Here is a 115,343-nt window from a genome sequence, read left to right on the forward strand (position 1 = left end):
GATAAGCTCTGCTAATAGCGCCAGATATGCGACACGCTTTCAATAGAATTAATGCGGGGAAGATTTGGAAAAAATATTAATAACCAGAACCCCTGCACAAATAAGGAACATGCCTGCGATCGCCGGAAAATCAAGCTTCTGCCCACTTACCAACCAGCCCAAAAGGCTGATTAATACGATTCCAGCACCTGACCAAATTGCGTACGCAATACCTGTTGGAATGGTCGACAGCGTCTGAGCGAGAAGATAAAAAGCAGTGCAGTAGCATACAATGGTTGCTACAGATGGCCATAGACGTGTAAATCCGTCAGAGAACTTCATCAGGGTTGTACCTATTACTTCAGCTACAATGGCCCCGGCAAGGAAAATGTATGAATTCAAAATCTGGCCCCATGTGACAATCTAAAACAATTATCGTATCACAAAGGGTCAGGTGAGTTTGAACACAGCCAAAACGCCTTCAGCTTAGTACAAAAAGACCGTCTGAAGCGCCGCGAGGTCTGCTATGCGCGGACGTTGGGGTTGATGTTAAAGTCACCACAGAGCTGACATCGGTCTGTGGACTGCCAGATTCGAATACCCAGTTTTCCATTTCCCGGGTAAGTTTTTGCTTAGTATCAGCATCAGCGACGCCATCAGGAAATCTGATATTTATAACTTTTCCTTTATCATCAATATCATATACTACTTTGAATTTGTTATTTTCATCCACCAACGTCCTTACCCCAGTTTTGCTTATTGTTTCACTTGCATGAGAACTAAAAGCTAAACCTGCCGACAAAACAGCAATAATGGCCACACCCAACAGCTTGTTATTCATAGTGTTATCCACTCGCAAATAAATAATGATAAATAGAAATAATTATCATTTCCACTGTTTGTTTTTACAGCTACGCTGGGTGTGGCAATATTGAGGGACCTGAACTGGCGCTCTCACGGCGCAGAACCAAACCTAATCTGACGGTCCACTCTGGACAATAATGACGTTGAACAGCGTTAATCAATTACAAGCCTGCCGGGCATATCCGTTCAATTCTCAGAGTAAGAAAGGCGGTATCCACTCCCCTCTCTGAAAATGCTGGCAAACCCCGCCAGGCCTAAATGCATACCTGCAATGAGCATTTTTTTGCTGACAGCTTTTTCCATAATTTTCTTCCTTGTTTCCTCGGCCTGAGCGGGATCGGTATCGAATAAAATAGAGACATTCGGGTGCGCTGACTGAATATGAGGGTAGTGGACGATGTCGCCCCATATTAATAAGCATTTATCATCTGCATCAATGCGAAATCCTGTATGCCCGGGCGTATGACCCGGTAACCATACTGGGAGAATACCTTCTGCAATGTTATCCCCGTCGAAAAAACGCAGGTTTCGCGCATAAGCGTGTAACGTTTGGCGGACCAGCCCAAAATTACGTTGCCCGCGCTCATTCGCCATGCTGAGTTTTTTATCATCCAGCCAATGTTGCGCTTCAAGAGGATGAAGCATAATTTGAGCGCGCTGAAAAACTGGCCGTTTTTCAGGATCCAGCAGACCGCCAATATGGTCCGGATGGCAGTGCGTCAATAACACAGTATCGACCTCGCCAGGACTGATCCCCACTGCTGCAAGGTTTACGTTGAGTTGCCCTCCTTTGTTGCTCAGCGGCCCTGCGCCAGCGTCGACCAAAATGACCCGACCCCGACCGCGGATAAGATAGCAGTTTATATGGATATCGGTAGGCTCATCGAGCCCGGCGTCATTTTGAATGACGTCCGCATCAGCTTTTTCAATGCCTGACAGTAAATCCAGGCTGGCTGACATTGTACCGTCACTCAGCGCCGTAATCTGAAAATCTCCAATCTGCCGAAACGGAAATAAATGGCTCATCAGTACCTCGGGATTAGTTACGGGCAAATATGTGTTGTCAGGCCAGATGCCTGTTGGATGGCGAAATGCAGTTCACGAATAAAGTTTTCCATCACCTCCTGCGTTCGAGCAGAGGGCACGGCATTTATGGATAAAATTGTTAAGGTTTTTAACTTGTTAGAGTGGTTTTTAGAAAGATAAAAGGTCAGATTAGGCATTCCATTCTGCCTCGCTTTCAGAATCGTTATACGTACATTCCACGGTATACCACATCAGTTCATCTCCACATGAGTCATAAACGCAAGCAAAACAGTTGCTCAATGATTTTTCATCATGCTACAAGCTAGTTATACGGCTTAAAATCGATAATAAGTCACGGGTTAGTGATGTTTAGTCACTAATTGCAGGCTACAGGCTCAGAGCAAGGAACAAATTTCATGCGCAGAAAAATACCCAGTAGTACGTCCCTTCAGGCTTTTGATGCCGCTGCAAGGCACGGTAATTTTGCCCGCGCTGCAGAGGAATTATCGTTAACGGAAGGGGCCATTAGCCGTCAGATTGCGCGACTTGAAGCTTTGCTGAACTGTAAATTGTTCGATCGTGTGGGAAGCAGGGTAAAGCTCAATCCTGTCGGCGCGCGCTATGCACATCACGTCCGTGAAACGCTCGACAGGCTTGAAAGAGATACGCAGTACATAATGGGCATGCCAGAGGGGAGTAAGAGTCTGGATATCGCCGTCCTGCCAACCTTTTCCAGCCGTTGGCTTATTCCTCGCCTGAACGGTTTTACCTCTTTATTCCCGGATATAACGTTAAATATTGCGGCCAGAACGGATCCTTTCATTTTGTCAGGAAGTGGATTTGACGCTGTCATTCATTTTGAACATTCCGCATGGGCAGGAATGCGCACGCAATTTCTGTTTCAGGAGAATCTGGTGCCTGTTTGTCATCCTGGGCTGCTAACCAGTCATGACGTCATGCAACAGTTGAACGAACTGCCGCGGATACACCGTCGACAAAACCCTGAAGCATGGCATCACTATGCTCGTGAAAGCGGGATATTTCTTGAGAATCCGGCTCAGGGAGTACGCTACGATCTTCATGAAATGGCCATCGCTGCCGTTATGGCGGGACAAGGGGTAGCATTGGTACCACGCATGTATGTCGAAAATGAATTGAGCTGTGGCCTGCTTGCTTCGCCCTGGCCAGCTTCAGACACGCTGAACAAAAGGTTTTGTTTAGTACAACCGACGGAAACGGGAATAAACGAGGCTGCGCTGGAAAGCTTTAAATGCTGGTTGCTTGCTGAAATGAATACGATCACATAATACTGAACGATACATTACGTCCAGGTCTTCAACTCAGTTGCATCCATGCTCACGTTAAACCATACTGGAAATATTGTTATCACTTGCGCTGCAACGGAAGCGTTAATTATATTCTAACGCTCCCAGTGAGACTACCACTTTGGCAAGGCAATTCTTAGTGTTTACCAGGTCCTGTGGGGTATTTTACTCGGCTAAATAACCACCATCGATTGGATAAACCCCTCCAGTGCAGAACGCTGAATTATCTGACAGCAAAAACAATATAAAGTCTGCTATTTCTTGCATTTTTGCCATCCTTTTCATGGGGTGACTGTTTGCAAAACTACGTACGATATTTTCAGGGAATTCACTCATTCGTGGGGTTTGGACATAGCCGGGAGCGACAGCATTAATCCGAATGCCTTGACTTGCAAACTCTAGCGCAGCGGTTTGGGTTAAACCGATTATACCATGTTTAGCCACGGTGTAAGGCGCTAATCCAGGAATGCCAACCAGACCATTGACTGCAGATAAATTAACTATAGAGCCACCAAATTTCATCATCTCCGGTATTTCATATTTTAGGCAGTAAAAAACACCGCTCAATGAGGTGGCAATAACCTTATCCCAGTTTTCAACTGTCTGCTCTGTTATGTTTTTACCATGTTCACCCGTTAAGCCTGCGTTATTTACGGCATAATCGAGTCTGCCGAAATATTTGATAACCTCATCTATCATTTGCCGTACTTGTTCAGGCAGTGACACATCACATCCGATCCCCAACGCTTGTTGTCCCAGTGAAGATAATCGTTTCGCTTTTTGTTTAGCCTGCTCTGACGAGCGGGATACAATAACAACCTTCGCGCCATGTTTGTGTAATTGCTCGGCGACTGCCTCACCTATACCTGCAGTACTTCCTGTTATGACAGCAACTTTATTCTGGAAATTCATAACTCCCCCTATGAAGTAGAATTGAGTCTTTCATCAGGGTTAGTATACAAATTAGCTATGACAGTTTTTGTCAGTACTCTTTCTCCTCGCAAATTCCTTCTTTTATTCTCCATTTTTTCAATAAAACTGTCCTGCTTTCACTATATAGGGAATCCAGTTGTATCATCTCTTCAATTTTGTCAGTTCTAAAATGACGAAAATCATTTCTCATCTCACACCATGCAACCAAAAGCCAGCACGACTCCATATATACCAATCCGATAGGCCATATAACCCGAGAAGAGTAAGTATCTTTCTTGTCACAATACTTTATTTTTATTCTGTGTCGCTTTTTAATAGCATTGCGGATACCTGCAAAAAAGATCTCATTGTTTTCTGAAGGACCAATCAGATAGGACTGACTCTCAATAAGGTTTTGTAATTCACCGGGAATGACAGCGTGTATTTTGGCAAGTGCAGTCCTTGCGATATTTTTGAAGTCATAATCCGTATTATGTGATACCCAATTTAAACCAAGTGTAATAGCATTAATTTCTTCATGGGAAAGATTTAAGGGTGGTAAATGGAAATCAGACTTAACGATATAACCAATTCCAGCACCCCCCTCAATGCACACGCCTTGATGCTGTAGCGTTTTTATATCTCTGTAAATGGAGCGCACACTTATTCCCAATCTTTCAGAGAGAGTGGATGCAGTGATTGGATATCTTTGCGCCCTTAATATCTGTAGTAATTCGAGAAGCCTTTCTGTTCTGGTCATGTTGATAAATCCATCTTAAGCCTGAGAGGCTATCTTAAATCATCTGTTGGATAAGCATCTTAATCCAAAGTTAGCGTACACACTTAAGTTGAACTGCCCACATTGATTAAGGATGCCCCATTGAACTTACAGCTCAAAGAAGACGGCCAGACTTGATGGCGTTCCGGCTACGCCAACTTTCAGATTACGAAGTCTCGAGTAAGGACAAACAACTCTTCTCAGGTCACAAAACTGAAAGCCAAGTTGTGGTTTATGACAGAAAACTGAGAATTTCTCCCACATAGGATCTTCCAGTATTGGGCAAATCAGAAGATGATGATGGCGAGCTTTATACTAAGCGAATATACCGACACTATACCAAGTGTGACATGAGTCGTTGAAAGGAATTGAGCTAAGTGTTTGAATAGTGGCGGAGAGAGGGGGATTTGAACCCCCGGTAGAGTTGCCCCTACTCCGGTTTTCGAGACCGGTCCATTCAGCCGCTCTGGCATCTCTCCGTTTTGATGGTTGCCATGATGCCAGGTAATTTGGCATTTTAACAGACCCAGTTCCGTCAATTTCGTTCAAGTGACGAGTTTGCGAGCAAAACGATGATTAAGTGGCCCTGGAAAGAGCAAGAAACAGCCCGAAATGACGACTGGCCCTGGGATAACGCCCTGGCTATTCCGCTTCTGGTGAATCTCACCGAGCAAGAACAAGCCAGACTAATCGCCCTGGCCGAGCGTTTTTTACAGCAAAAAAGATTGGTAGCACTTCAGGGGTTTGAGCTAGACCCGCTAAAAAGTGCGCGCATTGCTCTGCTCTTCTGTTTACCTGTTCTGGAATTGGGGATCGAGTGGCTCGATGGGTTTCATGAAGTTCTCATCTACCCTGCCCCATTTGTTGTCGACGACGAATGGGAAGACGAAATTGGTCTGGTACACAATCAACGTGTCGTTCAGTCCGGGCAGAGCTGGCAGCAAGGTCCGATAATTCTCAACTGGCTTGATATTCAGGATTCCTTTGATGCCTCAGGCTTTAATCTGATCATTCATGAAGTCGCGCATAAGCTGGATATGCGTAATGGCGATCGCGCCAGCGGAATTCCGGCGATTCCTCTGCGAGACATTGCCGGCTGGGAGCACGACCTGCATGCCGCAATGAACAATATTCAGGATGAAATCGATCTGGTAGGGGAAACCGCATGCAGTATAGATGCCTACGCTGCAACCGATCCGGCCGAATGCTTTGCCGTATTATCCGAGTATTTTTTCAGCGCACCTGAATTATTTGCTCCACGATTCCCGGCTTTATGGCAGCGTTTCATCCTGTTTTACCGCCAAAACCCAATGCAACGGTTACGTGATAACCCCGAAGATGACCATTATCGCTCATCAAATGTGCATTAACACTGAATTTGAAGATTAATTAACCAATTGAAATGACGCGCTAATTTTACTGTTGACACCTCAGGGTGAGGTCAGTAATATGCGCCTCGTTCACACGATTCCTCTGTAGTTCAGTCGGTAGAACGGCGGACTGTTAATCCGTATGTCACTGGTTCGAGTCCAGTCAGAGGAGCCAAATTTAAGAAGCCTGCTTAAGGAAACTTGGGCGGGCTTTTTGCTTTTCAGGCTTACATAAAAGCATCCTGCATAAGCGTTCTGCCTGTTGTACCGCCCCTATTTCATGTCGCATCACACCATTGATTAAAGTTATGTAAATGTAAATCGTTTAAACTTTGCAATTATTGTAACTGCTAGTGATTATCATTTATTGTACGCGAGCCAAAAGAACGAGCCCTGCTCGGTTCACTGTACGTTCCAATTACTCTGGGATATAAACGATGAATGCTCTGCCTCGCACCGGACTGCGCCGTATCACGCTTGCCTCTGCCCTGGTCTTCGCTGTTAGCCTGCCGGCTTTCGCCCAGGAAACATTAACGCTTTACACCACCCGTGAACCGGGCCTGATTCAGCCTTTACTTGATAGCTGGACAAAAACCAGCGGCATCAAAGTCAGTACGGTTTATATCAAGGATGGCATGCTTGAGCGTGTCAAAGCAGAAGGAAAAAATTCCCCTGCCGACCTGCTGATGACCGTTGATGCAGGCAATCTCCTCGATCTCGTGGAAGCGGGTGTGACCCAACCGGTAGAGTCAGAAGCGTTGAAAACCGCCATTCCTGCTAACCTGCGCGGTGCGGATAATCAGTGGTTTGCGCTTTCTATGCGTGCCCGTGTACTGTATGCCGAGAAGTCACTGCCAATCGATAACTGGCATTACGAACAACTCGCCAGCCCGGAGTATAAAGGTAAAGTCTGTATCCGCTCCGGGCAGCATCCGTATAACACGGCGCTGATCGCTGCGATGATTGCCCATCACGGTGAAGCTAAAACCGAAGACTGGCTGCGCGGCGTGAAGGCTAACCTGGCCCGTAAAGCCACCGGCGGCGACCGCGACGTTGCCCGCGATATCCTCGGTGGAATTTGTGATATCGGTCTGGCTAACTCCTATTACGTCGGCCATATGAAAAATGCCAAAGAAGGCAGCGATGCTCGCCAATGGGGCGATGCCATCAAAGTCGTAAAGCCAACCTTTGAGAATGGCGGCACGCACGTCAATATCAGCGGCGCTGCCGTTGCCCGCTATGCGCCAAATAAAGCCGATGCCGTTAAGCTGATGGAGTATCTGGTTTCCGCGCCTGCCCAGCAGCAGTATGCGAAAGCGAACTTTGAATATCCGGTACTGAAAGGCGTAACGCTTGATCCGGTTATCAGCGCCACCATCGGTGAAATTGATGTCGATAAGACACCGTTAACTGAAATCGTGAAGTATCGTAAACAAGCTAGCCTGCTGGTAGATAAAGTTGGATTCGATCAATAAACCTTTGCAGTTTCCAGCGTTACGCGGCCTGGTTTCCGGGCCGCAGTCATTATTAACGCCGTTGCATCTTGGCGCGCTGTGCGTGGCGCTTGGCGTCCTGACCCCCGTCATTGCGCTGATCTGGCAGGCTACCCAGGCCGATTTATCTCACTGGGATAATCTCCTGACGTGGGTGTTGCCTGCCGCGTTAAAAAATACCGTACTGTTGTTAGCGGGTGTCGCCGTGATGGTCGGCGTCATTGGCGTAGGTAGCGCATGGGCGGTGACGGCATGGGATTTTCCTGGACGCAAAATTCTCAGTTGGGCGCTACTGTTGCCGCTGGCGATGCCGACCTACATCGTCGCCTTTGCCTGGCTCGATCTGCTGCATCCGATTGGTCCCCTGCAAACCTTTATTCGTTTCTTACTGGGCTTTGACAGCCCACGACAGTTCCGCCTGCCAGATTTACGCTCTCTTTCCGGTGCAATAATTCTGCTCGGCTTAGTACTTTATCCTTACGTGTACCTGACCACCCGTGCCATGTTTATCAGCCAGCCGGCTCATTTACTGGAAGCCGCACGTACGCTGGGATGCAGCGCGACCGGAACTTTTTTTCGTGTTGCCCTCCCCATGGCACGTCCGGCCCTGGCCGTTGGCATCAGTCTGGCATTGCTGGAAACGCTTAACGACATCGGCGCGTCGGAACTCCTTGGGGTACAGACGTTAACTGTTACCGTGTACACCACGTGGATCTCGCGCTCCGATTTATCTTCAGCGGCGCAAATCGCCTGCATGATGCTGATGTTTATCTTCTTTATTCTGACGCTGGAATTTTATGGCCGCAGAAAACAGGGGTTCAGCAGCCGCAGTCTGCGGGAAATTCAACCCACGCGCGTGCAGGGTTGGCGCGGCTGGCTGCTTGGTGCCGTTATTTCGCTGCCGGTTGTGCTGGGTTTTCTGGCCCCGGTGCTGTTTTTAATGTGGGAAAGCGCCAAACGTATCGGCAATGACAACCTCCTTTCCCCCTCGTTACTGTCAGCATTACAAAATACGCTCTTGCTCGCGGCGGGAACCACGCTGGTGGTGGTTTGCGTCAGTATGTTGGTAGCCTGGAGCGCACGCCATAGCGCTGCAGACAACGCGATGCCGGGGTTTCGCCGTGGCGTGATGCGTCTGGCCTCTTTAGGCTACGCGGTTCCCGGCACAATCCTGGCGATTGGTTTTTTAACGCCGGCCATGGCGGTTGACCGTTGGCTGGCTGACTTGCTGGATGTGCGTGGCCTGCCGCTGATGTCAGCCGGGATCCTGCTGGTCATTTGTTGCGCCATGCGTTTCCAGGCGATTGCCATCGGCGCGCTGGATTCCGGTCTGGGACGCATTCCACCTTCGCTGGAGCAGGCTTCCCGGCTGTTGGGCGAGAATGGCGCGGGCACGTTTGCACGGGTTCATTTCCCTCTACTGCGCCCGGCGCTGGTAAGCAGCGCCCTGCTGGTTTTTGCCGACGCGATGAAAGAGCTACCCACAACATTACTTTTGCGTCCGGTTAACTTCGAAACGCTGGCAACATTGCTGTATGCGGAAGCCGCTCGTGGAACTTATGAAGAAGGTGCAATCGCCGCGCTAATGATTGTTTTAGCTGGCACGCTACCGGTTATTTTATTGGTGCGTCACCAAATGACTCGCCGGGGTTAAGAGAGTAACAATGTCAGAAATTGCATTACGCCTCCAGGATGTGCACGTTGCCTATGGCAACAGCCAGCAATCGGTACTGAATGGATTTTCAATGTCGGTACGCAAAGGGGAAATCGCCTGTCTGTTAGGGGCTTCAGGCTGCGGGAAAACCACGGTTCTACGCGCCGTTGCGGGGTTTGAACGACTGCGAAGCGGAGAGATCTATGTGTCTCAGCATCGTGTTGCCGCTCCCGGTGTTCATCTCCCGCCTGAAAAGCGTCATGTCGGCATGGTTTTTCAGGAATATGCGTTATTTCCGCATCTGACCGCGCAACAAAATGTCGCCTTTGGATTACGCCGTATGCCGCGTGAAGAACAGCAGGCCAGGGTGGCGGAGCTGTTAAAAATGGTGGAATTACATAGCCATGCCAACCGCTATCCCCATGAACTTTCCGGCGGTCAACAGCAGCGCATCGCGCTCGCGCGTGCGCTGGCACCGCATCCGGAAATTCTGTTGCTGGATGAACCCTTTTCCAGCCTTGATAAGCGCACGCGCGAGCGTCTTGGCAACGAGGTACGGGATATTTTGCGCGCTGCCGGGCAAACGGCACTGCTGGTTACCCACAGCGAACACGAAGCGCAGCTAATGGCAGACCATATCGGCGTGGTAAAAATGGGGCAGTATCAAATTAAAAAAGCGCCCCACCTTATCTGACGATAAACCTGGGCCGCTTTAATATTAAAAATGCTGCTGAACCTGGCTGATGTTCACCGGCATACCGGAGCGTCTTTCCAGGGCCTGATTCCCGCGGCTCACATCCACGCCACTCCCGCTGATAAATGTGCGCAAAGCGGGAGTGATCGGCAAGGGAACCTTTCTGTCAGACTCGTACTCAGAACGATTTCGTGACAGCGGCTCATGCACTTCTACCCAGCGGCTGCCGTCTGGTTCCTCGCTGTATTTCACCGGGCGGTCAATCAGTTGCACACGCGTCCCAACCGGCACCGTGTCAAATAAGTACTTAATATCGTCATTACGCAAACGGATGCAGCCCTGGCTCACCCGCAGACCAATACCAAAGTTAGCGTTAGTGCCGTGAATGGCATAAAGCCTGCCGATATAAATCGCATACAGGCCCATCGGGTTATCTGGTCCGGCAGGCACAAACGCCGGTAAGGTTTCCCCGCGAGCAGCATATTCCCGTCGGGTATTCGGCGTCGGCGTCCAGCTCGGCGCTTCCTGCTTACGCTCGACCGCCGTCACCCAATTACGCGGCGTTTCTCTCCCCGCCTGTCCTATGCCAATCGGCAAAACTTCAACCGTGTTTGTGCCCGGAGGATAGTAATAAAGACGCATTTCGGCGACGTTGATAACAATGCCTTCACGCACGGTATCCGGCAAGATCAGTTGCTGCGGCACCACCAGCGTTGAGCCAGACTTAGGCAGAAAAACGTCTACGCCGGGATTAGCCTCGAGCATATTGCTCAACCCCTGCCCGTACTGCGCGGCAAAGGCCTCCAGCGGCTGGGTGTTTCCGGGCGGGACCGTAATCGTCAGCGGGCTACCTACCAGACGACTACCTTCTGGCGGCAGCGGATAACTCACCGCGAGTGCTACCTGACTCGCAAGCAGCATGATGAGTGAACAAAGCAGTTTTACACGACGCATCTTTTTCCTTTCCGTTGCCGCAGCAGATATCCGGTAATTATAGCTTTTATTATCTGTTTTAGTGGGTTACGAATTCAATGCGCAAAAATAAACCTCGCCATGCGGCGAGGTTCAGGGGGCACGTAACTATGCTTCTTTACCATCCGGTAGCACAATGTTGCTGGCGGCTAACTGCCCCATGTTGTGGTACATCGCGCAGGCTGCCTCAATAATTGGCATCGCCAGCGCGGCCCCGCTGCCTTCACCTAAACGCATCCCCATATTCAGATACGGATCCAGCTCCAGATGCGCCAACGCGGTGCGTGCCCCCTTCTCAGCAGAGAAATGTGACGGGATCAGATAGGGTTTAATCTGCGGTGCGATCTGGCAGGCCGCCAGCGCAGCAGAGTATGAAAGAAAACCATCCAGCACGACCGGCAGCCCACAGGAGGCCGCGCCCAGCATCACACCCGCCATGCCAACCAGATCAAATCCGCCCACTTTTGCCAGTACATCGATACCGTCATTGCGATCCGGTTGATTGACGGCAATGGCTCGCCGCACAACCTCTACTTTATTACCTACTCTGGAAAGCGGCAGGTTAGCGCCGATGCCCACCACATCTTCGGCATCGCTGCCGGTCAGCACGCTGACGATAGCCGCCGCGGGCGTGGTATTTGCCATACCGAGTTCACCCACGCCAAACAGCGTTACGCCCTCTTTCGCCAGTTCATGGGTATAGCGGATAACTTCCAGCAGCAGTTCCTCTGCCTGCGAACGGCTCATTGCCGGGCCCTGGGCAATATTGCCGCAGCCGCGCGCGACGCGCATATTCACCACGCCGGGGATAAGCTCCGCGTCAATTCCCACGTCAATGACATGCACCTTTGCCCCAGCCTGAGCGGCCAGAACGCAAACGCCGGTCGTCCCACGCGTCATATTGGCGGCCTGAATAGCCGTGACCACTTTAGGCGAAACGGCAACCCCTTCATCCCAGACGCCATGATCGGCGCACATCACCAGCATCGCTTTGTCCTTCACATGCGGCACACCTTTCAGGCCAGGCATACCAGCCAGTTGCACGGCAAGAGATTCGAGCCGACCAAGACTTCCCGGCGGCTTTAGTAAGCCATCAATATGCTGCTGAGCACGCAGCATCGCGGCACTGTCAGGTGAAGGGATCGTGTGGAGTAAAGAGGTTAAAGTCTGCATAAGGGTTCCAGTATGTTGGCTGACTCAAAGCAGAGCCAGCAAGAATATCAACTCGCCAAGTTCAATGGCTGCGCCCAACGTATCGCCGGTTTGCCCACCCAACGTACGTTTTAATAACTGCCCAAGAATGAAAATCGCCACCATCGTGACAGCCATCGCTGCTATGCCGCGCATGCCCGGAAGCAGCACAGCGGCCAGGATTGCCGCCAACCCCAGTGTGACGCAGGTTTGACGCCCGGTAACTTTGCCGATAAAGACATTGCCCAGCCCTTCTTCGCGGGCGTAGCGATGTCGATACATCAGCAAAACAGCGCTACCCCGCCCGGCGACACATGCCGCAGCCAGCGCCGCCAGCATTGGCGTGCCACGTAAAGCCAGTTCGCTCACCACCAGCACTTTGGCCAGCAAAACGAAAATTAACGCCAGCCCGCCATGGGTTCCCAGGCGACTGTCGCGCATGATTTCCAGCATCCGTTCGCGTCGACGGGCAGAAAAAATACCGTCACAGGTATCCGCCAGACCGTCCAGATGAAAACCGCCGGTCAACAACGCCAGCGTCAATACGGCAAATAAGGCTGCCAGTGGAGTACCACACCAGGGCTGCAGCGCCATAAAGACCAGCCCCGTCAGCCCGCCCAGCACCACGCCTATCAGGGGAAACATCACGATACCGCGCGAATAGTGCTCGAAATCCAGTCCTTGCGACCAGCGAGCAGGAACGGGCAAGCGGCTGATAAAAGAAAGCATTGCCCAGAACAACTTACTCATTTAATTTTGACTCCAATTCCTGATACCACCAGCCACACCTCATCAGCTGCCGTCGCCAGTCTCTGGTTCACGCGTCCGGCAATATCGCGAAAATGCCGGGCCAGACGGTTCTCCGGAACAATCCCCATTCCGACTTCGTTAGTCACCAGGACCACCGTTGCCGGGCAACGGTGACAGGCAGCAATCAGCAAACGGATCTCATCCTCGATGGACTGCTCCATCGCCGCGTAATCCCAGCTATCCGGGTCGCTGTCACCGCCCAGAGCGAACAGCAGATTGGTCACCATGGTGGTGATGCACTCCAGCAAAATGGCTTCCTGAGGATCGTTTGTTGCCGTAATCAGTTCATCGAGATGTTGCCAGCGCTCGGCAGTACGCCAGTGCGCAGGGCGTCCATCGCGATGGTGCTGAATTCGCGCCGCCATCTCCTCATCAAAAATCTGCGAAGTCGCGATATACAGAACGTTTGGGGAATCAGCGATTAGCGCTTCCGCATGCCGACTCTTGCCGCTTCGTGCGCCGCCCGTAACCAGAATCATCATACGGGCTCCCGGTGTTGCTTCATGATGGTATAAATTTTCTCAATATCGATGTGTTGCCGCATCGCATCCGCCAGCAGATCAAACTGCTGCGATTTATATTGCGCGTAATGGAAGGTGGAATCCAGCGGTGCTAATCCTTTGCGTACGCGCAGGCCATTCACCAATGCACGGGTAAATTCATCGCTGTCGAACAGACCGTGAAGATAGGTGCCGAACGCCAGGCCATCCGGTGTTACCGCGCCGTCAGCCACATGTCTGCCTTCTTTGCGCAGCGTCATCACCGAATGGCATGCTGCGGATAATGCCGTTTCGCCCATATGGATTTCATAACCGCGAACGGATAAGTTTGCCGCGCCCGCCAGCCAGTCGGGCAGCGAAGAAGACATTTTCCCCTCAACCAGGGTCGTGGTTTTATGCTGGGCAAAATGGGTCACCGTATTAAGCAAGCCCAGACCCGGCAGCGTACCGAGCCCTGATTCCACCTCATCAATGATGGTATCGCCGAGCATTTGGTAACCACCGCAAATCCCCACCACCGGAACGTTATTACGATGCAATTGCACGACGCCATGCGCCATTCCGCTTTCACGCAGCCACACCAGATCGCCCAGCGTGTTTTTGCTGCCTGGCAGAATCACCAGATCGGCCCCCGCCAGTTCTTCAGGCTGGCGAACATAGCGCACGCGCACATCCGGCTGAGCAGCAAGCGCATTGAAATCAGTAAAATTAGAAATGTGCGGGAGTTGAACAACGGCAATGTCGATGTCGCGTTTGTCAGTACGCAGATACTTGCCCTTTTGCAGCGCCACGCCGTCTTCATCTTCCAGATCAACATCCAGCCATGGCATGACGCCCAGCACCGGAACGCCGGTCAGCGCTTCAATTTGCTCGATACCGGAGTACAGCAACGCCACATCACCGCGAAACTTATTGATGATCACCCCTTTTACCCTGGCCCGTTCATGGTCATGCAGTAGCGCCAGCGTGCCGTAAATAGAGGCAAACACGCCGCCGCGATCGATATCGGCCACCAGAACGACCGGGCATTGCGCCATCTCAGCCATGCCCATATTGACGATATCGCGATCGCGCAGGTTAATCTCAGCGGGGCTTCCCGCGCCTTCCAGCACCAGCACATCGAACTCCTGCGCCAGACTGTTATATACTGACAGGATCTGCTCCCGCAGGCGCGGCTTATACTCGTGGTAACTCACCGCATCCATATCGGTCGCCACTTTGCCCATCAGCACAACCTGCGCTTTACGATCGCTGGTCGGCTTAAGCAGCACCGGATTCATACGCACATCCGGCGTAATGCCGGCCGCCTCAGCCTGAAAAATTTGCGCGCGGCCCATCTCTTTACCCTCTGGCGTAATGCCCGAGTTCAGCGCCATATTCTGCGATTTGAACGGCGCGGTACGCAGTCCGTCCTGGTAAAAAATTCGACACAGCCCGGCGACCAACACGCTTTTACCCACATCAGATGCCGTTCCCTGCAACATTATTGCCTGCGTCATGACGCCTCCTTCAGTGCGTTCTCTCGCATACGACTAAAAAATTCAGCCTCTGTTTTACACAGCGGGAAACCCAGCTCAGTATGCAGCTTCACCAGCCAGGGCTGAGTCAATCCAGCTTGTTCAATAAGATCCGTCCGGGCGAAAACCTCACCCGGCGTGCCGTGCGTCAGCACTTCGCCCCGGCGTAAAACGTAAACTGCATCGCTGACCTCATAGATAAGATCGATATCATGGCTGGAGATAACCACGTGGTTTCCTTGCGCTACGATGCGTTTGATTATCTCAATCATCTGCGTGCGGCCTGATGGGTCAAGGCCTGCAGTAGGTTCATCCAGTAGCAGATATTGCGCCTGCAACACCAGCGCACCGGCAATCGCCACGCGTTTTTTTTGCCCGTGGCTTAAACACTGAATAGGCTGATGGCGAAAATGCTGGGCATCAACCAGCGTGAGCGCATCTTCCACCCGACGTGAGATTTCAGCTTCATCCACCCCGAGGTTGCGCAGACTGAACGCAATATCGCTGTCGATATCGGTATAAAAGATTTGCTGATCGGGATCCTGAAATACGGTTGCCACCTGCTGGCGCAGCGCCAGCAGGCCGCGCTTGCTGTAATCCAGCGGTTTGCCCTGCCACATCACCGCGCCTTGCTGCGGTCGCAATAACCCGCTCAGATTCATAAACAGCGTGGATTTCCCGCAGCCATTGGCCCCTACCAGCCCGGTGACGGCATGCGTAGAAAAGTCCAGCGTTAGCCCTTTGAGGATCGGGTCATCCTGATAGCGAAACCAAAGCGCTGAAGTGGCAAGCATACTTTTCCTTACAGGTGAAAATCACCTTGATACAGTTTGATATCCAGTGTGGTGGTCATTTGCTGGTAGCGGATCAACACACGGGTAAATAACAATCCCACCAGCATCGCCAGCGAGCGGTAGCCCAACGGCAAGCTACGATAACCAAAACGCAGCGTTTGCGCGCGATGAATAGCCAGCGCCTCGTCTAACAGGATAAAAATAAACCGCCAGGTCAGCAGGATCTGTTCAGTCAGCAGGCGAGGAACGTGTGCGCGTTTGAGTAAAATAATCAACTGCGGAAACGGCAGATTCAGCACTAACCAGAAGGTTGCCGCCAGCGCCGCAAGGCTGCGCCAGAAGGTTTCATTGGCAGTGACCAGGCCTGGCGCGCTCACGCCTAACCAATAGCTTCCTACGGGGATACTGGCCAGCAGGGTTTGCGGATCGCGGCTAAAACTAAACAGGATGGTCACAACACCAACCGTCAGAAAACCAAACGGCAATGCCATCCAGCGGCACCAGCGCCAGAAGGAAATGCGCAGCAGCCAGCAGCTCAGCGCGGCAATCAGTAACAGCTCGATACCCTGCCCCAACGGGGGCAGGGTAAACGCCAGAATCATCATCATCAGCCAAAGCAAAAATTTCCGCACCGGCGAGACATGAAACCAGCGGCTTTGATAGCTAAGCCTGTCAAGCCCGGTCATCACGGCGTTGTCTGCCCTTGGTGTAACCCAGAATGTAGAAAATTACGGCTGCGCCCAGCGACCCCTGGAGCGTAAACAGCAGGCTTTCAATTTCGCCACTTGCCGGTTCGTACAACGGCTGGAACCACGGCTCATAATGCGGGGCGATAGCCTGAATCTGGCTTTCCGCCTCACCATCTGAACCACCGTACTCTCCACCGTGGTTGATAAAGAACGGCAGGATCACCAGCGCCACCACCATGCATAACAAAATCAGCGTCTTTTTCATCGTTAATGTCCTTGTGCGGTTATCAACTGGCGTTTGGTTAGCTGGTCATAAATCATTACGGTGAGCAGACCTTCCGCAATCGCGATGGGGATCTGCGTCAGGCAGAAAATGCCCATGAATTTCACAATCGACCCCATTGCGCCTGCGGACGGATCCGGGAACGCAACGCCCAGTTGCACCGAGGTAACAAAATAGGTGACGAGATCCGCCAGCATGGCGCACAGGAAGACGCAGACATCCCGGCGTAGCCCCGCGCGGCAGGCCATTTTCCACACCATGTAACCTACTACCGGGCCAATCACCGCCATCGACATACCGTTGGCGCCGAGCGTCGTTAAACCACCGTGCGCCAGCAGCAAGGCCTGGAATAGCAGGACGATTGCACCGAGAATAGCGACCACACCCGGTCCGAACAGGATAACCGCCAGCCCGACACCAGTCGGATGCGAGCAGCTTCCGGTAACGGAAGGAATTTTCAGCGCCGACAGCACAAAAATAAACGCGCCGCAGAGGGCCAGTAACACTTTTTGGTGGCTGTCTTCCTGGACGATTTGACGCAAGCGCACTAATCCGTACCACAGGCAAGGTAAAAACAGCAGCCACCAGGCCAGCGCCCACATTGGCGGCAAGAAGCCTTCCATAATGTGCATGGCGAACGCTTGCTCAGGGACAATCATCAGTAATAGCGCCGCAGCCAACCCGCTGAAAGACAGCTGTTTTAGCTGTTGTTCAAGCTTCATTGTGCATACTCCCACTGTTTATTAACCAGAATGGTCGAGAAATAAGGCAGCGGCTGGTCGTCGCTGACTTCGTTGAGATGACGCCAGCACTGCTCACCCGGCAGCGTGGCTTCAGACATCATCAATGCGCAATTCAACAAGCCCTCTTGTTGCAGCAACGCTTTGATGCGCGCAAAACGACCGTACACTTTCATCAGCACCAGGCTGTCATGCTGCTTTAACGCCTGCTGGATTTCCGCTTCCGGCGCGGTACAGGAGACCACCGCCAGCGACTGTTGCTCCATGGCGAGCGGCGTTTTCGAACGCGCGGCAATCGCGGCAAAAGAGGTCACGCCCGGAACGATTTCCAACCAGTCAGGACAGCCAATACGCTGGAGTAAAAAGACCCAAGTACTAAACAGCATGGCATCACCAAGGGTAATAAAACCAACCTGTTTACCGGCCTCCACTTCCTGAACCAGCGCGGCGGCAACCTCATCCCAGACAGCCTCTTTTTCAGCGCTGTCGGCACTCATAGGAAAATGGCAGCAGCGGACTTCGGTCTGCTCGCCGATATACTCCCGCACGATCGACAGCGCCAGGCTATCGCCGCCTTTACGCCCGGCAGGCGCATAGAGAATATCGAGCTGACCCAGCGTCCGTGCGGCGCGCACGGTGATGAGATCGGAAGCGCCTGGCCCGGTGCTTAACGCGTACAGTTTTCCGCTCATGCCGCTTCCTCCAGCGCCACATTCAGCGCCTGCTGTAAATGCGCCACAAACATGGCGCGCACCGCTGGATTCTCACCCAACCCACTGAGCCACGGCGTAGCCCGTATCCCGGCCGCATTAAACAATGTCTTCCACGAATCGTCTTCGTCGGAGGCCATATCATTGATGGCATGGTCGCCAGCAACTAACATCAGCGGCATCAGATGCACCGCCGTCACCCCTTCCTGAGACAAACTATCAATTAACACATCCACTTCCGGGTAGCTTTCCACCGCCCCGACCCGCGCCGGGTAGCGCTGCGCCGTCATCATATGATCGAGACAGGCATAAGCGGCAAAGGCATGATGGCTGGCTCCGTGCCCCATAAAGACCACTTTTTCCTTTTCGCCAAGCGGCGGCATCTGCTGTTGCAGCGCCAGCATCAGCTGCGCGTAATCTTCATGGCTGCTCAGCAGCGGTACGCCGAGCGTCAGGCGAGAAAACAGCGGACGCATACTTTGTACTTCGCGGACAATTTTTTCGTATTCGTCACCGTTGATGATGTGCAGCGATTGAATAGCCACATCCTGATACCCCTGCTCTGCCAGCTTTTGCAGCGCCTGCAACGGCGTGTCGATATCAATGCCGTCACGCTGCTTGAGCTTGCGGATAATCATCCCGGAGGTAAACGCACGGAACAGGTCACGATCCGGGCAACTGGCTGCGAGATCGCGCTCGCAGGCCACAATATTTTTCTCACAGGTGTCGTGATAGCTGGTGCCAAAGCTGACCACCAGAAGCGCCTTTTTCATCTCTAACTCCTTAAGCAGCGGCCAGCCAGCGCGTTAAACGCGCCCCAAATGCGGCCTGACTTTCCAGTAACTCTTCTCCCGTCACCAACGGTGCAGGACGTGTAATCACGATGCAGGGGATACCGGCATCCAGACAGGGTTGAACTTTTTCCTGATAACCACCTTCCGCACCAGATGCTTTGGTGATCACCACATCAGCCTGACACTGACGGTAAAACGCGGCGTTGAACTCGGCGCTAAACGGCCCGCACAACGCAAAAATCTCACCGACGCCAAAGCCCAGATCCGCGCATTGCTGAATGACCTCAGGTACAGGCAGAACACGCGCCAGCAGCGTTTTTTCCGCTAATCTTTCACGCCAGATGGCTAAATCTTTACTGCCGGTGGTGAGCAACACGCGTTTACCGAAGCGTCGCGCCACCTCGCAGGCTTGCTGAATACTCTGTACGGTAAACAGATGCGGGTGGGTTAAACCACTCAACTGCTCAGGACGTTGGTAGCGGCTCAGCAGCACGCCCGCCGCTTCGCAAGCGCTCACGATATTGCGGCTCACCACCTCGGCATACGGATGCGAGGCATCAATCACCCAGCGCGTCCGATTTTCCTGCAGCCAGGCAATCATTTGCTCACGCTCCAGACGTCCGCAACGCACCTGGCCTTTGATGTCTCCCGCCAGCTGCTTCCCCGTTGGGGTCGCCACTGACAGGGTGTAGGCCACGTTTGCCGCATCCAGTTGCTGGCACAGCATGCGCGCATCGCTGGTACCGCCCATGACCAACACGTCACCGTAATTCACAGCACATAACCTCGTGGCGTGATCATCAGGCCGTCCTGCACGTAGGTTGTTTTGTTGCCAACGATCACCAGACTGGTCATATCAACCGGCTCAAAGTCCATTTCACCGAGAGTGGTCAGCCATTTTTCCTGCTTTTTACGTCCGGCTGACTTCACGATACCGACCGGCGTTTGTGCGCTCTTGCTGGCGGAAAGCAGCTCAAATGCGCGCGCCAGATGTCCTTCACGACCCCGACTGCGCGGGTTGTAGAAACAGATGACAAAGTCGGCTTCGCCAGCGGCAACGATGCGTTTTTCGATAACCGGCCATGGCGTCAGCAGATCGCTTAAGCTGATGTGGCAGAAGTCGTGCATCAACGGCGCGCCCAGTAAGGAGGCGGCGGCGATGCTGGCAGTCATGCCTGGGATCAGTCTGACCTCAACATCCAGCTTTTGCTTACTGACCAGCTCCAGCACCAGCCCGGCCATCCCGTAAATCCCCGCATCACCGCTGCTGATGAGTGCCACATTGTGACCCGCCTGCGCCAGTTCGATCGCCGCCTGACAGCGTTCAATCTCCTTGCACATCCCGGTTTTGATCACCTGTTTGTCGCCAGTAAAGGCCTTTACCAGATGGGTGTAGGTTTTATAGCCAACGATGATTTCCGCTGCCTGCAGTGCTTCAACGGCTTCCATGGTCATCATTGCCTGCGAGCCAGGGCCAATTCCAATTACGCTTAACATCAGTGTGAAACTCCCAAAGTGATAGTGACGCCCTGTTCGCGCAGGGTCTCGCCTAACAGTTGTCCGTGGCTCAGCAGCCAGGCTGCAGGACCAGAAACGCTTCCTGTACCCACCGTTTTACGAACAAACGATGAGGCCGGAAAACGGTGTTCATGCTCACGCAGCGCGTCAGCGGAAAAGGTTTCGAAAGGCACGCGGCAGCACGAAGCCAACTGGATGAGCCCCTGTTCATCTTTTTTCAGCGTGATACTGCCAATGGCTTTGAGCGCCAGCGGGTCGAGTTGCTGGGCTTCAAGTTGACGGGCAAGCAGCGCAGCCAGCAGTGGAAACGGTGTGTCGCGGCGACAACCAATTCCGGCCACGACCCGCTGCGGCACCAGCTTCCAGTGCGGAACAGGCAGTTCGGGTAAGTTGGTGCGTAAGGTGATACACACCAGCGCATCCAGTTCGGGAAGCTGATTGAGATCGGTTACCGTAATAAAACCACGGCGATCGCAATGGCTGATATCCTGGGTCAGTTCGTCATCCCACCACAGGCCAACCCGCTTGTTGCTGACCAGCATCTGATTCACGATCTTCACCGCCGAACGGAAATCGCTCATCCGGGCATTCAACTGGAATGCCAGCGTATCCAGGGCCGCCATATCGTTGACATCCGTCGCCGTGGTAATAACCGGGTCGGCGCCCAACATGCCTGCCAGATAACGCGCCAGCGCATTCGCGCCCCCTGCATGGCCGGAGAGCAGGCTGATGACATGCTGGGCACGTTCATCAATGACCACCACCGCCGGATCGCAAAATTTATCGTTGACCAGCGGGGCCAGTACGCGTACCGCAATGCCGGTCGCTCCGATAAAAATCAGCGCTGAATAATTCATAAACGCTTCGCGGGCAGTATTGGCAAAGCCGTTTTCAAAGGGAATAAACCCCTCCTCCAGCAGCTTTTCACTGGTAAAACAGGTGACCGGCAGCATAGCAGCCAGACGTTTCGCCAGCACAACGCCGCCTGGCGTCAGGCAAAAAAGCGCAATTGACTCAGGCTTTACGGTATTCATGGCTAAAGTCCGCCGCATAGAGTTTGGAGTAGTGATACTCCGAGCCCAGGAAATCACCGACCAGAATCAGGGCCGTTTTGCGGATGCCCGCATCGCGAACCTTGTCGCCAATATCCGCCAGAGTACCGCGCACGGTCTGGCTTTCCGGCCAGGTCGCCTTGTAGATCACCGCCACTGGCGTGGTCGCCGGATAACCGCCTTCAATCAAACGCTCGGCCACCCGATGAATACGCTGGACGGACAGATAAATCGCCATAGATGTCTGGTGACTGGCAAACGACTCCAGTTGTTCGCGCTCGGGGACCGGCGTGCGCCCTTCCAGACGGGTAATGATCAGGCTTTGGGAGACTTCAGGCACGGTGTACTCCACGCCGAGTTCCGCCGCCGCACCGAGGAATGCGCTGACGCCGGGCACCACCTGCCAGTCGATCCCGCGTTTGGTCAGTTCCTCGCCCTGCTCGCGGACGGAACCGTATAGTGAGACATCGCCAGTTTGCAGACGCACCACGGTCTTGCCAGCCTTCACGCCAGCTTCCATCAGATCGAGGATCTGCTCCAGATGCAGTTCAGCGCTGTCGTGGCATTCAGCACCGGCGGGGCAATATTCCAGCAGTTCGGTGTTAATCAGCGATCCAGCGTAGATAACCACCTGCGCCTGCTGTAGCAAACGGTAACCTTTGAGGGTAATCAGCTCGCGATCGCCAGGACCTGCGCCAACGAACCACACGCTACGGGGATCAAAAATCTCAGACATGGTTTCCTTCCTTCTGACAGGCGATAACAAATACGGGGTTATTCGGTTTGAAATAATGACCACTGCCAAGCGTGGTAAGCGAGGAAACCTGGAGCTGCAGGCAATCCACTCCCTGTACGCCAAGATGGTCCAGATGAGCCAGCGCGGTATTGAGGTTTTCTTGGAGGATAAACGTCATTACCAGCCGCCCGGCGGGATGCAGTTGACGCATCGACCAGTCAATGAGATCGGTCAGATGCCCACCGCTGCCGCCCATAAAAATGGCATCGGCTTTTTCGGCGATGGTCATTGGCGCAACGCCGGGAAAAATGTCGATATTTGCGCAGGCAAAATGCTGGCGATTTTCATCCAGCAACCTGAGCGCCGCCGGGTTACGTTCGATTGCCGTCACGCGCAATCCAGGATATTGCAGCGCCGCTTCTATCGACACGCTGCCTGTTCCCGCACCAATATCAATCAGGTGACTGGCGCGGTGTAATTCAAGTTTTGAGAGGGCAAGTGCGCGTACCGCTTCTTTGGTCATCGGCACCTTCTCTCCACGCAGAAACAGCTCATCTTTCATCAAGGATCACCACTGCATTCATGTCATAGTCGGCATTAATTTCACTCACAGGCAGGACATGGATCCGCTCGTTTTCCATCGCCAGGTTTTCGCCAATAACCATCCAGCGATGTCCCTTGCCTCGAGTGATTAGCTGCTGCGCGATTTCACGTGGGCCGCACAACGCATCTGTAACCATCCCAACCTTGTTATGTCGGGCCAGTTCATCGAAACAGACGCTGCGCCCGTGGCTACTGGTCAGCCACATATCGTTCATATCGATACCGGACTGCGCGCACAGATACTGCACCGCGCTAATACCGGGAATAATGCGTACCTGCCCGATGCCAAAATGCGCCACCATGCGCGTCCCAATGCCGTAGAACAGCGGATCGCCAGACGCCAGCACGACGACATGCTTATCCTTGTGCGCAGTTACCCAGTTCAGGAGCTCCGCGATATTGGCGCCAAGAGCAAACCGTTCACCGGTGAAATCCGGGAATTGCTGCAAATGCCGTTTTCCGCCGACCAGCACGTCAGCCGTTGCGACCGCTTCACACGCCGCAGGCGTCATCAAATGCAAACCCGCGGGTCCCATTCCCACAACGGTTAACATTGCATCTCCTCAGCAATTTCTGCGATCGGGCGATTACTGCCAAGCACCTGATTGTCAAACGAGAACATGATGGCGTCGCAGGTCGGGGGATTTTTGGTAAAGCGCAACGTTCGCAGAACGCGCATACAGATACGCTCCGCCAGATGGTTATAAATATGCTGAAAGCCGTACGCGTCGATGTGTTCCATCGCCGCTTCGGTAGTATCGCAGTCGCTGACCAGCCTCAGCAGTTCCAGCGGCGCGCCAAGCAACGCGAGATGGGCCACCAGCGTTTCCATGCGCGCATCGGCAATATGGCTGTGGGTATGGAAGATCCCCGCCGCGATTTTGATAAGTTTCCCGGGATGTCCCACCAGCACGATTTGCCGAAATCCCAGACGGACGGCTTCTTCAATCATGTAGCCGACAAAGTTGCTCATGGTGACCACAACCTGGGTGTCGATGCCCATCTGTTCACGCACAAAACGTTCACCGTGGTTTCCCGGCACCAGAACCACGCGATCCAGACCCGCCGCGCGTTTAATTTCCAGCTCCAGCGACAGCGAACGCTTCCAGCTCTCTTCCGACATTGGCGTGACGATACCCGTGGTGCCAATAATCGAAATACCGCCCAGAATGCCAAGCCGAGAGTTGTAAGTTTTTTGCGCCCGCTCTTCGCCTTCCGGCGCGAAGATTTCAATCTGCGCCCCACGATTTGGACCAATCGCTTCACGTACCGCCGACTCAATGGTCTGGCGAGGTGTGCGGTTAATCGCCGAACTCCCCACCGGTAGACCGATCCCTTTGCGGGTAACCGTACCGACCCCTTCACCGCCCTGTAAGGCGATCACGCCACTATCATCTAACGTCACGCGGGCAAAAATCAGCATGCCATGCGTGGCATCGACATCATCGCCACCGTCTTTACGGATCGCGGCTATCGCCTGCTGCCCTTCGATATGCGGCGATTCGACGTTCAGGCACAGCGTCACCCCGGAAGGCGTCACGATGGAAACCTGATGGATCAGGTGCTGGCGCAATACCATCAGCGCCGCCACTTTTGCAGCCGCCGTCGCGCACGATCCCGTGGTATATCCTTTACGCAGCGCTTTGCCGTTGTGCCACACCGGCGTATCGAAGGCCTCGCTCATCGCGCCCCCTGCATGTGATAAAGCATGGCATTGACGATAGCAGCGGCGACGTTACTCCCCCCTTTACGTCCTAACGCAGCAATGGCCGGCAGGTTGCTTTGGGTCAGGGCATCTTTCGACTCTTCAGCACCAACGAACCCGACCGGTACACCAACCACACCGCTAACCGCAACATCATGCTCAAGCAGGCGGAACAGCGCTGTCGGCGCGTTGCCAAAAACAAACAGCTTTTCCCCCTCTTCTTTCACCGCAATATCGACAGCCGCCATTGAGCGGGTGATCCCCTGCTCTTTTGCCGTACGTACGACTCGTGGATCGCTGATATAGCAGCGGCACTCGCCGCCAAATTTTGCCAGCAGCGTTTTATTGATCCCGGAAAGGGCCATGGTGGTATCGGTATAAATCACGCTCGAACGGCTAAGCGCCGAGCAGAACTGCTCCAGCACATCACTGGAAAACCACAGAATGTCCAGCCAGTCGAAATCCGCCGTGGTGTGAATGACCCGCTTGATAATGGCTTCATGCAACGGACTGGCAAACTGATAGTCCGGACGGGTTTCACGGATAATCTCGCCAATAATGTCGAAACTTTTGGCCTCAATAGCCTGGGGTTGCTGGATATATTGCATAGTGTTGTCCTCAGGCTACACCGACCAGCAGCCACCGCAGCGCGATAAACAGCGCCAGTGCCAGCGTCGATGCCACCCACATCAATCGAATCGTATGGGAAATGTCGTCTACCGAAATGTCGCGTTGCGCATCACCAATCCACGGTTTCTCAACGCGCTCGCCAAAGTAGTCATTAGGGCCACCCAGACGAATACCTAATGCCCCGGCAACGGAGGCCTCCGACCACGCGCAGTTTGGGCTACTGTGGTTGTAGCGATCGCGCCAGCCGATCTGCAAAGCACGCGAGCCGTCCTGACGGCATAAAAATGCAGCCGCGCCCAGCAACAGCCAGCTCAGTCTCGCAGGAATATAATTTGCGACATCATCCAGACGCGCGCTGACCATACCGATAGCGCGGTATTTTTCATGTTTGTAACCCACCATGGAGTCAAGGGTATTTACCGCTTTGTAGGCCATCGCCAAAGGCGCGCCGCCGAGAAGAAGGAAAAACAGCGGCGCGATGATGCCATCAACGGTGTTTTCGGCCACGGTTTCCACCACGGCACGATTGATCTGCTGAGGTTGTAATTGCGAGGTATCGCGACCCACGATCCATGATAACTTTTCCCGACTTGCGGCAAGGTTACCGGCACGCAACGGACGTTCGACATCCTGCGCGGCGTTCGCCAGACAGCGCCCGGCCAGCACAGTAAAGATCATCCAAACCTCCACCATCCATCCAAGCCAGGGATGAATAGAGTGCGCCAGCGCCAGTACGCCCCAGGACACAGCCCAGGTCAGGCCAACCACCACTACCCACATCGCCGCGCCACCAATGCGCAACGCACGATCGCTATGGCAGTGGCGCCGCACGACTCGCTGCATGGCAGAAATCAGATTGCCAATCCAGCGCACCGGGTGCGGCCAGTTCTGCGGATCGCCGATAATAAAATCAAGCAGCCAGGCAACACACCACGCAAGGATCGTCATAGCGCGCTCCTCGCGGCTGCCAACCAATGGTTAAGCATCTGCGGACGTTGGGCAAAATGAACGTGTAGATAGCTGGCGAAAGTGTTACCCACCTGCCAGCCGCCGGACCAGGTCTGCAACGTTTTGCCATCGCGCACTTTGCGACAGTGCATCACCGCGGGAGTTTCAGGAATAAAATCTGAGTAGTGAAATTCATGCCCGCGCAGCACTTCGCCTTCTGCAGCTAACAAGGTTTGCTGCGCGGCCTGCGCCTCGCAGTAGCCAAATCGGGTCAGACGTTTCCCCATTTTGCTGTGACCGGGAATGATATCCGCCATCAACCAGCTATCACCGTGGCTGTCCTCCAGCGAACTGCCGAGATACATCAGCCCACCGCACTCGGCGTAAATCGCCACGCCGCGGTGATGTGCGGCTCGCAATTGCTTAAGCATCGGGACATTGCGGGCCAGAGCCGCAGCATGTAACTCAGGGTATCCGCCACCCAGCCAGATCATCTGACAATCAGGTAAACAGGTGTCGTGCAACGGGCTAAAACGCACAATCTTCAACCCCGTGCGTTCAAGCAAAGTAATATTGTCCGGGTAATAAAAGTTGAACGCTTCGTCATCAGCGATAGCAAGCGTTAGCCCTTCTCCGGCATCAGTATCGGGAAGCGTAGGCCATTCACCCGCAGGGAGGGTGTTTAGCTGGCTTAATTTCAGTAGAGCATCGATATCCAGCGTCTGCTCCAGCGTCGCGGCAAAGGCCTGCCACGGCTGCTGATTGATAACAGATTCACGCGCGGTAACCAGCCCCAGATGACGCTCCGGAAGCGCAACGCCTTCCATACGGGGAACGTAGCCTAATACAGGAACGGAACAGTAACGCTCAATCGCCACCTTCAGCAGCTGATAATGCGTTTCGCTGTTGACCCGATTAACGATCACCCCGGCGATGTTCAGCGTGGGATCAAAATGCTGAAAACCCATTACCGTTGCGGCTATCGAGGTGGAAACAGCTTTACCATCAACCAGTAAGATGACCGGGCAACCTAACTGTTTGGCCATCGCGGCGGTACTGCAGTAGTTCGGGTCGGTACCATAACCGTCATACAACCCCATCACGCCTTCAATCACGGCGATATCGGCATGTTGCATCTGCTCGCGGAATAAAGCATTGAGAGTGGAAGCGGGAAGCATGAAGCTATCAAGATTGCGGGAAGCGGTACCGCATACCGCTGTATGCCAGCCGGTATCAAGGTAATCAGGCCCCACTTTGCAAGGCTGGACGCGTAAACCGCGTTTTTTCAACAAGCTCAACAAGCCCAGCGTCACCGTGGTTTTACCACAGCCGCTTCCGGTACCTGCAAGAACAAATGCGTGAAAATTGGCCGCCATACCCTGATCCTGTTCAGGGTGGTAGGGGTGTAGAGATACCCAGTCTCTCGACTGTATGCATCTGAACCACCCACTTCCCACCGAAGTTGTTGGTAGTCACTGACAGGCAGGTCTTCTGGCTTAGCGTCATCCTCACCCGTCCTTCCCAATCTTGCGATCAGTGGTCCATACGGGGTCGTCAGCATCACAGCAGCGGGGGCTGCGGGGGATTATCACCCCCTTCCCTACCACAAATGTGGCAAACCTGTCAGTTCAGGAGCCTTAATTAAGCTCCCTGTTATGAGGTAAATTCACGACCTCATGACAATAATTCAATTTAATATCTTTCCGGGTTCATTCAACCAATTATCTGGCATAAACCCACTTATTCACATGGTCACATTTTGAATGAAAGTGTCCGCAAAGAATAAAGAAAGTCAGGCATACAGACACTGTATCTCATCACAAAAATAAAAACTGGTGCAGTTTATCCCTCTAATACTATTATTTTGTTGCGCTATGACAATTTATTGACTGCTGTTGTTACTTTTCATTTTATAATTACTGACATAGCGCCCGATATCAAAAATCGGCAATAGCAAAATATTGCTATTTAAGCGGACTCACCGCGTGAAATGACATTTATTTGCTGGCGAAATGCCTGCGGCGTAACCTGATACGTCTGGCGGAATACTTTGCAGAAATAACTGGTTTGTGAAAAGCCTAAATTACGCGCAATGCTGGCTATGCTCCAGTCACTATGACAGAGCAACTCTTTGGCACTCGCCATTCGCTGTTGATTTACCCAGGCGTTAAACCCGATACCCTGATATTTTTTGAACAATTTACTGAAATAGTAAGGGCTAAGGTAAACATGAGACGCAACATCTTCCAGGCGTAACTCATCTGACAAATGCGCATCAATATAGCGCAGCGCTTTTTTCATTTTGCTGTCGTGAGGATTCGGCGTTCGGTTGGCGCGTACTGGCTCTGCCTGCTGCGGGTTGTCTTTGATAACCACAAAATTTAGTTGTTTTTTAAGGCAATTTTCCACGATGAGCTTTAGCAGATCCGCCGAGGCGATAACGCGCGAATAGTCCATCTCCGGCACATTACGAAATTCACTGAGCAGTTCGGGATCAGCTTGCCAGCGGTCATCGACGTTCAGGATATCCACCAGGCCGACATCGTTACTTAAACGCACCTGACCGCACAATACGAACCCAACCAGGTGACCCGCAATTACCAGCGGAATTGAAAAGTCGGTAAGCCCCGCGTGGCAGCGATAGATGCAGGGTTGATCGGATTTTGAAGCTTCCAGCCCGCCACAGCGATCGCTCATACGACAACGGGTACTGTGCTGAGGATGCTGGCGCATCAACTGACAAAAAGGGGTGAAATTAAAAAGCTCAGAAATTTCATCACCGTGAATATTGACAACCACAACAGCCAGACTGGTGGCCTGCGCAAAATCCTGTGCGATTTTATTAATGAGTTCTGAGTTCAGGGCACTCGCAGAAATCATGATAAAACCTCTCAGTTAATTTATTGTTATAAATAAAACATACTATTTACACATCCAGTTTCATCTCGCTTTCCTGGGCGCTGATGAAAGTCATCATCGAACATAACAAAAGTCTCCCATTGTGGGGAGACTTTTTCAGCGGTTCAGGAAACCGGATCACGAAAACAGTTTTTACGCTTTAAAAATAAACATCTTCCGTGAAGCTAGCTCTCATTTTCCTCCAGTTTACACGTATTACACGGTAAATTTTTGCCAATAAAATAACGATAAATTGCTGCGCCCGCGCACGCACCGATGATGGGGGCCACAATCGGTACGATGAAATAAGGGATATCACGCCCGCCAGTCATCGCCACATCTCCCCACCCGGCCATCCATGCAAATAATTTTGGACCGAAATCACGTGCCGGGTTCATCGCAAATCCGGTGAGCGGCCCGGTAGATGCACCGAGAACAGCCACCAGAATGCCAATCAATAAAGGCGCCAATGGCCCTCTGGGGACGCCATTACCGTCATCGGTAAGTGCCATGATCATGCCCATCAGAATGGAAGTGATCACTACTTCAACCAGCGCAGCCTGCCAGACGCTGAGCGCCGCCGCTGGATAAGTACTAAAAATACTGGCCAATTGCAGGCTTTCAAGGCTGCCGCGTACCATTTGATGGGCAGACTCATATTCGGTAAATAGATTTCCGTACAGCAGATAGGCTAGCAACGCGCCGCCAAAGGCACCCGCAACCTGCGCTACGGTGTATGGCACAACTTTGCGCCCCGGAAAACAGGCAAATAACCACAGGGCGATGGTGATTGCGGGATTGAGATGCGCGCCAGAAACCCCCGCTGTCAGGTAAACGGCAAGCGAGATCCCCAACCCCCATATGATGCAGATCTCCCATAATCCCAAACTGGCGCCCGCGACTTTAAGTGCGCTCAGGCATCCGATGCCAAAAAACAAAAACAGCCCGGTACCCAAAAACTCAGCAATGCATTGCGCTTTTAGTGAATCGTTCATTGTGACACCTTCTAAGCAGAGTTCGTGTCTTTACCAGCGGACTCCTTGCTGGTACGTAGAATACTTCAAGGCTTACTATAAAAAGCCGTATCGGCAAAATGTTGGCAATCTGAAGGCGGCATGCCCCTCAAAATCGTGCTGAGATAGCAAATTCTTGCTATCACTTTTATTAAAACAGGTGAGAACACAGGGAAATCCACTATTAGTGGTACATTTGTGAAACGATAAAATATTGCTATTGGCAGAATTATGTTTTCAGACAATCATCACATTTTCATTTTTCCGCATAGCAAATGCCATTTTTAATGTCACTAACAAAAGTGTAAATATGGAATTAACATAACTAAATATTCATATTATGAAAATAAAAAATAACCATTAAAAACAAAAAGATAAAATAAAACACAGCAATTTTATATCACCATAACCTCACTATTTTTTCATTCATACTTTCAACTCAGCCATTCTTTTTCCTCGCTTCTTTTTATAGTCATGAATATCGGGACAACCCAGGCGAGGTCTTTATGCAACAAGAAGCGTTAGGAATGGTAGAAACCAAAGGCTTAACTGCAGCCATAGAGGCCGCAGATGCAATGGTGAAATCAGCCAATGTAATGCTGGTCGGCTACGAAAAAATTGGTTCGGGGCTGGTAACCGTTATTGTCCGCGGCGATGTCGGCGCAGTCAAAGCAGCAACAGATGCCGGCGCTGCCGCAGCCCGTAATGTGGGAGAAGTGAAAGCCGTACACGTTATCCCGCGCCCTCACACCGATGTAGAAAAAATCTTACCGAAGGGAATTAGCTAATGAGCAGCAATGAGCTGGTTGAACAGATCATGGCGCAGGTGATTGCTCGCGTGGCAACCCCAGAACAGCAGGCTATCCCTGAAAATAATCACCCAACACGAGAAACGGCTATGGCAGAGAAAAGCTGCAGTTTAACGGAGTTTGTCGGTACCGCGATTGGCGACACCGTCGGTCTGGTAATCGCCAACGTAGACAGCGCCTTACTGGACGCGATGAAACTTGAAAAACGTTATCGCTCCATTGGCATCCTTGGCGCCCGTACTGGCGCGGGTCCGCACATTATGGCCGCCGATGAAGCGGTAAAAGCAACAAATACGGAAGTCGTCAGTATTGAATTACCACGAGATACCAAAGGCGGCGCGGGCCACGGCTCGCTGATTATCCTCGGCGGCAACGATGTTTCCGACGTGAAACGCGGAATTGAGGTTGCGCTGAAAGAGCTGGATCGCACCTTTGGCGATGTTTATGCCAACGAAGCCGGTCACATCGAGATGCAATACACCGCCCGCGCCAGCTACGCGCTGGAAAAAGCCTTTGGCGCGCCGATTGGCCGCGCCTGTGGCGTGATTGTCGGCGCACCAGCCTCCGTGGGTGTCCTGATGGCTGATACTGCGCTGAAATCCGCCAATGTGGAAGTTGTAGCCTACAGCTCCCCGGCCCATGGCACCAGCTTCAGCAACGAAGCCATTCTGGTCATCTCTGGTGATTCCGGCGCAGTTCGTCAGGCTGTTATCTCCGCCCGTGAAATCGGTAAAACCGTACTCGGGACCCTCGGCTCAGAGCCGAAAAACGATCGTCCGTCCTATATCTGATATCAGTGAGGCTGATTCATGAGATCGAAAAGATTTGAAGCACTAGCGAAACGCCCTGTGAATCAGGATGGTTTCGTTAAGGAGTGGATCGAAGAAGGCTTCATTGCGATGGAAAGCCCGAACGACCCTAAACCATCGATTAAAATCGTCAACGGTACTGTGACTGAACTGGACGGCAAATCCGCCAGTGAATTTGACTTAATTGACCATTTCATTGCCCGCTACGGCATTAACCTGGCGCGCGCTGAAGAAGTCATGGCCATGGACTCGGTTAAACTGGCCAATATGCTTTGCGACCCTAACGTGAAACGCAAAGACATCGTGCCGCTGACCACCGCCATGACACCAGCAAAAATTGTCGAAGTGGTGTCCCATATGAACGTCGTCGAGATGATGATGGCCATGCAGAAAATGCGCGCTCGTCGAACTCCGTCTCAACAGGCGCACGTCACTAACGTCAAAGATAACCCGGTACAGATTGCCGCTGACGCTGCAGAAGGCGCATGGCGCGGATTTGACGAACAGGAAACGACCGTTGCCGTCGCACGCTACGCGCCATTTAACGCCATTGCCTTGTTAGTCGGTTCACAGGTTGGACGCCCTGGCGTGTTAACTCAGTGCTCTCTGGAAGAAGCAACCGAACTTAAGCTCGGCATGCTGGGCCACACATGCTACGCGGAAACTATCTCCGTCTATGGTACAGAACCCGTCTTTACCGACGGCGACGACACACCATGGTCGAAAGGCTTCCTCGCCTCTTCCTACGCCTCTCGCGGCCTGAAAATGCGCTTTACTTCCGGCTCTGGATCTGAAGTTCAGATGGGTTATGCCGAAGGTAAATCGATGCTTTATCTGGAAGCCCGCTGCATTTACATCACCAAAGCCGCTGGCGTGCAGGGTTTGCAAAACGGCTCAGTAAGCTGCATCGGCGTGCCTTCCGCCGTGCCGTCCGGTATTCGTGCGGTTCTGGCCGAAAACCTGATCTGTTCTTCTCTGGATCTGGAATGCGCCTCCAGCAACGACCAGACCTTTACCCACTCGGATATGCGTCGTACCGCGCGTCTGCTGATGCAGTTCCTGCCAGGTACTGACTTCATCTCTTCCGGTTATTCCGCGGTGCCGAACTACGACAACATGTTCGCCGGTTCCAACGAAGATGCTGAAGACTTTGACGACTACAACGTTATCCAGCGCGACCTGAAAGTGGACGGCGGCCTGCGTCCGGTTCGAGAAGAAGATGTTATCGCCATTCGTAACAAAGCAGCCCGCGCGCTGCAGGCTGTGTTTGCCGGGATGGGATTACCGCCAATCACTGATGAAGAAGTGGAAGCTGCGACTTACGCTCACGGATCGAAAGATATGCCAGAGCGCAACATCGTTGAAGACATCAAATTTGCACAAGAGATCATCAGTAAAAATCGCAACGGTCTTGAAGTGGTAAAAGCGCTTGCTCAGGGCGGGTTTACCGATGTTGCGCAGGACATGCTCAACATCCAGAAAGCCAAGTTAACCGGGGATTATCTGCATACCTCCGCCATTATCGTTGGCGACGGACAGGTGCTATCCGCAGTAAATGACGTCAATGACTATGCCGGTCCGGCAACAGGTTATCGCCTGCAAGGCGAACGCTGGGAAGAGATCAAAAACATCCCTGGCGCACTTGATCCCAACGAACTTGGCTAAGGGGTGAAAAATGGAAATTAATGAAAAGCTGCTGCGCCAGATAATTGAAGACGTGCTGTCTGAAATGCAGACCAGCGACAAACCCGTCTCATTCCACGCATCGACAGCGGCAAGCGCGCCGCAGGCCGCAGCGATACAGGGCGACAGTTTTCTGACTGAGATTGGCGAAGCTAAACAAGGTCAGCAGCAAGACGAAGTGATTATTGCCGTAGGTCCAGCGTTCGGGCTCTCACAAACCGTCAATATCGTCGGGATCCCGCATAAGAATATCTTGCGCGAAGTGATTGCCGGGATTGAAGAGGAAGGCATTAAAGCACGCGTTATCCGCTGCTTTAAATCCTCTGATGTCGCGTTTGTCGCCGTGGAAGGCAACCGTCTGAGTGGTTCCGGGATCTCTATCGGCATCCAGTCAAAAGGCACCACGGTTATCCACCAACAGGGATTACCGCCGCTTTCTAATCTGGAACTGTTCCCTCAGGCGCCGCTTCTGACGCTGGAAACCTATCGTCAGATCGGTAAAAACGCCGCGCGTTATGCCAAGCGTGAATCTCCGCAACCGGTCCCTACTCTGAATGACCAGATGGCTCGACCTAAGTACCAGGCGAAATCGGCCATTCTGCACATTAAAGAGACCAAATATGTCGTGACGGGCAAAAACCCGCAGGAACTGCGCGTGGCGCTTTGATAAAGGATAACTCCATGAATACCGACGCAATTGAATCGATGGTTCGGGATGTGCTGAGCCGGATGAACAGCCTGCAAGGCCAGTCCGCAACTCCGGTTGCGGCAAGTTCATCAGCACATACCGCGAAAGTCACGGATTACCCTCTCGCGAATAAACATCCTGAGTGGGTAAAAACCGCGACCAATAAAACCCTGGATGATTTCACGCTCGAAAATGTTCTGAGCAACAAGGTGACGGCACAGGACATGCGCATCACGCCCGAAACGCTGCGCCTGCAGGCGGAAATCGCCAAAGATGCCGGGCGTGACAGGCTGGCGATGAACTTTGAGCGCGCCGCAGAGCTAACCGCTGTACCTGACGATCGCATCCTGGAGATCTACAACGCGCTACGCCCGTATCGCTCGACTAAAGATGAGCTGATGGCTATCGCTGACGATCTCGAAAATCGTTATCAGGCAAAGATCTGTGCGGCTTTCGTTCGTGAAGCGGCTGCGCTGTATGTTGAGCGTAAAAAACTCAAAGGCGACGACTAACTCAGGGACAGGATCATGCGATATATAGCTGGCATTGACATAGGTAACTCATCAACGGAAGTCGCTCTGGCTACCCTGGATGAGTCTGGCGCGCTGTGTATTACCAACAGCGCCCTGGCAGAAACCACCGGGATAAAAGGCACATTGCGTAATGTGTTTGGCATTCAGGAGGCACTTACGCTGGCAGCAAAAAACGCCGGCATCAATGTCAGCGATATTTCGCTCATCCGTATTAACGAAGCCACTCCGGTCATTGGCGACGTGGCGATGGAAACAATCACCGAAACCATCATCACTGAATCCACCATGATCGGCCATAACCCTAAAACGCCGGGCGGTGTCGGGCTGGGTGTTGGCATTACTATTACGCCGGAAGAGCTGCTCAGCCGTCCGGCGGATACACCTTATATTCTGGTGGTGTCATCAGCATTTGATTTCGCCGATGTCGCCACGATGATTAATGCCTCGGTACGCGCCGGATACCAGTTAACTGGCGTAATTTTGCAGCAAGACGATGGCGTGTTGGTCAGCAATCGTCTGACTCACCCCCTGCCCATCGTGGATGAAGTGCTTCATATCGACCGTATCCCATTGGGTATGTTAGCTGCTATTGAGGTCGCGGTTCCCGGAAAGGTCATTGAAACGCTTTCTAACCCCTACGGGATTGCAACTGTCTTTGGTCTCAATGCCGACGAGACTAAAAACATTGTCCCGATGGCGCGCGCGCTGATCGGCAACCGCTCTGCCGTGGTGGTGAAAACGCCGTCAGGCGATGTGAAAGCACGAGCCATTCCCGCCGGAAATCTGGAGCTACAGTCACAAGGGCGTACCGTACGCGTCGACGTTGCAGCAGGCGCTGACGCGATTATGAAAGCCGTTGGTGAGTGCCCGAAACTGGATAATGTTACCGGCGAAGCGGGGACCAATATTGGCGGCATGCTGGAACATGTACGCCAGACAATGGCTGAATTAACCAACAAACCCAGTCAGGAAATCTTTATTCAGGATCTACTGGCGGTTGATACCTCGGTTCCCGTCAGCGTGACCGGTGGACTTGCCGGTGAGTTTTCTCTGGAACAGGCTGTCGGTATTGCCTCAATGGTGAAATCAGATCGCCTGCAAATGGCAATGATTGCCCAGGAGATCACGCAAAAGCTCAACATTGATGTCCAGGTTGGCGGGGCTGAAGCCGAAGCGGCCATTCTCGGGGCCTTAACCACTCCGGGTACGACGCGACCACTGGCTATTCTGGATCTCGGTGCGGGATCGACCGACGCCTCCATCATCAACCCGAAAGGCGAAATTATTGCCACACACCTGGCGGGCGCGGGCGATATGGTCACGATGATTATTGCCCGTGAACTGGGGCTGGATAACCGTTATCTGGCCGAAGAGATCAAAAAGTACCCGCTAGCGAAAGTTGAGAGCTTGTTCCATCTTCGCCACGAAGATGGCAGCGTTCAGTTCTTCCCTGAGCCTCTTCCGCCAACGGTTTTTGCCCGCGTGTGCGTAGTAAAACCTGATGAGCTGGTGCCCCTGCCAGGCGAACTGGCGCTGGAGAAAGTACGGGCCATTCGCCGCAGCGCCAAGGAGCGCGTTTTTGTCACCAACGCGCTCAGAGCGTTACGTCAGGTGAGTCCGACCGGGAACATTCGGGATATTCCCTTTGTGGTGCTGGTTGGTGGCTCGTCCCTGGATTTCGAAGTACCGCAACTTGTAACCGATGCGCTGGCGCATTATCGCCTGGTTGCCGGGCGCGGCAACATTCGTGGCACCGAGGGTCCGCGCAATGCGGTCGCGACCGGGCTGATTCTCTCCTGGCACAAGGCGTTCGCTCATGGAAAGTAATCTCAACACGCCCGCTATCGTTATCTTCACCACCGGTGACTGTGCTGACACCTGGAACGATGTGCTGCTGGGTATTGAAGAAGAAGGGATCCCGTTTGTGATTCAGGAGAACCATTCAGCCGACGTTATCCACAACGCATGGCTCGCGGCATGCCAGTCGCCGCTGCTGGTTGGCATTGGCTGCAGTCGCGAAAAACTGGTCGTGCACTACAAAAATCTACCCGCGTCAGCGCCGCTTTTTACGCTGATGTATCAACAAGATAACCACGCTCGTCGCAGCATCGGTAATAACGCTGCGCGGCTGGTTAAAGGCATTCCATTCCGGGAATGCCACTCATAACCCACAGGAGACAAGCAGTATGAATAACGCACTGGGACTGGTTGAAACAAAAGGGCTTGTCGGCGCTATTGAAGCCGCTGATGCCATGGTGAAATCCGCAAACGTGCAGTTGGTCGGTTACGAAAAAATCGGCTCAGGCCTGATCACCGTTATGGTCCGTGGTGATGTCGGTGCGGTGAAAGCCGCAGTAGATGCAGGAAGCGCAGCTGCAAGCGCCGTTGGCGAGGTGAAATCCTGCCACGTTATCCCGCGTCCGCACAGCGACGTTGAAGCCATTTTACCTAAATCCGCATAAGTCGTTGCAACCAAGGAGCACAGCGTGAAGCAATCACTGGGATTACTCGAAGTTAGTGGTCTGGCATTAGCCATCAGTTGCGCGGACGTCATGGCGAAAGCCGCCTCCATCACGCTGGTGGGCCTCGAAAAAACCAACGGTTCAGGCTGGACGGTGATCAAGATAATCGGGGATGTGGCCTCCGTGCAGGCGGCCATTTCTACCGGTGTCAGTTTCGCGGACCAACGCGATGGGCTGGTGGCTCACAAAGTCATTTCCAGACCAGGGGACGGAATCCTGTCACATAGCGTTACACCGGAACCAGAGCCAACACCCGACCCCATCCAGGTCGAGCCGCAAGAAGAGATGTTGGTGGACAGCACAGCGTCCGAAGCGCCGCAAAATGCGGAGTTGATTAGCTGCAATCTGTGCCTTGACCCAGCCTGTACCCGCCAGAAAGGTGAGCCCCGCTCTCTTTGTCTGCACTCTGGCAAACGAGGTAAAGCGTGATGGATAAACAGCAACTCAAGTCAACGGTCGCCAAAGTTCTGGATGAAATGCGCGAGCGCCCTATTCCGCTGGGGATCTCTAATCGTCATATTCATCTTTGTACTGAAGATTACGTCCGTTTGTTTCCCAATCAGCCTATCAGCAAGAAAAAAGGGCTATTGCAGCCCGGACAATACGCTGCAGAGCAGACCGTCACGCTGGTTGGACCTAAAGGACAGTTAAAAAATGTGCGTTTACTCGGCCCGCTACGAAGCGCCAGTCAGGTTGAAATTTCACGTACCGATGCCCGTACGCTAGGTATTGCTGCCCCGCTGCGTATGTCGGGCAATATTCAGGGCACGCCGGGTATTCGCCTTGTCAGTCCATTTGCTGAACTGGACTTAACATCCGGCGTCATCGTTGCTCAACGACATATCCATATGTCGCCGCTCGATGCCCTGATTCTGCGGGTTTCCCATGGTGATAAAGTCTCGGTCGCCATTAATGGCGATGAACGCCGGCTGATTTTCGATAACGTCGCCGTACGCGTTTCGCCGGATATGCGCCTTGAGATGCATATTGATACCGACGAAGCCAATGCCGCAGGGGCGGATAATCCGCAGGCATTCGCCACACTGGTGACTTCACAATGAACAACGAACTGCTGCAACGCATTATCGAGGAGGTTGTTTCCCGATTAAAAAAACGCGCGGCAAGCACGATCTCCCTCAGCGTCGCGCAGTTACGGGAAGTAGACCCACGGATACTATGCTGCCAATACTCGTCACTGCACATTTTGCAGGCTGACCTGCTCCTGCTGGAGCAAATTGTCGAAAGCAGCCCTGCCAATATGTCGGTAGTCACGATCCACGAAGCGCTGGCATGCGGAGTCCGCGTGAAAATTTCTCTACATCACCAATTGTTACCCGCAGTACCCGTGAAAAAACTCGCGCGTCTGCCGCTGGAGTTTGGTGACGAACTGGGGCGAGCCATCGTTCTGCATCCTGAAAAACTTCTCAGTTACGCCGACGTCGCCCAATTGCACGATGCGGTTCTAGTGCTACGCCGTCGATGTGTCGTCACTGCGCTTGCTCAGGAAACTGTCAGTACGCGAAATGTCCAATTAATTAAGCAGGAGTGAGCTATGCATCTGGCACGGGTTACAGGCGTTGTTGTCTCCACGCAAAAGTCCCCCTCCCTGGTCGGGAAGAAGCTATTACTGGTACGTCGGGTGAGTGCTGACGGAGAGCTGCCAGCCTCCCCGACGACCGGGGACGAAGTCGCCGTTGATTCTGTCGGCGCAGGAACCGGCGAACTGGTTTTACTCAGCAGCGGCTCCAGTGCCCGGCACGTTTTCTCCGGCCCAAATGAGGCCATCGATCTGGCTATTGTCGGCATTGTCGACACGCTTTCTCGTTAGGAGGAACTATGGCGATTTATACCCGCACTGGCGATGCCGGCACAACGGCCCTCTTTACCGGGCAACGCGTAAGCAAAACGCATCCGCGCGTCGAGGCTTACGGGACGCTAGACGAACTCAATGCGGCGCTTAGCCTGTGTATTTGTGCGGCGAAAAGCCCACAGCACCGCCAGTTACTTGAAAACATTCAACTGCAGCTTTTTTGGTTCAGCGCCGAACTCGCCAGCGAGAGCGAACAACCAAACCCAGAGCAGCGCTACATCAGTTCAGAAGAAATTGCAGCGCTGGAAACCGCCATCGATACCGCGATGGGGAGAGTAACGCCGCTGCGCAGCTTTATTTTACCGGGCCGCAGCGAAGCGGCCAGCCGTCTGCATTTTGCCCGTACGCTGGCTCGCCGCGCAGAGAGGCGACTGGTGGAGCTTTCTGCCGATATCGCCGTCAGACATGTGCTGATGCGTTACATCAATCGTCTGTCCGACTGCTTATATGCGCTCGCACGGGCAGAAGATCATGACGCCCATCAAAACGACATTATTCAGAAAGTGGCTGAGCGTTATCTCGCCGCCATCCGTACATCAGCCACAAAGGAGCCGACTATGTCTCTGTCTTTTCAGGAGCTCCACCAACTGACTCGCGCTGCGGTGACGAGAGCAGAAGAACTTCAGGTTCCGGTCGTCATCAGCATTGTTGATGCGAACGGGACCCAAACGGTGACCTGGCGTATGCCTGACGCATTGCTCGTCAGTAGCGAACTGGCACCCAAAAAAGCCTGGACCGCCGTGGCGATGAAAACCGCCACGCATGAATTAACGTCAGCGGTGCAACCAGGCGCGGCGCTTTACGGTCTGGAAAGCCATATGCAGGGAAAAGTCGTCACTTTTGGTGGCGGATACGCATTATGGCGAGAGGGTCTACTCCTTGGGGGTCTTGGCATCAGCGGGGGAAGCGTTGACCAGGATATGGACATTGCAGAAACGGCCATTGCGGCGATTAACGTGAGAACACATCAATGAATACTTCAGAACTTGAAACCCTCATCCGTAACATTTTGAGTGAACAACTCGCCCCGGCAAAAACAGAAACCAAAGGAAACGGAATTTTTCCGTCCGTGGGTGAAGCTATCGAAGCCGCGCATCAGGCTTTTTTACGTTACCAGCAATCGCCATTGAAAACCCGCAGTGCCATCATTCACGCCCTGCGAGAAGAACTGACCCCTCATCTTGCTTCCCTGGCCGCTGAGAGCGCAGCTGAAACAGGAATGGGCAACAAAGAGGATAAATTCCTCAAGAATAAAGCTGCGCTGGACAATACTCCAGGGATCGAAGATCTCACCACCACGGCACTGACCGGCGATGGCGGCATGGTGTTATTCGAGTATTCACCATTTGGCGTGATTGGCTCCGTCGCCCCCAGTACCAACCCGACGGAAACCATTATTAACAACAGCATCAGCATGCTGGCTGCGGGGAACAGCGTTTATTTTAGCCCGCATCCGGGCGCGAAAGCGGTCTCACTGAAACTGATTGCCATGATTGAAGATATTGTTTACCGCTGCTGCGGGATCCGGAATCTTGTCGTCACGGTCACAGAACCCACCTTTGAGGCTACCCAGCAGATGATGGCACACCCTAAAATCGCAGTTCTGGCGATTACCGGTGGCCCAGGCATTGTTGCTATGGGTATGAAAAGCGGGAAAAAAGTCATTGGCGCAGGCGCAGGCAACCCTCCCTGTATTGTCGATGAAACAGCCGACCTGGTTAAGGCGGCGGAAGATATCATCAACGGCGCATCTTTTGATTACAACCTCCCCTGCATTGCTGAGAAGAGCCTGATTGTTGTTAGTGCCGTTGCCGAACGCCTGGTTCAACAAATGCAGTCTTTTGGCGCACTGCTTCTCACGAGCGAAGAGGTAGACAAACTGCGGGCAGTCTGTTTGCCCGAAGGCATGGCCAATAAAAAGCTGGTAGGAAAAAGCCCGGCCACCTTACTTGAAGCCGCAGGAATACCTGTTCCGGCAAAAGCGCCTCGATTACTGATAGGTATCGTCAAGGCTGACGACCCGTGGGTTACCAGCGAGCAGCTAATGCCAATGCTCCCCATCGTCACGGTGAGCGATTTTGACAGTGCGTTAACGTTGGCTCTGAAAGTTGAAGAGGGATTGCATCACACCGCCATTATGCATTCACAGAATGTGTCGCGTTTGAATCTTGCCGCACGCACGCTTCAGACCTCCATTTTTGTGAAAAATGGCCCCTCTTACGCCGGGATTGGCGTGGGTGGTGAAGGCTTTACCACTTTCACAATTGCGACGCCGACCGGTGAAGGAACAACATCGGCACGTACTTTCGCACGTTCTCGTCGTTGCGTGCTGACAAACGGTTTTTCTATTCGCTAATGGGGCCGTTATGAAAAGCTTTTCACTGCAAACTCGATTATTCAGCGGCCAGGGAAGCCTGGATGTGCTCAAGCGTTTCACGAATAAGCATATCTGGATTATCTGCGATGGTTTTCTGGCGCGTTCTCCTGTGATTGAAAAGCTGCGCAACACGCTTCCTGCGGATAATCGCATCAGCATTTTCAGCGATATTACCCCCGACCCAACCATTAGCACGGTGGTGCAAGGGATTGCGCAAATGCAGTCCCTGCGACCGGATGTTGTCATTGGTTTTGGCGGAGGCTCAGCGCTGGATGCCGCGAAAGCCATCGTTTGGTTCAGCCGACAGTTCGGTATTGAAATCGAAACCTGTGTTGCTATTCCCACCACCAGCGGCACAGGCTCGGAAGTGACCAGCGCCTGCGTGATTAGCGACCCGGATAAAGGCATTAAATATCCCTTGTTTGATAATGCGCTTTACCCGGATATGGCCATCCTCGATCCAACGCTGGTTGTCAGCGTACCTCCTGCCATCACCGCGAATACCGGCATGGACGTCCTGACACATGCGCTGGAGGCTTACGTGTCCACGAAGGCCAGCGACTTTACCGACGCGCTGGCGGAAAAAGCGGCACAAATCGTCTTCCAGTACCTTCCCGTCGCCGTCAGCAAAGGCGAGTGTCTGGCAACCAGGGGGAAAATGCACAACGCGTCAACGCTCGCAGGGATGGCATTTAGCCAGGCGGGGTTGGGTATAAACCATGCGATTGCCCATCAGTTGGGCGGCCAGTTTCATCTGCCCCACGGACTTGCCAATGCACTGCTGCTGACCCCTGTTATTCATTTTAATGCCCGCGACCCCAGGGCCGCGAAGCGCTATGCCCGTTTCGCTAAAGCCTGCCATTTATGCCCGGATAACGCGAACGATACGGCTGCGCTGAATGCGCTCATTCATCACATTGAGCTTCTCAAAAAACAGTGTGCGTTACCTTCTTTCGTTGACGCACTCAAAGACGGAAAGCAAAACTGGTCACAGCGTATACCGTCGATGGTTCAGGCCGCGCTGGCTGATGTCACGCTGCAAACCAATCCTCGTGTTGCCGACGCCAGTGCCATGCAGGAACTGCTTGAGGAATTATTATGAATACAGCCATGACGGCAGAGTCCACGCTTTATGATGCGCAGACGATACGCGAACGCGTTCGGGCTGCTGGCGTTGTTGGAGCCGGCGGTGCTGGCTTTCCTGCGCACGTAAAATTACAGGCGCAGGTCGATACATTTCTGGTGAATGCCGCCGAATGTGAACCGATGTTAAAAGTTGACCAGCAATTGATGAGCGTCCAGGCAGGTCGACTTATTCGCGGCGTTAAATATGCCATGACGGCTACCGGAGCCAGTGCCGGTATTATTGCGCTCAAAGAAAAATACCAGAAGGCTATCAATGCGTTAGCTCCTCTGCTACCTGCCGATATCCGGTTACACATTTTACCTGATGTCTACCCGGCCGGTGACGAGGTGCTGACCATCTGGATGGCAACAGGCCGGAGGGTCCCACCTGCCGCACTGCCGGTCAGCGTCGGCGTGGTGGTTAATAACGTCCAGACCGTGCTCAACATCGCCAGAGCGGTTGAACAGCAATATCCCGTTACCCGTCGTACGTTGACCGTCAACGGCGCAGTAGCCAAACCCATCACACTCACTGTCCCTATCGGGATGTCACTTCGCGAGGTGCTGGCGCTGGCGGGAGGCGCAACCGTTGACGATCCAGGATTTATTAATGGCGGCCCGATGATGGGCGGTCTGATTACCTCCCTGGATACCCCCGTCAGCAAGACCACCGGTGGGTTGCTGGTTTTACCAAAATCTCATGCGCTGATTCAGCGGCGAATGCAGGATGAACGCACCGTGCTTTCCGTCGCAAAAACCGTATGCGAGCAGTGCCGTTTGTGTACGGATTTGTGCCCAAGGCACTTAATCGGCCATGAATTATCACCGCATCTGCTGGTTCGCGCGGTTAATTATCTGCAGGCGGCCACACCACAGCTGCTGCTCACGGCCCTGACCTGTTCAGAATGCAATGTCTGTGAAAGCGTTGCCTGTCCGGTTGGAATATCGCCGATGCGAATCAACCGCATGCTTAAACGCGAACTACGGGCGCTCAACCATCGTTATGAAGGGCCGCTAAATCCTGAGGATGAAATGGCGAAGTACCGGTTGATCCCGGTTAAGCGCCTTATTACCAAACTGGGTCTTAGCGACTGGTATCACGATGCGCCACTGGCTGAGACTGATTTTTCCACCGATGAAACGACGCTGTTGCTACGCCAGCATATTGGCGCCAGCGCCATCCCATGTGTGCAGCAAGGCGATCGCGTTGTTCGCGGTCAATGCGTTGCCGATGTGCCGACAGGCGCATTAGGTGCGCCTGTCCACGCCAGTATTGACGGTATTGTCAGCGAAATCACTGAGCAATTCATCACGGTAATAAGAGGTTAATCATGTCTCAGGCTATAGGGATCTTAGAACTCACCAGCATTGCCAAAGGAATGGAAGCTGGCGATGCCATGTTAAAAAGCGCGAATGTGAATTTACTGGTCAGCAAAACCATCTGCCCGGGAAAATTCCTGCTCATGCTCGGTGGTGACGTAGGCGCAGTACAACAGGCGATAGCCACTGGTACATCTCTTGCTGGCGATATGCTCGTCGACAGTCTGGTACTGCCTAATATTCACGCCAGCGTACTCCCGGCAATCAGCGGGTTAAATAGCGTGGATAAGCGTCAGGCCGTCGGGATTGTTGAAACATGGAGCGTGGCGGCTTGTATCTGTGCTGCGGATCGCGCTGTTAAAGCTTCCAACGTCACATTGGTGCGCGTGCACATGGCATTTGGTATTGGCGGCAAGTGCTACATGGTTGTCGCTGGCGATGTATCCGATGTGAATAACGCAGTAACGGTTGCCAGTGAAAGCGCGGGTGAAAAAGGCCTGTTGGTTTATCGCTCCGTTATACCTCGCCCGCATGAAAGCATGTGGCGGCAGATGGTGGAGGGATAATGGAAAGACAGCCCACCACGGATCGTATGATCCAGGAATATGTTCCTGGCAAGCAGGTCACACTGGCGCATCTTATCGCCAATCCCGGAAAAGATTTGTTCAAGAAACTGGGATTACAGGATTCAGTATCCGCAATCGGGATTTTGACGATTACCCCCAGCGAAGCCTCAATTATCGCCTGCGATATCGCCACGAAATCCGGGGCGGTAGAGATTGGTTTTCTCGACCGATTTACCGGCGCAGTGGTACTGACGGGCGATGTCTCCGCCGTTGAGTACGCGCTAAAACAGGTAACCCGAACGCTGGGCGAAATGATGCGTTTTACCGCTTGCCCCATCACCCGGACGTAATCTCATGAAACGCATCATGCTAATCGGACCCAGCCAGTGCGGAAAAACGTCGCTCACACAATGCATGCGGGGAGAAGCGCTTCACTATCAGAAGACCCAGGCCATAGTCTGGTCGCCCACAGCAATAGATACACCGGGCGAATATCTTGAAAACCGCTGTCTGTATAGTGCGCTGCTGGCCAGCTCCTGTGACGCAGACATCATCGCGCTGGTCCTCAATGCTGACGCGCCGTGGTCGCCATTTTCTCCCGGTTTCACAGGCCCAATGAACCGACCCGTCATTGGCCTCGTCACTAAAGCCGATTTAGCCAATCCGCAGCGCATTTCCCTCGTTGAGAGCTGGTTAGTCGAGGCTGGCGCGCAAAAAGTGTTTGTCACCAGTGCGCTGGAGAATACAGGTGTCGATGAGATGTTCATTTTTCTGAATGCAAAGGAACTTTCATGTCTCACAAAATAATGGCCATTAATGCGGGGAGTTCCTCGCTCAAGTTTCAGCTTCTGGCGATGCCACAAGGTGAAATGATTTGTCAGGGGTTGATCGAGCGTATCGGTATGTCTGATGCGCAGGTCACCCTTAAAACGCCTGCGCAAAAATGGCAGGAAATATTGCCCGTAGCCGATCATCGTGAAGCAGTGACGCTGCTCCTGGAAAAACTGCTCAACCACAATATTATCAGCAGTCTGCAGGAGATCGACGGCGTGGGGCATCGCGTCGCACACGGCGGGGAATCTTTTAAAGATTCCGCACTGGTAACCGATGAAACGCTGGCGGAAATTGATCGCCTTGCGGAACTGGCCCCGCTACATAACCCGGTAAATGCGTTGGGAATTGCAGTATTTCGCCAGCTATTACCCGAAACGCCGGCCGTGGCGGTTTTTGACACCGCTTTTCATCAGACGCTTGACGAGCCTTCTTTCATTTATCCCCTGCCCTGGCGTTACTATTCAGAGCTGGGTATTCGTCGTTACGGATTTCATGGCACCAGCCACAAATATGTCAGCGCCCAGCTTGCTGAAAAGTTAGGGGTGCCTCTCAGCGCCCTGCGCGTCGTTTGTTGTCATCTTGGCAACGGCAGCAGCATCTGCGCCATCAAAGGTGGTCAATCAGTTAATACCTCTATGGGGTTTACGCCACAGTCTGGCGTGATGATGGGCACGCGAAGTGGCGATATTGATCCGTCTATTTTGCCGTGGATTGCCCTGCGCGAGGGCAAGACACCGCAGCAGCTCAACCAATTGCTTAACAATGAATCCGGCTTACTCGGCGTTTCTGGGATCTCACCTGACTATCGCGACGTTGAACATGCCGCAGATACGGGCAATCATCAGGCTGCGCTGGCGTTGACGCTTTTTGCCGAGCGAATTCGCGCCACCATTGGTAGCTATATTATGCAGATGGGCGGTCTGGATGCGCTGGTGTTTACCGGAGGCATAGGAGAAAACTCAGCGCGGGCGCGCGGCGCAATTTGTCACAATCTGAATTTCCTGGGACTGGCCGTCGATGAAGAAAAAAATCAGCGAAACGCCACCTTTATTCAGACAGAAAATTCGCTGGTCAAAGTGGCGGTGATCAATACCAACGAAGAGCTGATGATAGCGCAGGACGTTATGCGTTTAGCGATAGCGGAAACTGTGACGTTGGGCATTCCAGCTTAATCCTGCCGCACTGCAAATTGCGGCAAATCATGGTAATAGCGCGATCGCCATGACACTATGCGCCGAGGATTGCTGATCACAAAGGTGAATACGTGGCTATTGCGCAATGTCCCGCATCATGCGGAGAACTTATCCAGGGCTGGATTCTGGGCAGTGAGAAATTAGTCTCCTGCCCGGTCGAATGGTATAGCACCGTTGAGGTCACTTCAGGCTCACCGCTGGCAGAGGAACGTCCACTTTCACGGGCGATGGTTAATCGGCTATTGCAGCACTGGCAATACCCGCCGCAGATGAGTGAGGATATCCGAATTGATGTCCAGTCAACTATTCCTATCGCTAAAGGAATGGCCAGCAGCACTGCAGATATTGCCGCCACTGCTGTCGCCACGGCACATCACCTGGGCCATCACCTGGATGAATCTACGCTGGCGCAACTTTGCGTTTCGCTGGAGCCTACCGACAGCACCGTTTTTCGTAAGCTTACCCTTTTCGATCATAACGACGCCTCCACGCAAATTGCCTGCGAAGCCCAGCCTCAACTCGATCTGCTGGTTCTCGAAAGCCCGGAAACATTGCGCACTGCTGATTATCACCGTATTCCGCGTCATTCCGGGTTACAGGCAGGTGCTCCGGCCCTCAAACGAGCATGGGAAAAGGTACAGGAAGCTTGTATCAGCCAAAATCCTTACCGGATGGGCGAAGCTGCCACGCTAAGCGCAACCGCCAGCCAGTTGCTGTTACCGAAACCAGATTTTGATTCGCTATTAGCGCTGGTAGAGGAATGTGATTTATACGGCGTTAACGTTGCGCACAGCGGCAGCGTTGTCGGCCTGATGCTGGACAGAACGCGTCATGATGTGGATTACATAAAATGGATGCTGACACAGAAAAAACTGACGGTTCACTGGCCGGAACAGCATTTATTGCGAATGGTCGCAGGCGGAGTTGAACTGCAATAAGGGTCGCCGCACAGCAGCGACCCGGACAAGCATAAATCGTTACTCAGCTTTGGCTTCGCCGTTTTTCAGTTCACCCATGGCTTTCAGCTTCTTAGAAATATCGCGGCGCTCTTTTGAGATCTCAGCATTTTTGATGATGTAATCATCAACGCGATCTTCGTAATCGCTTTTCATGCTAGCGATAATGCCCTGAATCGCTTCCACGCTCATGCCTGGCTTGATGTAGTCGCTCAGGTTGTCCAACAGCAGGACACGTTTCTGGTTGTCACGGATCTTTTTCTCAACGTCCTGGATTTCACGTTGCAGTTTGTTTTTACGACGGAACAGACGAACAAATTCCAGCACGTCCTGGAAAGAAGGCTTGGTAGTTTCCATTTTTACACCCCTGATAATGTGAGATTCGGATTCGTTTAAACAACGGCTAAAGTGGGTCAACATTACTTTCATGCCCGCCATACTTCAAGTTGCATCTGCATCGACAATGCATGGTTGAAACCTGAATTATCGAGGGTAAAGCCATTGCAGTTACCAATGGTTTTAGCCTTTTTCAGTATCATACCTCTAATCGTTGCTGAATCGAAGCAGCAGTAGAACCAATCCCCTCATCTGCTCTTTATTTGCGCAGCGCGCGACAGATTAAATGAGAAAGTAACTCCAGCTGTCGCGCCATCTCCATATTCAACCAAACGTAGCCGTGAATAGGCGTTTCTGCGACATTATCGCCCTTATGCTCAGCGATAAGCTGACGCAGCTCCACCACGGTATCATTGAGCTTCTCCGTATTGGCAAGTACTGGCTGCGGATTACCTTCATACAATGCATGCGTTATCGTCAGTAGCGCCTGCTGCGTCCTGAGCTGGGTTTCACGCAAAGTATGCGCATTCAACATAACAAAGTGACTGGTACGGCTGGCCCAGAGCGCATTGATTTGCAACTCGAGCATGCAGACGAGGTTACGATTAACCGTCTGAATAGCCTCAAAAATGGATTTTTGAATATGCGTTTCTTTACTGGCAGGGACGATGAGCCCGCGCATTTTGACAACCTCGCTCAACAGCTGTTGTAAATGCTTCTCCAGTCGCGGTTGTTCAAGCAGATTGGGGGAGAGCGCCGCCTGGTACACCCGATTGTACCCCGTGACGCAATGCGCCAGTTGAATACGCCAGTGTATAAATGCCCGTTGTGGCCACACGCCGGTAAACAGCATTGCCAGCAACGATCCAAGAATAACGTCGCCGCCACGCCATAACGCCGTATTCATATCCCCAGCGGGAGCGCCCACTACAACGGCAAGCGTAATACCAATCAACAGCGCCTGATACGGTTTTTTGCCCAATGCCAGCCAACCGCAGAGAAACATCGCCACCGCGCACCATATCAGCATCAGCGGAAGCGAAAAAAGCTCCAGACGCAGGGCCACCAGCCCAAGCACCGATCCCAGGATCGTGCCGCCAATACGTTCAAAAGCTCTGGGAACAACGTTCCCCCAAAAAGAAATAGGCCCCATGATCACCACCAGCGTGATCAGAGGCCATGTACCTTCAGGAATGTTTAACAGGCGTACCAACAGAAAAGTGAGAATAAACGCAAGCGCAATGCGAATACCGTGCACTACACGATAATGACGATACAAACGAATTTCAAAAGGGCTCAGTGACTTATTGGCACGCACTCATGCACTCCGTCAGCGAATAGCAAAGAACAAAATTGTACTCGTTTTTTGCCTGAAAATATCATCCTGATTTGCATCAAAAACAGTTACTTCGACTGCACCGGTATGTACATTTCAATGTCCCAGTAGCCATCCTCGATGCCATTGTTCATGTACACTTCAAAGCAGGGTTTAGCAGCTATTTCGAAAGTCGTATCTTGCATCAAGCAGTCAAAAAACTGGTACCACGGCGTCGCAAAGTCATGATTTTCTACACGCGCAACGGCAACAGCATAGTCGCCACCCGCCACTTCGGTCAGGATCACCCCTTCGCTGTTTTCCGGGATCGCAAAATCTTCAGGCACAGATACCACGGTATCGCAACGCAGTTTCTCCGCCGGGACAACGTCAGGATTGTCGTAATAAACGGCTATCCATTCCAGCGGAACAATTTGCTTCCCGTCGACCCACTTCATTAACTGCTCAAAACCTTGCTTTACCGTTTGTTCCCACGGACCAACCATATGAAAACCGGCAATCCTGCGTTTATCGACCTGTTTAATCTCGTATTCCATATAACCTCCGCGATTACACTGTATGTATATACAGTGTAATTTTTAGGTATTACGGCAACAAGTAAATAGTGATTATTATGTGAGCAGATTCGCACTCTTGCCAGTCAGGTATTCCAGGAAATAACTACGCCTTGTGGTGGAAATAATCGCTCAGACGCGAGAAAACGCCACCTTCGCTGACGGACTCCAGCGTAACCAGAGGCCAGTGCGCCACCAGCTTATCCCGATCGTAGAGTTCAATTTCACCCACACGCTGATGTGCCGCGATTGGTGCAACCAGTTCTTTCTTATCAAGGACATATTTTGCTTTAATGTTAGCGACTTCCGCTTTAGGCAGGGCCATCCAGAAATCCTGCTCGGTGCCCAGGCTGATTTTTTCTTTGTCGCCATACCAGATCCGTTCAGTACCGACCTGCTTACCGCTACGCAAAACCTGCACCGTATCGAAGTTTTGTTGTCCCCATTGCAGCAGCTTACGCGCCTGGTCTTCGCGCCCTTTCGCACTCTCCGCCCCCATCACAACCGCAATCAGTCGACGTTGTCCATCAACGGCGGAAGCGATCAGATTGAACCCGGCACCGGACGTATGCCCTGTCTTCAGACCATCCACGTTCATGGTTTTATCCCACAACAGGCCATTACGGTTTTGCTGCGTGATTCCGTTCCAGGTAAGGCTTTTCTCACTGTACATATGGTAGAAATCCGGTTCACCATGGATGATAGCTCGCGACAATACGGCCAGATCGTAAGCAGAGCTATGCTGGCCTGGCGCATCCAGACCATGGACCGTTTCAAAATGGGTGTCCTGCAGGTTCAGCTTTTGCGCATAGTTGTTCATCATCGCCACAAACTGCGGTTGTCCCCCGGCGATGTAATCAGCCAGCGCCACGCAGGCATCATTCCCGGAATCAACAATTAGCCCGCGGCTGAGGTCGCGCACCGAAACGCGATCGCCTTGTTTCAAGAACATCAAGGATGAACCGACGAATACCGGATTGTCTTTCGCCCAGGCATCGCGCCCAACGGTGACAATATCGGTTGGACTAATGCGCTTACTGTCGATTGCGCGGTCAACAACATAGCCGGTCATCAGCTTGGTCAGACTGGCGGGGTTACGTTGCTGGTGTTCATTACCGGCTGTCAGAATTTGGCCCGTGGTGTAATCCATTAATACCCACGCCCCGGCATTTATCGCAGGCGGCTGTGGGGCGAAGCTGGCGGCATCGGTCGCCCAGGCGGACGTAAAACTCATCGTGAATAGTGAAGCGGCAATAAACAAACGGCGTTTCAACAGCATGTCCTCAGAAAAGGGATAAATAGCCGTTCTTTTTACGGAAGTTCTGTCGAACAAACTTGAATAAATTGCAAGAAAATGTGACATAAGGCACATTTTCTTGCTGTCATACAAGGCTGTCAGCGACAAACCGCGCGCGAAATTATCCTTTGCGTGGCGCAGTCTCTGCGTGATGGCTGCGATGGCGATGGTAACCGTCGATCATACTGCGGAAAATTTGCCCTGGCGTGTCGCCCAGCGTGCACAGGTAAATATGTGCGCAGATGAACAGTAAGCCGACAATCGCTAGCGCCATATGCAGCACCAGCATTATCGGCCCCGCTCCTGACACCTGCGGGTAGAGGCATAACAACCCGGTGATGATCAACAGCGGAACCAGCGCGTACATAATGGCCAGGTAGGCCAGTTGTTGCAGTGGGTTAAATTTATCCTTTGCCGTTGCGGCAAACGGATGCGGCTCGCCTTTCATGATGCCATACAGATAAAAGCGCGTTTGCAGCAGGCAGCGTGATATTAACCCGTTTAACTTCACGCGATAATGGCAGCCGTTGCCGCTGGTTGCGTTTATTAACACAAAGCCAATCCAGAAGGCCAGCAATGCGAAGCCGCACCAGGTATGTACCTGCACCATCAACGCTACCGGCCCGACAGAGAAGTGGCCAAACAGGCCGCTCAGCAAAAGCAGAATAAAGAGCAGCGCATTTCCCCAGTGCCAACGGCGAACAGCCAGCGAATAGAGGTACTCCCGGTGCTCCTCTCCGGTTACCGTTTTTGGCGCCAGCATCCGACGTAACAGCGCGTGCGTGACCAGGCCCGCAATCATCAGCACAACAATAACGCCCGCATAAATGAGCCACAGCTGCCAGTAGTCCGGCGCATAGTTAAGTTCCGCTCCCCAGATAGAATTCATACTTTACCCTCCTGATGGATCTCTTTACGCCGATAAACACTCACCGGGCCACTACGCGTATCCTGCTGGCGATAAACCTCTTTTTGATTGATCCAGTGCTGGATTTCCGGGTCATCGCGACGACCAAACTTCAACGCATCCGTCGGACAAACGGAAACGCAGGCGGGCGACTGTTCAACATCCAGACGGGTATCCGCGCAGAAATTACATTTGTCTGCGATTCCCGTTTGCGGATTGAGGTAGCGCACATGGAACGGACAAGCAGCGACGCAGTAGTCACAGCCAATACAGCGGGACTTATCCACCTGCACAATGCCGTTTTCATCGCGGAATGATGCACCGGTTGGACAAACGCTGACGCACGGCGCATCTTCACAATGCTGGCAAGAAACACGAACAAACTGGAAATGGGAAAGCGCCTCGGGTTCATGTTCCGGTGAACGGATCTGTACCTGTAAGCGGCTAAAACCTTCAGGCACGTCATTCAGTACCTTGCAGGCAACCGTACACGCCTGACAACCAATGCAGCGTTTTTCGTCATGCAGCATGACATAAGGGTTTGTTGATTGATTCATGATGTACTCCTTTCTCATGCCCGACGAAGCGTAACGCCAGCGGTGTGAACCACCGTACCTGACACCGGACTGGTGACATGCGGAAGCAAATTACCGCAATGAATACCGTGCGTCGTCGCGGCTGTTTTGGCTCCTGCCTTGGCGCCAAATCCCATATAAACGAATAGCGTATCGGGTCGAATACCAGCGGTGACCAGCGCTTTGCCTTTTTCCTTACCGGTTGCATTTTCCAGCCAGATGTCATCGCCGCTTTTGATGCCTTTTTCACGGGCCGTTTGCGGGTGGATCCACACCGCGTTGTCCCACATCAGCTCACTCAGCAGTGGCACATATTGCGTTGCGCCATTGGTATGAACCGCCACTTTGCCCTGAATAAAATAGAGTTCATTGTCGCCTTTGAGCGCAAAATTGCGGGCGCGAGGAACACCGTAGCCTGGCAGGAGTGTTTCCAGCTCGGCAGAGTAGAGTTCGATTTTTCCTGACGGGGATTTAAAACGCAGCTGCTCACCATAAGTGCCGTCGCTATCAACCGCTACCGCGCCCGGATAGCGTGCCACAAACTGACGCACCGCTTCGGGTTCGCGCAGCAATAGCGGAACGCCCCACTCGCGATACCCTTTCTGACGCAGCTCAGCAGATAACGCATGATCGCCATTAAGCTGGTACAGCTGGCGCGTTTGCATATCCTGCCATGGGTAGAATTGCCCAAGGCCTAACTGAACAGCCAGTTCTTTCCAGATTTGCCAGCTCGGACGCGCGTCACCGATAGGCTCAACCACCTGCTGACGCAAGGCATAGGCTGGATTCAGGCCCGACATATCAGAAACTTCTTCATCGCGCTCAAGGTAAGTACATTCAGGCAAAAGATAATCGGCATACGCCGCGCTTTCGCTTAAATAGACATCGCAACTGACCACCAGGTCGAGCTGTTCAACCGTCTTGACCAGGTCTGGTCGACAGGTCACGGTCTGGAAAGGGTTGTGTCGGGACATGATCCATCCCTTCACCGGATACGGCGTTTGCTTTAAGACGGCATCAATAATGCTTTGCACTACGCCGCCGCCGGCCGCGATGTACTTGAACTGCGGGGCCACCAGATCGATACGCTGCGCCGTTGGCTTGGGTAATTTGGCATCGGGTTTTGCCAGCACGGGAGCGACTTTCTCTCCGGCCAGCTTATTGTACGTTGCCGCCGCTTTTTTCTGATACAACCCACCCTCACGCTCAATATTTCCAAGTAACACATTGAGGGTGAAAATCATGCGCCGCATATCAATTTCTTCTTGCGAAAACGTCGCACGATGACCCGGACTGACAATGGCGTGAGGGGCGCTGGCTGCCATTTCGCGGGTGACCCGGATAATCACATCGGCAGGCACATCAGCGAGCTTTTGCGCCCATTCCGGCGTGGTCTCCTGGACCGCCTCAGCCAGTTGGTCAAACCCTGTGGTGTAGCGTGTAACAAAGTCTGCGTCATACAGCTTTTCTTTGATCATGACGTGACACATGGCCATCAGCACCGGTAGGTCGCCGCCAGGCTTAAGCGCATGCCATTCATCCGCTTTGCTGGAGAAGACGGATAAACGGGGATCAAAGCAGACCATTTTCGCGCCCTTTTCCTGCGCGGTCATCAGTTCATGGGTGTCGGCGACTTCAATACCTTCATAGAGGTTATGGCCAAAAGAGACCATATAACGGGTATTGACGATATCCATGGCTAAATCGCCACCCATCATAACTTTAGCGGCAATCGCTTTTCCGGCGGGGCATGTCGAGGCGTGAGTAAACGTGTTCGGCGATCCAAAAGCCGTCGCGAGGTGAAATAAATGGCCGGAAAGCGAACCGGACTTGGAAGAGAATACGACCCCCTCAGAACCATGCTGCGCTTTTATTGCCGTCATTTTTTCGGCAATTTCTTTATATGCCTGCTGCCAGCTAATTACCTGCCACTCACCGCTCCCGCGAGGTCCTGTGCGTTTCATCGGTTTAACAATACGATGCGGGTCGTTGACCAGGCTAACACCACTGCCTCCGCGCGCGCAGACACGCGTCCCCTGCTGAGGCGCATTAGGGTTTCCTTGAATAAAAACCGTCTTATTATTAATTACCTGAGCCTGAATTGGGCAGCGAAAAGAACACATTTCGCACAAACTTGGCGTCAGGGATGTTTTCCCTTTTATGTGCTCGGGAGAATTCCGCGCCAGTGCGCCTGGTGGAAAACTGCCTATTGCACAGGCTGAGCAACCTATACCCACCCCTCGTAAAAAATTACGCCGACTTATGCTCATATAACCTCCTGTTATTAGATATATCCAATTATTATATGGAGTTTATATTATTAATTTTTAACCTCACTCACATTTTATTACAATGCATACAAGCGCATTAATAGAAATATAAGGTCGTTGTTTTTAAAAGACTTTTAAAGAATCCAGAAAACAGAAGATGAAATAACAATAATGGTTATCAATTAACTTATTTCCCAAGGTGTGATTTTAAGAAAGTTTATTCCAGTAATTTCCTTTAACGGTAAGAAAATAATTAATCATTCGTTCGAAGCCGTGTTCAGCGCAATTTTCTTGCGTAGGCCATTCCGCATCGATAATCCTCTTGCTGATTACCTCGCTATTTTTTGGTATTCTTGGATAAGCGCTAAATTGATCCCGGACATAACTGAACAATGAATGACGGCAAGCAGCAACCTGGTTTTCTCTTCCACGATTACGAGACTTTTGGTACCCATCCGGCGCTGGACAGACCCGCGCAATTTGCGGCTATCCGCACAGATAATGATTTCAACATTATCGGTGAACCTGAAGTCTTTTATTGCAAACCCGCAGATGATTATCTGCCACAGCCCGAGGCGGTGCTGATTACCGGCATCACCCCGCAAGAAGCACGTGAAAAGGGAGAAAATGAAGCTGCTTTTGCTGCGCGTATTCACGCCCTGTTTACCGTACCGAAAACCTGTATTCTGGGCTATAACAACGTGCGCTTCGATGATGAAGTGACGCGAAATATCCTGTATCGCAATTTCTATGATCCCTATGCCTGGAGCTGGCAGAACGATAATTCGCGCTGGGATCTGCTGGATGTAATGCGTGCCTGCTATGCCCTGCGTCCTGAAGGTATTAACTGGCCGGAAAACGACGATGGCTTGCCCAGCTTCCGCCTGGAACATTTGACCAAAGCGAATGGGATTGAGCATGCCAATGCCCACGATGCAATGGCCGATGTGTATGCCACGATTGCGATGGCGCAATTAGTCAAGTCACGCCAGCCTCGTCTGTTTGAGTATCTCTATAGCCATCGTAATAAGCACAAACTGGCGGCGCTAATTGATGTGCCGCAGATGAAGCCGCTGGTCCATGTCTCGGGCATGTTCGGCGCATGGCGCGGTAACACCAGTTGGGTGGCGCCACTGGCCTGGCATCCGGAAAATCGCAACGCGGTTATCATGGTCGATCTGGCCGGTGATATTTCACCGCTGCTCGAACTGGACAGCGACGCGCTGCGTGAGCGGCTCTATACCGCTAAGGCAGATCTGGGAGATAACCCCGCAGTGCCGGTTAAACTGGTGCACATCAACAAATGTCCGGTACTGGCACAGGCGAACACCCTGCGCCCGGAAGATGCCGATCGTCTCGGTATTAACCGCCAGCATTGTCTGGATAATCTCAAAATTCTGCGCGAAAACCCACAGGTACGCGACAAGGTCGTGGCTATCTTTGCCGAGGCGGAACCCTTTGCGCCATCGGATAACGTAGATGCCCAGCTGTACAACGGCTTTTTCAGCGATGCCGACCGCGCTGCGATGAAAATCGTTCTGGAAACCGAACCGCGCAATTTACCGGCGCTGGATATCACCTTTGTCGATAAACGCATTGAAAAGCTGCTGTTTAACTACCGCGCGCGTAACTTCCCTGGAACGCTGGATGAAGCCGAACAACAGCGCTGGCTGGACCATCGTCGTCAGGTATTCACGCCGGAGTTTTTGCAAAATTACGCCAATGAATTACAGATGCTGAGTCAGCATTATGCGGATAACAAAGAGAAGCTGACGCTGCTGAAAGCACTCTGGCAATATGCGCAAGAGATTGTCTAAATCCCACGTATAAAAAAACGGAGAACATGTCTCCGTTTTTTTTCAGCTAAATGCAGTTATTACGCGATATCTTCGTCGTACTGCGGTACCGGGTTGCGGAAGCTTTTGGTCACGCACGCCAGGTAGATCAGACCGATACCCGCCCAGATCAGGCCCAGAACCATTGAGCTTTCTTCCAGGTTCACCCACAGCGCGCCAACGGTCAGCGCACCGCACATTGGCAGGAACAGGTACTGGAAGTGATCTTTCAGCGTCTTGTTACGCTTCTCACGGATCCAGAACTGGGAGATTACCGACAGGTTAACGAAGGTAAACGCCACCAGCGCACCAAAGTTAATCAGCGCCGTCGCCATCACCAGGTCGAAGTTGATTGCCAGCAAAGCAATCGCCCCAACCAGAATGATGTTCATGGACGGAGTACGCCATTTCGGGTGTACATAACCGAAGAAACTTTTCGGGAATACGCCGTCACGACCCATCACGTACATCAGACGCGCAACGCCTGCATGCGCCGCCATACCGGACGCCAGTACGGTAATGGTAGAGAAAATCAGCGCGCCGACCTGGAAGAACTTACCGGCAACATACAGCATGATTTCCGGCTGCGAAGCATCCGGATCCTTAAAGCGCGAGATATCCGGGAAGTACAACTGCAACAGATAAGTGGAGACGATAAAGATCAGGCCACCAATCAGCGCGGTCAGGAAAATCGCACGCGGGATCACGCGTTCAGCGTCTTTGGTTTCTTCTGACAGGTTGCTGATACCGTCAAAACCGGTGAACGAGAAGCACAGGATGGTAGCCCCGGTGATCATCGGGATCACGTGCGCATCACCCGACCAGAACGGACGGCTGCTCGCCAGCGTACCGGCGCCTTCCCCTTCGAACACGCCATAAACGACCATGCCGAGGATCACTGCAATCAGCACCACCTGCAACAACACGATCACGGTGTTGAAATTAGCGACGGACTTGAGGCTACGCAGGTTGAAGGCGGTCATAAAGGCCACCAGCGCCACCACGAACATCCACGATGGAATCGAAGGCACCAGCGCTTCAAAATAAATTTTCGCCAACAGAATGTTGATCATCGGCGCGAACAGGTAGTCCAGCAGCGATGACCAGCCAACCATAAAACCAACGGTCGGGCTAATGGATTTCTGAGCGTAAGTGTAGGCAGAGCCCGCGGACGGATAGCGGCGTACCAGTTTACCGTAGCTTAGTGCGGTAAAGAGGATGGCGATCAGTGCGAAGGCGTAAGCTGTCGGGACGTGACCATCGGTCATTCCTGAGACGATACCGAATGTATCGAACAGCGTCATCGGCTGCATATAGGCAAGGCCCATCATGACAACCGGAACCAGCGTAAGCGTTTTACGTAATTCCACGCGAGAGGTGTTTGGAGTAGCGTTATGCGACATGGTTATCCTCCATTACGGCGAAAACCGTCGCGTAAGCAAAAAATTGCCCCATTTTTTGTTAATCCTCAGCGACAACAACTGTCGATTTTTAAGTAAGTATCTATCCGGTACGAAGCCCGGCCTCTTTTATGAATGATTGGTTTGATGCAAAAAAATAACCGACGCGTATTAAAACGTCGGTTAATGTCATTTTTTGCAAGCGGCGTATTTTGCACTAATTTGGGGAGAAATAACAAGAGATTGAAGCAACTGTAAAAAAATATTTTTTCTCAACTGATTGATTTATCAGCATCCGTTTTAACGTACACCCCGGCAATAGCACTATTTGCTAAAATCTCGTCCCGCCACCAGGCGCTGGCAAGCCCGGCGGTCTGTTCATTCCACCCTATCCACACGGGTTCAAACAGAATTTGTCCAACCACTTTCTTCTCAATCAGCGCGCCGCTGTCCAAAAATCGCTGCGCCAGATAACGGGGAATATATCCGCATCCCAGACCACTGATTTGCAGCTCCAGCTTGGTTTTGAAGTCAAAAACGGTAATCGCTTCCTGATCGTCCAACACCTGAACGCCGGAGATGTTCGCTTGATGCACATTCTCTCCCACCGCGATGGCGCGAAATCGTCGAATAGTACGCCGATGTAACGGTTCCTGTTCCTGCGCCAGCGGATGATGCGGCGCAACCACAAACACCTGTTCCAGCGCGCCCAGCCGCGCAAAACCAAATTCGCTCCCCGCCGGCGGTTCGTGCATAGCGCCGACAATAATATCCGCCCGCCCCTGAGTAAGTGCATCCCAGGAACCACCCAGCACGCCGTTAATAAACTTCAGGCGCGTCACACTGTGATGTTGATAGAAGGATTCGATAAGGGGGGCCAGCAGTGAAAAGGGAAACGTATCATCGACGCCGATGACCAGTTCATTCTCCCAGCCTTCATGAAGTTTAATGGCTTGCTTTTCGAGTTCGCGGACGGAGTGCAATACCTCTCGCCCCTTTTCCAGCAGCATTTGACCGGTGCGGGTAAACTTAGCCCGGTGCCCACTGCGATCTAATAACTGAATATTAAGATCGCTTTCCAGTTTATGGACGGTGTAGCTAAGCGCAGACGGCGTCTTATACAATTTTGCCGACGCCGCCGCGAAACTGCCCTCTTTTTCTAACGCATCGAGGATGATAAGAACGTCCAGCAGTGGTTTCATACTCGCCCCCTGGCGGTATACAGCGACACTCTGCTGGCCTGTCACTCCATCGGCATCACCAGCGGATCGGGATACTGGTACTCAAATCCAAGCTCATTACAAATACGGCTGCCATCAATGACTTTACCTTTACCGTTATCCGCACCGCCGCGAAATTCCGGCGGTTCCATCCCCAACTGGCGGGCCATCTGCGGATAGAACACGTTACGCGCCGGATGCATAGGCGCACATATATTATAGATGTGTCCCCCTTTGGGCGCTTGCAGCAGCAACGTGATGGCAGAAACGACATCATCCAGATGCACCAGATTGACGCCATGGTGTCCATCTGGCGCCGTCTTGCCAGCGAAAAAGCGGCCAGGATGTCTTCCCGGGCCAACCAGTCCGGCCAGTCGCAGAATATCTACCGAGGTACCAGGCAGGTTATGCAACCAGTCTTCAAGATCTTTCAGAACACGCCCGCTGGCGGTGACCGGGTTACGCGGCGTTCCCTCTTTCACGATGCCCTGGATATCGCCATAGACCGACGTCGAGCTGGTAAAAATAATCCGCGGGATCCGGTACGCCAGCGCACTGTCAACCAGTTCCTGCATGGCCTGCAGGTAAAATGTCTCCCCCGGCCCGCTACGGCGCGCAGGTAGCGTTATAACCAGTGCATCAGCGTCCATGAGCGCGTCGAGATCGTCAGCCTCACAGACCAGTTCAGGCTCCAGGCGCAGCGAGTAACTCTCGATACCGCTCATACGGGCCGCTTCTACCCCATCCAGTGTGGTTTTGCTGCCGGTAACCTGCCAGCCTCTCGCCGCCAGCGACATGGCTAACGGCATGCCTAACCAACCTAACCCGACAATTGCGACCTTTTTCATGCCTTCTCTCCTGACTTTTGGCCTATAACGCAAGGCTACGCCAGCCCACGGTGGCTGACAATTCATAGTATCAATATGAAATGAATTAATGATCAAAAAAAGCCCTTGCTTTCCGTAGCTAAAGTGGTTTAGGTTAAAAGACATCAAATGAATAAACATTCATCGAGAAAATTTATGACACGCGCTCAATTTAAACACCATCATCACCATCATCCTGACTAGTCTTTCAGGCGATGTGTGCTGGGAGACATTTAAATCTTCCAGCGGTGCATGAGCGTATGAGAAAGCCCCCGGAAGATTTCTTCCGGGGGCTTTTTTTTGTGCGTGACCCAAACTGATTCAGACAGGATAACGAGGAACAAACAATGTTAGACAACACCCGTTTACGCATAGCTATGCAGAAATCAGGCCGTTTAAGCGACGATTCACGCGAATTACTGGCCCGTTGCGGCATTAAAATTAATCTTCACACTCAGCGCTTAATTGCGATGGCAGAAAATATGCCGATTGATATCCTGCGCGTGCGTGATGACGATATCCCAGGTCTGGTGATGGACGGCGTCGTTGATCTGGGCATTATTGGGGAAAACGTTCTGGAAGAAGAGCTGCTCAACCGTCGGGCACAGGGTGAAGATCCTCGCTATTTTACCCTGCGTCGTCTGGACTTCGGCGGCTGCCGTCTTTCGCTGGCGACGCCGGTTGATGAAGCCTGGGATGGCCCGGCAGAACTGAACGGGAAGCGTATCGCCACCTCTTACCCGCACCTGCTCAAGCGTTACCTCGATCAAAAAGGAGTGTCATTTAAATCCTGTCTGTTAAACGGTTCTGTCGAAGTCGCGCCCCGCGCGGGCCTGGCCGATGCAATCTGCGATCTGGTGTCAACCGGCGCGACGCTTGAAGCTAATGGTCTGCGTGAAGTGGAAGTGATATACCGCTCTAAAGCGTGTCTGATTCAGCGCGATGGCGAAATGGCCGCAGCCAAACAGCAACTGATCGACAAACTACTGACCCGCATCCAGGGGGTTATTCAGGCTCGTGAATCCAAATACATCATGATGCACGCACCGAGCGAGCGTCTGGACGAAGTTATCGCCCTGCTGCCTGGCGCTGAGCGCCCAACCATTCTGCCACTGGCGGGTGATCAGCAGCGCGTGGCCATGCACATGGTCAGCAGCGAAACCCTGTTCTGGGAAACAATGGAAAAACTGAAAGCGCTCGGCGCCAGCTCCATTCTGGTGCTGCCGATTGAGAAGATGATGGAGTAACGACCATGAGCTTCAACACCCTGATTGACTGGAATAGCTGTAGCCCTGAGCAGCAGCGCGAATTACTGATGCGCCCGGCGATTTCCGCCTCTGAAAGCATTAGCCGCACGGTGGCCGAGATCCTTGAAAATGTCAAAAACAACGGCGACCAGGCATTGCGCGAATACAGCGCGAAGTTTGATAAAACCGAGGTCGGCGCGCTGCGCGTCACTGAGGAAGAAATTCAGCAGGCCGGGAATCGTCTGAGCGACGAGCTGAAACAAGCCATGCAGGCGGCAGTACGTAATATTGATACTTTCCACAGCGCGCAGATCCTGCCGCCGGTGGATATCGAAACCCAGCCGGGCGTGCGCTGCCAGCAGGTTACCCGCCCCATCGCTTCCGTGGGCCTGTATATTCCAGGGGGATCGGCACCGCTGTTCTCTACTGTATTAATGCTGGCGACCCCGGCGCGTATCGCGGGCTGTAAAAAAGTGGTGCTGTGCTCGCCGCCGCCGATTGCCGATGAAATCCTCTACGCCGCGCAACTCTGTGGCGTGAAAGAAGTGTTTAACGTGGGCGGCGCACAGGCCATTGCCGCGCTGGCACTGGGCACGGAGTCTATTCCAAAAGTCGATAAAATCTTTGGGCCGGGCAACGCCTATGTGACCGAAGCCAAGCGCCAGGTCAGCCAGCGTCTTGACGGCGCGGCAATCGATATGCCCGCCGGACCGTCCGAAGTATTGGTTATCGCCGACAGCGGCGCAACGCCGGATTTTGTCGCCTCCGACCTGCTCTCTCAGGCCGAGCACGGCCCGGACTCGCAGGTGATCCTGCTAACGCCGGACGCTAAGCTTGCCGAAGGCGTGGCCGAAGCCGTTGAACGCCAGCTCGCCGAGCTGTCCCGCGCCGACACCGCGCGTCAGGCGCTCTCCGCCAGCCGTTTAATCGTGGCGAAAGATCTGGCACAGTGCGTTGAAATCTCCAACGCCTACGGTCCGGAGCACCTGATCATTCAAACCCGCAATGCACGTGAGCTGGTGGAAGGCATAACAAGCGCTGGTTCGGTGTTCCTTGGTGACTGGTCGCCGGAATCCGCAGGCGACTATGCTTCCGGCACTAATCACGTGCTGCCAACTTACGGCTATACCACTACCTGTTCCAGTCTGGGTCTGGCTGATTTCCAGAAACGGATGACCGTACAGGAATTAACACCACAAGGTTTCTCTGCGCTGGCCGCCACCATTGAAACCCTGGCCGCGGCTGAGCTGCTGACCGCCCACAAAAATGCCGTCATCCTGCGCGTTAACGCCCTGAAGGAGCAAGCATGAGCACTGACAACTTTCTCAGCGTCACTGATTTAGCCCGTAAGAATGTCCGCGAGTTAACGCCTTATCAGTCTGCCCGCCGTCTTGGCGGTAACGGCGACGTCTGGCTCAATGCGAATGAATATCCCACCGCCGTTGAGTTTCAGCTAAGTCAGCAAACGCTGAACCGCTATCCGGAGTGCCAGCCGAAAGCCGTGATTGAGAATTACGCGCAGTATGCAGGCGTCAAGCCGGAGCAGGTGCTGGTCAGTCGTGGCGCAGATGAAGGGATCGAGCTGCTGGTGCGCGCTTTTTGCGAGCCGGGTAAAGATGCGATTCTGTACTGTCCGCCGACTTACGGCATGTACAGCGTCAGCGCTGAAACGATTGGCGTTGAATGCCGTACCGTCCCGACACTTGACGACTGGCAACTGGATTTACAAGGTATCGCGGACAAGCTTGATGGTGTGAAGGTGGTCTACGTATGCAGCCCTAATAACCCAACGGGCCAGTTGATTAAGCCACAGGATCTGCGTTCACTGCTCGATATGACGCAGGGTAAAGCTATCGTGGTTGCCGATGAAGCGTATATCGAGTTTTGCCCGCAGGCCACGCTGGCGGGCTGGCTGTCTGAATATCCGCACCTGGTAATTTTACGCACACTATCCAAAGCGTTTGCTCTCGCCGGTTTACGCTGCGGATTTACGCTGGCAAATGAAGAAATTATCAATCTGCTGTTAAAGGTGATCGCCCCATACCCCCTCTCTACACCGGTGGCGGATATCGCCGCCCAGGCGCTGACGCCGCAAGGGGTTGCCGCCATGCGCCAACGCGTCCAGCAGATCCTGCAAGAGCGTCAGTTCCTGGTGGAGAACCTGAAAACAATTCGCTGTGTAGAACAGGTCTTCGCTTCTGAAACCAACTACGTTCTGGCGCGCTTCACCGCATCCAGCAGCGTATTTAAATCTTTGTGGGATCAGGGCATTATCTTACGAGACCAGAACAAACAACCCTCGTTAAGCGGCTGCCTGCGTATTACTGTCGGAACCCGTGAAGAGAGCCAGCGCGTCATTGACGCCTTACGTGCGGAGCAAGTATGAGCCAGAAGTATCTTTTTATAGACCGTGATGGAACCCTGATTTCCGAACCGCCAAGTGACTTTCAAGTCGATCGCTTTGACAAACTGGCTTTTGAGCCGGAAGTCGTTCCTGTTTTGCTGAAACTGCAAAAAGCGGGTTTTAAGCTGGTGATGATCACCAACCAGGATGGACTGGGAACCCAGAGCTTTCCACAGGCTGATTTTGACGGTCCGCATAACCTGATGATGCAAATATTCACCTCTCAGGGCGTGAGGTTTGATGACGTGCTGATTTGCCCGCACTTGCCGGCCGATGAGTGCGATTGCCGTAAGCCAAAAGTGAAGCTGGTTGAGCAGTATCTGGTTGAACAGGCTATGGACACCGAGAACAGCTACGTCATTGGCGATCGTGCCACAGATATTCAACTGGCTGAAAACATGGGGATTAGCGGATTACGCTATCACCGGGACACCCTGAACTGGGCGATGATCGGCGAGCAGTTGACCAAACGTGACCGCTACGCCCACGTTGAGCGCAATACCAAAGAAACGCAGATTGACGTCAAAATCTGGCTGGACCGCGAAGGCCAAAGCAAAATCAATACTGGCGTTGGCTTCTTTGACCACATGTTGGATCAAATCGCCACCCACGGCGGTTTCCGTATGGAGATAGCCGTCAAAGGCGATCTGTATATTGACGATCACCACACCGTAGAAGATACCGGTCTGGCGCTGGGTGAGGCCTTAAAGCTGGCATTAGGTGATAAACGTGGTATCAACCGTTTTGGTTTTGTCCTGCCGATGGACGAATGTCTGGCACGTTGCGCGCTGGATATCTCCGGACGTCCTCACCTGGAATACCGCGCTGAGTTTACCTACCAGCGCGTTGGCGATCTGAGCACGGAGATGATTGAACACTTCTTCCGCTCACTCTCCTACACCATGGGCGTTACCCTGCACCTGAAAACCAAAGGAAAAAATGACCACCACCGTGTGGAAAGCCTGTTTAAAGCCTTTGGCCGCACGCTGCGTCAGGCGATTCGCGTAGAAGGCGATACGCTACCCTCCTCAAAAGGAGTGCTGTAATGAACGTGGTGATCCTGGATACCGGCTGCGCCAACCTGAATTCTGTGAAATCCGCCGTTGCGCGCCATGGATACGACCCGGTTGTCAGCCGCGATGCGGATGTGGTGCTCCGGGCCGATAAGCTATTTCTACCCGGCGTTGGTACTGCGCAGGCGGCTATGGACCAGTTGCACGAGCGTGAACTTATTGAGCTGATTAAGGCCTGTACACAACCGGTGCTAGGGATCTGCTTAGGTATGCAACTGCTTGGTCGCCGCAGCGAAGAGAGTAACGGTGTCTCCCTGCTGGGCATTATTGAACAGGACGTCCCCAAAATGACCGATTTTGGCCTGCCGCTGCCGCATATGGGATGGAACCGTGTGTATCCACAAGCAGGCAATCGTCTGTTCCAGGGTATTGACGATGGGGCGTATTTCTACTTTGTCCACAGCTACGCGATGCCAGTGAACCCATGGACTATCGCCCAGTGTCATTACGGTGAACCGTTTACCGCGGCAGTCCAAAAGGACAATTTCTTTGGCGTGCAGTTCCACCCGGAACGTTCGGGTGCGGCTGGGGCGCAGTTGCTGAAAAACTTTCTGGAGATGTAATGATTATTCCGGCATTAGATTTAATCGACGGCACGGTGGTGCGTCTTCATCAGGGTGATTACGCACAGCAACGTGATTACGGCAACGATCCACTGCCCCGCCTGCAGGATTACGCGGCACAAGGCGCACAGGTACTGCACCTGGTCGATCTGACCGGGGCAAAAGATCCGCAGAAACGACAAATACCGCTGATTAAAACGCTGGTCGCGGGCGTCAATGTTCCGGTGCAGGTTGGCGGCGGTGTGCGTACTGAAGCGGACGTTGCGGCACTGCTTGACGCCGGCGTGGCACGCGTGGTGGTCGGTTCGACGGCGGTAAAATCCCCCGAGGAAGTGAAGAGCTGGTTTACCCGTTTTGGCGCCGACGCGCTGGTGCTGGCGCTGGACGTACGCATTGACGAACGCGGTAATAAACAGGTTGCGGTCAGCGGCTGGCAGGAAGATTCCGGGGTTTCGCTGGAAGAGCTGGTGGAAACCTATTTACCCGTTGGTCTGAAGCATGTGCTGTGCACTGATATCTCCCGCGACGGTACGCTGGCGGGTTCAAACGTCGCACTTTATGAAGAAGTGTGCGCCAAATATCCGCAGGTGGCGTTTCAGTCATCTGGCGGTATAGGTGGAATTGAGGACGTAGCCGCCCTGCGCGGGACTGGGGTTGGCGGCGTGATCGTCGGACGAGCCCTGCTGGAAGGTAAGTTCACCGTTGAGGAGGCCATCCAATGCTGGCAAAACGCATAATTCCTTGTCTGGACGTTCGCGATGGACAGGTGGTAAAAGGCGTCCAGTTTCGCAATCACGAGATTATTGGCGACATCGTTCCGCTGGCAAAACGCTATGCCGATGAAGGCGCAGATGAACTGGTCTTCTACGATATCACCGCCTCCAGCGATGGCCGTGTAGTCGATAAAAGCTGGGTATCGCGCGTGGCGGAAGTGATCGACATTCCGTTCTGCGTTGCCGGTGGGATTAAGTCCATTGATGATGCAGCGCGTATTCTCTCCTTCGGGGCGGATAAAATCTCCATCAACTCCCCGGCGCTGGCTGACCCGGAGCTTATCACGCGTCTGGCGGACCGCTTTGGCGTACAGTGCATTGTGGTGGGTATCGATACCTGGTATGACGCCGCAACCGGTAAATATCACGTTAACCAGTATACCGGTGATGAGAGTCGTACCCGCATCACGCAGTGGGAAACGCTGGATTGGGTGCAGGAAGTGCAGAAACGTGGCGCAGGCGAAATCGTGCTGAACATGATGAATCAGGACGGTGTGCGTAACGGCTATGACCTGGAGCAGTTGAGAAAAGTGCGCGACGTTTGCCACGTACCGCTGATTGCCTCCGGTGGCGCAGGCACCATGGAACACTTTCTCGAAGCCTTCCGTGATGCTGACGTTGACGGCGCGCTTGCCGCTTCCGTTTTCCACAAACAAATTATCAATATTGGCGAGTTAAAAACGTACCTGGCAACACAGGGCGTGGAGATCAGGATATGTTAACGAAGCAACAATGTCGCGAACTGGACTGGGAAAAAACCGACGGATTGATGCCGGTCGTGGTGCAGCATGCGGTATCCGGCGAAGTATTGATGCTGGGTTATATGAACCCGGAGGCGCTGGATAAAACGCTTGAAAGCGGTAAGGTAACCTTTTTCTCGCGGACCAAACAACGCCTGTGGACCAAAGGTGAAACCTCTGGCAACTTTCTTAATGTGGTTAACATCGCGCCTGACTGCGACAACGACACCCTGCTGGTGCTGGTTAACCCGATTGGGCCAACCTGCCACAAAGGCACCTCAAGCTGCTTTGCTGACACCAGTCATCAGTGGCTGTTCCTGTATCAGTTAGAACAACTACTGGCTGAGCGTAAAACCGCCGATCCGGCAAGCTCTTACACGGCGAAGCTGTATGCCAGTGGCACCAAACGCATTGCGCAGAAAGTGGGGGAAGAAGGCGTGGAAACCGCACTGGCCGCCACCGTGCACGATCGTTTTGAACTCACGAATGAAGCCTCTGACCTGATGTACCACCTGCTGGTTCTGCTACAGGATCAGGAGCTTGATCTGACCACCGTGATTGAGAACTTACGTAAGCGTCATCAGTAATCTGCAGACGTAAAAATACCGGGCGCTGTGAACTGCCCGGTTTTTTTGTGCTCAGAATAAAACTGCCTTCGACCTGCTACGCTCTGGCTTTGTAACCACGCAGCGCATTTCGCCCCAGCACGATACCTGCACCAATCATTCCCCCCAGCAGAACGGCCAGTACCAGGGTAATGGCTTTTTTCGGACTGTCACGACGAATCGGTAACGTTGGTTTCATCACGTAGCGATAGGAGTGCAACTCTGCCCCTTCAAGCTTAAGATTTCTGATATCCAGCAGTTTTTGTTTTGTCTGGAAGTAGTTATCAGACAATATCAAAGGACGCGTAGCCTCGTGTTCAACCATAGATTTCAGGGCATCGCTACCCAGCAACAGCATGCTGTCCTGCGTAACATCCTGGGTTTGTTGAATTTGCGGCTTAATCACACCAGCCTGTTCAGCATAACGCAGCGCTTCCTGGATTTGCTTAATTCGCAGATCTTTTTGTTCCTGAGCGACCACTTCCTGAGTCTTCAGAGAATCTTCTAGAGTACTGGTTTGCAGCTTGATGTTATCAGCCAGGTCAAGCTCCAGCTCTTTAGCAACATTTTCATCTGTTTGTTGAATGTACTCAGCCAGCTGACGCTGAGCATCTTCTGGAGAACTCGCCACATAGGAGAGCTCTAGCGGCAGTTGTTGGCCTTTAACAGACTGCTCAATCGACAGTTTCTGGGGTATTTCCTGATTAGCAAGCGTTTCTGCCAGGGCAGAGAAAGAGGTACTGAAACGACCAACCACATTTGTCTGAAGTTCAGTCACCTTAGGCGCGTTGGCGCCATACAACACGTTGAGCGCGTTGTTATAGGTGGCTATTTGACCAACATCCGGTTGAGTAATAATTGCGGTAGAGGTCCATTTCTCTTTAGCAACCGCCAGATAGCCCACCGCCAGAACAATGGTAACAACGATCGCGATAACGATTGTTGTTTTCCCACGCCATAACTGCAGCAGCAAATCAATCAGATCAATCTGTTCCGGATCGTTACCGCGCCCGGACATGTTGTTATCACTTACAGACATAGATACCCTAATTAAGGAAGGACTTAAACTCGAATTAGTTTAGCTAAAAATTGAAGCACTTCCATAGGATTAATGATAAAAAATCAAATTGATTGAGAGATTTTGATTGGTATTTTAGTCCCTTGAGAAAAAGGAAGGAATTTAAAAAAAGTGTCAATACTGAAAGGCCACTCTTTGCAGGAAAAGCGTCAAACAGCGGGTTAAATGTCATCAAGCGTAAATGCCAGACATTCTCGTTAATTAAATTCACGGCATGAATATTTATTAACTTACCACTAAAAATGGCATGCGTAAAAAGGATAACCATTAGCTTTTTTGCCATCTGACGGTATTATTTCACTTTTCGTCGCACCAAATAGTGCCTGGCTACTTTTTAGCCGAAAAGAGGAACGAACATGAAATACCTGGTTACGGGGGCCGCTGGTTTCATCGGCTTCCATGTTAGCAAACGCCTCCTTGAGGCTGGCCATCAAGTCGTCGGTATCGATAATCTGAACGATTACTACGACGTGAGTCTAAAGCAGGCCCGTCTGGAGCTGCTGGTACACCCCGGCTTCCAGTTTCATAAGAGTGATTTAGCCGACCGGGAAAGCATGTCAGCACTCTTCGCATCCGGGCATTTTGATCGTGTGATCCATCTCGCTGCACAGGCTGGCGTACGCTATTCACTCGAAAATCCTCATGCTTACGCAGACTCCAATCTCACAGGTTTTCTGAACATACTGGAAGGTTGTCGGCATAATAAAATTCAGCATTTACTTTATGCCTCTTCCAGCTCGGTATACGGCATGAATCGCAAAATGCCTTTCTCAACGGATGATTCCGTCGATCACCCCGTATCCCTGTATGCTGCAACCAAAAAAGCCAACGAACTGATGGCCCATACGTATTCTCATCTGTACGGATTGCCCACAACCGGCCTGCGTTTCTTTACCGTATACGGTCCGTGGGGTCGCCCGGATATGGCGCTGTTCAAATTCACCAAAGCGATGCTGGAAGGGAAAAGTATTGACGTCTATAACTACGGCAAAATGAAGCGTGACTTTACCTATATTGGTGATATCGCAGAAGCAATTATTCGCTTGCAGGATGTCATTCCTGCGCCCAACGAGGAGTGGACTGTTGAAAGCGGTTCCCCGGCAACCAGCTCCGCGCCGTATTGCGTCTACAATATCGGCAATAGTTCACCGGTTGAACTGATGGATTATATCAAGGCTCTGGAAGAAGCTCTTGGCATCGACGCGACAAAAAATATGCTCCCGCTACAACCCGGTGATGTGCTGGAAACCAGCGCGGACACCAAAGCACTGTATGACGTTATTGGTTTTAAACCTACAACAACGGTTAAAGATGGGGTTAAGAACTTTGTTGACTGGTACCGTGATTTCTACAACGTTTAATTAGTAACCTGCTTAAAATAAAAAGGCCTTTAATAAGGCCTTTTTTGTCGAGATGATGATTAATCACTACCGAACAAATCGCGGGTATATACTTTTTCTGCAACATCTGCTAATTCAGACGTCATTCGATTAGAAATAATAACATCCGCTTCATTTTTAAACGCGTTTAGATCGCGAACTACCCGAGAGTGGAAAAATTCATCCTCTTCCATGACCGGTTCATAAATAATAACGGGTACGCCCTTGGCTTTAATACGCTTCATGATCCCCTGAATAGAGGATGCACGGAAGTTATCAGAACCACTTTTCATGATCAATCTGTACACGCCAACCACTTTAGGCTTACGCGCCAGAATGGAATCTGCAATAAAGTCTTTGCGCGTACGGTTAGCATCGACGATCGCGCCGATAATGTTATTCGGCACAGACGCGTAGTTCGCCAACAACTGCTTAGTATCTTTCGGTAAGCAGTAGCCACCGTAGCCAAAGGACGGATTGTTGTAATGATTACCAATACGCGGATCCAGACATACGCCTTCAATAATTTGCCGGGTGTTCAGACCAAGGCTTTCGGCATAGCTATCAAGCTCATTAAAATAGGCCACGCGTAACGCCAGATAGGTATTAGCGAACAGCTTGATGGCTTCGGCTTCAGTAGAATCAGTAAACAGCGTCGGAATATCTTTCTTCACCGCACCTTCCTGCAACAGCGCGGCAAACCGTTCTGCACGTTCGGAGCTTTCACCTATAACGATACGCGACGGATGCAAATTGTCGTAGAGCGCACGACCTTCACGCAGGAACTCAGGCGAGAAGAAAATTTTATCAATGCCAAACTGTTCTTTAATTGAATTGGTAAAACCAACCGGAATGGTGGATTTGATGACCATCACCGCATTTGGGTTAATTGCAACCACATCGCGGATAACAGACTCGACGCTGGAGGTGTTGAAGTAGTTAGTTTTCGGATCGTAATCAGTCGGTGTCGCGATGATCACGTAATCCGCATCACGATAGGCATCATACTTATCAGTCGTTGCACGAAAATTCAGCTGCTTTGTCGCCAGGTACTCTTCGATCTCTTTGTCAACAATCGGCGATTTTTTCTGATTCAGCATCTCGACCTTCGCCGGGACGATATCCAGAGCAACCACTTCATGGTGCTGGGCGATCAGAATACCGTTGGATAAGCCGACATAACCTGTTCCTGAGATAGTTATCTTCATTCGCTCTGTAACTTCTTCCAGTTAAACATTGAGGTTGAGCACACCACCAGCCTTGTGGCGGATCGGCTCAGCATTGAATGAGTATATCGTGATTTGCTATAGCACCGCCTATCAGACCTGACCGAATCCCATTTTTTGACAATAAAAAAGCCCGGAGAAACGCTCCGGGCCTGGCTTTAGCAGTTGGCTATTTCAGATTAATCCAGCCATTCGGTGTGGAACACACCTTCTTTATCGATGCGTTTATAAGTGTGCGCACCGAAGTAATCACGCTGGGCCTGGATCAGGTTCGCCGGCAGTACCGCAGCACGGTAGCTGTCGTAGTAGGCAACTGCAGCAGAGAAAGTCGGTACCGGAATACCATTTTGCACAGCGTAAGCCACGACATCACGCAGCGCCTGCTGGTACTCATCAGCAATGTTTTTGAAGTATGGAGCCAGCAGCAGGTTAGCGATACCCGCATTCTCCGCGTAAGCGTCGGTGATTTTCTGCAGGAACTGCGCACGAATGATGCAGCCCGCGCGGAAAATCTTCGCGATCTCGCCGTAATTCAGATCCCAGTTGTACTCGTCAGACGCAGCACGTAGCTGAGAGAAGCCCTGCGCGTAGGAGACGATTTTGCCCAGATACAGCGCGCGACGCACTTTCTCAACAAACTCAGCTTTATCGCCAGCCAGTTTGGCCTGCGGGCCGGACAGCACCTTAGATGCCGCCACGCGCTGATCTTTCAGAGAAGAGATGTAACGCGCGAATACGGACTCGGTGATCAGCGACAGGGGTTCGCCCAGATCCAGAGAGCTCTGGCTGGTCCATTTACCGGTGCCTTTGTTCGCTGCTTCGTCCAGGATCACGTCAACCAGGTATTTACCCTCTTCATCTTTTTTGGTGAAGATGTCTTTGGTAATGTCGATCAGGTAGCTGCTCAGCTCACCTTCATTCCACTCGGTGAAGGTGGTTGCCAGCTCTTCATTAGACAGGTTCAGGCCACCTTTCAGCAGAGAATAGGCTTCCGCAATCAGTTGCATATCGCCGTATTCGATACCGTTGTGAACCATCTTCACGTAATGACCCGCGCCGTCAGCGCCGATATAGGTCACGCACGGTTCACCATCTTCCGCCACTGCAGCGATTTTGGTCAGGATCGGGGCAACCAGTTCGTAGGCTTCCTTCTGACCACCAGGCATGATGGACGGGCCTTTTAGCGCCCCCTCTTCACCGCCGGATACGCCGGTACCGATGAAGTTAAAGCCTTCTGCGGACAGTTCTCGATTACGACGAATAGTGTCCTGGAAGAAGGTGTTACCACCATCAATGATGATGTCGCCCTTATCCAGATACGGCTTCAGGGAGTCGATGGCAGCATCTGTGCCTGCGCCCGCTTTCACCATTAACAGGATACGACGTGGGGTTTCAAGAGACTCGACGAACTCTTTCACTGTGTAATAAGGAACCAGTTTCTTACCCGGGTTCTCGGCAACAACTTCTTCAGTTTTTTCGCGGGAGCGGTTGAAGATGGAGACGGTATAACCGCGGCTTTCGATGTTGAGCGCCAGGTTGCGCCCCATCACTGCCATACCGACGACGCCGATCTGTTGCTTGGACATTACATACTCCTGTCAGGTGTGGTTGCCCACCGGGCTGCCCCCGGGGGGCTTAAGTGACTAACATGTTAACTCAGAGACAAAGTAAGAAGGTAGCAATTGGTGTACTGATGCTTCCTTTTGGGTAGTAATCATCCATGTCTATACGCACTCAATACGCGCCGTCTCGATGCAAAACGACCTTCACAGTCTTAAACAAAATGGCAATGTCATTCCAGAGAGTCCAGTTTTTGACATACCATGAGTCAAAATAAACGCGTGTTTCATAGTCGACATCATTTCGGCCGCTAACTTGCCACAGCCCAGTCATACCAGGTTTTGCCATCAAATAATAATCAACGTCATCACAATAACGTTCCAGTTCATCTGAAATGATAGGCCGTGGACCAACCAGGCTCATCTCACCTTTTAATACGTTGAATAACTGGGGTAACTCATCAAGGCTGGTTTTCCGAATAAAACGCCCAACAGCAGTGATGCGTGGATCATTCTTTAATTTAAAATCTTTATCCCACTCAGCTCTTGCTGCCGGATCGTTATCCAAAAGTTCTTTTAACACTTCCTGAGAGTTCATCACCATTGAGCGAAACTTGTAGCATGGGAATAATTTTCCGTTTCGCCCAACACGCTGATGCCCATAAATAGCAGGCCCGCCATCACGAGTAACTTTGTACCATAAATAAATCATGAGCGGGGATGCAATTAGCAGAATCAATAAGGAGCAAACAATGTCGAAAGTACGTTTAAGAAAACGAGAAGTCCGCTTTGCGAGATTATTTTGTATTCTCAGCAACATAACTTCATGACTAAAAATGAAGGACATATCGGTATTATACAAAGGTAACCCACGGAAAGAAGGAACCACAGTAACTGAGCGACAATGGTGCTTTGATAACTCACGGAGCCAGTATTGTGTTTTATCGAGTTCTGTATATTCATAAGCCAGAATGTAATGAACATCACCGGTGCGATTCAGATTCCAAATTTCTTCCACATCTTTTATTACAGGTAGTGAGCTAATCTCGCAATCAACAGAATCAGTATCAAAAAATGCGATAACTTCAAAACCCATCATCTCTTCACTTTGTAGGGCACTGTATGCACCAAGTGCATTTTGGCCGCTGCCGAAAATGATAGTTGTTTTTTTCCAGATACCTAACTTATTAAGTAAATGTTTTGTAAACACACGAAATAAGGGTACCAATATCAGCGCAAATGACCAGCAAAATACCCAAACATAGCGAGAAAACTGCCATTTCGTAAATGCGATTAACGCCAAATCAAATACGGCAAAGATCACAATAGTACGAAAAATCTCTTTCAATTCATACCAGAATGGTTTGCGGTAGGTGTAATGACGCAGACGTACCCAAAACCACCCTACACATACTATAGAAAGTATGAAATGGGATATGACGCGTGTATCCAGCTGTTCCTGTGGGACAAATCGTTGTACCTCATCAAAAATCAGGTATACGCATCCCAAAGAAAACCACAAAGCCACATTAAAAAAAACCAGATCTGATATCGCTAATAAGATCTTACATAGCTGTGGATTATACTTATTATCAATATTATCCATTAACCCTCACCCTCAAAATGGGTACCAGATAACCAAGCCAGGCGTTTCTGGAAAGAAACGCCTTATGACTACTGTATTTAAACATTCTGACTAACTTGCTTTTTAATATTAGCGAGTACTGTTTCAACTAATTTATATGCCTCGTCTGGCGAGTCAGCTTCAGCGTAGCAACGTAGCTCTGGAGCGTTACCTGAAGGGCGCAAGTGGACAATATTATTATTGTTAAGTGTAATTCTCAACCCATCAGTCATATCAGTATATAGTATATGGTGATCATTTAATCCGATATACTCTAAGAATGCTTTTGGGTCCGACAGTCCAACATTTATCATCGACATGCTTGTGTTGGCACTAACATTCTGTAATCTATTAGAATGGGTGTAGCGAACAGGAAGTTTTTCAACTACTGCACTAATACCTTTATCCTTACTTCTAAAAAGAAGCATAATAGCGGGTAATACCGCATCACGCGTTGGTAACGCTTTAAGTAACTGCTGATTAACACAGATATCACTGCCTAATAAAAAACCACCATTTGCCTCAAATCCTACAATGCGATTATAGTTTTCAGATAATGTAGAAAATGCAGCTATAACATAAGGCGAACCAATTTTAGTACGCTCCACATGTTTGAAGAAATTACCTGATGAAATTGTACTATTGCAGCTTACAGGAACAGCGACAGCATCAGCGGCTAACTCAAGTGAACACAAGAGGCCTAGCAAATCCCCTCTTAGCCAGTTCCCATTTTCATCCGAGATAAGAGGACGATCACCATCCCCATCGGTAGAAAATATAGCATCTAACTGAAATTCCGCGGCCCATTTGATTGCCTTATTTCTGTCATCTTCACTCACAGCTTCCGTATCAATAGGAACAAATTCATCACTTCTGGCTAAAGTGATGACAGTAGCGCCCAAAGCGTTAAACAGTGGCTTATAGAGATCACGTCCAGCGCTTGAGTGCTCATAAATACCAATACGCTTGTTTTTCAGAAAAGGTGTTGGGAACAATGAAGTATATCGTGAAATATAATTTTCAGCTGCAACTGGAGAGACTGTCAATTCCTCAGATTCTGTCTGGCTAAATGAAGCGTCGGCATGAATAATAGAAATCTCATCATCTTTAGTTATTTCACCATCAGGCCTATAAAATTTGAGGCCATTACGATCAAAAGGAATATGGCTCCCTGTGACCATAATTGCAGGTATACCATCAGAAATAGATTGATAAGCCAAGGCTGGTGTCGGAATTACACCATAGAAAACGATATTGATGCCTTTTTCCTGTAGTGCAGCGGCACAAGCTTGGGCCATTGAGTAGCTACTCGGACGATTATCTATGGCTAGCGCGATAGTATCGAATGAGAACTGTTGTTGCATCACAGTCAAAAATGAAACTGAGAAAGCAGCACAAACCTCAGGCGAAAAATTAGTGACAAGACCGCGAGCACCGCTTGTTCCAAAAACAATTCCAGAATTATTAATAATATCTCGACTATTATAAAAACTGTTCATCAATTTCTCACTCCGAATATCCAGAACGCTGTTCCAGGCGTATGATATCATCCTCACTAAGATAAGTACCTGACTGGATTTCAATTAATTCCAATGGGATAACTCCTGGATTTTCTAGCGCATGGATGGTATTAACTGGTATAAATGTTGATTCATTTTCCGAAACTATAAAGGTTAGTTCACCCTTAGTAACGAGAGCGGTTCCTGATACGACGATCCAGTGCTCTACTCGATGCTCGTGCATTTGCGCAACAAATTTCTCACCAGGCTTAACACTTATACGTTTGACCAAGTAATTATCACCACTATCAATTACAGTATATTTTCCCCAGGGACGGAAGGTTTCCAGATGTTTTTTATGTTCGTTTCTGTTGTTCTTTTTTAGATAATCAACGACTTTTTTAACATCTTGTACTGAAGCTTTATCAGAGACTAATAACGCATCCGCAGTCTGAATGATAACTAAGTTATTTACTCCTATTGTGCTAATAAATGCACTTTCGGAGTAAATATAGTTATCTTCACTGCTATGGGCAAATACATCGCCATGCAAGACATTTCGTTGCTGATCTTTATGTGAAATATCCCAAAGTGAAGACCAAGAGCCTACATCCGACCACCCAGCATCCATAGGTACAACTACTGCGTGTTGCGTATGCTCCATTACCGCATAATCAATGGAATTACTCGGACATAAAGTAAATGACTCTTTATCAATACGGATAAAATCAAGATCCGGATTAATACGACCAACTGCTCTCTTGCAAGCATGGTATATATCAGGAGATAATTGTTTTAGTTCATTTAAGAAGCTACTTGCACGAAATAAGAACATACCACTGTTCCAATAATATTTCCCAGATTCAATATAATGACACGCAGTATTATAATCTGGTTTCTCTACAAATTCTGCGACAGCATAAGCTTGTGCATCAATGGCCTCACCTCTGCGAATATAGCCATAACCCGTTTCTGCGTGCGTAGGGACGATACCAAAAGTAACTAACTTACCGAGAGTTGCATGAGATTCAGCATGGTTAATAGCTTCAATAAATGCCTTTTCATCACGGATAACATGATCCGCAGCCAAGATTAATAATAATGGATCTTCATCATCAGTATTTTGGAGTGCACAAAAAGCAGCGAGTGCGATCGCTGGGGCAGTATTACGCCCTACAGGCTCAAGAATAATATTATTCGCAAGTTTATCAATAGCGCGAAGCTGTTCAGCAACAAGGAATCGGTGACTATCATTACAAATAACAACCGGTTCGCTAACCAAAAGTGGAGACAGTCGCTTAATGGTGTTTTGCAGCATTGAGAACTCACCCTCAACGGTCAAAAACTGTTTGGGATGATGTTCGCGTGAGAGCGGCCACAAGCGACTACCCGTGCCACCAGCCATTATTACTGGTACTAATTTTGACATTTAATTAACCACTATTAACGTTTGATAATTTGCTCTGCTTTGAAAAGATTCCACTTTTCATCTACAAAGTTCGTAAATTCTTTATTAAATCTCGAACGAGAAAATCTTTCAGCATTATCTCTGCATGCTTGAGATGTAAAAAGTGAAGAAGCCTTTTCAAACTCGCAAATTGCTGCATGTAATGAAACAACTGTCTGTTGCTTAAAGAAAATACCTGTTGGCCCTTCTGTACCTATTGGACGAACAGTTTCTAACGCACCACCTTTGCCAAATGCGATGACAGGGGTACCGCAAGCTTGAGCCTCAACAGGAATTATTCCAAAGTCCTCTTCTGCTGCAAAAACAAATGCTTTAGCATTCTGCATATGTTCCTTTAAAACAGAAAAAGGCTGGTAACCAAGCAACTTTATATTATCTTTTACCTTACTCTTTATTTTCTTCATCTCTGGCCCATCACCAATAACGACTAGTTTTTTATCTGGCATTTCGCTAAAGGCTTCAACAATAAGATCAATACGCTTATAAGGAACCATACGGGATGCTGTAAAATAATATTCTTCTTTTTTATCTTTTACTTCGAAATTCTCTACGTCAACAGGTGGGTATATTACAGAAGCTTCGCGACCATAAACCTTTTTTATTCTACGCGCAATGTATTGAGAGTTAGCGATAAAGTGATCAACCCCATGCGCGGTACGATAGTCCCAAATTCGTATTTTATGTAAAAACCACTTAGCTAACCAGCCTTTAATTCCTTTATTCAGACCAGACTCTCGAAGATACTGGTGTTGTAAATCCCATGCATATCGGATTGGCGAGTGAACATAACTTATATGCAACTGATCTGGCCCAGAAATAACGCCCTTTGCAACAGAGTGAGCGCTGCTAATGATGATGTTTGCATCAGATAAATCAAGCTGTTCAATAGCCAAAGGCATTAATGGTAAATATTTTTGGTATAATTTTTTTGCTTTTGGCAAATTTTGAATAAATGTAGTTGTTGCATGCTTTCCAAGAAAATTACTCCTTTGTTCATCTGTTAAAAAATCAACAACAGAATATAGTTCAGCCTCAGGGAAAGCATGTAATATTGCAGATGAAACCTGTTCAGAACCTGCATAGCTTAATAGCCATTCATGAACAAGAGATATTTTCGCCTCATTTAGTTTCATTGCATGCCTCTGTAAGTACCATTTCGATCTCATTAACAACGTTTTTCCAACTAAACTTCTTAGCTCGTAAAAGCCCTTCATGGACTAAATGTTCACGCAGTTTCGTATCATTAACTAATTTTGTAATCCCGTCGCTAATAGCACACACCGACACAGGATCTACAAGTATCGCAGCCTCTCCAGCCACCTCAGGTAAGGATGACGTAGTTGAAGTTAATACTGGAACACCACATGCCATCGCCTCCACTACAGGCAATCCAAATCCTTCATATAGGGAAGGAAAAACTAAGCCTAATGAACCTTTATATAACGATGGTAAGTTACTTTCGGAAACAAAACCTAAAAAATTAACACGATCACTTATCCCGTACTGCACTATTAATTTTTCTAAATCACTACTCGGATTACCTGAAAAAACGAGTTTGATTGAAGGGTCTATCTCCGCTTTGGAAAATGCAGATAAAATACGGCTTTCATTTTTATGAGTTTTCCGATTTCCTACACATAACAGATATTCATATCCTAAATCCATAGGCTGAACATCAATATTAAATTCGTCAGATACACCATTATAAACGGTAACAATTTTGTCGGGTTCAACTCCCGACCACTTTGCTATTCTTTCTTTAGAAAAATTTGAAACCGTAAATATTTTATAAGCCTGATGACAGCCCCGTTTGATTATGAATTTATAAAATAGCTTTTTAAAAAAAGACGAGTTATCATTCAAATCAAGATGATTTAAATCATGTATTGTAACTATAAATTTTTTTGAACAAAAAAGTGGTGGTATATAGCCAGGAAGTAAAATCAAATCAACTTTTCCCTGAAAAAGGATATTTACAGCAAGTCCAAGTGGGGCAAAAGGAGAAGCACATTTTTTATATATTTTTGCACATGATATTCCAGTCAATAACTTCGAGATCTCGTCTGTGAAACGACCAATCCCCCCCATGTTAGACCAACTAATATCCATCAGTATTTTTTTATTATTCATTAAATTGTACACCGCCTATTAGACAAGTTCAAAAAAGGCATTAAAGCTAAAATTGTCCAATAATATATTGAAAAAGTTGATGACGAAGGTGCAGAACTCAATGCTGCACTAATGAAGAAAGTTATCCCAAGCAGAAAATATACTCTAAAATGCGCATAACTACGATGAGTATCATATCTTCTGTCTAAAGAAAATGAAGCATAAAACTGACTTGCCATATAAAAAATATTAATAATTAAGCCAACAATTCCAGTTTCTAGTGCCATCCAGAAGAAATAGTTATCCGTATTTAATCTGTTATCTTTAACGGAAAGCATGTTTCCTGAACCTTGTGTACCTAAACCTATACCAGATGGGTGCTCTGAAAGATAACTTAAGGAATTCATTGCCATATCTATTCGTCCCTGCGTAGACCCACGTGATGTCTGCGATGAGTCTGTAAATCTGCCAACTAACGTATCTATATACTTATCAAAAATATTTGTAGATACCATTAAGATAGGAATGATTATTAAAAATAATGTAATACCACTTAGTAGCATTTTTCGGTTTGAAATCATGTAAAAAGCATAGATGATAACTGCAATAAGGATTGCCCCTCGGGTCAAAGTCATACAGATTGCAGTAAAAATAACCAAACTAGCAATCAACATCCATGCCCTTTTATATCCTTGCGAAAAGCACTCCATGCATAGTAGAACACCTAATGCCAACATATACCCGAAATTAAGAGCATCACTGAAACCACCAGTTGCTCTAATCATCCCATCATAGCTGTTAATTAAGTTTAACTGGTCTCCCGCATAGTGTTCATCATAACCAAGCAGTTTAATAAGTTCACCTTTCATTAATACATCAATGATAGCTATCACTGCTACAGTAAGCATTAACAAAATAATATAATGAACCACTTTCTCAACGTTTAAAGATTCAGAATAGCAAACTTTTAAAATTGCTAATGCAATGAAAACGGCAGGGAACAAAATATAACTTCGCCCTCCCATAATGGCTTGAACTTTGTCAGATGAAAATATAGTTAATGCTATTACCCATAAAACTAGTGCCCCCCATGCAAAAATAGTAAAAATAAGGGAAAAGTGAATTTTCTTCCTCTCAGTGAAAAAACGCATCAGCACCAACACTACAAAAAGTGCATTCAGTACATCCCTAAGAATTGCTCCGGGAGGAAATGGTAATACACCAACCATCCACGAGCTAATGTATGGAGAGAATAAGTTGACACTTAATATCGCAGCATAGAATATATTCATATAACTACTATTTTTAATTTAGAGAGTTTAAATACCAAGACGCGGAGTGCCGCCATTTTTGCTACGAATATATTTAATCAACGCATCATAACCTTTTCGTTTTAATACATATCCCAAAATAGCATGAATATAAAACAACTTTTCATTAGCAAAACCGATTTTTCGGAAATCATTAATCATTTTTAAATATGTAGTTAATGGTAAATCAAGTTGATCTCGAATGTAAGGATAAAAATAGTTTGCTAAATCCCTTTTAATACCAGCATAGACACCATTAATTTTTGTTGTATTTTCTATATGTTTTGCTATGAGGAGAAGTCCTTCAACCATATGTATCCGCCCCTCAGGTTTATAACCACCTGGGGTGAAAATACCTTTTTCAGTTCCTGCATTACCAAAATCAGGAGCTTCTGTATCTCTTGACAAAGTAATTACATCACTAAAATAGTATCCTTGACCTTCAGCCATAAGCATTCCAGCCAGATACATTTGATAATATAATCGGCCATCAAAAATATCACAGGATAATCTATTTGCTTTCTCGGCATTCACTATAAAACCAGAAATAACACCAACTCTACGGAAGAAAAATTTAATAGCATCTATGCCTGGTTGGAATAATGTATCCTCAGTTAAATGGCGAACGGTATCGCATAATTCATTTGGATTTTCTTTAAACCAACCATACGCCCGCGTTGCCAATACAATATCAGGATTTGCCTTCAAGACAGTAACGATCTTAGATAAAGCTCCATCAGCTAACAGATCATCATTGCCCATGATCATGCAATATTTGCCAGTAGCAGAACTAATGCAATTTTTTAAATTTCTATCATACCCTAAATTGTCTTTGTTCAGATTAATATTAAGGTTAGCTTTATTGTTTTTTATCTTATATTTTTCAATAATAGACTTTATTTCATCTCTTTGTGGAGATTTGTCTTCACAAATAATAACTTCGAAGTCTGTATTATTAGTAGCATAGTCTTGATTGTATATGCTATCCAATAAGGGCTCTAAAAATTCTGCACGGTTATAGGAAGGTATGCAAATACTGATAAAAACATTCATTTTAAAAAACCTTTAATACTTTGGCAGGAACTCCACCAATTAAACATGGCTTATCAACTTTCAAATCTTTGACTACTGCATTAGCTGCAATTACACAACCACCACAAATTTCACTGCCAGCTAAAATTACTGCATTATCTCCAATCCAACAACAGCTCCCAATTTTAATAGGAGCAATATCACCTAACATTTTATTAGCTGGTGGTGCTAGTCCCGAACAGCCAGTTTTATAGCTACCATGGCTATGATCTCCTATGTAGACTTTGCTTCCTATTAATATGTCATTTTCTAAAATTAAAGACGATACACAAGAAATATGAACGTTGTCACTTGCACATAAACGCTCACCTATATGTAAGCAAGGTTCAAATTTTTCACCAGCGTAATCATATACAGCTTCAATCCAGCAGTTATCACCAATACGCATACTACCCCATTTGGGCCACCCATTATTTTTTTTGATGTAAGGTCTAACTTTAAATTTAAAATTTCTTCCAACCATTTCGAAATCGTATCCAGTAAGCATAGTAAAAAACTTTGCTTTAAGTTTCCGCCTAACTTTGCTCAACAACGATATAATATGAAATAATTGTAATCTTACACTATAGCCAAACATTAAATAGTCCTATAGCTAGTCGCATAGTTTAATTAATAGAAATTGAAGAGTCACTCATTGACTTTACATCAATTTATCTATCTGTAGCTGGTTGAGATTTATAAGACTCAAACCACACAGCCTCTCATTTTGAAAACTATACAATTGTATATTTATCACAGATATTGGATTCACCATAATAAATTATTAGGAGTATTTTTCATTTTTGCATTAAAACCATTTTTATAATCAATTTTATTTTTCTAAGTAATGGCACCATGTTAGGATACTTGTAGAAAAATCTTAGCCCATATTTATAAGGAGCCAGATCAATAAATGCACTATCGCAATCTTTTAAATAATTTTTTGTATCGAAGTTCTTAGTTTTATCTTCATCACCTATAAAGTTAAGTAGAAAGAAGCATGCCGATGTTCGAATTTTCTTACTTACACTGTTTTTTCTAGGATAAAATATATCAAAGATCGTCGCAAGATTATAGGAAAATACCTTGTATAGATGATACCCTCCAGAATTATCCGCTTCAGCCACAATTATATTATTGTGTATAACAGCAAAATCAGCTCCATGTTTAAGTAATGATAATTGCCATGTTAAATGCATGAGATATTTTCCAGAGATTCGAGGACTGAAAATGCTAACATCCCTAATAAGTTTATCAGTTCTCTTGCATATCATCCCAGAAATAAAAGTAAACATAATTTTTACATCTGAAATAAAATCCACATCATTTGAGTAAAATGATACCCTTGTGTCAATATCATGTCTCAATGCCGTCTTTGCTGCTGAACCTACATGAATCATATCTAACGACGGATGAGACTTTATTATCGACAAAACTTTAGAAACCCCCCCCTTAACAATTAGATCATCGTCTCCAATCATCCAAAGATATTTTCCATTTGATAACTCGAAACATTTTTTGAAATTACCATCCATTCCTAAGTTTTTTTGATTAAGATGATAAGTACAGTTTTTTATTTTGTCCGAGTAACTCTTGGCTATTGTTGCTGTTTCATCTACTGATGCATTATCACAAATGATAACTTCAAGTTCGTCACAGCAATAGTTATCCTGTTGAATTATGCTATCAAGCAAACGAGCTAAGCATGAAGAACGGTTATATGTTGGAATTGCAATAGTCAGAAGAGGTCTATTACTCATAAGTACTCTTAAATTTTCTAAATATCATATAAGTTTGTGGAATAAAATATCCCCATGTCAACACTGCAAACATTAACATGTAGAACCCAGAATATCCTGAATACGCTATAAACCACATTGTAGTTATAGTCAGTAGTGCCATAATGCATGACGCCAATGTCATTTTTTCAGTTTTATGGGCCCTTATATAGGTCGCACCGCAGGCTACAAGGTGGTTGCCAATAATTGCTACAGATAGAAAGAAGAAATCCTGTAATTCAAGGAATCTCTCTACAATGTTTGAACCAGATAATTTCAATAGCCATAGAGAAATGTACACACCAGCTAAACCAGCAAGAACAAAAAGGGTGGATTGCATTACTGCATTTTTAAAAGATTTACTCAGTTCTGCCTGCTGCTTGCTGGAAACCATTACTCCCCATCTTGGATATTTAGTAGATATCCAAGCCAAGCCTGTAGCCATCACCATATTGCATAATGTTAAAGACATCCCCAGTTGCCCTGCATAGGCGGCCCCAAAATACTTAAATGCAATTGGAGTCATTGCAAAATAGATAAAATACCCAGATATCCAACTCAGGGCAATTCGCCATTGCATAGGAAATATCTCATGCCTCCATGAAATCCCCTCCAAAATACATTCACTTTTACGCTTAAAAGATTGAATGAAAATATTTTTAAAATGCTTATATGAAAAGATAGAGAATATAATAGTACCAGCGAGAGCTATTGCAGAAGTAGCATACAGTCCAAAACCACAAACTAGAAAGCTTACAGCCAATATACCAGCTAACAGAGATTGGTACATTCTCATTTTATTTACATCGGCAACTAAACCAGTACCCTCAGCGACAGAAATAACTGAAACAAGAAAAATATTCAAAGCTGTTGCTATTGTTAATAATAGCCATGCCCCCTGCCAATGCACTCCCAAGTCATTTTCTTGCGTAAAAAATATATAACCAACGGGCCCTACTACTAATAGTATTAACAATGCTATTGCTGCATACCATTTTATTGCCAACTGAAATAGTGAGAGATAGCGTTTTTTATTTAAACTTTCGCCAATAATATTTTTTTCAGAAAAATCATATTTTAGACCTGACATTTCATGACTAGCGAATTGTATTATTACCGTTGACAATCCCAATTCAAAAATTATTTGCAATGCCACTACTGAATTAAATGTATAATAGTAGCCCTGTGTATCTTTAGATAAATAGTGCGATATCAGCAGTATCAGCAACAGTCCTGTTAAAACAGATATTACTTTACCAAAAATGACATAGCGAATTGCTTTATCTACACCCAATATTCTGATAATACGATTCATTGACCTTTCGTTCTCAACATTTTTTTCATACCATCATAAAGGGAAAAATCGGCACTCCATCCCAATCGATTCAAAAAAGAAGTATCTGCGTGAGACTCCATAATTTCATCATTACGCATCGTAATTGCTCCATAATTTATCTTGCTAATGCTATTTAGTTCTTTTTTTATTATCTCAAACACTTCTTTTAATTCAACCGATCGTCCAGTACCTACTTCAACATCATAATGCCCGGGATTAAATCCTTCTTTTAGAATTTTCAAATATGCCGAAACAACGTCATCTATATAAATGAAATCTCTTTTTTGCTTCGCGATTGTACAATCAATATCTTCGTTATTCTTCATTTTATTAATAATATAAGGAATCAGCTTACCTGCTTTGTCCTCTTCACCATATACATGTTCCAAGCGTAGGTTTATAAAACAAACGTCCGGATTTTCCTCTACATATATTTTAGAAAGTTCAATAAAGTGTCTTTTAGATGCCATATATGACCGCATATATCCATACTGCCTCTCATACTTTCCAAAAAAAGAGTCAGTGGAAATGAAAAATTTAGATTTTAGCGTTGGCAGTAGTTCAAGCAACCTTGTAGGCAACAGTACATTACATTTATATTGTTCCAATATAGATGTTCCATCCCGACCATAATCTGTTGCAATGTGTATTATTGCATAAATATTTTCAGGAAATTCACTTTTTTTTTCTATATCAGATATATTTACCCATTTAATCAAGGCATTAACAATCGTTGGCTCCGTAGTAGGACGCTTTAATGCAATAATGCTATAACCTTCCTTTATTAGACTCAGTAGCAGATGGGTACCTACAAAGCTAGTAGCACCTGTCATTAAGATTTTCTTATTCACATTAAGCGCCCTATATTAATAATTAGAAATTCAAACCAAAGAATTCTTCAAACTTATTAACCACATAATCTAAGTGTTCATTAGTCAGTCCTGGATAAATACCAATCCAGAAGGTTTGATTCATTATGCGGTCTGTATTTGTTAATTCACCCACTACTCGATACTTCACATTCGCGAAATACGGTTGACGAGTCAGATTACCTGCGAATAACAGACGGGTACCGATTTTGGCTTCATCAAGAAACTTCACTAAATCGATACGTTCAACACCGCTAGTTTCTTTAAGTGTTATAGGGAAACCGAACCAGGAGGGGTCAGATTTCGCTGTGGCTTCCGGCAACTCAAGAAACTCAGCACAGGATTGTAAACCTTGCTTAAGATATACAAAGTTCTCTTTGCGCTTTTGCACAAACTCTTCAACGCGCTCTAGCTGTGCCAGGCCACATGCAGCCTGCATATCCGTAATCTTCAGGTTATAACCCAAATGAGAATAGGTGTATTTGTGATCGTATCCGAACGGCAGAGAACCAAGTTGCTGACCAAAACGTTTCCCGCAGGTATTATCACAACCTGGCGCGCAGTAACAATCACGCCCCCAGTCGCGGAAAGACTCAATCAATTTCTTTAACTCACCCGATTTAGTGAAGACAGCCCCCCCCTCTCCCATCGTGATATGGTGGGCCGGATAGAAACTCACAGTCCCAATATCACCGAATGTACCTACCATCTGGCCATCATACGTCGAGCCAAGTGCATCACAGCAATCTTCGATTAACCAAAGATTATACTTATCTGCAATACGGCGAACTTCAGTTAAATCAAACGTGTTACCCAATGTGTGCGCGATCATAATCGCTTTTGATTTTTCACTAACAGCGGCTTCAATAAGAGAAGCATCAACATTATAAGTTGGGATATCTACATCAACAAAAACTGGAATCAATCCGTTCTGGATTGCTGGGTTAACAGTTGTGGGAAATCCTGCTGCGACAGTAATAACTTCATCACCTGGCTTCAGTGCACGGTTGCCTAATTTTGGTGAGGTCAATGCAGTTAACGCTAACAAGTTTGCTGACGAGCCTGAAGTGGTTGTTAATACGTGAGGCACGCCAATAAACTCACCGAGTTTCTTTTCGAAAGCATCATTAAAACGCCCCGTGGTAAGCCATCCATCTAAAGATGCTTCAACCATCAGCTGCAATTCTTTGGCGCCGATGACCTTTCCTGAAGGTGGTACAACACTCACACCTGCATTAAAAGGTTTTGGGCTTAACGCCTCATCGGCATACTCGGCAACGAGTTTGGAAATTTGTTCACGCAGGTTTTTTGCTGTCATTGCTATAATTCCTGTACTTATCTATTTTAGCTAAAAGTAGTAGTGGTCATGTAATCATGAATTTCACGTTTCGAATATTCCAGCATATCCGAGCCGTTTATCCATGCTTTGTGCCATTTAACAATACGACCAAGTGTTTCAACTAGCGCCCATCGAGGGTGCCAACCTAATTGCATATGCGCTTTTGAGCAGTCCAGTTTGAGATAGTGTGCCTCATGTGGATGATCCTCGCCATCCAACAACCAACTCGCCCCCTCTCCCCACAACGTAACCATCTTATCGACAATAAACTCAACCGTTTTAGCATCCTCTTCACGAGGGCCAAAATTCCAACCTTCTGAGTATTTCACACCGTCAGTGTAGAGTTTTTGTGCAACCACGATATATCCTGAAAGTGGTTCAAGTACGTGTTGCCATGGCCGGATGGAGTGAGGGTTACGAATAACAACCTGCTGGTCATTCTCAAAAGAACGCAAAATATCGGGAATCAGACGATCTTCCGCCCAATCACCACCACCAATAACGTTTCCTGCTCTAACTGAAGCAAGGCCAACACCATGGTGAGCATAATTTTGAGGATTAAAAAACGAACGACGAAATGCAGAAGCAACTAATTCAGCACATCCTTTGCTATTAGAGTATGGATCATAGCCGCCCATAGCTTCGTTTTCGCGGTAACCCCAAACCCATTCACGATTTTCATAGCATTTATCGCTGGTGATATTAACTACAGCCTTTATGCCACCAACTTGTTTTACCGCTTCAAGTAAATGCACTGTACCCATGACATTCGTTGAATAAGTTTCAATAGGCTCTTTGTAAGACAGTCTGACAAGAGGTTGTGCTGCCATATGGAAAATAATTTCTGGCTTAAAAGATGCTATTGAGCCACGTAATTTTTCAAAATCACGAATATCACCTATTTCCGACTCCATCAGCGAACTGATATTGGCAATGTCAAATAAACTTGGGGTTGTGGGGGCATCAAGGGAATACCCTTTTAGCGTTGCGCCCATTTCACTTAGCCAAAGAGAAAGCCACCCCCCCTTAAACCCCGTATGACCGGTAATAAATACACGCTTGCCCTGCCAGAAGCTCTTATCAATCATGATATCACTCCCACGTTTTCCAAGGGGCAGTCCCTTTTTCCCATAGACCTTCAAGATACGTTTTATCACGCAGCGTGTCCATCGGCTGCCAGAATCCTGCATGCTCATAGGCCATGAGTTCACCCTGTTTCGCCAATGTCATCAACGGCTCTTGTTCCCAGGTAGTCGCATCATTTTCAATGAGATCAATTACCGAAGGATTCAGCACAAAGAAGCCACCGTTAATCATTGCACCATCGCCTTTCGGTTTTTCCTGAAATGATTGAACCTGGCCACCACGGATATCCAGCGCACCAAAACGTCCCGGAGGAAAAGTCGCCGTCAGGGTCGCTTTTTTACCATGTGCTTTATGAAAATCAATTGTCGCTCGGATATTAATATCAGCAACACCATCGCCATAGGTAAACAGGAAGGCTTCATCATCTTTTACATATTCGGCTACGCGCTTCAAACGTCCGCCAGTCATAGAAGAATCACCTGTATCAACCAAAGTTACGTTCCATGGTTCTACACGCTTGTGATGAACTTCCATTCGATTCTCTGCCATATGGAATGTTACATCAGACATATGCAGGAAATAGTTTGCAAAATATTCTTTGATTACATACCCTTTATACCCACAGCAGATAATAAAATCTTTAATGCCGTGGGCAGAGTACATTTTCATAATATGCCAAAGTATCGGTTTACCACCAATTTCAACCATTGGCTTTGGTTTTACTATTGTTTCTTCACTTAATCTGGTACCAAGCCCACCAGCCAAAATCACCGCTTTCATACCTAATCCTCTATTTTATTTAGATGCGGTAAAAGCATCACAATAGAAATTATCAACTGACATTTTTTTAGAAATAAAATCTTTTTTGCATGCTTCGATCATGATCGGTGAGCCACAAGCATAAATGTCAAATGGCTCCAGCGAATCAAAATCTTCTATTACTGCATGGTGAACAAAACCTTTTCGCCCACCCCATGTTGGATCATCACCAGACACCACCGGAACAAAATGAATTTGTTCAAATTTTTCATCTAGTTCTTGCGGTAGTGCAGAATAAAAATCTTTGGCTAAAGTCATACCCCAATAGATATAGATCTCGCGAGATGATGTTTTTTTCACCAAGTGCTCAACCATGGCTTTAACCGGGGCAAATCCAGTCCCCCCCGCGATAAAAATAATAGGACGGTCACTTTCTCTGATAAAAAAAGTTCCACATGGGCCTTCGATACGCATCAGAGTGTTAACTTGTAGTTCACTGAAAATCAATGAGCTCATTTGACCATTGGCAACATTTCTGATGTGCAACTCAATCCCATCAGCTTCATTGCTATTCGCAATAGAATAGCTACGCGTTACGCCCTCATGCTGCAGGTTAATAAATTGGCCCGGAAGAAAGTCCATTTTTGCAGTCGGTGGTAAACGAAGAGTTAACTTCATGACGTCCGCAGAGACAAGCTCAATACTATTTACTTTGCAAGGCACAATCTTTTTTACCTGTCCTTGCAATTCAGGATAGTACAAGGCCTGTAATTGCAGGTTACTCTTGGGCTTACAATTGCACGTCAGGATTTTATCACCTTGACCATATACTCTACCCTGAGGATCTGTTGCCTCTCCGGCGAGAAGTGTCGATTCACAAACTCCGCAATCCCCATTTTTACAACTGTGTTCCAGATGTATACCCGCAGCCAGTGCCGAATCAAGGATTGATGAGTCCTCTGCTCCAGAGAATTCGATATCTGATGGAAAAATTTTGATTAGATGTGACACAGTAATTATTTACTCAAATAAGGAAGCTTGTTTTAACAGCGGAGCAACCGCATCTTTTACTGAAAGTTCAGGCTGCTGTGTTATCGGCCATTCGATACCAATTGCGTCATCACTCCACAATATACTGCCTTCAGCAGATGGCGCATAATAATTAGTTGCTTTATAAAGAAACTCGGCAGTTTCGCTAAGAGTGACGAAACCATGTGCAAAACCTTCAGGAATCCACAATTGCTTTTTATTTTCTGCTGACAGATGTACGCCGACCCACTTTCCGAATGTTGGTGAACTGGTGCGGATATCGACTGCGACATCAAATACTTCACCCAGAGTACAGCGCACTAATTTACCTTGTGCATGCTCTCCTTTTTGAAAATGCAGACCTCTCAGTACTCCTTTGCGAGATTTCGAGTGATTATCTTGCACAAAAGATATTTTACGGCCAACTGCTTCCTCAAAAATTCTGTGGTTAAAACTTTCGAAAAAGAATCCCCGTTCATCGCCAAATACTTTCGGCTCAAAAATTAAAACGTCTGGAATTGCTGTTTTAATAACATTCATTTATTAGAAACCTTTAATCATTCTTTTAAGGTATTTGCCATAATCATTCTTTGACAAGGGTTCTGCAAGTTTTGCAACCTGTGCAGCATCAATGAATCCTTTACGATAAGCGATTTCTTCCGGACAGGAGACCTTCAGACCCTGGCGTTCTTCGATAGTGGCAATAAAGTTACTGGCTTCGATTAGGCTTTGATGGGTACCTGTATCAAGCCACGCATAGCCACGTCCCATCATTGCAACAGATAACCTTCCCTGTTCCATATAAATTTGGTTAATGTCGGTAATTTCCAGTTCGCCACGTGCTGAAGGTTTTAAGTTCTTTGCCATTTCAACAACAGCGTTGTCATAGAAATATAACCCTGTCACCGCATAATTACTTTTCGGCTCGAGTGGTTTTTCTTCAAGGCTAACTGCTGTACCACTTTTATCGAACTCAACTACACCGTAACGTTCAGGATCGTTAACATGATAGGCAAATACGGTTGCGCCGCTTTCTTGATTAACAGCTGTATCCATTAATTTAGGCAGGTCATGACCGTAAAAAATGTTGTCGCCAAGCACCAGAGCACAATCATCATTACCGATAAACTCTTCACCAATAATAAATGCCTGGGCCAGGCCATCCGGCGTCGGTTGTACTTTATACTGTATATTTAGTCCCCACTGGCTGCCGTCACCCAGTAACTGTTCAAATCGCGGGGTATCCTGTGGGGTACTAATAATCAAAATGTCACGAATACCTGCCAGCATCAGCGTGGAAAGCGGGTAATAGATCATTGGCTTATCATAGATCGGCAGCAGTTGCTTGCTAACAGCCATAGTGACTGGGTAAAGACGAGTTCCTGAACCACCAGCTAAAATAATCCCTTTACGCGTTTTCATTTCATCATCTCTTTGTGTACAAAATGTCCGTTAACGGGCGTTAAAAAGGTTCAAATCGCCGTTGTCGTGAACAATTCAGTCAGCATACGTTTTACACCCACGTCCCACTGAGGTAATACCAGATCAAAGTTATTCTGGAATTTTTCAGTGTTCAGGCGAGAATTTTCTGGACGGCGTGCGGATGTAGGATAAGCACTGGTCGGCACCGCATTTAACTGGGTTAATGCCAGTTTAATTCCTGCCTTACGGGCTTCCTCAAATACCAGCGCTGCATAGTCATGCCAGGTCGTAGTACCACCTGCAACCAAGTGGTAGAGTCCAGCCACCTCGGGTTTGTTCATCGCAACGCGGATAGCATGTGCCGTACAGTCAGCAAGAAGTTCCGCCCCGGTTGGCGCACCGAACTGGTCGTTAATCACCGAAAGCTCTGCGCGCTCTTTTGCCAGTTTCAGCATCGTTTTCGCAAAATTATTGCCTTTACCGGCATACACCCAGCTGGTTCTGAAAATCAGATGGTTGGCACAGTGCGTTTGTAGTACTTTTTCACCCGCCAGTTTCGTTTCACCGTAGACATTAAGCGGCGCTGTAGCATCTGTTTCTCGCCATGGTGTTTCGCCGGTACCAGGAAAAACGTAGTCCGTGGAGTAATGCACTACCCATGCCCCGATTTCTGCGGCAGCTTTGGCAATTGCCTCCACGCTGGTCGCATTTAGCAATCGCGCAAATTCTATTTCAGACTCGGCCTTATCTACTGCCGTATGGGCAGCTGCGTTGACGATAACGTCAGGCCAGATACGACGGACGGTGTCTGCCACGCCCAGCGGATCGCTGAAGTCACCGCAATAGTCAGTTGAATGTACATCTAACGCAATCAGGTTCCCCAGCGGGGCTAGTGCGCGTTGTAGTTCCCAACCCACCTGCCCTGTTTTACCAAACAGCAGAATATTCATTAGTTGCGTTCTCCGTAATTCTGCTCGATCCACGTCTTGTAGGCGCCGCTTTTCACATTTTCAACCCACTGCGTATTCGACAGATACCACTCAACAGTCTTACGGATCCCGCTCTCGAAGGTTTCCAGCGGCTTCCAGCCCAGTTCATCGCTGATTTTCGCTGCATCAATCGCATAGCGGCGATCGTGCCCAGGCCTATCCGCCACATACGTTATTTGATCGCGGTAAGAACCTTCTTTAGGCACAATCTCATCCAGTAGATCGCAAATAGTATGTACCACGTCCAGGTTTTTCTTCTCGTTATGACCCCCGATATTATAGGTTTCACCTACAATGCCCCTGGTCACAACGGTGTATAACGCTCGGGCATGATCTTCAACATACAACCAGTCGCGAATCTGATCGCCTCTGCCATAAATTGGCAATGCTTTACCCTCAAGTGCATTCAGGATCACCAGCGGAATCAGCTTTTCAGGGAAGTGATACGGGCCGTAGTTGTTGGAACAGTTGGTGACGATTGTCGGAAAACCATAGGTGCGTAACCATGCGCGAACCAGATGATCGCTGGAGGCTTTAGAAGCCGAGTACGGGCTGCTCGGTGCATAGGCCGTATTTTCCGTAAACAACGGCAAAGTGCTACCGGCTTGTACCTCGTCGGGATGTGGCAGGTCGCCGTATACTTCATCCGTGGAGATATGATGGAAACGAAATGCCTGTTTTTTATCTGCATCCAGCCCGTTCCAGTAGCCACGAGCGGCTTCGAGTAATGCATAAGTGCCGACGATATTCGTTTCAATAAAGTCTGCAGGACCAGTAATAGAGCGATCAACATGACTTTCAGCAGCCAGATGCATTACTGCATCTGGTTTATGCGCGGCGAAAATATGTTCCATAGCCGCCTTATCACAAATATCCGCGAGTTCAAAATAATATCGACTATTTTCACTGACTTCAGCAAGGGACTCAAGGTTACCGGCGTAGGTAAGTTTATCGACATTAACAACAGTATCCTGAGTATTTTTAATAATATGACGAACTACTGCAGATCCAATGAAACCCGCCCCACCAGTAACTAGTATTTTCACGTTTTAATTCCGAATATCGTTTATATGAATACTATTAACATGCTGGCACATAATGCGCATCTGGGCATTATGCACGCTACCGCCCCTGGCCTTGCAGCAACCAGAGCACTACTTGAATGATAAAGATGTAACCTGCCCGCCAGCTATCGCAAAGCAGGCAAAATTCAAACGCTAATTGTCTTACCAAATGCTTACAGAAACAAGAAAAAATCCAACAAAAAACAGATTAAAATTAGTAGGTTAACTCGTTGTAATTCTTTATTTTTAATATGAAAAACGACAGTAACACTCCACTGCATAAATCATAGGCGTTGGGGTGTTAGCTGCCGCTATTTTTTCTGGCTTACCGTCACAAAGTCCTGTGAAACTCTACTCGTTAAGTAGCTTTTCGATGCTCTTGCGGAACTTAGCCCCTTCCTTCAGATTACGCAAACCATACTTAACGAACGCCTGCATATAACCCATTTTTTTACCGCAGTCGTAACTGTCGCCCGTCATTAACATGGCATCGACAGACTGTTTTTTCGCCAGTTCTGCAATCGCATCTGTTAACTGAATACGTCCCCACGCGCCAGGTTGTGTATGCTCTAATTCAGCCCAAATATCAGCCGAAAGCACATAGCGCCCTACCGCCATCAGATCGGAATCCAGCGTTTGCGGCTGATCTGGTTTCTCAATGAATTCAACGATACGGCTGACTTTACCTTCGTTGTCCAAAGGCTCTTTGGTCTGAATAACGGAATACTCGGACAGATCGCCATCCATACGCTTAGCCAGCACCTGACTGCGCCCGGTTTCATTAAAACGAGCAACCATGGCAGCCAGATTGTAGCGCAGAGGGTCCGCACTTGCTGTATCCAGAACGACGTCCGGTAATACAACGACGAACGGGTTGTCCCCGATAATTGGGCGAGCACAAAGAATTGAATGACCAAGACCGAGTAATTGCGCCTGGCGAACGTTCATGATAGTCACGCCGGGAGGACAGATAGACTGAACCTCAGCCAGCAACTGGCGCTTGACGCGCTGCTCAAGCAACGATTCGAGTTCATAAGATGTATCGAAGTGGTTTTCTACTGCATTCTTTGACGCATGCGTTACCAGAACGATTTCTTTAATGCCAGCAGCTACAATCTCGTCGACAATGTATTGAATCATCGGCTTGTCTACGATCGGCAGCATCTCTTTAGGGATTGCCTTCGTGGCAGGCAACATGTGCATCCCGAGGCCCGCTACCGGAATAACTGCTTTCAAATTAGTCATTAAGTCATTCACCTATTCAATTGTTGCTGAATTATAGCTTTTTAGCTTGTTTTAGCCAGTATGAATTACATTTCACCGATACAGCGCATGTTACGCCGCTTATCTGCGGAATGCAGTAATCTTAAGCTCAAGTAGGTTCAATTCGAGCCAGGAATGGTCGCAAAGTTACCTCCCCTGTCCCGGTAGTCGGAAATTCACCGCTTCAACATTAACCACCTGATGGTTTATACGGTCAATGTCAACTGAACTTTGCCCGTTTTCGTTTACCGCATGGATATTCGCCAGTGATAGCAAGGTTTCCTGTTTAGCCATAAATTTTCCGCGTACATCCTGGCGCAGATCAAAATGCATCCTTAGCGCAGGTCCCGTCGTGGATTGCTGCATAACCTTGATGTTACGTAAGAAAAGGTGTTGCGGTTGGTTGTGCAACTCCAGCGTGGCGCGCTTCATCGCCACATTAGTGATGGCCACAAATGACGTGGCATTGCCCGAGGATATCTGAATGCCGCGTAATTTGTATTCCAGTTTTGAGTTATCCAGATGAATATTATTTAATTTAAAGTTTTGCGGAATGGATAAATATCGTCCTTTGATGACGCCATAGCCAATGAGCATACCTGCGCTATTCTCCATATTGATATTATCAATAACGAAATTATCACACCCATAAATCGCGACCGTTGCATTATCAATGCCCGCTTTCTTACTGAAATCCGGAGTGATATTTCGCGCGGTAATATTACGAATGACAAAATGTTTGCCGTTCTCCACATGGACTAACTGTCGGCAGTCGGAACCGGTGATGTTCGCCACCACAAAGTTTTTTACCGCCAGTTCCTCGGGATAGCTATTGTCATAAGTACTCCCCGCCAGCCCGATACCGATACCCCAGTTCACATTGCCGTTAGTACAGTTGATACGTTCGATAACATGGTCAGAAATGAGGATATTGCTGTCGTTAATCGCCACATTCCATTCGATAGCGTCCCCTTGTAAATCGCTAAAACGGCTGTTCGTGATCTTTACGCCGTCCATGCGGTTATGAAAGCCCTGACGCAGGATCCCATAGTTAGCGCGCGTGACGGTAATATCATCGATCGTCAGATTGCGCATCAGCCTTGAGGTTTTGCCGCCAATATAGATTTGCGTTACCGGAGCAAAACCACTCATGGCAATCCCTTTTATCACGCAGTCCGACCCCCGCACATCGAGAGTAACGTTCCTCAGGCTACCGCCCTGCTCGCCCATGACCTTGCATCCATCCTGCAGAACAAAGCGCCCACGCCCGTTGCCGCTTATGCGGCCTTGCACCGATAGCGTTTTGCCTGGCGGAATAACAATCGCGGTATTGATATTTTTACATTCCAGCCCTTCGGGTACGACTACCGTTTGCCCTTCCGTGAATGCCTGCCTGAAAGATGCGACCCAATCCTTTGGGTTGTAATCCTGAATATTGACGCTGCCAGATGATTCAAGCGCCCGACCAACGGGAGAGTGCAGCACGACAAGCGCAGAGCTTGCCGTCAGAAAACTACGACGTGAGAGTTTTTTCTCTGACATACAACCTCGATTTACATCGTTTGCAGCAGGCTGGCTAACTGTTTATTGATCGCTAACTGATTAAATTCAGCTTCAATTTTTTCTCGCGCGCATTGCACAATCGGCTGCACCTGTTCGCTGTCGAGCAGGCTGAATGCAGCTAACCGTTCAGCCAACGCCTGGGCATCGTTTTCCGGTGCCAGCCAGCCAGATTTACCCGACTCCACCAGCTCAGGGATCCCGCTGTGAACCGTCGAAATGACCGGGATCCCCACCGCCATCGCCTCCATCAGCGCTACCGGGATCCCCTCCATATCGCCATCCCTGCCGGTAATCGAAGGCAGCAGAAATACATCTGCTTGCTCAAGCATCTCCTTCACCTGATGACTGGGTTTAAAGCCAGGCATCTCAATCACATCATCGAGTTGGTATTGTTCGATCAGCGTCCGCAGACGACGTTCCCAGGGACCAATGCCAAGAATGCGATAGCGAAATAAGACGCCCTGCTCTTTCAACTGCCGACAGGCTTCGATGGCGACGTGCAGCCCTTTTTTCTCGGTTAAGCGCGCGACAGAAATAATCTCCAACGGCGCGGCTGGCGATTTCAGTTGGCGCGGGGTAAAACGCGTCATATCGATTCCCATACGCGAGACGGCAATTTTCTGCGGCGGACATCCCATGTTTTTTAAACGTCCGGCCCAGAGATTGCTGATGGGCAGCATCAAGTCACCGCGCTGAAACAGCTGCTGATATTCGGGGGTATAGCGGGCCAATACATCCCGGTGCGAAACATCAACGCCATGAAATACCGTGGCGATTTTCCCGCGGATCATTCCCAGCTCACGCAGTTTGGCAGCCGTCACGCCTGCCGGGCCAAAGTGCGCAATAAAGACATCCGCCTGAAATGCCTGCGGATTCCCACCGCAAATAGCCGCCAAAATCAAATTGCGCGCCTCGTCGCCATAGCGAGAGATATTCAGCGCTTTCCAGGTGGCTGCGCGGGTGATGCCCTGCAATGCAGCCGCCGCCCTGAATTTCAGCTTTGCCAGTTTGCCGTCCGGTTCATTCAGCAACCAGCGCGTTTTGTCGCCCAATTGGTAGGTATTAAATGAGGCATGCGTATTTTCAAGATCGCCCTTATGCATCGCGACAATCTCCACCTCATAGCCCATATCGATGAACGCAGTGATCTGATTTAATACGAAGGTCTCTGAGGAGAGTGGAAATTTAAGCAGGAAAAAACCAATCTTCATTTTTCCCCCTCAATGCGCGTTAATACCGACTGCACCATACGCACCCCACGTTCGCGTTCACGCATAACCGCGTCCCCTACCCGTATGTTCAGGTCAGGAAGCTGTCCGAGAATATCGGCGACTTTGCCCTCAAGGCTGCCATCCAGCAAATGGCGAATATCGACGGCCATCTCCGGTAGCCCCAGTTGCTGCATGATCCCTGCCGATTTATGCTCATAGTTAATGGCGATGGCGGGCGTCATAAAATTCATCGAGATGATGGCTGAGTGCAGGCGAGTGCCCACCGTCAGGTCGCATGCCCCGAGAATTTTTCCCATCTCAAGGTCGTTGAGTTCATCCATTACCACATGATAACGGGCCGGGTCGTTAACATGCTGACGCAGGTTCAACGCCACCATACGATCATCTTTGTTGTAACTATCGATACCGGTACAGGTTGACAACGCTATCACCTGGTACCCTTCATCGAGAATGCGGTTCACTACCCCGGCAAAGGCTTGTTCATAAGCCTGTTGCGTCGTCCCCAGACGCTTATCAAAGGGCGCCAGCTCACGCAAAGTAATGGCCACAGTCTTCTGCTTTGCTACCATTTGCAACCAGTGCTGTACGGCATAGCCTGGCTCAAAATCCTCATGATGATTGTCGACCAGCCAGGCGGTATCCACGCCTGCCTCAACCTTTTCCGTGGTTATTGCGCTGCGTTTCATCAGTTCCAGACTGACGGATTCGCGCAAAATCAGCGCGTTACAGTGGCCAAAAACGTAGTTCGCCAGTTGATTAAACTGCTCATCCTGGAATGGCCCCACGCTGTGCCCAATCATGTACAGCGGTTTTTTCGCCATAAATGAACACAGGGCATGTTCGAACTGCGGCACGCCATACAAATCAACAAAAAACGATCCGCCGACCTGGATAATGGCGTCATAGCGCGACAACAGACGGACAAAATCGGTAAATCCCTGGGCGATAGCGATGTTGCGCAGATTACCGGTGTCGGTGACGCGCGAGAGCAGCACCTGGTGCTGATAGCGACGGCGCAAGACCTTCTTCACCCGTCCCATGACACCCGCGGCGTTGTTGTGTTGCTTCATCTGCGAATATAACGGATCGCCCATCACCGGACGATTGAGTAACCATGATGAGCTTACCGGGTAGCGGCTCATAACATCGACTTCAGTCTCGGGACGCTGCGCGTTAATGGCATCCAGCAAACCGCGCAGAATAGCGCTATCCCCTCGGTTCCCGCAGGTATGGTTGCCCAAAATTAATAGTTTCATTATGACCTCTTAAAGCGTTGTTCTTATCCTGCACGGAGCAAGGTTTTCATTTTTTCACTGCGACAGAGCTGGCGTTTTATTTCCACCACCAGCGGATGGCGCGACAGCACAATCATCACCGCGAACGCCAGCGCCCCTGCCGCTATTTGGATCCCCAGCAATGTGCTTAGCGGCAGTTGGTTGCGCAGCATAAAACCCAGCGCATAGCTCACAACCACGGTTGGCAAGGAGAGATACAACGGTAGCCACAGACTGAGCATGTACTGACGGTAGCTGGAACCCAGAACAGGTTTGATCATCACGAAATAACTGAGAATGGTGTTAATCACCTGAACCAGCAAAAAGCCCAGCGTCACGCCTGTCACCCCCGCCAGATGTCCACCGATGAAAATGGCCGGAATAAACAGAAAGGTTTTGAACACATTGAATTTGAAGCTGATATCAACCCGCGCCTTCGCCATCAGCAGTGAACCGATCGGATTCCCGACAGAGCGCAGTAGCCCGACAATGCACAACAATTGCAGGACGGGGACAATACCGTTCCACTTCTCGCCAAATACCAGCGGCACCAGATTGTTCGATACCACCATTAATCCCAGCAGCGCCGGAAAATTGATGATCCCGACCACCGACAGTAGTTTGTAAAAATTCACCCGCAGTTTTTCGCTGTCGTCCTGAATTTTGGCAAACGCCGGAAACAGAACGCGGGTAATGATCGGGTTCAGTTTGATTGGCGGTACAACCGCCACGTTCCAGGCAAGATTGAATCCCCCCGCGACGCTTGCCCCCAACGTTCTGGCCAGCACCAGCGTAGAAAGATTGGTATTGATATAATTAATAATGCTATCCGCCGTCAGCCATGCGCCGAAACGTAGGTTTGACGAAACGGAAGCCAGCGAGAAATGCAGCCCCGGATGGTAAATCTGGCGACCAAAATAGCCGAACAGCAGCGTACGTAGTGTACTGTTCACCAGATACCCAAGAATAGCCGTCAGCGCGAGCGGCCAGAAATGGGCGCTCACCACGGTAAAGGTAAAACCGGCCAGCACCGAACTGGTCTCAATCATGCCGATTTTGTTAAAGGCCAGTTCTTTTTGCATCAGCGCGCGAAACTGCTGGCCGTGCGGTATCACCACAAACGCCAGTGATAACGTTTTGATGAGCGGAGCCAGTTCGGGGTTATTGAGTACGCTGGCAATTGTCTCGCCAAGCAGAAACATCGTCACGCATACCACAATACCGAGTCCGACATTGAGCCAGTACAAGGTGGTCAGTTCAAGGTAGCCAATCTCTTTGCGCTGAATAATGGAGTTGGCAATGCCAAAGTCAGACAACGTATCGGCCAGCGCAATGATCACCAGCGCCACGGTTAACAACCCGAACTGGTGATTATCAATAATCCGCGCCAGGACGGTCATCTGGATAAGTCCGAGGCCAATAATGATCACCGTGGCAATTGCCGACCACTTCGCGCCATTCAGCGTTTTTTCTCGTAAACTCATGTTAATACGCCGCTTTGTTCACAAAGCCTTTAAATATCGTCAGAAAAACAATTTTGATATCGAACCATAAGCTCCACTCGCGAATATATTCGAGGTCAAATTCCACACGTTTTTCCATTTTTTCCAGCGTATCGGTTTCCCCCCGCCAGCCGTTGATTTGCGCCCAACCGGTAATGCCCGGCTTCACCTTATGACGTAACATGTAACCCTCAATCAGTTGGCGGTACTGTTCGTTATGCGCCACCGCGTGCGGACGTGGCCCGACGATAGACATCCCTCCCGTCAGCACGTTAATAAACTGCGGTAACTCATCCAGCGACGTCCGGCGCAGAAAATTCCCCACCGGCGTCACGCGTGGGTCGTTTTGCGTCGCCTGCGTCACCACCGCGTCGTTTTCCATCACTTTCATTGAACGAAACTTCCAGACTTTGATCGGCTTCCCATCCATGCCGTAACGGGTCTGGCGGAAAATTACCGGTCCTTTTGAGGTCAGTTTCACCAGTAACGCAATGCCACACAGCACCGGAGAAATCAGCAGCAGGATCAGCGAGGCCAGCACGATATCTTCCGCACGCTTCAACAGACGGTTAATGCCCGAGAGCGGCGTGTCATACAGCGGCACCACCGGAACACCGTTCATCTCTTCAATCCGTGAATGCAGGATGTTGAAGGTAAAGACATCGGGGATGAGGATCACTGAGCAGGTCGTGTCGGCCAGATCGCGCACCAGTTTTTTCACACTGGCACCATCGTTCATCGACATGGCGATATAGACGTTATGAATGCGTGAAGCTTTAGCGTCATCCACCAGTTGTTGCAGATTCCCGGCCCAGTCGCGGGAGTTTTTCCCTGGAACAGGATCGTGATAGACACCGGCTACTTCAAACCCCAGCCACGGTTCATGGCGAAAGCTGTCCAGTAGCATTTGCCCGGCGGGCAGGTTGCCTGCCACCGCTACCCGGCGGGTGTTGTAACCGCGATTACGCAGCCATCCCGCACCGTAGCGAATAAACGAACGGCTCAACACCAGCCCCACGCTTGACAGTAGATACCACGCCAGCCAGACCGCAAGACGGTTATCGAAATCGTTATTAAAGGCAATTAAACCTGCGCTAAAAATCAGGCTCAGTGTCCAGTTTTGCAGCAACAGCACCAGCTCAGTGGATATTTTGACGCCGCGCCATGAGCGATAAAAATCCGTTATCCCGCCGAGCATCTGAAAAACCACCAGCGTAATCAACGCCACCAGCAGGTGCATGTACAGGAAAGGCAAACCGCTTAATTCGCAGATTACCCATAGCCCGCCAAACATGATGGTGATATCCGAAAAACGTTGCACCATCGAAATTAACGACGCATTGGTTTTGGCGCGTTCGCGCTTCTTTAGATGTGTCATCGTGGTTCCTGTTAGTCGCCTTTGGCCCATAACCGGGCAAAGGAAGCACCGGCATTACTGATTCAGCAACGCCAGAAGAGTGCGCGTTCGCGCTTCCATCAACGGAATATCTCCGCGCGATTCCACGTTCAGGCGCACCACCGGTTCGGTATTGGAAGAGCGTAAATTGAAACGCCAGTCGACAAACGACATGCTGATGCCATCCGTTCTGTCCACCGTCAGCGCTTCCCGGGAAAAGTGCTGCTCCACCCGCGCTATCGCTGCCGTCGGCTCCGCCAGCGTGCTGTTTATTTCTCCACTCGCCGGGTATGCCGCCATCCGGTCACGGACCAGCTCGCCCAGCGACTGTCCTTTCAGACACAGCAGCTCCGCCACCAGCAGCCACGGGATCATCCCGCTGTCGCAGTACGCAAAATCGCGGAAATAGTGATGCGCGCTCATCTCGCCGCCGTAAATGGCATCTTCATGGCGCATCCGCTCTTTAATAAACGCGTGTCCGGTTTTTGACATCACCGGTTTACCGCCTGCCGCCGTCACCACATCCACGGTGTTCCAGGACAGGCGCGGGTCGTGGATAATTTTCGCCCCCGGATTCTTCTCCAGAAACGCTTCCGCCAGCAGACCGACAATGTAGTACCCCTCAATGAACTGGCCTTTTTCATCGAACAGGAAGCAGCGGTCAAAATCCCCGTCAAAGGCAATCCCCATATCCGCACCGTGTGCAATCACCGCGTTACGCGTGTCTGCCCGGCACTCCGGCAGCAGAGGGTTGGGAATTCCGTTGGGGAAATTGCCATCCGGCGTGTTGTGAATTTTGATGAACTCGACCGGCACGCCCAGCGCCTTAAAACGGGCTTCAATGGCATCCACCACCGGGCCTGCCGCGCCGTTACCGGAATTGAGCACCAGCTTCATCGGTTTCAGGTTGCCGGGATTGATATAACCCAGCAGGTGGTCGATGTAGGCATCGCGAGGATTGATCCGCTGGTAGCGGCCACGTCTGCTCTCATCAACCGCCGGGAAGTCATTCGCTTCCGCCAGACGCTGCACGTCGCGCAGACCGGTATCGCCGCTGATGGGCCGCGCCCCTTCCCGCACCAGCTTCATGCCGTTGTAATCCAGCGGATTATGGCTGGCGGTCACTTCAATGCCGCCATCAACGCCAAGATGGAAAGTGGCGAAATAAATCTCTTCGGTGCCCGACATGCCAATATCCAGCACATCCACCCCTGCATCCTGCAGGCCTTTCGCCAGCGCCAGCTTCAGCGCCTCGCTGGTCAGGCGGACATCGCCACCGAGGACGATGGTTTTCGGCTGCAGAAACTCGCCGTAAGCGCGGCCAATACGCCACGCAATCTCTTCATTTAACTCTTCGCCCAGTCGGCCGCGGATGTCATACGCTTTAAAACAGGTCAGTTTTGTCATGATTTACCCTTTTTCAGGCAACAGGAGGCCCTGACTCTTAATGAGCCTTTTTAATAAGTGTTAATGCATTGCCCGGTGCGCTTCCCTTACCGAGCCTACGCTGTTGCAGGCCGGATAAGCGCATCCGGCATCAGGCGCGCCCGTATCTGTCCGCAAACCGCACCACATCATCCTCATCGAGGTAAGATCCGGAGCGTACTTCAATCAGATCGAGCGGGATTTTTCCGGGGTTCTCCAGACAGTGGGTCGCTCCCAGCGGAATATAGACAGACTCGTTTTCAGCGAGCAGTTTGATATCATCATTAATTGTCACTTTCGCGGTGCCTGCAACCACAACCCAGTGCTCAGCCCGATGATGATGCATCTGCACGGACAATCCCTCGCCAGGCTTGACGGTAATTCGCTTGACCTGGTAACGGTCTCCGGCATCAATGGAGTCATATTTGCCCCACGGACGATAAACTTCGCGGTGAATGTGGTGCTCATGGCGCCCGTCAGCTTTAATTTTCTCCACCACTTTTTTGACATCCTGTACCGCGTTGCGATCGGCAATCAGTACCGCGTCTTTGGTCTGCACCACCACCAGATCTTTCACCCCGACGGTCGTCACCAACCCGGATTCGGCATAGACGTAGCTGTTTTCCGTTTTGTGGCTAATGACATCGCCGTGATGCACATTACCTTCAGCAGTATGGGCGCTGATTTCCCACAATGATGACCAGGAGCCGACATCGCTCCAGCCTGCATTCATAGGCATCACCACCGCATCGGCCGTACGTTCCATTACCGCATAGTCCACAGACTCTTCCGGGCAGGCGAGAAACGCCTGTTCATCAACGCGAATAAAATCGAGATCGGGGTCGACGGTGCTCATGGCGTTTTCGCAGGCCTCAAGAATATCGGGACGATACTTTTTCAATTCTTCCAGGTAACGGCCTGCCCGGAACAGGAACATCCCGCTGTTCCAGTAGTAGTCGCCGCTTGCCACATACGCCTGTGCGGTTTCCAGATTGGGTTTTTCAACAAACTGCGCCACCTCAAAAGCCACCGCGTCAGTATTCGACGGTGAAACCTCGCCTCGACGGATATAGCCGTAGCCAGTCTCCGGTTGGTCCGGGACGATACCAAACGTCACCAGCTTACCCGCACTGGCATACGGCATCGCATTGCGAACCGCTTCGCGAAATGCCTCTTCGTCGGCAATCATATGATCGGCCGCCAGCACCAGTAGCAGCGGATCGTCACCCGGACACTGACGTTTTGCCGCCAGCGCAGCCAGCGCTATGGCTGGCGCAGTGTTGCGTCCGGCTGGTTCGAGAATAATGTTCTCGGTCAGTTTGTGCAGTTGCCGTAACTGTTCCGCAACGATAAAACGGTGTTGTTCATTACAGATAACAACCGGGCTTTCGCACTCCACACCGTTCAGACGGCAAATCGTCGTCTGCAACATGGTGAGATCGCCTTTCAGACACAGGAACTGCTTTGGATACAGTACGCGGGACAGCGGCCATAAACGGCTACCCGAGCCACCGGCCATGACTACCGGAAAGAGTTTGTTTTGACTCATCATGTACCCCGAATATCAGCAATAAATTGATTCAGCACGTTTTCTTTATCCAACGTGCGTTCGGCATACTCACGTGCCACCGTGTTAACTTTTGGCATGGTTAGCGCCTGTTGAATCCCGCCAACCAGCGCATTGACTGATTCCGGCTCGACACACACAGCGATGCCAGGATGAGCGTCACACAACTGACCCAATTCGGTCTCAGGCTCAGCGGTAATCACCGCGTTACCGCCAACGGCGAGGATATTAGTCAGTTTGGACGGCAGTACTGCATCCGCCGCACCACGCTTTTGTACGACCAGATGACAGTCCGCGAGCTTGAGCAGCGCAGGCAGCGCTTCATAAGATTGCAGCGGAAAGAACATTACGTTGCGCAGGTCGCGTTCGCTGACCATAGTCTCCAGTCGCGCTTTGCCCCCGCCCTGCCCGACGATCGCAAACAGCCAGGGTTGCTCACTCAACTGGGCCGCCGCGTCGATGACGCTCTCAAGCCCCTGCTTTTCACCGATATTGCCCGAGTAGAGAATGATTTTTTGATCCGCGTGCAATCCCAGTTTCTGGCGCAACGCCAAAGCATCGGCGTCGGTCACGTCACGAAAGCGCGCCACTTCCGACCAGTTGGGAAAGAAAATAACCTTGCGTGGCGCAACGCCTTTTTCCATGGCTTTGCGCATCATGGAACGGGAAATCGTCGAAATATTGTCCACGCTGTGCAAACCACTGCGTTCAAACACGCTGGCCAGTTTCGCCACCATACCGCGCTTGCCTTTGCCTGCCATGCCAAGTCCCAACATGGCATCGACTTCATAATCCTGAATGTGCAGCAGCGTGCGCGCGCCGCTGAGTTTTGCCAGCAAGCGCATCCCCGGCGTACAAAACAGCGTCGGCACCACGCCGATGATGCGATCCGGTTTCCAGCGACGTTGCGCCAGCAGCGGGAAGAAACTGCTCAGGGCGAAACTGCCCAAATGCAGAAGGCGCTTGAGCGTTGAGGGTTGCTCAGGCACATACAGCGGACAACGCCAGACGGTGGCATCCCCCTCCTCGCGACGATAGCGCCAGGATGAATAGCGACCATTAACTTTCCATTGCGGATAATAAGGCGGTGCGGTGATCACCCGCACGTCATGACCTTGTTGCACCATCCACTCCACCATTTCACCGGTGTACTTGCCAATACCGGTCAGCTCCGGCGAGTAGTTAATGCCATACACCAGGATCCTCATAGCCCAGGTACTCCGCTCTGGCTTGCCTGGCAGAAGTAAGCCCGGCTGTTGGCGTGTACGCTGTCACTGGCCTGAATCTCTGTCGCCGCCAGCCAGCGGTAGGCATCATGTTGTGCATCAGGCAGTTGCAGGTCGTTTTCTGATACGCGCAGACGAAATCCCAGCACGATGTAATGCGTTGAGAAATCATCCCCGGAAAAGTTGTCGTCATAGAAGTGCTGCCAGACACCATAAAACTCAGCGGTGGACAGCGGTAGACGCAACCCCAACTCAGCTTCAGTCAGCCGTTCAAAAGCCGCATGTAGCGATTCATCTTTTTGCACACGACCGCCGGGAACGAACCAGTAGCCCTGCGCCGGACGATTGAGACGCTTACCGAGCAGAAACTCTCCCTCGGCGTTTTCCACGATCAAGTCGATAGAAATCAGCGGGGTTGAACGTACGACGGTGGCAAAATCCTCATGACGTAAAAACATGCTTACCCCCGATAACGCTGCTGGTTTTCAAGGAACCACTGCCAGGTGCTGGCAAGCCCTGCCTCAAGTGATATCTCGTGATACCAGCCCAACTGATGCAAACGCGTAACGTCGAGTAATTTGCGCGGCGTCCCGTCCGGTTTGCTGGCGTCAAACACCACGCGCCCCTTGTAACCCACTACCTTGGCAATGGTCTGGGCCAGTTCACGGATGGTGCAGTCCACGCCGGTACCCACATTGATATGCGACAGCATCGGCTGGGTATATTCCTGCCAGACTTCATGAGCCAGCTCCATTACGTGGATGCTGGCCGCCGCCATATCATCCACATGCAGAAACTCGCGCATCGGCGTGCCGCTTCCCCACACCACCACATCCGGCGCATTTTGCTCGCAGGCTTCGTGAAAGCGGCGCAGCAGCGCCGGGATCACATGCGAATTGCTTGGATGAAAGTTGTCATGCGGCCCGTACAAATTCGTCGGCATCACCGAGCGATAATCACGGCCATACTGACGGTTATACGATTCACACAGCTTGATGCCGGCTATTTTGGCAATCGCATACGGCTCGTTGGTTGGCTCCAGTTGCCCCTGCAAGAGTTCGCTTTCGGCTATTGGCTGGCTAGCATGTTTGGGATAAATACAGGATGATCCGAGAAACAGCAGTTTATTCACGTTATGCAGATGCGCCGCATGAATAATGTTGCTCTCAATCATCATATTTTCGTAAATAAAATCAGCGGGATAAGTGTTATTGGCCACGATCCCACCCACTTTTGCCGCCGCCAGGTACACCTGGTCAATACGTTCAGCGGCGAAGAAGTGACGCACCGCGTCTCCATCCAGCAGGTTAAGCTCATCTCGGGTACGCAGCACCAGTTCGACATTATCTCGTTGGGCCAGCTGTCTTACGATGGCGGCCCCCACCATCCCGCGATGGCCCGCCACAAAAATACGTTGTTTCTTCATCCTCAGTACTCCAGCGCGATGGCAACCTCGTAACCGTGCGACTTCAGCAGGGAATGTTTCTTCGCTGCTTCAAGGTCGTTAGCGACCATTTCAGAGATCATCTGGCGCAGCGTAATTTCCGGTTTCCAGCCAAGTTTTTCATGTGCTCTGGCCGGGTCGCCCAATAGCGTTTCTACTTCTGCCGGACGGAAATAGCGCGGATCGACGGCGATTATCACGTCCCCGGGTTTCACGCCTGGCGCATCGTGTCCGGTCACGGAAACCACAATGCCTTTTTCATTCACGCCTTCACCTTCAAAACGCAGTTTGATACCCAGTTGCGCCGCCGCCATTTCTACAAACTGACGCACGGAATATTGCACGCCGGTGGCAATGACGAAATCTTCCGGCTGATCCTGCTGCAGCATCATCCACTGCATCCTGACGTAATCTTTGGCATGCCCCCAGTCACGCAGCGAATCCATGTTGCCCAGGTACAGGCACGACTCCAGGCCCTGAGCGATGTTGGCAATGGCGCGGGTGATTTTACGGGTGACGAAAGTTTCACCACGGCGTGGAGATTCGTGGTTAAACAGGATGCCGTTACAGGCATACATACCGTAAGATTCGCGGTAGTTAACGGTAATCCAGTAGGCGTAGAGCTTAGCCACCGCATAGGGCGAACGCGGGTAAAACGGCGTGGTCTCTTTCTGCGGAATTTCCTGTACCAGGCCGTAGAGTTCTGAGGTGGAGGCCTGATAGAAACGGGTCTTCTTTTCCAGACCAAGGAAGCGGATAGCCTCCAGCAAACGCAACGTACCTATTGCATCGACGTCCGCGGTGTATTCCGGTGAGTCAAACGACACCGCGACATGACTCATGGCGCCCAGGTTATAGACCTCATCCGGTTGGACCTCTTTTAAAATACGGGTCAGGTTGGATGAATCCGTTAAATCGCCATAGTGCAGATGGAATTTGGGGTTGCTTGAATGTGGATCCTGGTAGATATGGTCCACACGTTCGGTGTTGAATGATGAAGCGCGACGCTTAATGCCGTGCACTTCATACCCTTTTTCCAGCAGGAATTCTGCCAGGTAAGAACCATCCTGCCCGGTTACGCCAGTGATGAGAGCGACTTTTGACATGTTATTACCTCTTAAATGATCCCCTCAGGGAGTAACTTTCTCGACGCGTTCGCGCGTGACTACTGCGGGGTTTCCCCGACAAACGACATTTGCTGGCAGCGATTTAAATACGCTGCTGCGTGCTCCAACGACGGTGCCATCGCCAATCGTCACGCCTGGCGCGACAAAGACATCTGTCGCCAGCCAGCATTTATCGCCAACCACAATCGGTGTGGCGTTAATATCAAAATATTGGCTGGCGTAATCATGACTTCCGGTACATAAATAACTTTTTTGCGAAATAACCGCGTGTGCGCCAATCGTAATATTACCCAACGTATATAAAACCGCGTCATCACCCACCCAGGCATAATCTCCCAGGGTTAATTTCCACGGATAAGTAATTTTTACTGAAGGTCGAATAACTACGTTTTTTCCTATTTTCGCACCGAATATTCGTAATAAAAACGCACGCCAGCGATACATTACCTGGGGTGACCAGCGAAACAGTGTTGCCTGTACCGCCCACCATAATTGCACTTTAATGACACCGCTACCGCGAAAACCTTTCGGCACGTTGAAGCCGCTTAAATCCTGCATAATGTGCCCTTACGTTTTGCCATATAAGGTTTTTGTTTTACCGGTTGTACGCAGCCGTAAATATTCAGAAACCCCAGTCAAAAAACCTGGCATATGTAATATCTGCCGCTGAACTTTTTTTGCATCGCGGCATAATTCCAGATTATTCGTCGTTGACACTCCGCCCATCGAAAACTCCGACACCAGCCCGTCCAGTTTTTTGAAAGCGTAACCAGATTTATATAGTCTGGCAGCCAGCGCGTAATCTGACGATATTTTATATTGCAAATCATAGCGCCAGACATTCAGTCCTGAGAGCGGAAAAAAGATGGCCTGATGGCTGGCTGGCAGGCTGTGATAAATATACCAACCCGGCTTTGCCCGGCGCTTAATTTTGTTGCCATTGCCAAAATCCAGCAACGCGTCGCCGATAACCATGGCTTTATCACTCTGCGTTTTTAACTGGCGGATGAACTGAGCCGCATCGGCATGCAGAATATCCCCGGAATTGAGGAACAGCGCAAAGCGCCCGCGCGCCATCGCAATGCCTTTGTTCATCGCATCATAAATGCCGTTATCCGGTTCGCTGACAAACCGTAACCGGTGCTCTCCACCGAGACCTTCAAGAAACGCCGACGTACCGTCAGAGGAGCCGCCATCAACAACAATCCACTCAAAACTGATATCGCCTGCCTGCGCCAGGTGTGCCAGCGAGGCGTGAGTTTTGACGATCCCTTCCAGATTGCGAAAGGCGACGGTAATAATACTAAGCAGCATGTGATTTACCTCGCGATATTCAGCGCCTTGCGCAAAATAAACGGACACACAATTAAAAACGCGTATTCCGGACTAAATACTGACCCTGTAAAAAACAGCGACAGCGGCGTAAAAAGATATAGCTGCACCCGATAATTCTGATTATCACCAAAAGCAGTGATCATCATCTTCATGACTTTCCCCATGTACCACAGGGTTAATATCACGGCGAACCACGAAAAATAAATAATCAGCAGATACAAACCATTGTCTATCGTTTTACCCACATCCGCACCGTTAAAAATTCCGAATGACGCGACATATTCATAAAGCGAACCGAATCTTACTACGCCATCAACATGCATTAACGAATAACCGACCATCACTAGCGGCCCCACGATTCGATAATACGATGATGACCCCTCGGTGCCTAAATCCCCAAGGCGCGTTGCGATGTACGGAAACGCAAATATCACACCGACTAAAAACACGCTTAATGAGATTATCGCCAGCGGCAACTTCTTTTTAATCGCATCCTTATTCAGGTACTGAAACGCCCACTCCAGGAGATAAAACAAAATAAACGTCATCACCCCGGAAAACGACCCTGATAATATTATCCCTGCCAGAATCATAGCATCGGACTTAGGCGTTTTGATACCAAACTGTTTGATACTGAGCCAAATTGAGATTAACGCCAGAGCGAAGAATGCCGGTTCGAAATAAAGCGCAGTGGTGCGTTTTCCGCCAAACTTAATAAAGTTCAGAACATAGCTGTTACTGTAAATAAGATATTTCGAAATAACTTCCATTAAACTGCTGCCGCCGCTGAGAATGATCTGCGCCATTTCAACTGCCGCTAACCCTACCACCAGCCCGACAACCAGCCAGAAAAAGCGCAGGATCTTAATATAGTTATGCGGCGAAATGGTTTTGAAGCGAATACTCCACACCATGCCAATAATCACCACGGTATAGACAAACAGCATCGCGGACGTGACGTACTTACTGGCATTCAGCGATTGACCGAACAGGTAGTTAAACGCCGTCAATCCTCCCCCCACGCCCAGCGCAATCATTAATTTTTTAATATTGATGCGCTCGACAAACAGCAACAGCAGAACGGGCAAGAATGTGACAATCGTTATCGGGAAGCTCTCGCCAAGTTGGGCAAGTTTGACGTTAACCAGCAGATAAAGCAGCGGTAGCAGCAGATAGCTACAGATTCTGATAGAACGAGACATATTCCTCCAGCATCTGTTGTCCACTGTATGCCACCCGGCTGCGCTGGCTGAACGCGGCAAGCGACGTGTCGAATACCGCCTGCGCAATGTCTGATTTTTTCAGTTGTACCAGCCGCAATACATCCGCTTCACTGAACGTTTTGCCGCCCGCTTTCGCCAGTACCTCTTGTGCCGCCTCGCTGTGCGTAGCAATCACCGGTACCCCGATGGAAAGCGCTTCGCACAGAATCAGCGGGTAATTATCAACGCGGGAGCTGAACACCAGTCCATCCATCTCGTTAAGCGCACTCATCAACGTTCGCTTATCGCTTTCGAAGCCATGATTGATGACGTTATCGCCAGCAAAGGGAGAAAATTTGCCGAAGGTATGCAGCTCAATTTTTTCCCCGAGCGCCATCATCTCCTGCACCAGGCGCTGATTGGTTTTACCGTCATAGCGCAGGTCATGAGCCACCACCGCGATTTTCGGTCTGCCGTGTGGTTCATGTCTGGCGGGCAGTTCGGCAAGAATGGCTTCGGTTGCCACATCAATACCGTTGTTAATAATGCGGCAGCGCCCCATGCCATACAGACTGTTGAACGCGTCGGCCACATGCTGGCTGGGAGAGATAAACTGGCAGCCAAGCGCTAACATGTCGCGAAACCTCTGCCGCTTAGCGGGCACCTGCTGATGGGCTTTGTCGATTTTTACCGGCGGATAATTGCTTAACGTCGGGCATTTCTGGCAGCCGGTTTTCCAGCTTTCACACCCGTCTGTGAAAGCGCAACGCCCGGTCACGCTCCAGTGATCGTGCAGCGTCCAGACAAAGGTGATGTCCGGTTTATGCGCCTTCACCTTTTCACAAAAGGTCACGACCTCTTCCAGGTTCAACCAGTAACTGTGCAGCACATGAAAATGCAGTACCAGCGGGCCGGATGTGCGGGTCACCGTACGATATAAACTGTTAAGATTGCCAAACAGGTCGCGGTTAGCGAAACGAAATAGCGCAATATTCGCCGCCGACGTCAGGCGCGGCGTATGTTTGATAACATGCGGATAATTACCGTGGCTGGCGCTTTTCTTGCCGCCTTTGCCATAGCCGTACACAAAGCGTGACGTCAACCCTTTCGCCAGCGCGCGAAGATGCAGATCTAACGCCACACCTGCCGCTCCACCCTCTGCGAGTCGCACATTAAATTGTAAGATATTCATTTTGTTACCTTCACTCGTGCTTTCTCGCCCACCACCAGCGTGTTGTCAGGGATGCTATCCACTACCACGCTCCCGGCGCCAATGGTCACGTTATCGCCAATAGCGACATCGCCGAGCACAGTGACGTTGGCCCCCAGTTCGACACCGTTACCGATGACCGGACAGGACAAATCTTTGCCGCCAGGATTGCCAATGGTGACACCGTGGCGCAGGGTTAAATCGTCCCCTGCCACCACGTGTTTATTGATCACTACGCCATAACCATGATGGATAGTGAAACGACGACCGATAGATGCAGCGGCCTGAATTTCATAACCAAACAGGCATTCAGTGATCAGGCGATACAACACCAGCACCGGCGCAGCCCACAGGTTGTTCAAGATATTTTTTTTACGCCAGACGGAGCAAAAATGGGCAATCCGATAGGCCACTACCATGCAGCAGGGGCGCAGACTCCAGCCGTTCGCACGTAAATCTTCCAGCATACTTAGCGTCCTCGCAGTCCGTCGGCCAGACGCTTACTGTTGCGAATGGAAAGCAACGTCAGCAGCGTGCGCCAGTTCATTCGTTTATTGCGGATCTGATAGAGCGTAAACAGCTGATATTTCTTACTCGCCCGGTCAAATTTACCTTTGTGCTTACGATAGAACTGAAAGTAGCCGGAGAATTTATGCGGTGACGAGGTAATGCGCATCTCACCGTGGTTCACATGCAGGATCTGCGTCGCCTCTTTGACCTTCCACGGTTTGCCGTACGCCACCACCATCCTGAGAAAAATGTCGTAATCCTGCGCGGCTTTCAGTGTGGTATCGAACAGGCATGCTTTAAAACGCCATGCCCACGTAAACACCTGATTACCAATAATATTGCGCTTGTAAAACTTGCGTCGGGAGTAAACTGACTTCGGATAGAGCGGCAGACTGGCCGGTTGCGAATACACTTCGCCTTCACAAACATAATCATTGGCATACAGAAACGCGTGCGTAACCAGTTGATGACGATGCTGCAGAAACACGCTCAGGCGATTCGGCGTCCATTCATCATCATCATCAATACCCGTAATATATTGCCCATTAGCCTGCATGATGGCCTGATTGCGTACCGCGCAGGCCCCAGAGTTCGTCGCGTTATGCGTATAGCACACGCGTGGGTCGTTCAGTTCCTCAACGAACTGCTGTAGTTGCTCATACGAGGAAGAACAGTCATCCACGATGATCATCTCCCAGTGAGGATAGTCCTGGCGCAACACCGATTTAATCGCCCGAATGGCCAGCTGTTGGCGATTCCAGGTTGGCATATAAATTGAAATGAGTGGGTTTTCTGTCGTCATTTTCGTTTCCCAAATAAAGTTGCCTGATGGCGCTACGCTTATCAGGCCTACATTCGATATGCGTTGCTGTTCGTTATCTATTTCGAATCCGACGTGTACTCGTATTCGTAGTAACCGTAATCCTGATAGCCACTGGCACGGCGGAAGATCGAGTTCAGGATCACCCCTTTAACCTGAATGCCATTTTGCTCAAACCGACTCAGGCTGGTTTCCACCTCTTTCAGCGTATTGACCGCATAACGCGCCACCATCAGCGTGGTGCCGACATGGCGGCCAACAATTGCCGCATCGGTCACCGCCAGTATTGGCGGGGTATCTATCAGGACCAGGTCATAGTGCTCGCTGGCCCACGTAATCAGTTCGCCAAAGCGTTCACTCATCAGAAGCTCAGATGGATTAGGGGGTATTTGTCCGCGAGGGATCAGATCAAAATTCGCAATGGAGGTCGGTTTCGCGCTGGAGGAGATATCCCCCTTACCGACGAGGATCTCGGACAGACCGTTGACGTTACTGGTACCCAGCAGTTCGTGGGTATAGCCTTTGCGCATGTCACAGTCGATCAACAGCACGCGCTTGTGGGTCTGGCTAATGACCGCCGCCAGGTTAGCGCAGACAAATGTTTTACCTATCGACGGGCTGACGCCGGTCAGCATCAACACGTTGTTGCGCGCCTGCATCATGGCGAAGTGCAGACTGGTACGCAGGCTACGGACCGCTTCTATGGCGAGATCCGTTGGATTCCCCACCGCCAGTAACTGGGTTTGTTTGTAACGCTTCACACCTTTAATCGTCTGAACGTTATCGCGCGCTTTTTGCCATTCTGAAAGCGGGATGCTGGCATAAACGCTGATGCCATGCTCTTCCAGCGCCTGCGGGCTTTCAATGCCGCGATTAAACAGGGAACGCAGCAATACGCCCACCACCGAAAGCATCAAACCAAGAATAATGCTACCGAGAATAATCAACGCCTTTTTCGGCTTCAGCACGCCTGGCTGGGCAATCGCGGGATCGACGATGCGCACATCTCCGACCGTACTCGCCTCGGTGATCTTCAGTTCCTGTTGCTTATTTAACAGCTGCATATAGACCTGCTGACCGGACTCCACATCGCGGGTCAGCCGGACAATTTCCTGCTGCGTTTTCGGCATTGCCGTAACACGCCCGTTCAGCTTGCTTTTCTCATCTTCCAGCGCCTGGCGTTTTTCCAGCAATGTGCGATACGCCGGGTGCGCTTTGGTGAATAACTTGGAGATTTCCGCTTCTTTAAAGGTCAGTTCGTTGAGCTGCGCATCGATATTTACCATGGAATCGAGCACCGCTTTAGCTTCCAGCGGCAAATCCACGGAGTCTTTATCCTGACGGAAGGCATTCAGCTTATTTTCGGCAACGTCCAGCCGGTTACGCACCTCAGGCAACTGTTTTGCCAGAAACGCCAGGCTTTTAGCGGCCTCTTCTGACTTACGTTCTACGTTTTGTTGCAGATAGTTGCGGGTAATACTGTCGAGGATCTGGCGGATTTGTTCGCGGTCTTCGCCGGTAAAAGCCAGGCTCAATACGCCAGTATCTTTGCCGGTTTCTGTCACCATCAGGTTATTTTGCAGGGTGTTAATCATGCCCAATGTGGAAAATTTGCTGACGGTAAATTGGCTCTCAGGGCTGGCATGAATCGCCTCAACCAGCATCGTCACGCCATCGTGATTCAACAATTGCCCAACCTGACCGCGGGCGCTAAATCCCCCATCACTGACTAATTGATAACTTTTATCGTTCAACACGCTTAGCGTAAA

At 50.1% G+C, this 115,343-nt stretch carries 117 protein-coding genes, 2 tRNA genes, 2 pseudogenes, 1 riboswitch and 1 other annotated feature (1 of these 123 running past the window's edge); of the genes and pseudogenes, 39 read left to right on the forward strand and 82 right to left on the reverse strand.

All coding sequences use genetic code 11. From position 1 onward, the window contains the following. Positions 1 to 48 precede the first annotated feature (48 nt). From FDW97_RS06360 to FDW97_RS06375, 4 genes are all read right to left on the reverse strand, one after another. Positions 49 to 381 carry an EmrE family multidrug efflux SMR transporter gene (locus FDW97_RS06360; protein WP_003839058.1) on the reverse strand — a complete coding sequence of 111 codons (333 nt, stop codon included), beginning with the start codon at positions 379 to 381 and terminating at the stop codon, positions 49 to 51. Between the two features lie 79 nt (positions 382 to 460). Continuing rightward, positions 461 to 820: a hypothetical protein gene (locus FDW97_RS06365; RefSeq protein WP_085047994.1), complete on the reverse strand. Its 360-nt coding sequence runs from the start codon at positions 818 to 820 to the stop codon at positions 461 to 463. A gap of 209 nt (positions 821 to 1,029) precedes the next feature. Then, positions 1,030 to 1,869 (reverse strand): MBL fold metallo-hydrolase, encoded by an 840-nt coding sequence (locus tag FDW97_RS06370; RefSeq protein WP_137350780.1) that lies wholly within the window; start codon positions 1,867 to 1,869, stop codon positions 1,030 to 1,032. A gap of 17 nt (positions 1,870 to 1,886) precedes the next feature. Beyond that, positions 1,887 to 2,066 (reverse strand): hypothetical protein, encoded by a 180-nt coding sequence (locus FDW97_RS06375; protein WP_137350781.1) that lies wholly within the window; start codon positions 2,064 to 2,066, stop codon positions 1,887 to 1,889. 219 nt (positions 2,067 to 2,285) lie between these two features. On the opposite strand from FDW97_RS06375, the gene FDW97_RS06380 reads away from it, so the two are divergent. Beyond that, on the forward strand, positions 2,286 to 3,176 hold the full coding sequence (locus FDW97_RS06380; RefSeq protein ID WP_137350782.1) for a LysR substrate-binding domain-containing protein: 891 nt from the start codon (positions 2,286 to 2,288) through the stop codon (positions 3,174 to 3,176). A gap of 183 nt (positions 3,177 to 3,359) precedes the next feature. Here the strand turns inward: FDW97_RS06380 and FDW97_RS06385 are convergent, their stop codons facing one another. Together FDW97_RS06385 and FDW97_RS06390 are read right to left on the reverse strand one after the other, a co-directional pair. Continuing rightward, on the reverse strand, positions 3,360 to 4,106 hold the full coding sequence (locus tag FDW97_RS06385) for an SDR family NAD(P)-dependent oxidoreductase (protein WP_137350783.1): 747 nt from the start codon (positions 4,104 to 4,106) through the stop codon (positions 3,360 to 3,362). Between the two features lie 70 nt (positions 4,107 to 4,176). Further along, entirely contained in the window at positions 4,177 to 4,866 is a 690-nt protein-coding gene (locus FDW97_RS06390) for a YafY family protein (protein WP_087856006.1), read from the reverse strand. A 176-nt stretch (positions 4,867 to 5,042) separates the two neighbouring features. Here FDW97_RS06390 and FDW97_RS23620 point away from each other — a divergent pair. Then, positions 5,043 to 5,150 (forward strand): annotated as a pseudogene (locus FDW97_RS23620) (integrase); the annotation flags it as partial. Positions 5,151 to 5,273: 123 nt separating this feature from the next. Here FDW97_RS23620 and FDW97_RS06400 read toward each other — a convergent pair. Beyond that, positions 5,274 to 5,363, reverse strand: a tRNA-Ser gene (locus FDW97_RS06400). Between the two features lie 93 nt (positions 5,364 to 5,456). On the opposite strand from FDW97_RS06400, the gene mtfA reads away from it, so the two are divergent. The 5 genes from mtfA (at position 5,457) to FDW97_RS06425 (ending at position 10,095) form a co-directional block, all read left to right on the forward strand. Next, complete coding sequence (gene mtfA, locus FDW97_RS06405) at positions 5,457 to 6,254, forward strand: DgsA anti-repressor MtfA (RefSeq protein WP_038641617.1); 798 nt, start codon at positions 5,457 to 5,459, stop codon at positions 6,252 to 6,254. A gap of 99 nt (positions 6,255 to 6,353) precedes the next feature. Continuing rightward, positions 6,354 to 6,429 (forward strand) — tRNA-Asn (locus FDW97_RS06410). A 262-nt stretch (positions 6,430 to 6,691) separates the two neighbouring features. Beyond that, entirely contained in the window at positions 6,692 to 7,729 is a 1,038-nt protein-coding gene (locus FDW97_RS06415; RefSeq protein WP_137350784.1) for an extracellular solute-binding protein, read from the forward strand. After that, positions 7,713 to 9,401 carry an iron ABC transporter permease gene (locus tag FDW97_RS06420; protein ID WP_137350785.1) on the forward strand — a complete coding sequence of 563 codons (1,689 nt, stop codon included), beginning with the start codon at positions 7,713 to 7,715 and terminating at the stop codon, positions 9,399 to 9,401. The genes FDW97_RS06415 and FDW97_RS06420 overlap by 17 nt, the downstream gene beginning before the upstream one ends. A 10-nt stretch (positions 9,402 to 9,411) precedes the next feature. Next, positions 9,412 to 10,095, forward strand: a complete 684-nt coding sequence (locus FDW97_RS06425; protein ID WP_085047986.1) for an ABC transporter ATP-binding protein — start codon at positions 9,412 to 9,414, stop codon at positions 10,093 to 10,095. Positions 10,096 to 10,119: 24 nt separating this feature from the next. On the opposite strand, the gene ldtA is transcribed toward FDW97_RS06425, so the two are convergent. From ldtA to pduF, 23 genes are all read right to left on the reverse strand, one after another. Beyond that, entirely contained in the window at positions 10,120 to 11,049 is a 930-nt protein-coding gene (gene ldtA / locus FDW97_RS06430; protein WP_087856005.1) for a L,D-transpeptidase, read from the reverse strand. Positions 11,050 to 11,175: 126 nt separating this feature from the next. Next, the gene (cobT, locus tag FDW97_RS06435) at positions 11,176 to 12,240 is read right to left on the reverse strand and encodes a nicotinate-nucleotide--dimethylbenzimidazole phosphoribosyltransferase (RefSeq protein WP_137350786.1); all 1,065 of its coding nucleotides are present in this window, start codon (positions 12,238 to 12,240) and stop codon (positions 11,176 to 11,178) included. Positions 12,241 to 12,264: 24 nt separating this feature from the next. Then, on the reverse strand, positions 12,265 to 13,008 hold the full coding sequence (gene cobS, locus FDW97_RS06440) for an adenosylcobinamide-GDP ribazoletransferase (protein WP_137350787.1): 744 nt from the start codon (positions 13,006 to 13,008) through the stop codon (positions 12,265 to 12,267). Next, entirely contained in the window at positions 13,005 to 13,550 is a 546-nt protein-coding gene (cobU, locus tag FDW97_RS06445; RefSeq protein WP_069323548.1) for a bifunctional adenosylcobinamide kinase/adenosylcobinamide-phosphate guanylyltransferase, read from the reverse strand. The genes cobS and cobU overlap by 4 nt, the downstream gene beginning before the upstream one ends. Next, positions 13,547 to 15,067: a cobyric acid synthase gene (locus tag FDW97_RS06450; RefSeq protein WP_137350788.1), complete on the reverse strand. Its 1,521-nt coding sequence runs from the start codon at positions 15,065 to 15,067 to the stop codon at positions 13,547 to 13,549. Before FDW97_RS06450 ends, cobU begins: the two co-directional genes overlap by 4 nt. After that, positions 15,064 to 15,879, reverse strand: a complete 816-nt coding sequence (locus tag FDW97_RS06455; RefSeq protein WP_038641638.1) for an energy-coupling factor ABC transporter ATP-binding protein — start codon at positions 15,877 to 15,879, stop codon at positions 15,064 to 15,066. Before FDW97_RS06455 ends, FDW97_RS06450 begins: the two co-directional genes overlap by 4 nt. Positions 15,880 to 15,887: 8 nt before the next feature. Beyond that, a complete protein-coding gene (locus tag FDW97_RS06460; RefSeq protein ID WP_016156861.1) occupies positions 15,888 to 16,565 on the reverse strand; it encodes an energy-coupling factor ABC transporter transmembrane protein in 678 nt (225 codons plus the stop codon). Next, on the reverse strand, positions 16,552 to 16,833 hold the full coding sequence (locus tag FDW97_RS06465) for an energy-coupling factor ABC transporter substrate-binding protein (RefSeq protein ID WP_038641640.1): 282 nt from the start codon (positions 16,831 to 16,833) through the stop codon (positions 16,552 to 16,554). Before FDW97_RS06465 ends, FDW97_RS06460 begins: the two co-directional genes overlap by 14 nt. Positions 16,834 to 16,835: 2 nt before the next feature. Continuing rightward, entirely contained in the window at positions 16,836 to 17,573 is a 738-nt protein-coding gene (gene cbiM / locus FDW97_RS06470; RefSeq protein ID WP_038641642.1) for a cobalt ECF transporter S component CbiM, read from the reverse strand. Next, positions 17,570 to 18,283 carry a cobalt-factor II C(20)-methyltransferase gene (locus tag FDW97_RS06475; protein ID WP_038641643.1) on the reverse strand — a complete coding sequence of 238 codons (714 nt, stop codon included), beginning with the start codon at positions 18,281 to 18,283 and terminating at the stop codon, positions 17,570 to 17,572. The genes cbiM and FDW97_RS06475 overlap by 4 nt, the downstream gene beginning before the upstream one ends. After that, positions 18,280 to 19,074, reverse strand: coding sequence for a sirohydrochlorin cobaltochelatase (locus tag FDW97_RS06480; RefSeq protein ID WP_038641645.1), 795 nt, complete (start codon positions 19,072 to 19,074; stop codon positions 18,280 to 18,282). Before FDW97_RS06480 ends, FDW97_RS06475 begins: the two co-directional genes overlap by 4 nt. Before the next feature lie 10 nt (positions 19,075 to 19,084). Continuing rightward, the gene (locus FDW97_RS06485; protein ID WP_038641647.1) at positions 19,085 to 19,870 is read right to left on the reverse strand and encodes a cobalt-precorrin-6A reductase; all 786 of its coding nucleotides are present in this window, start codon (positions 19,868 to 19,870) and stop codon (positions 19,085 to 19,087) included. Beyond that, positions 19,867 to 20,592, reverse strand: a complete 726-nt coding sequence (locus FDW97_RS06490; RefSeq protein WP_003030278.1) for a precorrin-3B C(17)-methyltransferase — start codon at positions 20,590 to 20,592, stop codon at positions 19,867 to 19,869. The genes FDW97_RS06485 and FDW97_RS06490 overlap by 4 nt, the downstream gene beginning before the upstream one ends. Beyond that, positions 20,592 to 21,647 (reverse strand): cobalt-precorrin 5A hydrolase, encoded by a 1,056-nt coding sequence (cbiG, locus tag FDW97_RS06495; protein WP_038641649.1) that lies wholly within the window; start codon positions 21,645 to 21,647, stop codon positions 20,592 to 20,594. The genes FDW97_RS06490 and cbiG overlap by 1 nt, the downstream gene beginning before the upstream one ends. After that, on the reverse strand, positions 21,628 to 22,401 hold the full coding sequence (locus FDW97_RS06500) for a cobalt-precorrin-4 methyltransferase (protein ID WP_085047979.1): 774 nt from the start codon (positions 22,399 to 22,401) through the stop codon (positions 21,628 to 21,630). The genes cbiG and FDW97_RS06500 overlap by 20 nt, the downstream gene beginning before the upstream one ends. Beyond that, positions 22,394 to 22,963 (reverse strand): decarboxylating cobalt-precorrin-6B (C(15))-methyltransferase, encoded by a 570-nt coding sequence (locus FDW97_RS06505; protein ID WP_038641653.1) that lies wholly within the window; start codon positions 22,961 to 22,963, stop codon positions 22,394 to 22,396. Before FDW97_RS06505 ends, FDW97_RS06500 begins: the two co-directional genes overlap by 8 nt. Beyond that, a complete protein-coding gene (locus tag FDW97_RS06510) occupies positions 22,953 to 23,558 on the reverse strand; it encodes a cobalt-precorrin-7 (C(5))-methyltransferase (RefSeq protein WP_137350789.1) in 606 nt (201 codons plus the stop codon). The genes FDW97_RS06505 and FDW97_RS06510 overlap by 11 nt, the downstream gene beginning before the upstream one ends. Next, positions 23,552 to 24,688, reverse strand: a complete 1,137-nt coding sequence (cbiD, locus tag FDW97_RS06515; protein WP_137350790.1) for a cobalt-precorrin-5B (C(1))-methyltransferase CbiD — start codon at positions 24,686 to 24,688, stop codon at positions 23,552 to 23,554. Before cbiD ends, FDW97_RS06510 begins: the two co-directional genes overlap by 7 nt. After that, complete coding sequence (locus FDW97_RS06520; protein WP_038641659.1) at positions 24,685 to 25,317, reverse strand: cobalt-precorrin-8 methylmutase; 633 nt, start codon at positions 25,315 to 25,317, stop codon at positions 24,685 to 24,687. The genes cbiD and FDW97_RS06520 overlap by 4 nt, the downstream gene beginning before the upstream one ends. A gap of 10 nt (positions 25,318 to 25,327) precedes the next feature. Then, on the reverse strand, positions 25,328 to 26,287 hold the full coding sequence (gene cbiB, locus FDW97_RS06525; RefSeq protein ID WP_137350791.1) for an adenosylcobinamide-phosphate synthase CbiB: 960 nt from the start codon (positions 26,285 to 26,287) through the stop codon (positions 25,328 to 25,330). Then, positions 26,284 to 27,663, reverse strand: a complete 1,380-nt coding sequence (locus FDW97_RS06530; protein WP_085047977.1) for a cobyrinate a,c-diamide synthase — start codon at positions 27,661 to 27,663, stop codon at positions 26,284 to 26,286. The genes cbiB and FDW97_RS06530 overlap by 4 nt, the downstream gene beginning before the upstream one ends. Before the next feature lie 87 nt (positions 27,664 to 27,750). Continuing rightward, positions 27,751 to 27,926: riboswitch (cobalamin riboswitch) on the reverse strand. A gap of 329 nt (positions 27,927 to 28,255) precedes the next feature. Continuing rightward, positions 28,256 to 29,167 (reverse strand): regulatory protein PocR, encoded by a 912-nt coding sequence (pocR, locus tag FDW97_RS06535; protein ID WP_006683984.1) that lies wholly within the window; start codon positions 29,165 to 29,167, stop codon positions 28,256 to 28,258. Positions 29,168 to 29,370: 203 nt separating this feature from the next. Further along, positions 29,371 to 30,180 (reverse strand): propanediol diffusion facilitator PduF, encoded by an 810-nt coding sequence (gene pduF / locus FDW97_RS06540; protein ID WP_137350792.1) that lies wholly within the window; start codon positions 30,178 to 30,180, stop codon positions 29,371 to 29,373. A 524-nt stretch (positions 30,181 to 30,704) separates the two neighbouring features. On the opposite strand from pduF, the gene pduA reads away from it, so the two are divergent. From pduA to FDW97_RS06645, 21 genes are all read left to right on the forward strand, one after another. Further along, on the forward strand, positions 30,705 to 30,986 hold the full coding sequence (gene pduA / locus FDW97_RS06545; protein WP_003030255.1) for a propanediol utilization microcompartment protein PduA: 282 nt from the start codon (positions 30,705 to 30,707) through the stop codon (positions 30,984 to 30,986). Continuing rightward, entirely contained in the window at positions 30,986 to 31,798 is an 813-nt protein-coding gene (gene pduB / locus FDW97_RS06550) for a propanediol utilization microcompartment protein PduB (RefSeq protein WP_003030252.1), read from the forward strand. The genes pduA and pduB overlap by 1 nt, the downstream gene beginning before the upstream one ends. Before the next feature lie 18 nt (positions 31,799 to 31,816). Then, positions 31,817 to 33,481 (forward strand): propanediol dehydratase large subunit PduC, encoded by a 1,665-nt coding sequence (gene pduC / locus FDW97_RS06555; RefSeq protein ID WP_038641668.1) that lies wholly within the window; start codon positions 31,817 to 31,819, stop codon positions 33,479 to 33,481. A 10-nt stretch (positions 33,482 to 33,491) separates the two neighbouring features. After that, positions 33,492 to 34,166: a propanediol dehydratase medium subunit PduD gene (pduD, locus tag FDW97_RS06560; protein WP_085047975.1), complete on the forward strand. Its 675-nt coding sequence runs from the start codon at positions 33,492 to 33,494 to the stop codon at positions 34,164 to 34,166. A 14-nt stretch (positions 34,167 to 34,180) separates the two neighbouring features. After that, positions 34,181 to 34,699, forward strand: a complete 519-nt coding sequence (gene pduE / locus FDW97_RS06565) for a propanediol dehydratase small subunit PduE (RefSeq protein WP_085047974.1) — start codon at positions 34,181 to 34,183, stop codon at positions 34,697 to 34,699. A gap of 15 nt (positions 34,700 to 34,714) precedes the next feature. Next, entirely contained in the window at positions 34,715 to 36,547 is a 1,833-nt protein-coding gene (locus tag FDW97_RS06570; RefSeq protein ID WP_137350793.1) for a diol dehydratase reactivase subunit alpha, read from the forward strand. Next, positions 36,537 to 36,887, forward strand: coding sequence for a glycerol dehydratase reactivase beta/small subunit family protein (locus FDW97_RS06575; RefSeq protein ID WP_038641675.1), 351 nt, complete (start codon positions 36,537 to 36,539; stop codon positions 36,885 to 36,887). Before FDW97_RS06570 ends, FDW97_RS06575 begins: the two co-directional genes overlap by 11 nt. 19 nt (positions 36,888 to 36,906) lie before the next feature. After that, complete coding sequence (gene pduJ / locus FDW97_RS06580) at positions 36,907 to 37,182, forward strand: propanediol utilization microcompartment protein PduJ (protein WP_001057752.1); 276 nt, start codon at positions 36,907 to 36,909, stop codon at positions 37,180 to 37,182. A 24-nt stretch (positions 37,183 to 37,206) separates the two neighbouring features. Then, entirely contained in the window at positions 37,207 to 37,671 is a 465-nt protein-coding gene (locus tag FDW97_RS06585; protein ID WP_085047973.1) for a BMC domain-containing protein, read from the forward strand. After that, positions 37,671 to 38,303 carry a phosphate propanoyltransferase gene (locus tag FDW97_RS06590; protein ID WP_038641680.1) on the forward strand — a complete coding sequence of 211 codons (633 nt, stop codon included), beginning with the start codon at positions 37,671 to 37,673 and terminating at the stop codon, positions 38,301 to 38,303. Before FDW97_RS06585 ends, FDW97_RS06590 begins: the two co-directional genes overlap by 1 nt. Next, positions 38,300 to 38,791: a microcompartment protein PduM gene (gene pduM, locus FDW97_RS06595; RefSeq protein WP_038641683.1), complete on the forward strand. Its 492-nt coding sequence runs from the start codon at positions 38,300 to 38,302 to the stop codon at positions 38,789 to 38,791. Before FDW97_RS06590 ends, pduM begins: the two co-directional genes overlap by 4 nt. Before the next feature lie 3 nt (positions 38,792 to 38,794). Continuing rightward, complete coding sequence (locus tag FDW97_RS06600; protein WP_042307565.1) at positions 38,795 to 39,070, forward strand: EutN/CcmL family microcompartment protein; 276 nt, start codon at positions 38,795 to 38,797, stop codon at positions 39,068 to 39,070. Positions 39,071 to 39,078: 8 nt separating this feature from the next. Then, positions 39,079 to 40,086: a two-domain cob(I)yrinic acid a,c-diamide adenosyltransferase PduO gene (gene pduO, locus FDW97_RS06605; protein WP_137350794.1), complete on the forward strand. Its 1,008-nt coding sequence runs from the start codon at positions 39,079 to 39,081 to the stop codon at positions 40,084 to 40,086. After that, complete coding sequence (pduP, locus tag FDW97_RS06610) at positions 40,083 to 41,468, forward strand: CoA-acylating propionaldehyde dehydrogenase PduP (RefSeq protein WP_137350795.1); 1,386 nt, start codon at positions 40,083 to 40,085, stop codon at positions 41,466 to 41,468. The genes pduO and pduP overlap by 4 nt, the downstream gene beginning before the upstream one ends. Before the next feature lie 10 nt (positions 41,469 to 41,478). Then, on the forward strand, positions 41,479 to 42,591 hold the full coding sequence (locus FDW97_RS06615) for a 1-propanol dehydrogenase PduQ (protein WP_069323533.1): 1,113 nt from the start codon (positions 41,479 to 41,481) through the stop codon (positions 42,589 to 42,591). Beyond that, positions 42,588 to 43,943, forward strand: coding sequence for a cobalamin reductase PduS (gene pduS, locus FDW97_RS06620; protein WP_137350796.1), 1,356 nt, complete (start codon positions 42,588 to 42,590; stop codon positions 43,941 to 43,943). Before FDW97_RS06615 ends, pduS begins: the two co-directional genes overlap by 4 nt. A gap of 2 nt (positions 43,944 to 43,945) precedes the next feature. Next, the gene (gene pduT / locus FDW97_RS06625) at positions 43,946 to 44,500 is read left to right on the forward strand and encodes a propanediol utilization microcompartment protein PduT (protein ID WP_003030201.1); all 555 of its coding nucleotides are present in this window, start codon (positions 43,946 to 43,948) and stop codon (positions 44,498 to 44,500) included. Beyond that, a complete protein-coding gene (gene pduU, locus FDW97_RS06630; protein WP_032939586.1) occupies positions 44,500 to 44,850 on the forward strand; it encodes a propanediol utilization microcompartment protein PduU in 351 nt (116 codons plus the stop codon). The genes pduT and pduU overlap by 1 nt, the downstream gene beginning before the upstream one ends. A 4-nt stretch (positions 44,851 to 44,854) precedes the next feature. Further along, the gene (pduV, locus tag FDW97_RS06635) at positions 44,855 to 45,307 is read left to right on the forward strand and encodes a propanediol utilization protein PduV (RefSeq protein WP_137350797.1); all 453 of its coding nucleotides are present in this window, start codon (positions 44,855 to 44,857) and stop codon (positions 45,305 to 45,307) included. Further along, positions 45,292 to 46,506, forward strand: coding sequence for an acetate/propionate family kinase (locus tag FDW97_RS06640; protein ID WP_085047967.1), 1,215 nt, complete (start codon positions 45,292 to 45,294; stop codon positions 46,504 to 46,506). The genes pduV and FDW97_RS06640 overlap by 16 nt, the downstream gene beginning before the upstream one ends. Before the next feature lie 92 nt (positions 46,507 to 46,598). Continuing rightward, positions 46,599 to 47,465, forward strand: coding sequence for an L-threonine kinase (locus FDW97_RS06645; RefSeq protein ID WP_085047966.1), 867 nt, complete (start codon positions 46,599 to 46,601; stop codon positions 47,463 to 47,465). Between the two features lie 39 nt (positions 47,466 to 47,504). Here the strand turns inward: FDW97_RS06645 and FDW97_RS06650 are convergent, their stop codons facing one another. The 7 genes from FDW97_RS06650 to phsA form a co-directional block, all read right to left on the reverse strand. After that, complete coding sequence (locus FDW97_RS06650; RefSeq protein ID WP_032939582.1) at positions 47,505 to 47,840, reverse strand: DUF496 family protein; 336 nt, start codon at positions 47,838 to 47,840, stop codon at positions 47,505 to 47,507. A gap of 238 nt (positions 47,841 to 48,078) precedes the next feature. Continuing rightward, positions 48,079 to 49,137 carry an FUSC family protein gene (locus FDW97_RS06655; protein ID WP_038641701.1) on the reverse strand — a complete coding sequence of 353 codons (1,059 nt, stop codon included), beginning with the start codon at positions 49,135 to 49,137 and terminating at the stop codon, positions 48,079 to 48,081. 86 nt (positions 49,138 to 49,223) lie between these two features. Further along, positions 49,224 to 49,691: a DNA gyrase inhibitor SbmC gene (gene sbmC, locus FDW97_RS06660; RefSeq protein ID WP_087855988.1), complete on the reverse strand. Its 468-nt coding sequence runs from the start codon at positions 49,689 to 49,691 to the stop codon at positions 49,224 to 49,226. A gap of 124 nt (positions 49,692 to 49,815) precedes the next feature. Next, entirely contained in the window at positions 49,816 to 50,988 is a 1,173-nt protein-coding gene (dacD, locus tag FDW97_RS06665; protein ID WP_069323527.1) for a serine-type D-Ala-D-Ala carboxypeptidase DacD, read from the reverse strand. A 139-nt stretch (positions 50,989 to 51,127) separates the two neighbouring features. Further along, complete coding sequence (phsC, locus tag FDW97_RS06670; protein ID WP_137350798.1) at positions 51,128 to 51,895, reverse strand: thiosulfate reductase cytochrome B subunit; 768 nt, start codon at positions 51,893 to 51,895, stop codon at positions 51,128 to 51,130. After that, positions 51,892 to 52,470, reverse strand: a complete 579-nt coding sequence (phsB, locus tag FDW97_RS06675) for a thiosulfate reductase electron transport protein PhsB (RefSeq protein ID WP_069323525.1) — start codon at positions 52,468 to 52,470, stop codon at positions 51,892 to 51,894. Before phsB ends, phsC begins: the two co-directional genes overlap by 4 nt. Positions 52,471 to 52,484: 14 nt before the next feature. Next, on the reverse strand, positions 52,485 to 54,758 hold the full coding sequence (gene phsA, locus FDW97_RS06680) for a thiosulfate reductase PhsA (RefSeq protein WP_137350799.1): 2,274 nt from the start codon (positions 54,756 to 54,758) through the stop codon (positions 52,485 to 52,487). Between the two features lie 392 nt (positions 54,759 to 55,150). On the opposite strand from phsA, the gene sbcB reads away from it, so the two are divergent. Further along, positions 55,151 to 56,575: an exodeoxyribonuclease I gene (gene sbcB, locus FDW97_RS06685; RefSeq protein WP_038641712.1), complete on the forward strand. Its 1,425-nt coding sequence runs from the start codon at positions 55,151 to 55,153 to the stop codon at positions 56,573 to 56,575. Between the two features lie 59 nt (positions 56,576 to 56,634). On the opposite strand, the gene plaP is transcribed toward sbcB, so the two are convergent. The 4 genes and pseudogenes from plaP to FDW97_RS06705 form a co-directional block, all read right to left on the reverse strand. Continuing rightward, positions 56,635 to 57,996 carry a putrescine/proton symporter PlaP gene (plaP, locus tag FDW97_RS06690; RefSeq protein ID WP_003030167.1) on the reverse strand — a complete coding sequence of 454 codons (1,362 nt, stop codon included), beginning with the start codon at positions 57,994 to 57,996 and terminating at the stop codon, positions 56,635 to 56,637. After that, positions 57,986 to 58,048 (reverse strand): membrane protein YoeI, encoded by a 63-nt coding sequence (gene yoeI, locus FDW97_RS23785; RefSeq protein ID WP_110498811.1) that lies wholly within the window; start codon positions 58,046 to 58,048, stop codon positions 57,986 to 57,988. Before yoeI ends, plaP begins: the two co-directional genes overlap by 11 nt. A gap of 162 nt (positions 58,049 to 58,210) precedes the next feature. Beyond that, positions 58,211 to 59,195: pseudogene (locus FDW97_RS06700) on the reverse strand (LysR substrate-binding domain-containing protein). 41 nt (positions 59,196 to 59,236) lie between these two features. Beyond that, positions 59,237 to 60,061, reverse strand: coding sequence for an SDR family oxidoreductase (locus FDW97_RS06705; protein WP_085047959.1), 825 nt, complete (start codon positions 60,059 to 60,061; stop codon positions 59,237 to 59,239). A 174-nt stretch (positions 60,062 to 60,235) separates the two neighbouring features. On the opposite strand from FDW97_RS06705, the gene hisL reads away from it, so the two are divergent. The 9 genes from hisL to hisIE all read left to right on the forward strand — a co-directional run bounded on the left by hisL (position 60,236) and on the right by hisIE (position 67,466). Beyond that, positions 60,236 to 60,283 (forward strand): his operon leader peptide, encoded by a 48-nt coding sequence (gene hisL, locus FDW97_RS06710; RefSeq protein WP_100250077.1) that lies wholly within the window; start codon positions 60,236 to 60,238, stop codon positions 60,281 to 60,283. Then, positions 60,259 to 60,381 (forward strand) — a sequence feature (His leader region). Its footprint overlaps the gene before it by 25 nt. 45 nt (positions 60,382 to 60,426) lie before the next feature. After that, positions 60,427 to 61,326, forward strand: a complete 900-nt coding sequence (hisG, locus tag FDW97_RS06715) for an ATP phosphoribosyltransferase (protein ID WP_038641718.1) — start codon at positions 60,427 to 60,429, stop codon at positions 61,324 to 61,326. A gap of 5 nt (positions 61,327 to 61,331) precedes the next feature. Next, positions 61,332 to 62,636 (forward strand): histidinol dehydrogenase, encoded by a 1,305-nt coding sequence (hisD, locus tag FDW97_RS06720; RefSeq protein WP_137350801.1) that lies wholly within the window; start codon positions 61,332 to 61,334, stop codon positions 62,634 to 62,636. Next, positions 62,633 to 63,712 (forward strand): histidinol-phosphate transaminase, encoded by a 1,080-nt coding sequence (gene hisC, locus FDW97_RS06725; protein ID WP_069323521.1) that lies wholly within the window; start codon positions 62,633 to 62,635, stop codon positions 63,710 to 63,712. The genes hisD and hisC overlap by 4 nt, the downstream gene beginning before the upstream one ends. Beyond that, positions 63,709 to 64,776, forward strand: a complete 1,068-nt coding sequence (gene hisB / locus FDW97_RS06730) for a bifunctional histidinol-phosphatase/imidazoleglycerol-phosphate dehydratase HisB (protein WP_137350802.1) — start codon at positions 63,709 to 63,711, stop codon at positions 64,774 to 64,776. The genes hisC and hisB overlap by 4 nt, the downstream gene beginning before the upstream one ends. After that, positions 64,776 to 65,366, forward strand: a complete 591-nt coding sequence (hisH, locus tag FDW97_RS06735) for an imidazole glycerol phosphate synthase subunit HisH (RefSeq protein ID WP_038641727.1) — start codon at positions 64,776 to 64,778, stop codon at positions 65,364 to 65,366. Before hisB ends, hisH begins: the two co-directional genes overlap by 1 nt. Further along, the gene (gene hisA, locus FDW97_RS06740) at positions 65,366 to 66,103 is read left to right on the forward strand and encodes a 1-(5-phosphoribosyl)-5-[(5-phosphoribosylamino)methylideneamino]imidazole-4-carboxamide isomerase (protein ID WP_137350803.1); all 738 of its coding nucleotides are present in this window, start codon (positions 65,366 to 65,368) and stop codon (positions 66,101 to 66,103) included. Before hisH ends, hisA begins: the two co-directional genes overlap by 1 nt. Next, on the forward strand, positions 66,085 to 66,861 hold the full coding sequence (gene hisF / locus FDW97_RS06745; RefSeq protein ID WP_038641731.1) for an imidazole glycerol phosphate synthase subunit HisF: 777 nt from the start codon (positions 66,085 to 66,087) through the stop codon (positions 66,859 to 66,861). Before hisA ends, hisF begins: the two co-directional genes overlap by 19 nt. Then, on the forward strand, positions 66,855 to 67,466 hold the full coding sequence (gene hisIE / locus FDW97_RS06750; protein ID WP_038641733.1) for a bifunctional phosphoribosyl-AMP cyclohydrolase/phosphoribosyl-ATP diphosphatase HisIE: 612 nt from the start codon (positions 66,855 to 66,857) through the stop codon (positions 67,464 to 67,466). Before hisF ends, hisIE begins: the two co-directional genes overlap by 7 nt. A 76-nt stretch (positions 67,467 to 67,542) precedes the next feature. Here the strand turns inward: hisIE and wzzB are convergent, their stop codons facing one another. Continuing rightward, on the reverse strand, positions 67,543 to 68,523 hold the full coding sequence (gene wzzB, locus FDW97_RS06755) for an LPS O-antigen chain length determinant protein WzzB (RefSeq protein ID WP_085047953.1): 981 nt from the start codon (positions 68,521 to 68,523) through the stop codon (positions 67,543 to 67,545). Positions 68,524 to 68,918: 395 nt separating this feature from the next. On the opposite strand from wzzB, the gene FDW97_RS06760 reads away from it, so the two are divergent. Next, a complete protein-coding gene (locus FDW97_RS06760; protein ID WP_085047952.1) occupies positions 68,919 to 69,923 on the forward strand; it encodes an NAD-dependent epimerase in 1,005 nt (334 codons plus the stop codon). A 59-nt stretch (positions 69,924 to 69,982) separates the two neighbouring features. Here FDW97_RS06760 and ugd read toward each other — a convergent pair whose 3' ends face one another. From ugd to wzc, 40 genes are all read right to left on the reverse strand, one after another. Then, positions 69,983 to 71,149, reverse strand: a complete 1,167-nt coding sequence (ugd, locus tag FDW97_RS06765) for a UDP-glucose 6-dehydrogenase (RefSeq protein ID WP_085047951.1) — start codon at positions 71,147 to 71,149, stop codon at positions 69,983 to 69,985. Between the two features lie 197 nt (positions 71,150 to 71,346). Then, positions 71,347 to 72,753, reverse strand: coding sequence for an NADP-dependent phosphogluconate dehydrogenase (gndA, locus tag FDW97_RS06770; RefSeq protein WP_069323513.1), 1,407 nt, complete (start codon positions 72,751 to 72,753; stop codon positions 71,347 to 71,349). Positions 72,754 to 72,901: 148 nt separating this feature from the next. After that, positions 72,902 to 74,332, reverse strand: a complete 1,431-nt coding sequence (locus FDW97_RS06775; RefSeq protein WP_085047950.1) for an undecaprenyl-phosphate galactose phosphotransferase — start codon at positions 74,330 to 74,332, stop codon at positions 72,902 to 72,904. A gap of 77 nt (positions 74,333 to 74,409) precedes the next feature. Then, on the reverse strand, positions 74,410 to 75,849 hold the full coding sequence (locus FDW97_RS06780) for a phosphomannomutase (protein WP_085047949.1): 1,440 nt from the start codon (positions 75,847 to 75,849) through the stop codon (positions 74,410 to 74,412). Between the two features lie 7 nt (positions 75,850 to 75,856). Beyond that, complete coding sequence (locus FDW97_RS06785; protein WP_085047948.1) at positions 75,857 to 77,278, reverse strand: mannose-1-phosphate guanylyltransferase/mannose-6-phosphate isomerase; 1,422 nt, start codon at positions 77,276 to 77,278, stop codon at positions 75,857 to 75,859. A gap of 14 nt (positions 77,279 to 77,292) precedes the next feature. Further along, the gene (locus FDW97_RS06790; protein ID WP_085047947.1) at positions 77,293 to 78,450 is read right to left on the reverse strand and encodes a glycosyltransferase family 4 protein; all 1,158 of its coding nucleotides are present in this window, start codon (positions 78,448 to 78,450) and stop codon (positions 77,293 to 77,295) included. Continuing rightward, positions 78,437 to 79,447, reverse strand: a complete 1,011-nt coding sequence (locus tag FDW97_RS06795) for a glycosyltransferase family 1 protein (protein ID WP_085047946.1) — start codon at positions 79,445 to 79,447, stop codon at positions 78,437 to 78,439. The genes FDW97_RS06790 and FDW97_RS06795 overlap by 14 nt, the downstream gene beginning before the upstream one ends. Continuing rightward, entirely contained in the window at positions 79,447 to 80,718 is a 1,272-nt protein-coding gene (locus tag FDW97_RS06800; RefSeq protein ID WP_286517108.1) for an O-antigen ligase, read from the reverse strand. The genes FDW97_RS06795 and FDW97_RS06800 overlap by 1 nt, the downstream gene beginning before the upstream one ends. Before the next feature lie 27 nt (positions 80,719 to 80,745). Further along, a complete protein-coding gene (locus tag FDW97_RS06805; RefSeq protein WP_085047945.1) occupies positions 80,746 to 81,789 on the reverse strand; it encodes a glycosyltransferase family A protein in 1,044 nt (347 codons plus the stop codon). Between the two features lies 1 nt (position 81,790). After that, complete coding sequence (locus FDW97_RS06810) at positions 81,791 to 82,405, reverse strand: transferase (protein ID WP_085047944.1); 615 nt, start codon at positions 82,403 to 82,405, stop codon at positions 81,791 to 81,793. A 199-nt stretch (positions 82,406 to 82,604) separates the two neighbouring features. Further along, positions 82,605 to 83,567: a glycosyltransferase family 2 protein gene (locus tag FDW97_RS06815; protein WP_085047943.1), complete on the reverse strand. Its 963-nt coding sequence runs from the start codon at positions 83,565 to 83,567 to the stop codon at positions 82,605 to 82,607. Then, positions 83,560 to 84,900, reverse strand: a complete 1,341-nt coding sequence (locus FDW97_RS06820) for a hypothetical protein (protein ID WP_085047942.1) — start codon at positions 84,898 to 84,900, stop codon at positions 83,560 to 83,562. The genes FDW97_RS06815 and FDW97_RS06820 overlap by 8 nt, the downstream gene beginning before the upstream one ends. Further along, positions 84,897 to 85,754 (reverse strand): CDP-abequose synthase, encoded by an 858-nt coding sequence (gene rfbJ / locus FDW97_RS06825; RefSeq protein WP_085047941.1) that lies wholly within the window; start codon positions 85,752 to 85,754, stop codon positions 84,897 to 84,899. The genes FDW97_RS06820 and rfbJ overlap by 4 nt, the downstream gene beginning before the upstream one ends. A gap of 40 nt (positions 85,755 to 85,794) precedes the next feature. Continuing rightward, entirely contained in the window at positions 85,795 to 87,108 is a 1,314-nt protein-coding gene (gene rfbH / locus FDW97_RS06830) for a lipopolysaccharide biosynthesis protein RfbH (protein ID WP_085047940.1), read from the reverse strand. Positions 87,109 to 87,134: 26 nt separating this feature from the next. Next, on the reverse strand, positions 87,135 to 88,217 hold the full coding sequence (gene rfbG / locus FDW97_RS06835; RefSeq protein WP_137350804.1) for a CDP-glucose 4,6-dehydratase: 1,083 nt from the start codon (positions 88,215 to 88,217) through the stop codon (positions 87,135 to 87,137). A 4-nt stretch (positions 88,218 to 88,221) separates the two neighbouring features. Further along, complete coding sequence (gene rfbF, locus FDW97_RS06840; protein ID WP_085047938.1) at positions 88,222 to 88,995, reverse strand: glucose-1-phosphate cytidylyltransferase; 774 nt, start codon at positions 88,993 to 88,995, stop codon at positions 88,222 to 88,224. Between the two features lie 15 nt (positions 88,996 to 89,010). Further along, positions 89,011 to 89,985 (reverse strand): FAD-binding oxidoreductase, encoded by a 975-nt coding sequence (locus FDW97_RS06845; RefSeq protein WP_137350805.1) that lies wholly within the window; start codon positions 89,983 to 89,985, stop codon positions 89,011 to 89,013. Positions 89,986 to 89,994: 9 nt separating this feature from the next. Beyond that, entirely contained in the window at positions 89,995 to 90,543 is a 549-nt protein-coding gene (gene rfbC / locus FDW97_RS06850; RefSeq protein WP_085047936.1) for a dTDP-4-dehydrorhamnose 3,5-epimerase, read from the reverse strand. Positions 90,544 to 90,546: 3 nt separating this feature from the next. After that, positions 90,547 to 91,425: a glucose-1-phosphate thymidylyltransferase RfbA gene (gene rfbA, locus FDW97_RS06855; protein WP_085047935.1), complete on the reverse strand. Its 879-nt coding sequence runs from the start codon at positions 91,423 to 91,425 to the stop codon at positions 90,547 to 90,549. A 50-nt stretch (positions 91,426 to 91,475) separates the two neighbouring features. After that, positions 91,476 to 92,375: a dTDP-4-dehydrorhamnose reductase gene (gene rfbD, locus FDW97_RS06860; RefSeq protein ID WP_085047934.1), complete on the reverse strand. Its 900-nt coding sequence runs from the start codon at positions 92,373 to 92,375 to the stop codon at positions 91,476 to 91,478. Next, positions 92,375 to 93,460 carry a dTDP-glucose 4,6-dehydratase gene (gene rfbB, locus FDW97_RS06865; protein WP_137350806.1) on the reverse strand — a complete coding sequence of 362 codons (1,086 nt, stop codon included), beginning with the start codon at positions 93,458 to 93,460 and terminating at the stop codon, positions 92,375 to 92,377. The genes rfbD and rfbB overlap by 1 nt, the downstream gene beginning before the upstream one ends. 369 nt (positions 93,461 to 93,829) lie before the next feature. Then, positions 93,830 to 94,723 carry a UTP--glucose-1-phosphate uridylyltransferase GalF gene (gene galF / locus FDW97_RS06870; protein WP_085047932.1) on the reverse strand — a complete coding sequence of 298 codons (894 nt, stop codon included), beginning with the start codon at positions 94,721 to 94,723 and terminating at the stop codon, positions 93,830 to 93,832. Between the two features lie 165 nt (positions 94,724 to 94,888). After that, complete coding sequence (gene wcaM / locus FDW97_RS06875; protein WP_137350807.1) at positions 94,889 to 96,283, reverse strand: colanic acid biosynthesis protein WcaM; 1,395 nt, start codon at positions 96,281 to 96,283, stop codon at positions 94,889 to 94,891. A gap of 11 nt (positions 96,284 to 96,294) precedes the next feature. After that, entirely contained in the window at positions 96,295 to 97,515 is a 1,221-nt protein-coding gene (gene wcaL / locus FDW97_RS06880) for a colanic acid biosynthesis glycosyltransferase WcaL (protein WP_069323500.1), read from the reverse strand. Further along, a complete protein-coding gene (gene wcaK / locus FDW97_RS06885; protein WP_137350808.1) occupies positions 97,512 to 98,792 on the reverse strand; it encodes a colanic acid biosynthesis pyruvyl transferase WcaK in 1,281 nt (426 codons plus the stop codon). The genes wcaL and wcaK overlap by 4 nt, the downstream gene beginning before the upstream one ends. A gap of 23 nt (positions 98,793 to 98,815) precedes the next feature. Further along, entirely contained in the window at positions 98,816 to 100,294 is a 1,479-nt protein-coding gene (wzxC, locus tag FDW97_RS06890) for a colanic acid undecaprenyl disphosphate flippase WzxC (protein WP_137350809.1), read from the reverse strand. A gap of 1 nt (position 100,295) precedes the next feature. Next, on the reverse strand, positions 100,296 to 101,690 hold the full coding sequence (wcaJ, locus tag FDW97_RS06895; protein WP_038641768.1) for an undecaprenyl-phosphate glucose phosphotransferase: 1,395 nt from the start codon (positions 101,688 to 101,690) through the stop codon (positions 100,296 to 100,298). A gap of 54 nt (positions 101,691 to 101,744) precedes the next feature. Next, on the reverse strand, positions 101,745 to 103,115 hold the full coding sequence (cpsG, locus tag FDW97_RS06900; protein WP_137350810.1) for a colanic acid biosynthesis phosphomannomutase CpsG: 1,371 nt from the start codon (positions 103,113 to 103,115) through the stop codon (positions 101,745 to 101,747). A gap of 130 nt (positions 103,116 to 103,245) precedes the next feature. Continuing rightward, positions 103,246 to 104,682: a mannose-1-phosphate guanyltransferase gene (gene cpsB, locus FDW97_RS06905; protein ID WP_038641772.1), complete on the reverse strand. Its 1,437-nt coding sequence runs from the start codon at positions 104,680 to 104,682 to the stop codon at positions 103,246 to 103,248. Continuing rightward, on the reverse strand, positions 104,682 to 105,908 hold the full coding sequence (wcaI, locus tag FDW97_RS06910) for a colanic acid biosynthesis fucosyltransferase WcaI (RefSeq protein ID WP_137350811.1): 1,227 nt from the start codon (positions 105,906 to 105,908) through the stop codon (positions 104,682 to 104,684). Before wcaI ends, cpsB begins: the two co-directional genes overlap by 1 nt. Beyond that, positions 105,905 to 106,384, reverse strand: coding sequence for a GDP-mannose mannosyl hydrolase (locus FDW97_RS06915; RefSeq protein ID WP_137350812.1), 480 nt, complete (start codon positions 106,382 to 106,384; stop codon positions 105,905 to 105,907). The genes wcaI and FDW97_RS06915 overlap by 4 nt, the downstream gene beginning before the upstream one ends. Positions 106,385 to 106,386: 2 nt before the next feature. After that, entirely contained in the window at positions 106,387 to 107,352 is a 966-nt protein-coding gene (locus tag FDW97_RS06920; protein ID WP_038641777.1) for a GDP-L-fucose synthase, read from the reverse strand. Positions 107,353 to 107,354: 2 nt separating this feature from the next. After that, positions 107,355 to 108,476 carry a GDP-mannose 4,6-dehydratase gene (gene gmd, locus FDW97_RS06925; protein ID WP_038641779.1) on the reverse strand — a complete coding sequence of 374 codons (1,122 nt, stop codon included), beginning with the start codon at positions 108,474 to 108,476 and terminating at the stop codon, positions 107,355 to 107,357. A 24-nt stretch (positions 108,477 to 108,500) separates the two neighbouring features. Further along, positions 108,501 to 109,055, reverse strand: coding sequence for a colanic acid biosynthesis acetyltransferase WcaF (gene wcaF / locus FDW97_RS06930; protein WP_137350813.1), 555 nt, complete (start codon positions 109,053 to 109,055; stop codon positions 108,501 to 108,503). 9 nt (positions 109,056 to 109,064) lie between these two features. Continuing rightward, positions 109,065 to 109,811: a colanic acid biosynthesis glycosyltransferase WcaE gene (gene wcaE / locus FDW97_RS06935; RefSeq protein WP_087855957.1), complete on the reverse strand. Its 747-nt coding sequence runs from the start codon at positions 109,809 to 109,811 to the stop codon at positions 109,065 to 109,067. Between the two features lie 5 nt (positions 109,812 to 109,816). Continuing rightward, positions 109,817 to 111,034, reverse strand: coding sequence for a colanic acid polymerase WcaD (wcaD, locus tag FDW97_RS06940; RefSeq protein WP_038641784.1), 1,218 nt, complete (start codon positions 111,032 to 111,034; stop codon positions 109,817 to 109,819). Then, a complete protein-coding gene (wcaC, locus tag FDW97_RS06945; RefSeq protein ID WP_110497476.1) occupies positions 111,009 to 112,226 on the reverse strand; it encodes a colanic acid biosynthesis glycosyltransferase WcaC in 1,218 nt (405 codons plus the stop codon). The genes wcaD and wcaC overlap by 26 nt, the downstream gene beginning before the upstream one ends. After that, positions 112,223 to 112,711: a colanic acid biosynthesis acetyltransferase WcaB gene (wcaB, locus tag FDW97_RS06950; protein WP_038641791.1), complete on the reverse strand. Its 489-nt coding sequence runs from the start codon at positions 112,709 to 112,711 to the stop codon at positions 112,223 to 112,225. Before wcaB ends, wcaC begins: the two co-directional genes overlap by 4 nt. 2 nt (positions 112,712 to 112,713) lie before the next feature. Beyond that, positions 112,714 to 113,556, reverse strand: a complete 843-nt coding sequence (gene wcaA / locus FDW97_RS06955) for a colanic acid biosynthesis glycosyltransferase WcaA (RefSeq protein ID WP_069323489.1) — start codon at positions 113,554 to 113,556, stop codon at positions 112,714 to 112,716. Between the two features lie 77 nt (positions 113,557 to 113,633). After that, positions 113,634 to 115,343, reverse strand: partial view of a tyrosine-protein kinase Wzc gene (gene wzc, locus FDW97_RS06960; RefSeq protein ID WP_137350814.1) — the 3' portion only. It continues 453 nt past the right edge of the window; 1,710 of the gene's 2,163 nt are visible here — the last part of the coding sequence; its start codon lies beyond the right edge, outside the window; it ends in the stop codon at positions 113,634 to 113,636.

Origin of the sequence: Citrobacter sp. wls708 (genome assembly GCF_005281255.1) — a bacterium.
Taxonomy (GTDB): Bacteria; Pseudomonadota; Gammaproteobacteria; order Enterobacterales; family Enterobacteriaceae; genus Citrobacter; species Citrobacter werkmanii.

Coding starts and splice junctions, on each gene's coding strand:
- FDW97_RS06365 (WP_085047994.1), bottom strand. CDS start 820: ATGAATAACAAGCTGTTGGGTGTGGCCATTATTGCTGTTTTGTCGGCA.
- FDW97_RS06370 (WP_137350780.1), bottom strand. CDS start 1,869: ATGAGCCATTTATTTCCGTTTCGGCAGATTGGAGATTTTCAGATTACG.
- FDW97_RS06375 (WP_137350781.1), bottom strand. CDS start 2,066: ATGCCTAATCTGACCTTTTATCTTTCTAAAAACCACTCTAACAAGTTA.
- FDW97_RS06380 (WP_137350782.1), top strand. CDS start 2,286: ATGCGCAGAAAAATACCCAGTAGTACGTCCCTTCAGGCTTTTGATGCC.
- FDW97_RS06385 (WP_137350783.1), bottom strand. CDS start 4,106: ATGAATTTCCAGAATAAAGTTGCTGTCATAACAGGAAGTACTGCAGGT.
- FDW97_RS06390 (WP_087856006.1), bottom strand. CDS start 4,866: ATGACCAGAACAGAAAGGCTTCTCGAATTACTACAGATATTAAGGGCG.
- mtfA (WP_038641617.1), top strand. CDS start 5,457: ATGATTAAGTGGCCCTGGAAAGAGCAAGAAACAGCCCGAAATGACGAC.
- FDW97_RS06415 (WP_137350784.1), top strand. CDS start 6,692: ATGAATGCTCTGCCTCGCACCGGACTGCGCCGTATCACGCTTGCCTCT.
- FDW97_RS06425 (WP_085047986.1), top strand. CDS start 9,412: ATGTCAGAAATTGCATTACGCCTCCAGGATGTGCACGTTGCCTATGGC.
- ldtA (WP_087856005.1), bottom strand. CDS start 11,049: ATGCGTCGTGTAAAACTGCTTTGTTCACTCATCATGCTGCTTGCGAGT.
- cobT (WP_137350786.1), bottom strand. CDS start 12,240: ATGCAGACTTTAACCTCTTTACTCCACACGATCCCTTCACCTGACAGT.
- cobS (WP_137350787.1), bottom strand. CDS start 13,008: ATGAGTAAGTTGTTCTGGGCAATGCTTTCTTTTATCAGCCGCTTGCCC.
- cobU (WP_069323548.1), bottom strand. CDS start 13,550: ATGATGATTCTGGTTACGGGCGGCGCACGAAGCGGCAAGAGTCGGCAT.
- FDW97_RS06450 (WP_137350788.1), bottom strand. CDS start 15,067: ATGACGCAGGCAATAATGTTGCAGGGAACGGCATCTGATGTGGGTAAA.
- FDW97_RS06455 (WP_038641638.1), bottom strand. CDS start 15,879: ATGCTTGCCACTTCAGCGCTTTGGTTTCGCTATCAGGATGACCCGATC.
- FDW97_RS06460 (WP_016156861.1), bottom strand. CDS start 16,565: ATGACCGGGCTTGACAGGCTTAGCTATCAAAGCCGCTGGTTTCATGTC.
- FDW97_RS06465 (WP_038641640.1), bottom strand. CDS start 16,833: ATGAAAAAGACGCTGATTTTGTTATGCATGGTGGTGGCGCTGGTGATC.
- cbiM (WP_038641642.1), bottom strand. CDS start 17,573: ATGAAGCTTGAACAACAGCTAAAACAGCTGTCTTTCAGCGGGTTGGCT.
- FDW97_RS06475 (WP_038641643.1), bottom strand. CDS start 18,283: ATGAGCGGAAAACTGTACGCGTTAAGCACCGGGCCAGGCGCTTCCGAT.
- FDW97_RS06480 (WP_038641645.1), bottom strand. CDS start 19,074: ATGAAAAAGGCGCTTCTGGTGGTCAGCTTTGGCACCAGCTATCACGAC.
- FDW97_RS06490 (WP_003030278.1), bottom strand. CDS start 20,592: ATGTTAAGCGTAATTGGAATTGGCCCTGGCTCGCAGGCAATGATGACC.
- cbiG (WP_038641649.1), bottom strand. CDS start 21,647: ATGAATACCGTAAAGCCTGAGTCAATTGCGCTTTTTTGCCTGACGCCA.
- FDW97_RS06500 (WP_085047979.1), bottom strand. CDS start 22,401: ATGTCTGAGATTTTTGATCCCCGTAGCGTGTGGTTCGTTGGCGCAGGT.
- FDW97_RS06505 (WP_038641653.1), bottom strand. CDS start 22,963: ATGAAAGATGAGCTGTTTCTGCGTGGAGAGAAGGTGCCGATGACCAAA.
- FDW97_RS06510 (WP_137350789.1), bottom strand. CDS start 23,558: ATGTTAACCGTTGTGGGAATGGGACCCGCGGGTTTGCATTTGATGACG.
- cbiD (WP_137350790.1), bottom strand. CDS start 24,688: ATGAGCGAGGCCTTCGATACGCCGGTGTGGCACAACGGCAAAGCGCTG.
- FDW97_RS06520 (WP_038641659.1), bottom strand. CDS start 25,317: ATGCAATATATCCAGCAACCCCAGGCTATTGAGGCCAAAAGTTTCGAC.
- cbiB (WP_137350791.1), bottom strand. CDS start 26,287: ATGACGATCCTTGCGTGGTGTGTTGCCTGGCTGCTTGATTTTATTATC.
- FDW97_RS06530 (WP_085047977.1), bottom strand. CDS start 27,663: ATGGCGGCCAATTTTCACGCATTTGTTCTTGCAGGTACCGGAAGCGGC.
- pocR (WP_006683984.1), bottom strand. CDS start 29,167: ATGATTTCTGCGAGTGCCCTGAACTCAGAACTCATTAATAAAATCGCA.
- pduF (WP_137350792.1), bottom strand. CDS start 30,180: ATGAACGATTCACTAAAAGCGCAATGCATTGCTGAGTTTTTGGGTACC.
- pduA (WP_003030255.1), top strand. CDS start 30,705: ATGCAACAAGAAGCGTTAGGAATGGTAGAAACCAAAGGCTTAACTGCA.
- pduB (WP_003030252.1), top strand. CDS start 30,986: ATGAGCAGCAATGAGCTGGTTGAACAGATCATGGCGCAGGTGATTGCT.
- pduC (WP_038641668.1), top strand. CDS start 31,817: ATGAGATCGAAAAGATTTGAAGCACTAGCGAAACGCCCTGTGAATCAG.
- pduD (WP_085047975.1), top strand. CDS start 33,492: ATGGAAATTAATGAAAAGCTGCTGCGCCAGATAATTGAAGACGTGCTG.
- pduE (WP_085047974.1), top strand. CDS start 34,181: ATGAATACCGACGCAATTGAATCGATGGTTCGGGATGTGCTGAGCCGG.
- FDW97_RS06570 (WP_137350793.1), top strand. CDS start 34,715: ATGCGATATATAGCTGGCATTGACATAGGTAACTCATCAACGGAAGTC.
- FDW97_RS06575 (WP_038641675.1), top strand. CDS start 36,537: ATGGAAAGTAATCTCAACACGCCCGCTATCGTTATCTTCACCACCGGT.
- pduJ (WP_001057752.1), top strand. CDS start 36,907: ATGAATAACGCACTGGGACTGGTTGAAACAAAAGGGCTTGTCGGCGCT.
- FDW97_RS06590 (WP_038641680.1), top strand. CDS start 37,671: ATGGATAAACAGCAACTCAAGTCAACGGTCGCCAAAGTTCTGGATGAA.
- pduM (WP_038641683.1), top strand. CDS start 38,300: ATGAACAACGAACTGCTGCAACGCATTATCGAGGAGGTTGTTTCCCGA.
- FDW97_RS06600 (WP_042307565.1), top strand. CDS start 38,795: ATGCATCTGGCACGGGTTACAGGCGTTGTTGTCTCCACGCAAAAGTCC.
- pduO (WP_137350794.1), top strand. CDS start 39,079: ATGGCGATTTATACCCGCACTGGCGATGCCGGCACAACGGCCCTCTTT.
- pduP (WP_137350795.1), top strand. CDS start 40,083: ATGAATACTTCAGAACTTGAAACCCTCATCCGTAACATTTTGAGTGAA.
- FDW97_RS06615 (WP_069323533.1), top strand. CDS start 41,479: ATGAAAAGCTTTTCACTGCAAACTCGATTATTCAGCGGCCAGGGAAGC.
- pduS (WP_137350796.1), top strand. CDS start 42,588: ATGAATACAGCCATGACGGCAGAGTCCACGCTTTATGATGCGCAGACG.
- pduT (WP_003030201.1), top strand. CDS start 43,946: ATGTCTCAGGCTATAGGGATCTTAGAACTCACCAGCATTGCCAAAGGA.
- pduU (WP_032939586.1), top strand. CDS start 44,500: ATGGAAAGACAGCCCACCACGGATCGTATGATCCAGGAATATGTTCCT.
- pduV (WP_137350797.1), top strand. CDS start 44,855: ATGAAACGCATCATGCTAATCGGACCCAGCCAGTGCGGAAAAACGTCG.
- FDW97_RS06640 (WP_085047967.1), top strand. CDS start 45,292: ATGTCTCACAAAATAATGGCCATTAATGCGGGGAGTTCCTCGCTCAAG.
- FDW97_RS06650 (WP_032939582.1), bottom strand. CDS start 47,840: ATGGAAACTACCAAGCCTTCTTTCCAGGACGTGCTGGAATTTGTTCGT.
- sbmC (WP_087855988.1), bottom strand. CDS start 49,691: ATGGAATACGAGATTAAACAGGTCGATAAACGCAGGATTGCCGGTTTT.
- dacD (WP_069323527.1), bottom strand. CDS start 50,988: ATGCTGTTGAAACGCCGTTTGTTTATTGCCGCTTCACTATTCACGATG.
- phsC (WP_137350798.1), bottom strand. CDS start 51,895: ATGAATTCTATCTGGGGAGCGGAACTTAACTATGCGCCGGACTACTGG.
- phsB (WP_069323525.1), bottom strand. CDS start 52,470: ATGAATCAATCAACAAACCCTTATGTCATGCTGCATGACGAAAAACGC.
- phsA (WP_137350799.1), bottom strand. CDS start 54,758: ATGAGCATAAGTCGGCGTAATTTTTTACGAGGGGTGGGTATAGGTTGC.
- sbcB (WP_038641712.1), top strand. CDS start 55,151: ATGAATGACGGCAAGCAGCAACCTGGTTTTCTCTTCCACGATTACGAG.
- plaP (WP_003030167.1), bottom strand. CDS start 57,996: ATGTCGCATAACGCTACTCCAAACACCTCTCGCGTGGAATTACGTAAA.
- FDW97_RS06705 (WP_085047959.1), bottom strand. CDS start 60,061: ATGAAAAAGGTCGCAATTGTCGGGTTAGGTTGGTTAGGCATGCCGTTA.
- hisG (WP_038641718.1), top strand. CDS start 60,427: ATGTTAGACAACACCCGTTTACGCATAGCTATGCAGAAATCAGGCCGT.
- hisD (WP_137350801.1), top strand. CDS start 61,332: ATGAGCTTCAACACCCTGATTGACTGGAATAGCTGTAGCCCTGAGCAG.
- hisC (WP_069323521.1), top strand. CDS start 62,633: ATGAGCACTGACAACTTTCTCAGCGTCACTGATTTAGCCCGTAAGAAT.
- hisB (WP_137350802.1), top strand. CDS start 63,709: ATGAGCCAGAAGTATCTTTTTATAGACCGTGATGGAACCCTGATTTCC.
- hisH (WP_038641727.1), top strand. CDS start 64,776: ATGAACGTGGTGATCCTGGATACCGGCTGCGCCAACCTGAATTCTGTG.
- hisA (WP_137350803.1), top strand. CDS start 65,366: ATGATTATTCCGGCATTAGATTTAATCGACGGCACGGTGGTGCGTCTT.
- hisF (WP_038641731.1), top strand. CDS start 66,085: ATGCTGGCAAAACGCATAATTCCTTGTCTGGACGTTCGCGATGGACAG.
- hisIE (WP_038641733.1), top strand. CDS start 66,855: ATGTTAACGAAGCAACAATGTCGCGAACTGGACTGGGAAAAAACCGAC.
- wzzB (WP_085047953.1), bottom strand. CDS start 68,523: ATGTCTGTAAGTGATAACAACATGTCCGGGCGCGGTAACGATCCGGAA.
- FDW97_RS06760 (WP_085047952.1), top strand. CDS start 68,919: ATGAAATACCTGGTTACGGGGGCCGCTGGTTTCATCGGCTTCCATGTT.
- ugd (WP_085047951.1), bottom strand. CDS start 71,149: ATGAAGATAACTATCTCAGGAACAGGTTATGTCGGCTTATCCAACGGT.
- gndA (WP_069323513.1), bottom strand. CDS start 72,753: ATGTCCAAGCAACAGATCGGCGTCGTCGGTATGGCAGTGATGGGGCGC.
- FDW97_RS06775 (WP_085047950.1), bottom strand. CDS start 74,332: ATGGATAATATTGATAATAAGTATAATCCACAGCTATGTAAGATCTTA.
- FDW97_RS06780 (WP_085047949.1), bottom strand. CDS start 75,849: ATGAACAGTTTTTATAATAGTCGAGATATTATTAATAATTCTGGAATT.
- FDW97_RS06785 (WP_085047948.1), bottom strand. CDS start 77,278: ATGTCAAAATTAGTACCAGTAATAATGGCTGGTGGCACGGGTAGTCGC.
- FDW97_RS06790 (WP_085047947.1), bottom strand. CDS start 78,450: ATGAAACTAAATGAGGCGAAAATATCTCTTGTTCATGAATGGCTATTA.
- FDW97_RS06795 (WP_085047946.1), bottom strand. CDS start 79,447: ATGAATAATAAAAAAATACTGATGGATATTAGTTGGTCTAACATGGGG.
- FDW97_RS06800 (WP_286517108.1), bottom strand. CDS start 80,718: ATGAATATATTCTATGCTGCGATATTAAGTGTCAACTTATTCTCTCCA.
- FDW97_RS06805 (WP_085047945.1), bottom strand. CDS start 81,789: ATGAATGTTTTTATCAGTATTTGCATACCTTCCTATAACCGTGCAGAA.
- FDW97_RS06810 (WP_085047944.1), bottom strand. CDS start 82,405: ATGTTTGGCTATAGTGTAAGATTACAATTATTTCATATTATATCGTTG.
- FDW97_RS06815 (WP_085047943.1), bottom strand. CDS start 83,567: ATGAGTAATAGACCTCTTCTGACTATTGCAATTCCAACATATAACCGT.
- FDW97_RS06820 (WP_085047942.1), bottom strand. CDS start 84,900: ATGAATCGTATTATCAGAATATTGGGTGTAGATAAAGCAATTCGCTAT.
- rfbJ (WP_085047941.1), bottom strand. CDS start 85,754: ATGACAGGTGCTACTAGCTTTGTAGGTACCCATCTGCTACTGAGTCTA.
- rfbH (WP_085047940.1), bottom strand. CDS start 87,108: ATGACAGCAAAAAACCTGCGTGAACAAATTTCCAAACTCGTTGCCGAG.
- rfbG (WP_137350804.1), bottom strand. CDS start 88,217: ATGATTGATAAGAGCTTCTGGCAGGGCAAGCGTGTATTTATTACCGGT.
- rfbF (WP_085047938.1), bottom strand. CDS start 88,995: ATGAAAGCGGTGATTTTGGCTGGTGGGCTTGGTACCAGATTAAGTGAA.
- rfbC (WP_085047936.1), bottom strand. CDS start 90,543: ATGAATGTTATTAAAACAGCAATTCCAGACGTTTTAATTTTTGAGCCG.
- rfbA (WP_085047935.1), bottom strand. CDS start 91,425: ATGAAAACGCGTAAAGGGATTATTTTAGCTGGTGGTTCAGGAACTCGT.
- rfbD (WP_085047934.1), bottom strand. CDS start 92,375: ATGAATATTCTGCTGTTTGGTAAAACAGGGCAGGTGGGTTGGGAACTA.
- galF (WP_085047932.1), bottom strand. CDS start 94,723: ATGACTAATTTGAAAGCAGTTATTCCGGTAGCGGGCCTCGGGATGCAC.
- wcaM (WP_137350807.1), bottom strand. CDS start 96,283: ATGTCAGAGAAAAAACTCTCACGTCGTAGTTTTCTGACGGCAAGCTCT.
- wcaL (WP_069323500.1), bottom strand. CDS start 97,515: ATGAAGATTGGTTTTTTCCTGCTTAAATTTCCACTCTCCTCAGAGACC.
- wcaK (WP_137350808.1), bottom strand. CDS start 98,792: ATGAAACTATTAATTTTGGGCAACCATACCTGCGGGAACCGAGGGGAT.
- wzxC (WP_137350809.1), bottom strand. CDS start 100,294: ATGAGTTTACGAGAAAAAACGCTGAATGGCGCGAAGTGGTCGGCAATT.
- wcaJ (WP_038641768.1), bottom strand. CDS start 101,690: ATGACACATCTAAAGAAGCGCGAACGCGCCAAAACCAATGCGTCGTTA.
- cpsG (WP_137350810.1), bottom strand. CDS start 103,115: ATGACAAAACTGACCTGTTTTAAAGCGTATGACATCCGCGGCCGACTG.
- cpsB (WP_038641772.1), bottom strand. CDS start 104,682: ATGAGTCAAAACAAACTCTTTCCGGTAGTCATGGCCGGTGGCTCGGGT.
- wcaI (WP_137350811.1), bottom strand. CDS start 105,908: ATGAGGATCCTGGTGTATGGCATTAACTACTCGCCGGAGCTGACCGGT.
- FDW97_RS06915 (WP_137350812.1), bottom strand. CDS start 106,384: ATGTTTTTACGTCATGAGGATTTTGCCACCGTCGTACGTTCAACCCCG.
- FDW97_RS06920 (WP_038641777.1), bottom strand. CDS start 107,352: ATGAAGAAACAACGTATTTTTGTGGCGGGCCATCGCGGGATGGTGGGG.
- gmd (WP_038641779.1), bottom strand. CDS start 108,476: ATGTCAAAAGTCGCTCTCATCACTGGCGTAACCGGGCAGGATGGTTCT.
- wcaF (WP_137350813.1), bottom strand. CDS start 109,055: ATGCAGGATTTAAGCGGCTTCAACGTGCCGAAAGGTTTTCGCGGTAGC.
- wcaE (WP_087855957.1), bottom strand. CDS start 109,811: ATGCTGCTTAGTATTATTACCGTCGCCTTTCGCAATCTGGAAGGGATC.
- wcaD (WP_038641784.1), bottom strand. CDS start 111,034: ATGTCTCGTTCTATCAGAATCTGTAGCTATCTGCTGCTACCGCTGCTT.
- wcaC (WP_110497476.1), bottom strand. CDS start 112,226: ATGAATATCTTACAATTTAATGTGCGACTCGCAGAGGGTGGAGCGGCA.
- wcaB (WP_038641791.1), bottom strand. CDS start 112,711: ATGCTGGAAGATTTACGTGCGAACGGCTGGAGTCTGCGCCCCTGCTGC.
- wcaA (WP_069323489.1), bottom strand. CDS start 113,556: ATGACGACAGAAAACCCACTCATTTCAATTTATATGCCAACCTGGAAT.